This is a genomic window from Salmonella sp. 32020114201800008SM (genome assembly GCF_017572025.1).
Lineage (GTDB): Bacteria > Pseudomonadota > Gammaproteobacteria > Enterobacterales > Enterobacteriaceae > Salmonella > Salmonella enterica.
In genome coordinates, this window is the sequence record NZ_JAGEQM010000003.1 from 403,541 (window position 1) to 518,883 (window position 115,343).

The following is a 115,343-nucleotide window of genomic DNA, read 5'->3' on the forward strand; positions in this document are numbered from 1 at the left end:
GGACTGATGCCCACCCGCTTCTACGACTTATTTAGCCGCTGCTGGCCGCTTGAGCGCCTTCCCTACGCGCCGGTGAATAGTGAACAGGTCGAGTTCTCGCTGCATTACAATAAACTGAGTCTGCGCGATCCGGTGCTGGAGAACGTCATTGATATCATCCGTGAGGCGTTCTGACAAAAATGTTGCATTCAGGTCACGGAAGATATGGGCAAACAGCACAAAACAACAACTATTTTACATTTTGCCGGGCTGTCAGGCTGCTTTATGGCCCTTATCAATGATATACTGCGTGTCACAAATTCAAAAATAGTTGATAAATACAACTTTCCCTTGAATTGAAACGCTTTCCTTCGTTATTCGCAACTGGAACACGCACGCTATGAGTAAACCCATTGTGATGGAACGCGGTGTAAAATACCGCGATGCCGATAAGATGGCTCTTATCCCGGTTAAAAATGTGGTCACAGAGCGCGACGCTCTACTACGTAAACCGGAATGGATGAAAATAAAACTTCCGGCGGATTCTACCCGTATCCAGGGCATCAAAGCCGCAATGCGCAAAAATGGCCTGCATTCTGTCTGCGAGGAAGCGTCTTGCCCAAACCTGGCTGAATGTTTCAACCACGGTACCGCTACGTTTATGATCCTTGGCGCCATTTGCACTCGCCGCTGTCCGTTCTGTGATGTCGCCCATGGCCGCCCCGTTGCGCCGGATGCGGAAGAGCCGCAGAAACTGGCGCAAACGATCGCCGACATGGCGCTACGCTATGTGGTCATCACCTCTGTCGACCGTGACGATCTGCGTGACGGCGGTGCCCAGCATTTTGCTGACTGCATCACTGCCATCCGTGCCAAAAGCCCGGAGATAAAAATAGAGACGCTGGTGCCAGACTTCCGTGGACGTATGGATCGCGCGCTGGATATCCTTAACGCGACGCCGCCGGATGTGTTTAACCACAACCTGGAAAACGTGCCGCGTATTTACCGCCAGGTTCGTCCGGGCGCCGATTACAACTGGTCGCTGAAATTACTGGAACGCTTCAAAGAAGCGCACCCGGAAATTCCGACAAAATCGGGTCTGATGGTGGGCTTAGGCGAAACCAATGCGGAAATCATTGAGGTTATGCGCGACTTACGCCGTCACGGCGTTACCATGCTGACGCTTGGTCAGTATCTACAGCCAAGCCGCCATCACCTGCCGGTACAGCGTTATGTCAGCCCGGAAGAGTTTGACGAGATGAAAGCGGAAGCCCTGGCGATGGGCTTTACCCATGCCGCCTGTGGCCCCTTTGTACGTTCTTCGTACCATGCTGATCTCCAGGCCAAAGGCATGGAAGTGAAATGATCGTGTAATAGACGCTTACATTTCAGGCAAAAAAAACCGGCAACTCGCCGGTTTTTTTACTCTGCGGAGCAAGCGCATCGCGCTATTACTCTTTGTGCGAGAGTTTTTCAGCCTGAACGCTACCGTCGACGTCTTTCTTAACGCCCGCGTCTTCATCGTTCATTGCTTTCTTGAATCCTTTAATCGCCGTGCCCAGGTCTCCGCCCAGCGTACGTAACTTCTTGGTACCAAACAGCAGAACAACCAGTGCGGCAACCACCAGCAGTTTGGTAATACTAATCTCACCCATAGATACCTTCTTCACTAAAAACAGGCTGCGTAACGCGCCGGATTAACCTGAGAATATTAACGGTCTTTCGACGCGCGCACACAATAGCAATCTGTAACAAGGTGAATCAAGCTTTGCGTAAAAAAACATCATAATAATTGCGGTGGCGCAAATCGTCGTTGCTGCAAAAGAGGAAGTTGCTCCCGCACTTGGTCTATTCGTTCTCTGAATATTTCCGCGACGATCAGCGCCGGACGATCGGCTGCCGCGGCTATCGTTACCCCCAACGGATCGATAATACGACTTTGACCAATATTACGATTACCACACTCCCCGGCCGCAATCATATAGCAGGTGGAATCCAGCGCTCTCGCCGCCAGCAGCGTCGACCACTGCTGCTCTTTCAACGGGCCGCGAACCCAGCCCGTCGGCAGCGCCAATACGTCAGCCCCCTGTAAAGCCAGCGCTAACGCCATGTCCGGAAAGCGCAGGTCATAACAGGTCATAAGCCCCACCTTAACCCCCTCCACGTCCAGCACAGGCGCGATAACGGTTCCGGCATCAATACTTTGGGATTCTTGCATCGAAAACGCATCATAGAGATGCAGCTTCGCGTAACGTGCGACAATGTGACCCGCCCGTAGCGCCACCAGCATATTAACCGCCCGTCCGGGCGTTGACGGGACAAGGATAGTGAATATCGTCGTCATATTATTATGAGCGCTTTCTTCCTGAAGCCGCGTCATAAACGCGCCATCCAGCGGCTGCGCGGCGCGAATCGGCAGGTCAAGGTCGATGTCATCTCGCGCTAATATCCCCTCAGGCAACACCAGAAGCGATACGCCGCGGCCCGCCGCCTGAGCCATTAACGAAACGCAAACTTGCGCATTCTCTTCCCATACAGAACTCACCACAAACTGCCCGGCTGCAACGAACATATCCCCTCCCACACCTCTGTCAGGACTCGCCAATTATGCGTGTTCGGCGTTACACTCCTCTTGTATAGCAATTAAATAAAGGATTCGGCAGTGTTACAGCTTCTTTTAGCAGTTTTTATCGGCGGTGGAACGGGGAGCGTAGCCCGGTGGATGCTAAGTATGCGTTTTAATCCGCTTCATCAGGCGATTCCCATCGGTACGCTAACAGCAAATTTGCTTGGCGCGTTTATTATCGGCATGGGGTTCGCCTGGTTTAACCGCATGACACATATCGATCCGATGTGGAAAGTGCTCATCACAACCGGCTTTTGCGGCGGCCTGACGACCTTTTCTACTTTTTCTGCTGAAGTGGTATTCTTGCTGCAAGAGGGGCGCTTTGGCTGGGCGCTGCTGAATGTGCTGATTAACCTGTTGGGTTCGTTTGCCATGACGGCGCTGGCATTCTGGCTATTTTCCGCCGCAGCGGCGCGTTAAGCGCAAAAAAAACCCGCCGAAAGGGCGGGTTTTGAAATCTTGCTGTCGGACGTATGCTTACAGAGCAGTTACGTTTGCAGCGGAAGGGCCTTTGGCACCGTTAGTGATTTCGAACTCTACGCGCTGACCTTCAGCCAGAGTTTTAAAACCATTGGTCTGGATTGCAGAGAAGTGTACGAACACGTCTTTGCTGCCATCTTCCGGAGTAATGAAACCGAATCCTTTGGATTCATTAAACCACTTAACGTTACCTTTAATCTTAGACATCAAAATTACCTTTACATGAAAAATAGACACAAATGCTGTGTCGGATACCAGTACAACAATTGTGATGCATTTTGTCCAGTCGAACTTTGCGAAAAAGTGATAAATATCGCGTTAATTTTTAGCTAACTCTAGCTACTTATTGTTTTTTAAGACTTTTTAATTCACAACTGAAGCATGCCCTTCCCCATCAAAACTGGAAACGCATCCAGGCGAAATAGACGTTTCCGTTGTTATACGAACCCGGAATGTAGGTCATCTGAAAGGTAGCGGGACCATAGCCTATCGACGCTAAAGGCAACAGCACAGGGATGGGAATATAATTCCAGTTGTCGCGCGCGGTAACGCCTGCGGTAAAGCCCAGTCCCAGACGAAAATTATCGTCTTCCAGCGGTCGCCAGGTTTTTTCCCAGCCATAACCGCCTATGGGTTCCCATTTGTTAAATGAATCTTTAAAGGCCATCATATAGAGGCCATGCCAGTTGCCTTTGTCGTCCCAGCGCGACTGACCAAAACCAACGCCCCACGGCCGCTCGTTATAGCGATCCGTTTTCTCTTTATCGTAGGCAAAGCGCGCATGCCAGGTAATGGCGGGGACATACAAATCATAATGCTCAGGCTGTCGCCACGTTTCTGCGACGTTATCGGTAAACGTGTTAAACCACCCTTTATCCGCCGCAGAGACTGAAGGAATAGCCAGCCATGGCATAACAAGGAGAGCAATAATAAGAAAATACTTTCTGATGATCATCGCAACATACATACCGTTCAAAAATTCGACTGTGATAATAACAACATTAACCTGAATAAAATCTTAACAAACTATAAACAGAGAATAATCTGAGAGAGTATCGGGTTAACGGCGTTTGATTTAGCACTCAGAACCGTCACGCGCTCCTTAATAAGCTTTCACAAAAAACACAAAACAAAGCACAACAAATAAAACAATAAAATAACAATAAATTAATACTTATAGCGCTACAGAAAATTCGTATAAGCATATTTCATCTTTAGCGATGACATGAAAAAATAACCGCGCCGTGATTTTAATCAGTAAGGCGCCATCCTTTATTCGGTACATTTTTATACCACTTTTGTGGCTCTTATTTTTACTCTGGGTGTCGATAAGACAGGGGAAACAATGCTAACAGTTATAGAACTCCTTATCGGAGTCGTCGTTATTGTGGGTGTAGCGCGCTACATCATTAAGGGATATTCCGCCACTGGCGTTTTATTTGTCGGCGGTCTGGTTCTGCTTATTATCAGCGCGCTGATGGGGCATAAGGTATTACCTGCCAGCGAAACCAGTACCGGCTATACCGCAACAGATATTGTTGAATACATCAAAATTTTGCTTATGAGTCGCGGCGGCGATCTTGGCATGATGATCATGATGCTGTGCGGCTTTGCCGCCTATATGACGCATATCGGCGCGAATGATATGGTCGTGAAGCTGGCGTCGAAACCTTTACAGTACATAAACTCGCCCTACCTGTTGATGATTGCTGCCTATTTTGTCGCCTGCCTGATGTCGCTGGCCGTCTCTTCCGCGACGGGGCTTGGCGTACTGCTCATGGCTACTCTCTTCCCGGTGATGGTCAACGTCGGCATTAGCCGCGGCGCGGCGGCGGCTATTTGCGCCTCTCCGGCCGCCATTATCCTCTCGCCAACGTCTGGCGATGTGGTTTTAGCCGCAAAAGCGGCGGAGATGCCGTTAATCGATTTTGCGTTCAAAACCACGCTGCCGATTTCCATCGCCGCCATTATCGGTATGGCGATTGCGCATTTTTTCTGGCAACGCTATCTGGATAAAAAAGAGAACATTTCACATGAGATGCTGGACGTGGCGGAGATTACCACCACGGCCCCGGCGTTTTATGCCCTTTTGCCGTTCACGCCCATTATCGGCGTACTGATTTTTGACGGTAAATGGGGGCCGCAGTTGCACATTATTACCATTCTGGTGATCTGTATGCTGCTGGCCGCCGTGCTGGAATTCGTGCGCGGCTTCAACACGCAAAATGTGTTTTCCGGCCTGGAAGTGGCTTATCGCGGCATGGCGGATGCGTTTGCCGGCGTTGTGATGCTGCTGGTCGCGGCGGGCGTTTTCGCCCAGGGGCTGAGCACCATTGGCTTTATCCAAAGTCTGATCTCGATTGCCACTTCTTTTGGTTCCGCCAGCATTATTCTGATGCTGGTATTAGTGATTTTAACCATGCTGGCCGCGATGACCACCGGTTCAGGCAATGCGCCTTTTTACGCCTTTGTTGAGATGATCCCTAAACTGGCGCACTCCTCCGGTATCAACCCAGCCTATTTATCCATCCCAATGCTGCAAGCCTCAAACCTGGGGCGCACGATTTCGCCGGTCTCCGGCGTCGTGGTCGCTGTCGCCGGAATGGCTAAAATATCACCGTTTGAAGTGGTGAAGCGCACGTCCGTTCCGGTCATCGTCGGTCTGTTGATCGTCATTATCGCCACGGAAATTATGGTGCCAGGCGCCTCTTCCGCCGTTACTGGCGGCTGATAGCCGGTAAGCCGGGGCGAGGGAAAACATCGCCCCGGCATCTTAAACCAGGCTTAGCCGCCGTGGTAAATACGCTGCGGCCTGCCCACTTTGCCATGAATAATCTCTGCGACAATCAGGTGCCGACTCGCGCAATATTCCAGGTAGCGTCGGGATGTGGTGCGGCTTATCGTTAAGGCCTGCGCGACCGTTTCAGCCGTATGGCGTACGGTTGGATCGGCAAACAGCTTCATCACCGCATTAAGGGTTAAGGCATCAATACCTGTCGGCAAATCCCCTTTCGGTTCGCCGCGCGCATAGGCGTTGAACATTTCATCTATCTGCTTCTGGCTTGCGCTATCCGCGCTCGCCAGCATACGTCTGCGCTGTTGATAGCGGGTCAGCGTCTGCCCCAAACGCTCATAAGCAATAGGTTTGACCAGATAATCAAACGCGCCGCTGCGTACCGCTTCCGCTACCGTCTCCATGTCACTGGCGGCGGTCGTAAACACAACGCCGCCGGGATAGCGCGACTGCATTAATTCATGCAGCAGCGTAATCCCCTTCCCATCCGGCAGATAATTATCCAACAGAATTAATCCAGGTTTGAACCGGTCAATCATCATTCTCGCCTGCGCCAGATTGCCCGCCAGCCATATCTGCTTAAAGCCAGGAATATGGCGGATATATTCTGCGTGCATCTCCGCCAGCAGCGTTTCATCCTCAACGATCAATAGGGTTAATGGTTCTGTCATCGTTTTTTTTCACTTTCGGAAGGAATAAAGAAAATAAGGTGCCACAAGGATCATTGTCTTCCAGCGTAATGACCCCGCCACAGCGCCCCACATAACTTGCAATCAGATATAACCCGATACCATGCTCACCGGGTTCGTCGGTGCGGGTACTTACGCCCTGTTCAAAAATCTTTTCCCGCAGCGCTTCAGGAACGCCGCAGCCCTGGTCGGCGACCTCTATCACCACCTCGTCGCCCTCGTCGCTCAGGAAAAGTTCGATGGTATTGTCGCCTTCCTGTGTACGCAAACTCGCCTCAAACGCGTTATCCAGCAGATTCCCGACGATGGCGGCGAACTCCGTGCTATCCAGCCCCTCCGGCAGTTGATGTAGCTGGCTGCCGGGAACAATCACCATCTTGAGCCCCAGTTCACGCGCGCGCTGAACTTTGCCAAACAGCAAACCGGCCACCTGGCGATCGGCGAAGGCGCCGCGTAAACTATCAATAAGTTGCTGCTGCGCCTGCGACTCACCCTGCACCATCTCTCTGACCCGATCATACTCTTTCATTTGCAGCAGGCCGTTCAGAGTCGACATCCAGTTCAGGTGCTCATGGCGTAGCGTGCGCAGGCTCTCAACATACTGTTTAATCTGGGTTAGCTGCGCGTTCAACGTCGCGATTTCATCCTTGCTGCGAAAACTAATAATAGCGCCCAGCAGCTCCTCGCCGGAACGGATAGCCTCACGATTGGCGATGACGCTCAGGCCATTGAAGTTGGCCATCACGTCCTGGCGTCTTTCTGCGATCTGGCAGGTAAAAAAGTCTGCCGGATTGACGACTTCCGCTATCAGCTTGCCCAGCCACTGACGCCCCGGCGACGGCAGCCCCAACATTTTTCTCGCACTGCGGTTAATCGCGGTGATATGTCCCTCCGGATCAACGGCGATCAGCCCTTCATAAACCGAGCTAAACAACGCCTCCTGCTGGCGTACCACGCGCGCAATCTGTTTCGGCTCCATGCCCAGCATTTGTCGGCAGATATGCGCGGCGAAAAACCAGGAAAGCAGCATTAATACCACCAGCAACAGGACAAAAACCCCCGCCATCGGTAATAAGAAGTCCAGCCGCCAGGAGTCGATTTTACTGACCAGATAGCCAATTGAAACAACGCCGATCACGTTGCCTTTGTTGTCAAAGATAGGCGTTTTGGCGCGCATCGCCATCCCTATTGAGCCCTTACCGGTAATGAAATAACTTTCTCCTCTTTCCAGCGCGCCGGGTTTCGTAAACTGCATGGGATAGCCGATTTTTTCCGGATTCGGATGGTAAAGCCGGATCGAGTGGCGATCGCCTATCACCACATAGTCAAAATCCGTCCCGCGCTGCAGTTTATTCGCAATTATCGCCAGGCGTTTATAGTCCCGGCTTTTTACGGCAGCGATAATGCTGTCGTTAGAAGCAATAATTTTTGCCTGATTCATCGCCATATCACGAACATGGGACGCCAGATAATCTTCGAAACTGGCAGACAAATATTGTGCTAACGCTGCCACGATGAAAACAGAAACCACCAGAATGAGCAGAAAAATACGTAACGGAAACGCGAGTTGCCGAAAAAAAGGAAACAGCTTTTTATTTTTCTGACAGGACATTAAGGTTCCTTATGGGCATTTCTCTTCAGATTTATCGCAAATGTAATAAAAATGTTTTGAGTATCTTGAAGCATATAAAAACCAATCGTTACAGATTCCCCACATTAAATCAATTAAACAACTAAAACCCACCGCCGGAATGGCGATTAAATTAATTAAAAAACTTAAAACCATAAAACACTTAAAAACCATCTAACGCTTTGTGAAATAAATCAAAATTTACCACCAAAATACTCCTTACGATGTATACGTCAGAGAGAAAAATAAATAACTCGTCATAAAAATACTCCCACTCTGACTGAAAAGAAAAAGTTATCAAGTTGCAACACAGCGCAACATATACAGAAAAGTGGCAACAAGCATATCACCAGGATATTTCTTACTATGTTTGGCAATAATGTATTCACTCGGGTAAAACGCTCTGAAAATAAAAAAATGGCGGAGATCGCTCACTTTCTCAAAGAGAATGATTTAAGCGTCGATACCACTGTAGAAGTGTTTATTACCGTCAGCCGTGATGACCGTCTTATTGCCTGCGGCGGTATTGCCGGAAATATCATTAAATGCGTGGCCATTAGCGAATCAGTACGCGGCGAAGGCTTAGCGTTAACGCTGGCGACGGAATTGATTAATCTCGCCTGGGAACGGCACTGCACCCATCTTTTTATTTATACCAAAACGGAATACGAAGCGCTGTTTAAACAGTGCAGCTTTTCGACGATAGCCAGCGTCCCTGGCGTGATGGTCTTAATGGAAAATAGCGCGACCCGGTTGAAACGGTATGCGGAATCGCTGGCGACATTGCGTCATGAGGGAAAGAAAATTGGCTGTATTGTGATGAACGCCAATCCTTTCACGAACGGCCATCGCTATCTGATCCAACAGGCGGCGGCACAGTGCGACTGGCTGCATCTGTTCCTGGTCAAAGAAGATACGTCACGCTTTCCCTATGAAGACCGACTCGATCTGGTCCTTAAAGGGACTACCGATATCCCGCGCTTAACCGTTCACCGCGGCTCCGAATACATTATTTCTCGTGCGACGTTCCCCTGCTATTTCATTAAAGAGCAGAGCGTCATTAATCACTGTTATACCGAAATCGACCTGAAGATTTTCCGCCAGTATCTGGCGCCCGCGCTTGGCATCACACACCGCTTTGTCGGTACGGAGCCGTTTTGCACCGTTACCGCCCAGTACAACCTTGATATGCGTTTCTGGCTGGAGACGCCAACGCTTCCCGCCCCACCCATTACGCTGGTGGAAATAGAGCGGCTTTGCTTCCAGGAGACGCCGATATCCGCCTCCTGGGTACGCAAGCTGCTGGTTAAACACGATCTCACGGCTATCGCGCCGCTGGTTCCCGACGCCACCCTGCGCTATTTGCAGGGCATGGTCGAACGCCATCCGGGCAGCGCGGCAGCCCGTCAAAAGTCCCCCGTATTAGCAACAGGTGAAAAATGAAAATAAACCAGCTAGCCGTCGCAGGCACGCTTGAGTCCGGCGATGTGATGATACGCATTGCGCCGCTCGATACGCAGGATATTGACCTGCAAATCAACAGTAGCGTTGAAAAACAGTTTGGCGAGGCCATTCGCGCCACCATCCTGGAGGTGCTTTCTCGCTACGACGTGCGCGGCGTACAACTGAACGTCGATGATAAAGGCGCTCTGGACTGCATTTTGCGCGCCCGACTGGAAACGCTACTGGCGCGCGCCAGCGGTATTGCCGCTCTGCCCTGGGAGGATCGCCAATGATTTCCGCCTCTCTGCAACAACGTAAAACCCGCACCCGCCGCAGTATGTTATTCGTACCGGGCGCCAACGCGGCGATGGTGAGCAATTCGTTTATCTACCCGGCCGACGCGCTGATGTTCGACCTGGAAGACTCCGTTGCATTACGCGAAAAAGATGCGGCGCGCCGTCTGGTATATCACGCGCTGCAACACCCGCTTTACCGTGACGTCGAAACCATTGTCCGCGTGAATGCGCTGGATTCCGAATGGGGCGTCAACGATCTGGAAGCGGTCGTGCGCGGCGGCGCGGACGTGGTGCGTTTACCGAAAACCGACACCGCGCAGGACGTCATTGATATCGAAAACGAAATTCTGCGCATTGAAAACGCCTGCGGTCGCGAACCGGGCAGTACCGGCCTATTAGCTGCCGTGGAATCGCCGCTGGGTATTACCCGCGCGGTAGAAATCGCCCACGCCTCTGAACGGTTGATCGGGATTGCGCTGGGCGCGGAAGACTATGTTCGCAACCTGCGCACCGAACGCTCTCCGGAAGGCACCGAACTGCTGTTCGCCCGCTGCGCCATTTTGCAGGCCGCGCGTTCCGCCGGCATTCAGGCCTTCGATACCGTCTATTCCGACGCCAACAACGAAGCCGGTTTCCTGCAAGAAGCCGCCCACATTAAACAGTTGGGCTTTGACGGTAAGTCACTGATCAACCCCCGCCAGATAGAACTGCTGCACAACCTTTATGCGCCGACGCGTAAAGAGGTCGCCCATGCGCGTCTGGTCGTTGAGGCCGCAGAAGCCGCCGCCCGCGAAGGTCTCGGCGTCGTTTCCCTTAACGGCAAGATGGTCGACAGCCCGGTGATTGAACGCGCCCGTCTGGTGCTCTCCCGTGCAGAACTTTCCGGTATTCGCGAAGAATAAGGCAAAAAAATGACGCAGAAAAATGAATCTCAACGCCAGGATCGCGTAGCCGCCTGGAGCCGTCACGCTGAAAGCGAACTGAGCGCTTACCAAAGTGCGGCAAAATTGGATCTACAAGCGCAAAAACCGCGCGACCACAAACTGTGCGCCAGCCTGGAAGAGGCCATCCGCCGTTCCGGTTTACGCGACGGCATGACGGTCTCCTTTCACCACGCGTTTCGCGGCGGCGATCTGACGATTAACCTGGTGATGGAAACCATCGCGAAGATGGGCTTCAAAAATCTGACCCTGGCCTCCAGCTCGCTGAGCGACTGCCACGCGCCGCTGGTTGAACACATTCGTAACGGGGTGGTCAGCCGCATCTACACGTCAGGCCTGCGCGGCCCGCTGGCGGAAGAAATTTCTCGCGGCCTGCTGGCTGAGCCGGTTCAGATTCACTCCCACGGCGGTCGTGTGCATCTGGTACAAAGCGGCGAACTCAATATTGATGTTGCGTTTCTTGGCGTGCCCTCCTGCGATGAATTCGGTAATGCTAACGGTTATACCGGCAAAGCCTGTTGCGGTTCACTGGGCTACGCGATGGTGGATGCCGACAGCGCGAAGCAGGTCGTGATGCTGACGGAGCAACTGCTGCCGTATCCGCATAACCCGGCAAGCATCGCTCAGGATCAGGTTGATCTGATCGTGCAAATCGAAGAAGTCGGTGATGCAAACAAAATCGGCGCTGGCGCGACCCGCATGACCACTAATCCGCGTGAACTGCTGATCGCCCGCAGCGCGGCGGAAGTCATTGCTCACTCCGGCTACTTCAACGAAGGTTTCTCCCTACAAACCGGCACCGGCGGCGCATCGCTGGCGGTCACCCGCTTCCTGGAAGACAAAATGCGTAGCCGCAACATTGTGGCTAATTTCGCGCTGGGCGGTATCACCGCCACCATGGTCGACCTGCATGAAAAGGGCTTAATCCGCAAACTGCTTGACGTTCAGAGCTTCGATCGTAACGCTGCGCAATCTTTGGCCCGCAACCCGAACCATATCGAAATCAGCGCTAACCAGTACGCCAACTGGGGCTCTAAAGGCGCTTCCGTCGACCGTCTGGACGTGGTGGTACTGAGCGCGCTGGAAGTAGACACTCACTTCAATGTTAACGTGCTGACCGGCTCCGACGGCGTTCTACGCGGCGCGTCCGGCGGTCACTGCGATACCGCCGTCGCGGCGGCGCTGTCCATCATCGTCGCGCCGCTGGTACGCGGTCGCATCCCAACGCTGGTTGATAACGTCACCACCTGCGTCACACCGGGCTCCAGCGTCGACATTCTGGTCACCGATCACGGTATCGCCGTCAATCCGGCGCGTCCGGAGCTGGCTGAACGCCTGAAAGCAGCGGGAATGAAAGTGGTATCGATTGAGTGGCTGCGCGAACGCGCGCAACTGCTTACCGGTCAGCCCCGCCCTATCGAATTCACCGACCGCGTGATTGCTGTCGTGCGTTATCGCGACGGTTCAGTGATCGATGTGGTGCATCAGGTGAAGGAATAAGCCATGCGCCTGTTTCCTGAACTCGCCACCTGTCACGACATTTCTATTCCTGAGCTGCTCGCCAGCCGGGATGAGAGACAAGCAAGACAGCGCGCCTGGCTAACGCGTCACGCTACTCCGCTGGTCTCCTTTACCGTGGTGGCGCCAGGCCCGATGAAAGACAGCGCGTTAACCCGCCGGATCTTTAATCACGGCGTGGCTGCCCTGCACACGCTGGCAGAAGAGTATGGCTGGACTATCCGGGAGCAGGCTGCACTGGTTTCCGCCAGCGGGCCGGAAGGGCTGCTGGCGATTGACGCGCCCGCTCAGGCGCTCAAACAGGCGACCATCGCGCTTGAACAGCGTTATCCACTGGGGCGCCTGTGGGATATCGATGTCCTGACGGCGGAAGGCGAAATACTCTCCCGCCGCCATTTCGCGCTTCCCGCTCGCCGCTGTCTGCTGTGCGGGCAAAGCGCGGCTGAATGCGCGCGGGGTAAAACCCACGCGCTGACTGATTTACTGATTCATATGGAGGCGCTGCTGCATGATGCCGATTCCCGCCAACCCGACTAACGCCTCCATTCAGCCTCAGTCGCTGTATGACGCCTGGGCCGATTTGGCCTGGCGCGCCATGCTGACCGAGGTAAATTTATCGCCAAAACCCGGTCTGGTAGACCGACTAAACTGCGGCGCGCACAAAGATATGGCGCTGGCGGATTTTCACCGCAGCGCGGAGGCGATTCGACACTGGCTGCCGCGCTTTATGGAATATGGCGCCAGCTGCACGCGCCTGCCGCCAGAGTCAGTTCTGGCGGGCCTGCGTCCATTGGGGATGGCCTGTGAAGCAGCGATGTTTCGCGCAACGGCGGGCGTCAATACCCATAAAGGCAGCATTTTCTCGCTGGGGTTACTGTGCGCCGCCATTGGCCGCCTGTATCAGCTACGCCAGCCGATCGCTGCAGAAACACTCTGCGCTACCGCCGCCGATTTTTGCCGCGGCCTGACCACGCGCGAACTGCGCCAGAACAACCTACAGCTCACCGCAGGTCAGCGGCTGTATCAGCAACTGGGATTAACCGGCGCGCGCGGCGAAGCGGAAGCGGGCTATCCGCTGGTCATCCGCCACGCGTTACCGCACTACCGCGCATTGCTGGCGCAGGGGCGCGATCCGGAACTGGCGCTGCTTGATACCTTACTGCTGCTGATGTCGCTTAACGGCGATACCAACGTCGCGTCGCGCGGCGGGGCGGACGGTCTGCGCTGGTTACAGCAGCAGGCGGCGGTCTTATTACATCAGGGCGGCATACGGACGCCTGACGATCTCGTTTATCTCCACCGGTTCGATCAGCAATGCATTGAACGCAATCTCAGCCCAGGCGGTAGCGCCGATCTGCTGATCGTGACCTGGTTTTTAGCGCAAATTTCGCAAGTTAATCATTAACACAATTATAGAAAATATCCTTTCCGGAGAGTCATTTATGTCTTTATCCAAAGATAATATATGGAAGTTGTTGGCCCCATTAGTGGTGATGGGCGTCATGTTGCTAATTCCTGTTCCAGATGGTATGCCGCCGCAGGCCTGGCACTATTTTGCGGTTTTCGTCGCGATGATTGTCGGTATGATCCTGGAGCCGATCCCGGCGACAGCGATCAGTTTTATCGCCGTAACCATTTGCGTTATCGGCAGCAATTACCTGCTATTTGACGCTTCAGAACTGGCCGATCCGGCGTTTAAAGCCAGTAAACAGGCGCTGAAATGGGGGCTTGCCGGTTTCTCCAGCACCACGGTCTGGCTGGTTTTCGGCGCGTTTATTTTCGCGCTGGGCTACGAAGTGACCGGGCTGGGGCGCCGCATTGCGCTGTTTTTGGTAAAATTCATGGGTAAACGCACGCTGACGCTCGGCTATGCGATTGTCATTATCGATATTTTGCTGGCGCCGTTTACTCCCTCCAATACGGCTCGTACCGGCGGGACTGTCTTCCCGGTCATCAAGAACCTGCCGCCGCTGTTTAAATCGTTTCCAAACGATCCTTCCGCACGCCGCATCGGCGGTTATTTGATGTGGATGATGGTGATCAGTACCAGCCTGAGCTCTTCGATGTTTGTCACTGGCGCGGCCCCGAACGTATTAGGTCTGGAGTTCGTCAGCAAGATCGCTGGCGTCCAGATTAGCTGGCTGCAGTGGTTTCTCAGCTTTCTGCCGGTAGGGATTATTTTACTGATCGTTGCGCCGTGGCTCTCCTATGTACTTTATAAACCTGAAGTGACCCACAGTGCGGAAGTCGCGGCCTGGGCTGGCGGCGAGTTAAAAAACATGGGGCGTCTGTCCCGCAAAGAGTGGACGCTGATTGGCCTGGTGCTGCTTAGCTTAGGATTGTGGGTTTTTGGTGGAAAAATCATCAACGCCACTGCCGTGGGTCTGCTGGCCGTCTCGCTGATGCTGGCGTTGCATGTTGTGCCGTGGAAAGATATTACGCGCTACAACAGCGCCTGGAACACCCTGGTGAACCTCGCTACGCTGGTGGTCATGGCCAATGGCTTAACCCGCTCCGGCTTTATTGACTGGTTCGCCAATACCATGAGTACGCATCTGGAAGGTTTCTCTCCGGATGCAACCGTGATTGTACTGGTACTGGTGTTCTATTTCGCGCACTATCTGTTCGCCAGTCTTTCCGCTCACACCGCGACCATGCTGCCGGTCATTCTGGCGGTGGGTAAAGGCATTCCGGGCGTTCCGATGGAACAACTGTGTATTCTGCTGGTGCTGTCTATCGGTATCATGGGCTGTCTGACGCCGTATGCCACCGGCCCTGGTGTGATTATCTACGGCTGCGGTTACGTGAAATCCAGAGACTACTGGCGGCTTGGCGCAATCTTTGGCGTTATCTATATCGCGATGCTGTTGCTGGTGGGCTGGCCGATTTTGGCAATGTGGAATTAAACATTACGCCAACGCAGGTTAAAAATGATGCCGTTCAGGTTCACCTGAGCGGCATTTTTTATGATTAAATGGGTAACATTCATAATGTGTATAAATTATCGAATTCATCATGAACACAATATGGCATTACAGTCCGCTGCTGGCTGCCCTCTTAACCCCGATTTTTGCCGCCAACGCCGACGAACTTCAGGCGCAACAGTACGGTGATTTCACTGACTATGTGCTGGCGCTTTCCTGGCAAACCGGTTTTTGTCAAAGCCAGCATGAACGCCGCCATCGGGAGCCCGATGAGTGCCGTCTGCAAAAAGAGCCAGCCAACAAAGCAGACTTTCTGACCGTCCACGGCCTGTGGCCAGGATTACCCAAATCTATCGCCGCACGCGGTGTTGACCAGAGACGCTGGCAGCGCTTTGGTTGTGCGACGCGGCCAATCCCGAATCTGCCTGAAGTCAAGGCCAGCCGGAAATGCTCAGCCCCCACCCCCGGACTTTCGCCTGACATCGCGACAGCGCTTAAGGAAGTGATGCCCGGCGCGGGGGGGAATTCCTGTCTGGAGCGCTACGAATATGCCAAACATGGCGCCTGTTTCGGGTTTGATCCCAATGCCTATTTCGGCACCATGATACGGCTGGATAAGGCGATAAAAGACAGCGCACTGGGGCAGTTTCTGACGGATAATTACGGCAAAACCGTTAGCCGCGCTGAGTTTGATAGCGTCGTCGCACAAATGTGGGGCCAGGATAATGTCAAAGCCGTTAAAGTAAACTGCCATGGCAATCCCGCCTATTTAACAGAGATTCAGTTTTCATTAAAGGCGTCGATGATTAACGCCCCGCTCTCCTCTGCCTCATTCCTGCCGCAGCCGCATCCCGGCAACTGCGGGAAACAGTTTATTATCGATAAAGCCGGTTATTGACGAAGCAGAGGTTTAAAACCGTAGCCACATTTGAGAACACGCCCGAATGTAGACTAAAATTCACTCAGGGCTATGACGTTTGAGGATTTACCCGAATGTGAACTAAATCACTTCAAAGACGGGGTAAGTCTCAGTATCATCATGAGAGTTAAACCCTCGCCGCCAGACGGTGAGGGTTTTCTTTTGGGACCATTTACCTGCACTACTCGCAGTATCGATGACATGGAGTAAGAAATGTCCAGACCCACTATTATCATTAACGACCTTGACGCCGAACGTATTGATCGTCTTCTGGAACAGCCTGCGTATGCGGATCTGCCGATTGCCGACGCGCTCAACGCCGAACTGGATCGCGCGCAAATGTGTTCGCCACAAGAGATGCCGAACGATGTCGTCACCATGAACAGCCGCGTTAAATTCCGCAATTTGAGCGATGGTGAAACACGCGTGCGGACGCTGGTGTACCCCGCCAATATGACGGACAGCAGTACCCAGCTTTCGGTAATGGCGCCCGTCGGCGCGGCGTTGCTGGGACTGCGCGTCGGCGACACCATTCACTGGGAACTGCCGGGCGGCGCCTCCACCCATCTCGAAGTGCTGGAACTCGAATATCAGCCTGAAGCCGCGGGCGACTTCCTGCGTTAAACCATCTGCATAAGCGTTAATGCGTTTACACAGAGGATGCCTGCGCATCCTCTTTCCGTTAGCCCTTTCATTTCTGCCTGCTTCAGACAACGCCGCCTGGCATCGGGTTGACTACTCCCGTCGCCTGTTTCTGCGCCGCTTGTGCCGACGTCGCTCCCGGCACCAGGATAACCTTCCGGCACTCTTCTTCGCGTTTTTCGAAAATTTCGTAGCCGCGCGCCGCCTCTTCAAACGGCATATAGTGCGTGACAATCTCCTCCGGCTTCAGCAACCCTTTTTCAATAAGCGGTAATAATTCCCCCAGCCACGCGTGAACATGGGTTTGACCCATTTTAAAAGTTAGCCCCTTATCAAAGGCGTCGCCGAATAAAAAGCCGTGAATAAAACCGGCATACACGCCGGGCACGCTGACCACGCCGCCGCGTCTGACCGCCGCGATACATTGTCGCAGCGCTTTGCCGCTGCTGCCTTCCAGTTTAAGGTTCGTCAGCACCGTCTCCGTCAAGCTGCCTTTCGCTTCAAAGCCTACGGCATCAATTACCGCGTCCACGCCGCGGTGTCCTGCCGTCTGCTCGATGATTTTTTCCGCCGGATCGTTCTCATCATCGAAGTTGATCGGTATCGCGCCGTAACGTTCTTCGGCGAAACGCAGGCGCCAGGCGTGGTGATCAACGACGAAGATCTGCTCCGCGCCCAGCAGTCGCGCACAGGCGATAGTCAGTAATCCTACCGGCCCTGCGCCAAAAACCGCCACGCTGGAACCTTGCTGAATCTGGGCATTTTTTGCCGCCTGCCAGGCGGTAGGCAAAATATCAGAAAGAAACAGCGCCTTATCGTCAGATAACAGCGGCGGCACCTTAAATGGACCGACATTACCTTTTGGCACGCGAACATATTCGGCCTGTCCACCGGGAACGCCGCCATACAGATGGCTATAACCAAACAGCGCCGCCGGCGGTGGGATCTGTTTTTTATTCATCGCCGCACCGTGTCCGTCGTTAGTGTTTTCACACGCTGAATATTGCTGTAGCCGACAGAAAAAGCAGTCACCACAGGCAATGACAAACGGGATAACGACCCGGTCCCCTTTCTGAATATTCTTTACATCATGTCCGGTTTCCACCACTTCGCCCATAAATTCATGGCCGAAAATATCGCCATGTTTTACCTGTGGGATCTTGCCGCGATAAAGATGCAAATCAGATCCGCAAATCGCGGTGGCGGTAACACGCAAAATGATATCGTCAGGCTGCTCAATGCCGGGATCGGGTACGTTTTCAACCTTTACGTGATGTGGACCGTGATACGTCAATGCTTTCATGCAGCCTCCGGGGTAACGGTGAATGTCACGTTCGACTATAAAAGGGTAGCTATCCCGGAGAGACTGCCGGCAAAACAGGCGGCTTTAGGATTTTTCCTGGAAAATACACGACTTTTTTAACATCAGGTTGCCGTAATATTTAAAATTGCCAGACAAATAGCAGAAAGAAACATTATTATATGCTTGAATAAATTCAGTATTGATTAACAGGGAGTAACGGGTATGTATAAGACAATCATTATGCCGGTTGATGTTTTTGAAATGGAACTTAGCGATAAAGCCATTCGCCACGCTGAGTTTCTGGCGCAACAGGATGGCGTCATTCATCTGTTGCATGTACTGCCTGGGTCCGCGAGCATGAGTCTGCACCGCTTTGCCGCCGACGTGCGTCGCTTTGAAGAACATTTACAGCATGAGGCGGAAACGCGTCTGCAAACGATGGTGGGACACTTCAGTATCGATCCTTCACGAATTAAAACGCATGTTCGCTTTGGTAGCGTGCGCGATGTCGTCAATGAGATGGGCGAAGAACTGGATGCGGATGTCGTGGTAATCGGTTCGCGTAATCCGTCTATCACGACACACCTGTTGGGGTCTAACGCCTCAAGCGTGGTGCGCCATGCAACGCTGCCGGTATTGGTTGTGCGTTAACTCTGGCGGCTAAAAACTGACACGCCCTGCCAGGTCACGCCTGGCAGGGCTTTTTACTGCATCATCGTTAGTACAAATGCCCGATATTCACAATAGTACTCACCGTGTCGCCAAAAAAGACCAGCCGACTCAGAAATACGCCGACGAATAACAAGACGAACAGGAGTTTCGGGCGCGAATCACCGTGACGGCTGGCGACAAAAGCGAGCGCAAGGCAGACCAGGCTTGCCAGATAAAACGGTGAAGCCAGCCATGAACGCGCCGTCATCTGCATGACCGTTCCCCCGCTTAACCACACCAGCGGCGCCGCGATAAGTACCGCGATACACACCACAATCCCCTGGCGTAACGCAGGAACGGCAGGCCTGAGTTTTAACAGCGGAATCGCCGCGCAACCCATGACCCATACCGTAATAAAAAATAACAGCATGGTAAACCCATTAGCGATAGCCACCATCGCTGGCGCGGCGTAGGTCATCCCCTGCACCGCCACCAGTAACACGCCGAACACGGAGGCGATAAGAGCCATCGCTTTATGTCCCTTTGCCAGGAACGTTACGCCGACCGCTGCGCCAAACAACGTGGCGCCAAGGATTTCCCGACTTAACCAGGCATGTCGCAGGTTAATTAGCGCATCATAAGCGCGATCGGGATGCGCCAGATGCAGAATCGCGGCAATAGACGCCAGTGCCAGCACCAGCCCGGTGGCCAACCAATAGAAACGCTGGCCTTCCACTTCACCACGCAGCGTACGCCATGTCAGTACCAAAGCCATCCCGACAGACATCTGGCTTAATACCGTAAAAAACACCAGCGGCAGTTCATATTTTTCCATTACTTGTCCTCCGGCTGCTTAGGCTGGCGCGCCAGAATAAAGCGCGTTCCTGGATTAAGCTGTGGCATATGCGGGAACCCTGGCGGATACTGCACCGCATTATCGGGCACAGGATCGGCATCCAAATCGATAATCGACAAGGCACCCACCGGACAGGCGTTTACGCACGCCGGATTCATACCGATATCAAGACGCTCGTAGCACATACTGCATTTTTCCGCTTTACGTGTCTCTTCATTAAAACGCGGCGCGCCATAAGGACAGTTACGAATACAGTTTTTGCAGCCAATGCAGCGCTCAGGGTTATGCACCACCACGCCATCTTCACGTTTGGTATAGGCTTCGACCGGACAGGCAGCGACGCAGGCCGGATGTTCGCAGTGGTTACAGGCCAGCGAGTAAAACGCCCGCTCTTCATGTGGATAGATGTCTTTATCCAACGGATAAACGTAGCGCCAGAAGCGATCCGGCTCCAGTTGGTTAAAGCTTTTACACGCCATAGCACAGCCGCGGCAGCCGATGCACTTATCGCTATTCACTAAAAACGCACGTCTCATGCTACGGATTCCCCTTTACCGATCAATACAACGTCAGCAAACTGACTGTGGATAGCGGCGCCCGGCGCGCCAGTTTTCATCAGCCCCATATCAGCAGGCGTATCGGCCACGACGTTTTGCACGTTGTACTGCCGTTTCGGGAACCACGCTTCATACATCACCAGAAAATCTTCCGGCACGTTGGTGGTGACTTTTGCCCGCAGCTCAACTTCACCGGTGCCATTGAAAACTTTGACCAGATCGTTCTCGCTGATGCCTTTTTTCTTCGCGGAAGAAGGATGGATATAAACGAACGGTTCCGGGTAGAACACCTGCATCCAGTCCAGGTTGATAAACTGCGAGTGCAGGCCAAACTGCACGTGCGGCGTAAACAGATGGAAAGGCAGTTTGCTCTCGGCTTCCGGTTTGTATTCCGGCAGCGCGGTATGGCCGTTTTTCTCCGCCAGTTCAGATTTAAATTCATACTTGCCTGACGGCGTTTTGAACTTGCGGTCGTACCAGGCGGCAGAACTTGGCAGGATCGCTTTTTTTGGCCCGTCCAGCAGATCGTCCCAGGAAGAGATGCCGAACATTTTCGCCATACCGTCGTTGAACTCCTGATCCAGCCAGCGCTTGTGATCGAACTCTTGCGGGAAGGTACAGGAACCCGGCGCCATCTTATTAATGGTGCGCGACAGCATGGTAGCGATTTCGAGATCGCATTTTGCTTCATACATCGGCTTAATCGCCGGCTGATTAATGGAAAGCCAGTAGTGCCAGTAAGAAGCATCCACGTTCCACTCTTCAAACGCGGTGGTAACGGGCAGCACGATATCAGCGTGTTGCACCGTTTCGTTGAAGAACTGATCGGCGCAGACCACCATTTCCAGTTTTTCAAACGCTTTTTTCATCTTGCTGCGATCGAAATCCTGGGCAAACGGGTTTTTACAGGCGACCCACAGCATACGAACCGGCGGATCGTTGGCCTCCAGAATCCCCTGCGCCGTCTGGTTGATATTCAGAGAGCGATCGGAGTACTGCACGGCGTCGCTGCCAGCGGCAGCCCCGAATTCACTGGTGGTGCCCGCCGCTCCCGGTATGCCAATAGCGCCCACCGGCGGCTTCTGCAGCATGGCGTTATAGTTAAAGCCCCAGGTATGCAGATGGCCATAACGCGCGCCGCCGCCTTCGACACCGATGTTGCCGGACATAGCGACAAAGGCATCGATAGCGCGAACGTTGGCGCCGCCGTTGACATGACGCTGCATCCCGTAACCAATCCAGACCGTGGCCGGCTTAACCGCCGTAAACTCTTCCGCCAGCTGGCGAATGACATCCGCAGACAGGCCGCAGATTTCTGCCGCCCACTCCACGGTTACATGGTTACGCAGATAGGCTTCAAATTCCGGATAGCCGTGAGCATCGTTGTTAACAAAATCCTGATCCACCAAGCCTTTATCCACCAGATGACGCGCCATTCCCAGCGCCAGCGCACCGTCTGAGCCAGGCCGTACGCGCAGGTAGAGATCGGCTTTGGCAGCAGTCTGCGACAGCAGCGGGTCGATAACCACGATCTTCGCCCCTTTCTCGCGCGCCTGATAGATGTACTTCATGCTGTGCATTGAGCACCAGGCCGGGTTGGCGCCCCAGATAATGATGTATTTCGCTTTCACCATATCTTCCGGGTCGTTACACCACATGTCGCCCATGTCGTAGTTTTGCGCGTCGATGCCGGCAGGCCAGCACGGCGTACCGGCAAAACGGGTGGTGTAGCCAAGCGAGGACATCATCCCTTCAACGGCATAGTTCAGCACGCCAAACTTACCGGAATATTTGGTCAGCGCCAGACCGAGCATAGAACCGTCTTTTTTCTTAATCTCCAGCATTTTGGCGGCAATGCGCTGCATCGCCTCTTCCCATGAGATGCGACGCCAGTTGCCGCTACCGCGAACGTCCTGCGCCATGGGATATTTAATACGATCGGGGCTATAAACCCGGCGCGGATAGCTTAACCCTTTGACGCAAGGGGTACCGTGAGTAAATGTTGATTCCGGCGCACCTTCCACGAAAGTAATGACCCCGTCCTTTACCCACGTCTTGAGGCTACAGGTGTCATAGCAGTTACGCGGACACGCGTTACGATAAATTTTGTACGTTTTAGGGTTAAAGGGAACAGGCGGCTGCGCAAGCGCGCATCGGGAGGTTAGTAATCCTCCGGGTAAAGCCGCAACGGCGCCCAGTGCCACTATCCCCTTTAAAAAAGAACGTCTGTTCAGATGTCCTGTCTCATTACTCATATTGATACTCTCGTTTTAATTCATCAAGCCAATAAAATAAGATGTCCGCCACCGTATATAACGTGGTCGTTTGTGCATGAGTTTTTATTTTTTCGATATATAATGGCACCCACTTTGTTAAATAATTATTGATATATTGAGTGAGAGTAGATCGGTATTGTGACGTTTGCCGAGTATTAGCCAGTAATAGTGTGGTCAATTCCAGCACGCAGGAAATATGATCGTCAGGAATATTGCTCTCCTGATTAACCGATAATCCCAACGCTGCCATAAACTCCCGTATCTCCAGCGTCGCCTTTCCCATCACCAGCGCATCCTCTTCCAGATACACTGAAGCGAAAGGCGCAGCCAGCAGCTTGCCAGGACCGACGAATAGCGCATTAAAGTCATACTCCGCCTCCAGCCACGCCCGGTCGGTAAGGTTTACCGCAGCAGTGGGATTTAATCTCACGTAGGCAGATTTCAGTGAACGACTATCATGAGAATTAAAAAAATCACGCAATGTAAGCCCTGTTTTTTCTAATTCCGTCAGTGATTCATAGATTGAATCCATGAATAAATAACCTCACATACAAATGCAATATAAATCAAGAAAAAAGAATTGGCATGTTAACGGAAGCGCTTAATCTTTCTTTGATAAAAAAACAGAAAAATTCCAGTTAAATCCGTAGAAGGCTTTTTTATTGTTTCAAAGTTTAAAAACAGAAGACCGTTGAAATAAAAAACCGTCTGTTATTAACAGACGGTTTCAGAGTATTGATAATGAAGAAGGTGTTTTACCCGGTGGCGTTCCCCAGGCATAAACACCGCAGGCCCGAATAGCTTACACTATCGGGCCATTTACGATGGCCAGTTAACTGGCCTTGCAGGTGTGCTTACTTCTTTTTATGCGATTTTGGTGCGAATCAGATAATCAAAGGCGCTCAACGAGGCTTTCGCCCCTTCGCCTGTGGCGATGATAATCTGTTTGTAAGGAACGGTGGTGCAATCGCCTGCGGCGAAGATGCCCTTAACGCTGGTTTCACATTTGGCGTCAATAATGATCTCGCCCATGCGGTTACGCTCAAGCGCGCCTTCCAGCCAGTGGGTATTCGGCAACAGACCAATCTGCACAAAAATCCCTGCCAGCGCGACGCTATGAATATCGCCGCTGACACGGTCACGATACTCCAGCCCCACCACTTTCGAACCGTCGCCCTTCACTTCTGTCGTTTGCGCATTCAAAATGATATCGACATTTTTCAGGCTACGCACTTTGTCCTGTAGCACCTGATCCGCCTTCATCTCCGGCGCGAACTCCAGCAACGTAACATGTTCTACAATACCTGCCAGATCGATAGCCGCTTCAACGCCGGAGTTGCCGCCGCCGATGACCGCCACACGCTTCCCTTTAAATAACGGACCGTCGCAGTGCGGACAATAGGTGACGCCTTTGGTGCGATACTGATCCTCGCCCGGCACATTCATATTGCGCCATTTCGCGCCGGTGGCGATGATGATACTACGCGCTTTCAATACTGCGCCGGACGCCGTTTCAATCTGATGCAAGCCGCCTTCTGTTGCGGCCGGAACCAGTTTACTTGCGCTCTGGCTGTCGATAACGTCAACGTCGTAATCGCTGACATGCGCTTTCAGCGCGCCCGCCAGTTTCTGGCCTTCGGTTTTCGGCACCGAGATATAGTTTTCGATATCCACGGTATCCAGCACCTGACCGCCGAAGCGCTCGCCCATCAGACCGGTACGGATGCCTTTGCGCGCCGAGTAGACCGCTGCCGCCGCGCCCGCCGGGCCGGAGCCGACAATCAGTACGTCATACGCATCGCGTTTGTTCAGCGCTTCCGCCGCGCGTTTTTCTGCGCCAGTATCCACTTTAGCGACAATCTCGGTCAGAGTCATACGTCCCTGGCCGAACTCTTTACCGTTAACAAATACCGCCGGAACGCCCATCACGTTACGTTCGGTGATTTCGTTCTGGAAGGTGCCGCCATCAATTGCCGTATGTTTAATACGCGGGTTCAGCACCGCCATCAGGTTCAGCGCCTGCACTACGTCCGGGCAGTTATGACAGGAGAGTGAATAATAAGTTTCGAATTCAAAATCGCCGTCAATATCGCGAATCTGCTCCAGCAGCGACTGCGCTTCTTTTGACGGATGACCGCCGGTCCACAGCAGCGCCAAAACCAGCGAGGTAAATTCGTGGCCCAGCGGAGAACCGGCAAAGCGCGGCCCTTGCTGAGAACCTGGATTCGTAATCAGGAAAGACGGCTTGCGCACCGGCAGAGTATTGTCTTCTTTAAATGTGACTTTGTCGGACAGCTCGGCGATTTCAGCCAGCAGTTCCTTGATTTCCGCCGATTTAGCGCTGTCATCCAGCGTGGCAATCAGCTCAACAGGTTTGGTCAGTTTCTCAAGGTAAGCCCTGAGCTGGGTTTTCATATTTGTGTCGAGCATTCTTCTTCCCTCTCTGAAAACATCATCATGCAAGCCGACTTCGCGGGACTGCATTAATGCAACTTGCGTCATGGTGCTGAAATGAAATGGGCGCGGGTGCGCCCATGACTGAAACAATTTCCAAGGTATTTCACGTCAGAGTAAGGCGGCTAGCCTGAGAATCCCCGGGAGCTTACTGAAGTAAGTGACCGGGGTGAGCAGGCGACGCCAACACAGCTATGGCGTGAAAGACGACGGAAATTTAAATTTTACCGACCAGGTCTAAAGATGGAGCCAGAGTCGCTTCACCTTCTTTCCATTTCGCCGGGCATACTTCGCCTGGGTGAGCGGCAACGTACTGTGCTGCTTTAATTTTACGCAGCAGGTCAGACGCGTCACGGCCGATACCTTCAGCGGTAACTTCGATCGCCTGGATGATACCCTGCGGGTCAACAACAAAGGTTGCACGGTCTGCCAAACCTTCGTCTTCACGCATGTTGTCGAAGTTACGGGTCAGGGCGCCAGTCGGGTCGCCGATCATCGCATATTTGATTTTTGCGATAGTTTCAGAGCTGCTGTGCCATGCTTTGTGCGTGAAGTGAGTATCGGTTGAGACGGAATAAACGTCTACGCCCAGCTTCTGCAGTTCTTCGTAATGGTCGGCAACGTCACCCAGTTCAGTCGGGCAAACAAAGGTAAAATCGGCCGGGTAGAAGAAGAAGACGCTCCAGCGGCCTTCGGTATCTTTCTCGGTGACTTCAATGAATTCACCGTTTTTGAACGCCTGGTTTTTGAAAGGTTTGATTTTGGTGTTAATTAAGGACATCTATACTTCCTCCGTGTTTTCGTTGAGGAGTAAGTTAACGAAATTTTGCTGATTCGGCTAATGCGTTTCCATTATCAAATCAATAAGCGTTAACTAACAACCCGATTCGGGCGACATTGTGAACACTGCGCCCTGTCAGCCATCTAAAGTAAAAAGGCCGCCTGACAGGCGGCCCCATTACCTGAACTACCCGTAGGTAACTTCAGAGCCAGTACGACTCGTCTTGCAAATTACAGACGTATTGTCTGCAACTCGAAATCCATAGCGTATATGCTGGCTAAGTGTTGCGCTCTACATTACCTTAACAAAGGCTGTAACAGCGAAAAGGATTACATCACCCCAGCACAGAAAGGGCAATCCTGGCACGCCAGCTCTTACCTATGTCTGTGATAGGCATCATCATTAATACTCTTTTCGCTTTGATATTAAAAGGAAAAAATATGATTAAACGTACATTGCTGCTTGCTATGCTGCCCATTCTCGCCCACGCGGAAGAACTGCCTGCGCCGGTTAAAGCCATTGAAAAACAGGGTATAACTATCCTGAAATCCTTCGAGGCGCCGGGGGGCATGAAGGGCTATCTCGGAAAGTATCAGGATATGGGCGTCACGATTTACCTGACGCCGGACGGTAAACACGCGATTTCCGGCTATATGTATAATGAAAAAGGCGAAAATCTTAGCAACGCCCTGATAGAAAAAGAGATCTATGCACCGGCCGGACGTGAAATGTGGCAGAAAATGGAAAAAGCGTCATGGATACTCGACGGTAAAAAAGACGCGCCGGTGGTGCTGTATGTCTTCGCCGACCCTTTCTGCCCCTATTGTAAGCAGTTTTGGCAACAAGCTCGTCCGTGGGTCGAATCCGGCAAGGTACAATTACGCACATTACTGGTCGGCGTGATTAAACCGGAAAGCCCGGCCACAGCCGCAGCGATTTTAGCCGCGAAAGACCCGGCGAAAACCTGGCATGACTATGAAGCCTCCGCAGGAAAGATGAAGCTGGAGGTTCCGGCGTCCATCCCCCCGGCGCAGATGAAAGTCATTAATCAGAATCAGCAGCTAATGGACGATCTTGGCGCTAACGCGACGCCAGCAATTTATTACATGAATAAAGATAAGATTTTGCAACAGGTTGTGGGTTTACCGGAAAAAGCGCAACTGGACGCCATGATGGGGCAGCCTTAACGCAGAAATTAGCAAAGCTGGAGCTTAACCGTACCACGCCCGATAGCGCTACGTTTGTCGGGCCAACCTCTGACTGGCATTAACGCGACGCCAGACCAGCATGTCATCCGACACAGCCTTTTTAGACTAACGGCGTGGTTATAAAAGTGTACGTTATGTCCGCCTTTACTGTAATTATTTACTCGCTAAAATATTCATAACTGTGGTATTTTAGTTTAAATAAACTCTACATTAAGTTTAATAAACATAACTCTGGTAAATTATTGAGATTAAGTCATAATCATGGAAGATACCATGATAATGCCGGGAACATACTATGGCTAACCTTTACGACCTTAAAAAATTTGATCTTAACCTGTTGGTTATATTTGAATGTATCTATCAACATTTAAGCATTAGCAAAGCAGCAGAAACACTCTATATTACACCTTCTGCCGTAAGCCAGTCATTGCAACGCCTGCGCACGCAATTCAACGACCCTCTATTTATTCGTTCAGGCAAAGGAATTACGCCTACCGTAACAGGCATTAATTTACATTATCATTTAGAAAATAATCTTAACAGCCTGGAACAAACTATTAATATAATGAATCAGTCCAGCCTGAAGAAAAAATTTATTATCTACAGCCCACAGCTGTTGATCACCCAATATGTGATGAAATTAGTTAAATATATCCGCAAAGATCCACAGGTTGAAATTGAACATCACGACATTTTGACCACTGACGAACTGCCTGAAGATCTGCTTGCCTACCGCAAAGCAGATATTGTGGTTTCAATGGCCCCACTGAATAATCGTTCTATTGTTTGTACTCACTTTAATAGGCTAGAATGCATCCTGGTTTGCAGTGAAAACCATCCCCGACTAGGCGACACCGCCACTATCGACGAAATTCTACAAGAGTCATTTACGCAACTCGTCTCCCGGGCAACCGGTATGAAAGAATATCATTCACTTATGGATGATGTGCTGGGGGAAAGAATAATTGGTTTCAGAAGCAAATCGCTGATGACCATCGCCAACTCTATCAGCTCCACGGAGCTTATTGGTTTTTTACCACAAACATTTTTTGACTATTACTCTTCCTCTATCAAACTTAAAAAAGTCACCATACCTTTTACCATTGCTCCCATACAATTCTATCTTATGTATAATAGGGCTTCGCTGAATAATAGCGGATTTGCTGAGCTCATTGAGCACATCACAAAAAAACATTAATAAGAAGGTCAGATAACGGATATTAATATAAATTTAATGTATATGTTTATGGGATATATTTATTTTACAAATATAATAAAGCATTGCAAGTTCATCTAATCTGCTTATCCTTTATGTTAATTATTTCGAATATACTGTAGTTAACACATCGGAGACTATCCAGAGATGTCGGTTTATAAAGTTCCGCTCGAGCAAAATGTTCTGGAAGCGGCTCAAGAGCGTATAATGTGGACCCTGGAAACCTTACCCCGGGTCTGCGTCTCATTTTCTGGTGGTAAAGATTCAGGACTTATGTTGCACCTGACGGCAACGTTGGCGCGCAAAATGAATAAAAAGATCCATGTTCTCTTCATTGACTGGGAAGCGCAATTCTCCTGTACCATCGCCTATATTGAATCGTTACGTGAATACTACGCGGACGTTATTGAGCGTTTTTATTGGGTCGCATTACCCTTAACCACACAAAATTCCCTTTCACAATACCAGCCGGAGTGGCAGTGTTGGCAGCCGGGTACCGACTGGGTACGACAACCGCCAGAAGATGCGATTACCGATCCGGCCTTTTTTTCCTTTTATCAACACGGCATGACCTTTGAACAGTTCGTTCGCGATTTTGCCGACTGGTTTTCAGAAAAACGTCCTGCCGCTATGCTGGTCGGTATTCGTTCCGACGAATCCTATAACCGATTTGCCGCTATCGCTAACTCGCATAAGCTGCGCTTTGCCGACGATAAGCCCTGGACCACGTTAGCCCCTAAGGGGCACACCTGGTATATCTATCCCATCTATGACTGGAAAACCGCAGATATCTGGACCTGGTTCGCCAAAACAGGTAAACCATGTAACCCTTTGTATAATTTGATGTATCAGGCTGGAGTACCGCCCCGTTACATGCGTATTTGCGAACCGTTCGGCCCGGAACAACGACAGGGGTTATGGCTGTATCATGTTATCGAACCTGAGCGCTGGGCGGCCATGTGCGCCAGAGTCAGCGGCGCACTCAGCGGAGGAATATACGCCGGACAAGACAGCCATTTTTACGGCCACCGGAAAATTTTAAAACCCGATCACCTTAACTGGGAAGAGTACGCGCTGCTCCTGCTACACAGTATGCCTGAAGTCACTGCCGAACATTACCGTAATAAAATCGCCGTTTATTTGCAGTGGTATAAGAAAAAAGGCATGCACACCATTCCACAAACGCAGCATGGCGATATCGGATCGCGCGATATTCCGTCGTGGCGACGGATCTGCAAAGTATTACTGAACAATGATTACTGGTGCCGGGCGCTGTCATTCAGTCCGACAAAACCTAAGAATTACCAGCGTTATAACGAACGTATGAAAGCTAAACGCCAGGAATGGGGGATCTTATGCAACACCGACTCACAACCGAAATAACTCACTTTCTCTCTGAACTGCCTGAAGAGGAGAGGATCGCCGCCATTAATGAATTTAGAATGGCGATACATAGCGTTAGTCCTTTTCGCGATGAGCCTGTCGATTGTGTCCTGTGGGTGAAAAACGATCATATTTCACCTAATGACTACAACCCGAATAACGTTGCGCCGCCGGAGAAAAAACTGCTGCTTAAATCGATTGAACAAGATGGGTTTACTCAGCCGATCGTGGTGGTAAAGGCCAATACGGAGGAGTACGAGATTGTAGACGGTTTTCACCGTCATGAGCTGGGCAAAGGAAAAGCGGCCCTGAAAAGGCGTCTGAAAGGCTACCTGCCGATAACGTGTCTGGACAGAGAACGTCACGAACGCATGGCGGCAACCATTCGGCATAACCGCGCGCGCGGGCGCCACCAGATCCACGCCATGTCAGAAATCGTGCGCGAACTTTCTCTGCTAGGCTGGGACGAGAGCAAAATCGGCCAGGAGTTAGGTATGGACGCCGATGAAGTCCTGCGCCTGAAACAGATCAACGGCCTGCAGGAGCTTTTTGCAGACCGTCGATTCTCCAGAGCGTGGACGGTTAAATAACTACAGTTTACACAGGCGCTCTGCGGCGGCCAGCAGCGTTGATTCCTGTTTAGCGAAACATAAACGTATAAGCTGATGCGGGAAAGGGGCGGCGCAAAAGACAGAGAGCGGAATAGCGGCGACACCGACTTCTTCGGTTAGCCACTGACAAAACTCAACGTCATTTAGCGTCGACACTGCGCTGTAATCGATTAACAGAAAATAGGTACCTTCACAGGGCAGCACTTTTAATCGGCTTTGCGCCAGCGCGTTAACCAACACATCGCGTTTTTTCCGGTAAAAATCGGGTAACGCGCGATAGTGTTCCGGCGCGGCGCGCAGCATATCCGCCAGCGCCAGTTGCGCCGGCGTATTGACGCAAAACGTCAGGTACTGATGAACTTTGCGTATTTCGGCGCTAATGGCCGCAGGCGCAACGCAGTAACCAATCTTCCATCCTGTCATATGAAAGGTTTTACCAAACGATGAAACGGCAACCGCCCGCTCTCGTAACTGAGGGTGCGCAAGTACGCTGGCATGACCTTCGGCGGCAAAACAAATATGTTCGTACACTTCATCGCTTAATACATAAATTTCCCGCTCGCCGATAGCCTGCCACAGCGCCTCGATATCCGCCTGGCGCCAGACGGTAGCGGTGGGATTATGCGGCGTATTGAGGATCACCAGTCGCGTGCGCTCGCTAAGCAACGCCGAAAACGCCTGCCAGTCGACGCGAAAATGCGGCGGCGTAAGCGCTATGCGTTTTAACACTCCGCCGGAGAGCGCCACGGCCGGGGCATAGCTGTCGTAACTGGGATCGAAACAGATAACCTCATCCCCTGCCCGCACCAGCGCGGTAATCGCCGCATACAGCGCTTCTGTCGCGCCCGCTGTGACGGTGATATCACTGACGTCATCGGGTCGATAACCATATATTTCCGCCGTTTTATCGGCAATGGCCTCCCGCAGCGCCTGCGCCCCCGTCATCGGCGCATATTGATTCGCGCCCTGCGCGACATGATAAGCCAACCGCTCGTGCAAATAACGAGGACCATCAAAATCAGGGAAGCCTTGCGATAAATTTATTGCCTGATGTTTCTGCGCCAGCGCGCTCATTTGCGTAAAAATCGTGGTACCAAGATTGGGCAATTTGCTTTTTGGAATCAGTGGGTTATTTCTCATTATCTTCATACCCGCCAGTGATGTGGTTGTTGACACACTATCACAGGGTGTTAGTATTTGGCAATCAAGACGTTTAGATGTCTAAATATAATAACAACGGTGAGAAGACCCTAAGGACAACACAACATGAACCACACTGAGATCCGCGTCGTTACCGGCCCGGCGAATTATTTTTCCCATGCAGGAAGCCTCGAAAGACTGACCGACTTTTTCACGCCGGAACAGCTTTCCCACGCCGTTTGGGTGTACGGCGAACGCGCGATTGCCGCCGCCCGGCCTTACCTGCCGGAAGCGTTTGAACGTGCTGGCGCAAAGCATCTGCCGTTTACCGGCCATTGTAGCGAACGCCATGTTGCCCAACTGGCGCACGCCTGCAACGACGATCGTCAGGTGGTGATAGGCGTCGGCGGCGGCGCGCTGCTCGATACCGCCAAAGCGCTCGCCCGCCGTCTGGCGCTGCCGTTTGTCGCTATCCCGACCATCGCGGCGACCTGCGCCGCCTGGACACCGCTTTCCGTCTGGTATAGCGACGCGGGACAGGCGTTACAGTTCGAAATTTTTGATGATGCCAATTTTCTGGTGCTGGTCGAACCGCGCATTATTCTGCAGGCGCCCGATGACTATCTGTTAGCTGGCATTGGCGATACGCTGGCGAAATGGTATGAAGCCGTTGTGCTTGCGCCGCAGCCTGAAACATTGCCATTGACCGTAAGGCTGGGCATTAACAGCGCGTGCGCTATTCGCGATCTCCTGCTGACCAGCAGCGAACAAGCATTAGCGGATAAACAGCAGCGTCGGCTGACACAGGCATTTTGCGACGTGGTGGATGCGATTATTGCTGGCGGCGGTATGGTCGGCGGCCTCGGGGAACGCTATACCCGTGTCGCCGCCGCCCATGCGGTACACAACGGTCTGACCGTCCTGCCGCAAACGGAAAAATTCCTGCACGGAACGAAAGTGGCTTATGGCATTCTGGTGCAAAGCGCGCTACTGGGACAAGATGACGTGCTGGCGCAATTGATTACAGCGTACCGGCGATTTCATCTGCCGGCCCGGCTTAGCGAACTGGACGTGGATATTCATAACACCGCCGAGATCGATAGGGTAATCGCGCATACCCTGCGCCCGGTCGAATCCATCCACTATTTACCGGTGACGTTAACGCCAGACACCCTGCGTGCGGCGTTTGAAAAAGTTGAATTTTTCAGAATATAGCCTGGTGACGTTGCGTTTATCAGGCCTGGCAACCCTCAGCAGCAACGCGCGCCGCCTTTTCCACCATAGCGCGCATCCTGCCGCTCGCGGAAAAATTCTTCATAGGTCATCGGCGTCTGATCCGGATGCGTTATGCGCATATGCTCAACATAGTTGTCGTAGTCTGGCACGCCAATCATCATTTTTGCGGCCTGTCCCAGATATTTTCCGGCTTTCGAAAGCGTATCGAACATCGTTGTCACCTGTCATCCAAATGCCCTCTCCTTATTCTGGAGAGGGCTATTGATGTAAAAAGATTAGTGCGCGCCTTTCGCCTGCGTCACGATCTCATCCACATTTTCCGGCATCGGCTCATACGGCGTTTCATTCGCCGTCGGTTTATCAATCTTCAGAGCGGCCAGCGCCGTCTTAATAGAGAAGACCGCCAGCACCACGACCACCACCATAAAGAAGATGGTTAGCCCGGCATCCAGACGGTTATTGAATACCAACTGCGCGAGCTGCGATTCGGTGTACTGCGGCGGAATATTGCCGCTGTCGATCATCGCCTGGAACTTATTGGCAATGGCCAGGAAGCCGATTTTCGCATCCGGACTAAACGCTTTCTGCCAGCCCGCCGTCAGCGTACAAATCAGCAGCCAGGCCGTTGGCACCAGCGCGACCCACGCATAACGCTGACGCTTCATTTTGAACAGTACCACGGCGCAAAGCATCAGCGCCATGCCCGCCAGCATCTGGTTAGCGATGCCAAACAGCGGCCACAGGGTGTTAATACCGCCCAACGGATCGACCACGCCCTGATGGAGGAAATACCCCCACGCCAGCACGCACAATGCCGTAGCAAGCAGGTTCGCTGGCAGCGAATCGGTACGTTTCAGCCCTGGCGACACTACGCCCAACAGATCCTGCAACATAAAGCGCGCCGCACGGGTACCCGCATCCACCGCCGTCAGAATAAACAGCGCTTCAAACAGAATGGCAAAGTGATACCAGAACGCCACATCCATCATGCCGCCCAACGCGCCATGTAAAATGTAGGCCATCCCTACCGCCAGCGTTGGCGCACCACCTGCGCGGGAGATAATGGATTGTTCGCCGACTTCATTGGCAATCTGGTGTAACGTATCCGGCGTGATAGCGAACCCCCAACTACTGACCACCTGCGCGGCAGAAGCCACGACATCCGCTGTCCCCGCTGGCGCCAGTACCGCCATCGGGCTATTCATCGCAAAGTAAACGCCCGGATCGATAATACAGGCGGAGACCAGCGCCATAATGGCGACGAAAGATTCCATTAACATCCCGCCGTAGCCGATAAAGCAGGACTGGCCTTCGTTGGCCAACATCTTCGGCGTCGTGCCGGAGGAGATGAGCGCATGGAAACCGGAGACCGCGCCGCAGGCGATGGTAATAAACAGGAACGGGAACAGGTCGCCCGTCCAGACCGGTCCGGTACCATCAACAAATTTGGTCAGCGCCGGCATAGTCAGCGTCGGACGCATGATCAGAATCCCGACCGCCAGACCGACAATCGTACCAATTTTCAGGAAGGTAGAGAGGTAATCACGCGGCGCGAGCAGCAGCCAGACCGGCAGTACCGCCGCGACAAAACCATAACCCACCAGCATCCAGGTAAGCTGCACGCCAGTAAAATCAAAGTACGGCGCCCAGGTTGGGCTTGCCGCCACCCATCCGCCGGAAATAATAGCGAAAATAAGGAATACCAGCCCAATGACCGACACCTCGCCGATGCGCCCCGGACGCAGATAACGCAGGTAGATGCCCATAAAAATCGCCAGTGGAATAGTGAACGCGACAGTGTACGTTCCCCACGGGCTATGGGTCAGCGCTTTCACCACGATCATCGCCAGGACGGCCAGAATGATCACCATGATCATAAAGCAGGCTACCAGCGCGATCACCCCTGCCGTCGCGCCCATCTCCTCTTTAACCAACTCGCCAAGCGAACGCCCATCGCGCCGGGTCGAGACGAACAGCACCATAAAGTCCTGCACCGCTCCCGCCAGCACGACGCCCGCCAGCAGCCAGATCATCCCCGGCAGATAGCCCATCTGCGCCGCCAGTACCGGCCCGACCAGCGGACCTGCGCCAGCAATGGCCGCAAAATGGTGACCAAAAAGCACTTTCTTATCGGTCGGGACATAATCCAGACCATCATTATGACGTACCGCGGGCGTCATACGCGTTGGGTCAACCGCCAGCACTTTTTTGGCGATATAGAGCCCATAAAAACGATACGCAATAAGATAGACACAGACCGACGCCACCACGATCCATAGCGCGTTGATCTGTTCCCCACGATTTAACGCAATATAGCCCAGGGCAAACGCACCCAATACTGAGAGCGCTGTCCAGACGAGGTATTTCCCTGATTTATTCATAGTTGTTGTCCGTTTGGGTGTTCCAGAGAGATGTTACATTTTGTTTCTATAACACCTTTACCGTAATTAACAACACAACAACATGATAAAACCGTATCGTTACCCATTTTTTACATTACAGTGTTAACCAGATCACTTCCTTTCTTCGTTGACGCTGCAATTGCATTTTACTTTGCCAGAACTATCCCATTACCGCCGTTCCCAGGCGACAGGTGCAGCAGCGCCTCCCCTGCTCGTCAAAGAGCGTAATTTCCCAGCTTTGATTCTGCCGCCCCAGATGCAGCGGCAGGCAAACGCCGCGTACTTTCCCCTGCGAGACGGCGCGGTGGTGGGTGGCGTTTAACTCGGTCCCGACCACGCACTGCCCGTCGCGGGTCATCAGATAACCCGCCATTGATCCTAACGTCTCCGCCAGCGCTGCCGATGCGCCGCCGTGTAGCAGACCAAACGGTTGATGAGTGCGGGCATCGACAGGCATTTCCGCCTCCAGCACGTCATCGCCCAGACGGGTGTAAACAATGCCCAGATGCGCCACCAGCGTGTTCTGACTGGTAGCGTTCAATTCATCCAGCGTTAAATGCCGTTTCCAGATCATCGTCAGGCTCCCAATGTTGAACCGCCGTCCACCACGATATCCTGCAAGGTAATGTGGCTGGCCAGATCGGAGGCAAGAAACAAAATGGTATTGGCTATCTCCTGCGGACGGGCGATTTTACCGAGCGGTATGCCGAGCTTAAACTGTTCGCCGAAACCGCGAATGCGCTGCTGTTCGGCATCTTCACTCACCCATAAAGTGCGCTGCATATCGGTGTCGGTCGAGCCCGGCGACACCACATTACAGCGCACCCCACAGCCCGCCAGCTCCAGCCCTACGGTTAGCGCCAGGCTTTTCAGCGCCGCTTTAGAGGCGCCGTAAGCGCTCATACCGATACGCGGCGTATGCGCCGCATCTGAGGCTACGGTGACAATCGCCCCTCCCTGCTGACGGCGAAACTGCGCCATCGTCTGGGAAAACAGGTTAAATGCCCCGCCCACATTGACCGCAAATGTCTGCTGCCAGTCGTCGACGCTAAGCGCATCGGTCGCTCCCATACGCAAAATACCGGCAGCGTTGACCAGCACATCCAGCCGCGGCGTTTTTTGCAACACACGCTGGCACACCTGCGCAACCTGCCCGGCATCCGCCACATCCATAACTTCGGTAGCAAAGGGATAACTCTCTTGCGTAAATTCGCGATCGAAGCCGATCACCCGCGCCCCGGCGTCAACAAACGCCAGTGCCGTCGCGTAACCGATCCCTTTCCCCGCCCCGGTCACCCATACCGTTTTGTCTGAAAAATCAATACAGGGCATTACTCTACCCCGCGAGAAAGCAGCGCCCACCAGGCGTCAATGGTCGGGTTTTTCGCCAGCATCACGAAGTCGATATCGCCGTGTACTTTACGCCAGCGCGCTGCCAGCCCCATCATGCGTACTGAATCTAGGCCATAATCAATCAGGTTTTCATCATCCAGCGGCTCGTCGGTCTCATCCAGCAACGGCAGAATCAACGCCCGCAGCGCCGCTTTACTGGCAGGAACCGGCGTCGGCAGCAGCGACTCGGTCATGACGACGCGACCGGAACGCCCCGCCACATAGTTCAGCGCCATCAGATGCTCTTCCCGGCTGAAATCCGCCAGCGCATCCGCCACCATAAACGGCTTAATGTCGCGCATAAACGCATCGGTAGCGGTGGTCATACAGCCAATATGCGCATACACGCCGGTAATGATGAGCTGATTACGTCCGGTATCTTTTAACATCTGTTCCAGCGGCGAGCGGTGAAACGCGCTATAGCGCCACTTCACCAGCACCGTATCCGCCTCATCCGGCGTTAAGGCTTCTACCACCTTCTGCTGTTCCGGAGAGCGCGTCAGTCCCGGCCCCCACATATCATTGAGTAACGCGCGATCTTCATCGCTTTGCTCTTTCGGCTGAGCGGTGTAATAGACCGGGATATGATGCTCCTTACAGTACTGGCGCAGAGCGGCGATATTGGCAATTACCTGGTCCATCATTGGGCAGTTGCGGCCCCAAAAGCTGACAAAGTAATCCTGCATATCGTGGATGAGCAGCGCCGCGCGCTCCGGCTCAAATGCCCAGTTCACTTTGTTGGTCGGGATATCCAGTGCGGTGGGCAGCGCGTAAGACTGTAGTTTTGGAATGGCCATCTCTCTTTCTCCTTCAGAGCGGTGAACGTGACGCCAACCGCTGGCGTAATTGTTTTTTATCGACTTTACCAACCGGCGTCAGCGGCAGTGACGCAACGCACTCCACGCGATCCGGTAATTTAAATTCCGCCACGCCCTGCTCTCGCAGGAAACGGCGTACCTGTACCGCTCGCAGCGGCTCTTTTACCACCAGATATGCGCAACTTTTTTCCCCCAGTAGTTCATCTTCCATGCTGACCAGCGCCGCATGGATCACCGCCGGGTGGCGCAGTAACAGGTTTTCTATCTCTTCGGCGGCTATCTTCTCGCCGCCCCGATTGATCTGATCTTTTTCACGCCCGTGAACGGTGATGTAGCCGTCTTGATCAATGGAGATCAGATCGCCGGAACAGTAAAAACCGTTGGCGTCAAAGGCGCTGGCATTGTGTTGCGGACTGTTGAAATAGCCGCGAAAAGTATAGGGGCCGCGCGTCATCAGACGACCAATCTCGCCCGGCGGCAGTGGATTCCCGTCAGCATCCGCCACCCACACTTCGTCGTCCGGACACATGGGTCTTCCCTGGGTATTGATAATCCGTTCCGGATTATCGTCCAGCCGGGTATAATTCACTAACCCTTCCGCCATGCCGAAGACCTGCTGCAACTGACAGCCAATTTCAGCCGGAATACGGGCGGCCAGCGTCGCAGAAAGCCGCGCGCCGCCGACCTGCAATAACCTTAATGACGCCAGCGGCGCATTGCCGCCCCACTCCTGGATAGCCTGTAGCCATAGACTGACCGCGGGCGGCACCAGCGCCGTGGCATTAATCTGGTGTTTTTCGATCAGCGGGAAACAGAGCGTGGCGCTGGGATCGGTCGCCAGCACTACCGTTCCTTTGGCGAGAAAAACGCCCAGCGCGCCTGGCGAACTCATGGCGTAGTTATGCGCGGCGGGAATCGCGCACAGAAAACGCGTCTCCTCGTTGAAACCGCAAATCTCATTGCTGCGGCGCACGCTGTAGTAATAGTCGTTATGGGTACGGGGAATAAGCTTTGGCGTGCCGGTAGTACCGCCGGAAAGCTGAAAGTAGGCCACTTCGTCAGCAGGTGATGGCGTGGCGGTGAAATCTTCCGCCGCCTGCCGCATCGCCGCGTCCAGGCTGTGATCGCCGTCGTCGTTGCGCAATAACACCACCCGCACAGAGCGGTGTTCAGCCACAAACGTGTTGAGAAAGTCCTCCCCGGCGAACAGCGTATGTTGGCGATCGGCAATCACCAGCGTCGGCGTGATCTGCATTGCATAGGCGTTAAGTTCGGTACGTTGATGGCTAAACAGCGCCAGAACGGGCGCTACGCCAAGCTTCAACAGGGCGAAAAAGGTGATATACAGTTCCGGTACATTCCCCAGTTGTACCAGAGCGGTTTCGCCAGGTTTGATGCCCTGACGGCGTAAACTGCAGGCCAGATTATCTGCGGCCTGGTTGAGCTGGCGATAGCTGAATGCGCGCTCGCCTTCAATGACCGCCGTCTTGTCGCTGTCAGCGTGGCGGGTCAGAATATCGGTCAACGGCACGTCTTGCCAGTAGCCTTTTTCACGATAACGGCGGGCAAATTCATCCGGCCAACGGGTGAAAGGTATACGCATCATCGTTCCTTAATGCAGTCCAAAAACGTTCAACATCGTAGAGAGCTTGACGCCGGTTTCCCGCCACTCGCCGACTGGCGAAGAGGCAGGGACAATCCCGGCGCCAGCGAACAGGCGCACCTGATTACCGTGCAATTTCGCACAACGAATCGTCACTACCCACTCGCCGTTTCCTTCGGCGTCGCACCAGCCGACAATGCCGCCAAACAGTTCACGATCGAACGGTTCCAGTTCAGCAATCAGCTTTTTCGCGACCTGATGAGGGAAACCGCTTAACGCAGGCGTTGGATGCAGCAGACAGGCCAGCGTCAGCGCGTTTTCTCCGGCGTTGGCCTTGCCCTCAAACGGCGTACCGAGATGCCATAGCGTCGGCGTGGTGATCAACTGCGGAGAGGAAGGTAATTGCAGTTCCGTGCTGCGATCGCGCAGGATCTGCTTCATCGCCTGCGTCACCAGCTCATGTTCATGGCGATCTTTTTGTGAAGCCAGCAGTCGGTTTCCCGCCTCGCGATCCAGAACGTCATCCGGCTGTCGGCGTGCCGAGCCTGCTAACGGCAGCGAACTAAACCGCTCGCCCTCCTTGCGTAGCAGCAATTCGGGGCTGGCGCCCAGCAGAACGCCGCCATCCGCCAGTGGCACATGGAAGTTGTAACTAACTGGATTCTGCGCAACCAGCCGCTCCAGCAATGCTCCGCTATCCACCGCCACATCAGTGGTGATATCTATCAGCCGGGAAAGCACCACTTTATCGACGTCTGGCGTGGCGGTCAGCATAGCCGCGCGTGCGACCATCGCTTCAAAAGCATCCTGCTCCGGAATCGCCTTTCGCGCCGTCACCGTCAGCGGCTGATGGTCAGTAAAATAACGCGCCGTGCGCTGCTTTTGCTGGCGAGAAAAGGACTGCCACGCCATCGGGATAAATAGCGACGACGGCTGACGGGTATCAAAGGGGATCGCCCCCACCAGGATAGGGTTGGCGATGCCCTGCGATTTGGCCTCGGCAAACTGCTGGCGCAATTTCTGCTGGAAAGGGCTATCCGGCGAATCGCCGGCAACCGCAGGCTCGGTATAACGGGCGAAGCACCCGGAAGTGGTAAAACTGCGATACGGCGACATGAAGAAAAAGCGATCGGGAGCAAGCGTTGCCATTGTCTCCTGAGCGTCCTCGGCCAGTGACATATCCATATCATCCTCCAATGATAAAGGCTTATATACACTTCATCTTTCAAGCTGCCTCTTTGTTGGCTGCGCTCAGAAACCCCGGTCACACAGTTATCTATGCTCGCGGGGATTTCTTCCCTTGCCGTCGCGATGCTTCTTGAATGATTTTGTGTATAATAATGATTATTATTTCTATTTTTAGTGCGCTAACCTAAGAGTAAAACGTCGCTCTGTCAACTCTGGTCATGAGTTAAATGGCACTAAGGCTTGCATCTCGCTGCTGCTGACATGAAAATGAGAAGCATTAACTTTATTAATAACAGGACGCTATTGTGAGACTCCCCGCCTTTTATCGTTGGCTGCTTTTAGTGGTTGGTATATCAATTTCAGGAATATCCTTAGCCCAGGACGCCGGTTGGCCCCGGCAAATCCAGGACAGCCGCGGCGTTCATACTCTGGACCACAAACCCGCGCGTATCGTCTCTACCAGCGTGACGTTGACAGGCTCGCTGCTGGCGATTGATGCGCCCGTCGTCGCCAGCGGAGCCACTACGCCGAATAACCGCTTTGCCGACGATCAAGGGTTTATGCGCCAGTGGAGCGACGTAGCAAAGGCTCGCCATGTCGCCCGGCTGTACATCGGCGAACCGAATGCCGAAACGGTCGCCGCGCAAATGCCGGATCTCATTTTGATTAGCGCCACCGGCGGCGACTCCGCGCTGGCGCTTTACGATCAGCTCTCCGCTATCGCGCCGACACTCGTCATCAATTATGACGATAAAAGCTGGCAGAGTTTGCTCACGCAACTTGGCGAGATCACCGGTCAGGAGAAACAGGCCGCCGCGCGAATAGCGGAGTTTGAGGCGCAACTGACGACGGTTAAACAGCGAATCGCCCTGCCGCCGCAGCCGGTTAGCGCGCTGGTGTATACCCCTGCCGCGCATAGCGCCAATCTGTGGACGCCAGAATCAGCACAAGGCAAGCTATTGACGCAGTTAGGCTTTACGCTGGCGACATTGCCCCGAGGGCTGCAAACCAGCAAAAGCCAGGGTAAGCGCCACGATATCATTCAGCTTGGCGGTGAAAATCTGGCCGCCGGGTTAAACGGCGAATCTCTTTTCCTGTTTGCCGGCGACAACAAAGATGTCGCGGCCCTTTACGCCAATCCGCTGCTGGCGCACCTGCCAGCGGTGCAAAATAAGCGCGTCTATGCCCTGGGTACGGAGACGTTCCGTCTGGATTATTACAGCGCAACATTGTTGCTTAACCGGCTTGCCGCCCTGTTTTAGCCTTATCGGAGTCTTATCCGACTGACCAGACCGATTTGGTCAGTCGGATAAACGCCCCTTCATCAGCCAGCATCGCTAACCGGCGGCGTCTGGCGAAAACGGCGTAGCTCGCCCAGCACTAACAGCAGCAGCAAACCGATAATCACCAGCCCGAATCCACTCACGCTCGCGGAAGCGACCGGCGTCATCATTGCGCCAAGACCGCCTAACAGCGCCGCGCCGATAGCGTCTCCCGTGACGTTTTGCGCGGTCCACAGGCCGTTCATTCGCCCCAGCATATTTTCCGGCGTCTGGGTTTGCAGCAGAGTGTATTGTAATAACGAACTGATGGCGCTAAGCCAGCCAAATAGCGCCAGACAGATAACACCTGCGATCCAGACCGGCATGATGGCGAACACCCCCACCGCCAGAAAAGAACCGACTGTCGAAACCAGCATAATGAGCCCCGGACGAACGCTATGCGCCAGTTGTCCGCTGGTCAGCGCGCCAATGGCCGCCCCCAGCGGAATTGCCGCATACAGCAAACCAATTTGCGCCGCCGACATTTGCCAGCTCATCGCCAGCGCCGGATAGAGGACGCGTACCGCGCTTGCCATCGTCACCAGGCCGCCAAGCAGCGCAATACCGCCGATAAGCGGACTGGCGAGCAAAAAACGAAATGCCGCCAGTAACGCGATAAATGGATTTTCCCGCGGCTGCGGAGGAACAGGCAGTCGCGGCAGCGTCAGTAACGGCAATAGCGTAATAAACGTCCCGGCGGCCGCCAGCCCATAGTTCCAGGCTACGCCGCCGCTGGCAAGCAATATGCCCCCCAACATCGGGGAAATAACCGATCCCAGACGTACCGTCAGCATGGTAATCGCGCCAGCCTGCATCAGATTTTCTCTTCCGACCAGCGCTGGCGTCGCCGCCAGTAACGCGGTCACGCCCAGAGACGCGAAAAAGCCGTCCCACAGGCCAAGGAGATATATCGCCAGCAATGAGGGTTCCGGCAACAGCGCGTTCACGCACAGGCCAATAAAGCCAATACCGCAAGTACCGCGCGCCAGCAGAATCACCTTTTTACGTTCGTAGCGATCGGCCAGCACACCGCCCACCATTAAGCCAATAAACATGGCGCCGCCGGTTAACGTTACCGACAGCCCTACCTGCCAGGTGGAGTGCGTCATCATTTGGATCTGTACCGGAACCGCCACGCCAAGCAGCCCCAGCGAGACAATAGAGATAAAACGGGCCAGAAATACTGCGCGAAATGCAGGGTGCGTCTTCAACAGGCTGAGATTGAGCAGCCAGGATTGTCGATTCATTACAACGCCTTAATGCGAGTTTTTTTAAATATCCATTCAATGGCTGCACATGCTAACATAACCAAACAAGATAGATAACGATAATTACTATCATTATCAGGGAAGTTACTATGTCATGCTCGTTTTCCGTGACGCGCGCGTTTGCCGTGCCCGGATTGTTGTTATTACTGAGTCTCGCCGCGGTTTTAAGCCTGGTCATTGGCGCGAAACCGCTGCCCGCCGCCGTCGTGCTGGAGGCGTTCACCGGCGTGTGCCAAAGCGCCGATTGCACCATCGTCCTGGATGCGCGTTTGCCGCGTACGCTGGCCGGATTACTGGCAGGCGGCGCGTTGGGCCTCGCCGGGGCGCTCATGCAAACACTCACTCGTAACCCGCTCGCCGACCCGGGGATTCTGGGCGTTAACAACGGCGCCAGCTTCGCCATTGTACTGGGCGCGGCGCTGTTTGGTTTCTCCACGCCGCTGGAGCAGCTTTTCATGGCATTTAGCGGCGCGCTTATCGCATCGCTGATTGTCGCCTTCACCGGTAGTCAGGGCGGCGGCCAGTTAAGCCCGGTCCGCCTGACACTGGCGGGCGTGGCGCTTGGCGCGGTACTGGAAGGACTGACCAGTGGCATCGCGCTGTTAAATCCAGAGGTCTATGACCAGCTTCGCTTCTGGCAGGCGGGATCGCTGGACATTCGTAGCCTGCAAACGTTGAAAGTCGCGCTCGCGCCCGTGGTTATCGCTGGGATCGTGGCGCTATTTCTGAGCCGTGCGCTGAACAGCCTGAGCCTCGGCAGCGATACCGCGACGGCGCTGGGGAGTAAAGTGGCGCGCACCCAACTTATCGGTTTACTGGCGATTACCGTCTTGTGCGGCAGCGCAACGGCGCTGGTCGGCCCTATCGCCTTTATTGGTCTGATGATGCCGCATATGGCGCGTTGGCTGGTGGGCGCAGACCACCGCTGGTCGCTGCCAGTGACGCTACTGGCAACCCCTGCTCTGCTGCTTTTTGCCGATATTATTGGTCGTCTGTTGGTGCCGGGCGAACTCCGGGTATCGGTCGTCAGTGCGTTTATCGGCGCGCCGGTACTTATCTTTCTGGTACGCCGTAAATCGAACGGAGGCGGCCTGTGATGTTTCTTTCTCGTCGGCTTATCGTAAGTTGCCTGCTTCTGGCGGCTGGCTGCTTCGCCATTGGCTTATGGAGCCTGCAAAGCGGTGCCGTGCCCCTTGAGACCGGGCAGATTATTGCCGCGCTGCTGGGCGACGCGCCGCGTAACATCACCCTTGTCGTAACCGAATGGCGACTACCGCGCGTATTAATGGCGCTACTGATTGGCGCTGCGCTTGGCGTCAGTGGCGCGATTTTTCAGTCGTTGATGCGTAACCCGCTAGGCAGCCCTGATGTGATGGGCTTTAATACTGGCGCCTGGAGCGGCGTACTGGTCGCAATGGTCCTGTTTGGCCAGCATCTTACCGCGATCGCGCTGGCGGCAATGGCGGGCGGTATCGTCACGTCATTGATTGTCTGGCTGCTCGCCTGGCGTAACGGGATTGAAACTTTCCGGCTGATTATCATCGGTATCGGCATCCGCGCGATGTTAGTCGCCTTTAATACCTGGCTTCTGTTGCAGGCGTCGCTGGAAACGGCGCTCACCGCCGGCTTATGGAACGCCGGGTCGCTCAACGGTCTGACATGGGCAAAAACCTGGCCTTCAGCGCCGCTGATTATTGTAATGCTGACAGGCGCCGCGCTACTGGTGCGTCGTATGCGGCTGCTGGAGATGGGCGATGACAGCGCCTGCGCGCTGGGTGTTAGCGTGGAGCGGTCACGCCTGATGCTGATGCTGGTGGCGGTGTCGCTCACCGCTGCGGCAACGGCACTGGCTGGCCCCATCTCGTTTATTGCCCTTGTCGCGCCGCACATCGCCCGCCGTCTTAGCGGCACAGCGCGCTGGGGATTAACCCAGTCGGCGCTGTGCGGCGCATTATTACTACTGGCCGCCGATGCGTGCGCGCAGCAACTGTTTATGCCTTATCAGCTTCCAGTGGGCGTGGTCACCGTCAGCCTCGGCGGTATTTACCTTATCGTCTTGTTAATTCAGGAGTCCCGCAAAAAATGACCGAATCCGTAGCCCGTTTGCGCGGCGACCAGTTAACGCTGGGTTATGGCAGCTATACCGTCGCAAAAAACCTTAATGTTTCGATTCCGGACGGCCATTTTACCGCTATCATCGGCCCTAACGGCTGCGGCAAGTCGACGTTGCTACGCACGCTAAGCCGTCTGATGACGCCTGTTGACGGCCATGTCTGGCTGGATGGCGAACAGATACAGCGTTACGCCAGTAAAGAGGTGGCGCGGCGCATCGGATTGCTGGCGCAAAACGCTACCACGCCGGGCGATATCACCGTACAAGAGCTGGTCGCCAGAGGGCGGTATCCGCATCAGCCGTTATTTACCCGCTGGCGTAAGGAAGATGCCGATGCCGTCGCCAGTGCCATGCGTGCAACAGGTATCACCTCACTGGCGGCGCAAAGTGTAGACACTCTGTCCGGCGGCCAACGTCAGCGGGCGTGGATAGCCATGGTGCTGGCGCAGGAAACGTCCATCATGCTGCTGGATGAGCCGACAACGTGGCTGGATATTAGCCATCAAATTGATTTGCTGGAGTTGTTAAGCGATCTCAACCGCGAAAAAGGCTATACGCTCGCCGCCGTCCTGCATGACCTGAATCAGGCCTGCCGATACGCCACGCATTTGATTGCATTACGCGAAGGTAATATTGTCGCACAGGGCGCGCCGAAAGAGATTGTTACCGCTGAGCTTATCGAAAAAATCTATGGACTGCGCTGTATGATTATCGACGATCCGGTTGCCGGGACGCCGCTGGTGGTACCGCTGGGGCGGCGATAGTCGCCCACACAGATGACAAAGCCGGATATCGCTATCCGGCTTTTGGGTAAATCAGACTAACCGTTCATCTATCGCCAGCGCGTTTTCCATTTTACGCGAGACCATCGCGTGACGCAGTAATACGCCGCCGCAGGCCATCATACCGCCAATCAACGCCGCCAGGATAATAATGATGGCTTTACCCGGGCCATCTTTTTTCACTGGCAGAGACGGCGACAGTTGATATTTAAACGGGGTAAACTTCACGTCACTCACATTCATTGCCGCCAGTTGTTCAACATGGTATTGACGGTTACGCAAATCACCGTCGATCTCGGCCACGTCCGTTACCCCTTTTTCAATTTCCAGTTTGCGGGAAATACCATCCGCGCCGAGAGAAATAGAAAAATCCGGATCATCTTTTACCGCCTGACCATTGCTGTAAACCGGTCTCTTAATACCGGCGGCGTTGGCGATTTCCAGCGAATAATGAAGACGTTGAATATTGGCATCAAGCTGATTTTTGAGACGCACCCGATCCATCGCCAGCTTTTCCTGCTCATAGCGGGTTTTGATTTCCAGCTGGTTACGAATATTTTCCAGCGTCTCTTTCACGACGATATCGGAGATGTACTGAATATAGCCAGCCAGCACTTTTTGCGCTTCTTCCCGCGTCGGCGCGGTAAAACTCAGCGTCCACGACGTGAATAACGACGTTTCATTTTTCTTGCCGACATTACTGTCCACCGCTTTCATTTTTTCGCTCAGCAGGACAATCGCCCGGTGAAGATCCTGCTCGTCTATTTGCGCGCCTTTTAATTGATCCATGACATACGGAGAAGAACGAAGATATTCTTCCAGCAGCGAGGGCGAGCTAAACTTTTTAATAAACAGATTAAATACGCTGCCCCGATCAACGCTTACCTCCATATCCAACACGCGCAGCGCGGTCAACGTTCTCTCCAGCCCCTGCCACTGTACCGACTCCGCCGGTGTGACAATCGCCTGGCTGGTCCATTTTTGCGGCAGCAGAAAGGACAGAAGCAACCCCACGCACGCAAAGGCGAAAACGGTAGCAAGAATACGACGTTTCGCCTGCCATAACACCTCTATAAGGCTAAACAAATCGATTTCATGACTGTTGGCGGGCGGCAGTGAATAACCTGCAAATGACTGATTTTTTTCTTGTTTTACATTAAGAGATGGCATGCCGTATGACCTGAAAACTTTATCCAATGAAAGAACACATTCCTGTCAGAGATTCTAACAGCAAGTCAGAATTATCCGAAACACTCTTTGCGCGCCAGTGCCCGAAAAGCTAAATATTCGGAATTAAACTTGCCTGTAGCATGTATCACTTATGTTAAAAGAATTAATAGTTGCAATAAAAAACCCATAATAATTAGTAATTATTATGGGTTTCAGGATTTAATTTGTTAAAGGCAGAAACAACGCCCGTTATTTATTAATAAGTTCGCTGATGATGGGCCCGATAGTTTCAAAAGCGGAGGGAGAAATAATATCTACATGCGCGCACGGCTGGCGATAAATAGCCAAAGACGCTATCCACGGCGACCAGCTCTGTTCAGGCGATACGCCTTCCGGCACCGTTTTATCCGCCACAAAGAGCGTAGCATGTCCATCAAACGGTACGCTATGCGCCGTCGTCAGCAAACGGACGGCATCCGCATAATTGCCTTCAATGGCGGTAAATAAGGCTTCGGAGGCATTTCCCTCCTGCGCGGCGACAAACGCAGCGCGTTCACGTTCAATTTCCGCCAATACGTCCGGATTGAGGCCATTCGCCTCTTTTTCCCGCCAGTTTTGCGTTTCCGGCGGCCAGGTGTCCAGTAACCCCAAAAACGCCACCGTTTCGCCGCGTGCGCGCAACCGGGCGGCGATCCCTTGCGCCAGCGTCCCGCCCAGCGAATAGCCTAATAAATAATAAGGGCCATGCGGCTGCCGGGCGAGCAATGTCGCCAGATGATGTTCACATACCTCATCAAGGGTGGTTGCGGTTTGCATAGGGCCAGCGGGGCGCGGCGACTGAATCCCCATAATCGACCACGACGGGCTGAGATAGCGTGATAATACGCTAAATTGCCAGGCGAACCCCGACGCCGGATGGAAACAAAATAACGTTGGACCATCGCTTTCACGCAGCGGCAACAGCGGCCCGAACCCCAGATTGCGCGAGCGTTCGTCATCGTCAGTATCGAGCAGCTTACTTAACTGCGCCACGTCAGACGCCACCATCACCTGCCCCGGCGTCACCTGACGGTTAAACGTCTGACTTAGCTGCGCGGCCAGTTTCATCGCCAGCAGCGAATGTCCGCCCAGCGCAAAGAAATCACTTTCAACGTCGTTAATCTCACAGCCCAGCAGGCGGGAAAACGCCGCGGCGACAGCAATCTCCGTTGCGGACTGCGGCGCACGCCCTTTCACGCGCGGCGTCAGGTCCGGCAGCGGCAGGGCTTTGCGATCCAGCTTGCCATTAGCGCTAAGCGGCAAGCTGGCAAGTTGCAACAGCACAACCGGCACCATATGCGCGGGAAGTTTTTGGCGTAATTTTTCCTGCAGCGCCGGTAAATCCAGCGGCAAACCGGAGTGCGACACCAGATAGCCGACCAGTTGCCGGGCATCCCCGCCCGTCGCCGCCGCCTGATTAAAGACGCAGGCATGTGCTACCGCCTGTTCAACATCCGGCAGCGTTTGCATGACGCGGTCAATCTCGCCCAGTTCAATACGTTGCCCCCGAATTTTGAGCTGATCGTCGCTGCGCCCCAGGTATTCTACCGCGCCGGAATCCAGCCAGCGCGCCACATCTCCGGTACGGTACATCCGTTCGCCTGGCGCAAAAGGATCGGCGATAAAACGGCTGGCGGTAAGATCCGGACGCCCCAGATAGCCCTGCGCCAGTTGGATACCGGTAAGATAGAGATCGCCAGCCACGCCCGGCGGCACCGGCTGCATATGCGCATCGAGAATACGTAAACCGGTATTCCAGACGGGATAACCAATCGGGATGCTGTTGCCGTCAACAGCCGCCAGCTCATCGCCACAGGCCGGATACCAGCTCACATCCACCGCGGCCTCCGTTGGCCCGTACAGATTGTGTAGCGGCGCGTTGGTTAACGTCTCCCATTCGCGGCACAGCGCCGTCGGCAGGGCCTCGCCGCTACAGAAAACGCGCTTTAAGGAAGCGCAGCTTTTCCCAGCCGACGCTGGCGTGAGCGAGGCAATAAAGGCCGCCAGCATCGACGGCACAAAATGAGTGGTCGTGACGCCGTATTGCGCAAAGAACCGCTGCATCGCGAGCGGGTCGCGGTGCGCTTCCGGCTCGGCCATCACCAGTTTCGCCCCGGCGATAAACGGCCAGAAAAACTCCCATACTGAGACGTCAAAACTGCACGGCGTTTTTTGCGCTACTACATCATCCGCCGTCAACGGATAGTGATCCTGCATCCACAGCAGCCGGTTGACTATCGCCGTTTGTCCCACCATCACCCCTTTCGGCCTGCCCGTCGAGCCAGAGGTGAAAATGATGTAAGCGGTATGATGCGGTAACGACAGCCCCAGCGGAGTGGCGTCACTGACCGGTAGCGGTTGGCTATAACACAAATATTCCATCCCCGGAATATCGTGAAAGCGCGCCAGCTGCGCCTGAGTCGTAATTAACAGTTTCGGCTGCGCATCTTCCAGCATCATTCGCAGCCGATCGTCAGGATAACCGGTATCCAGCGGCAGCCAGGCGGCGCCCGCTTCGACAATGCCGTGCAGCGCTAAGGTCAGAAAAACCGACCGCGGCAACGCCACCGCCACGCTATCGCCAGGCTGAACGCCGCGTTCCCGCAGCGCGTATGCCAGCGCCACAACCTGTTCGCGCATTTCACGGTAGGTAAAGTGATAATGCGCATCTGCCAACGCGGAAGCCTCTGGCGTTTTTTGCGCCTGCTGCGCCACCAAATCGCTAAGCGTGGCGGCGGGAATCGTTACCGCCGTATTATTAAGGTGTGCTAATTGCGTTTGTTCTTCCGCCAGCAGCATTTGCGCATCGCCGCAGCGCAGCGCCGGGTTATCCGCAAACTGCGTGATAAGCGCCATCAATCGTAAGGCATGGCGGGAGAGCGTGGCATCATCGTAACGCTGTGCATTCGCCAGCAATTCAATATCCAGACCGCCGTTTTCATCCGGAAAAAGCGCCAGTTCAAGATCGTTAACCGGCCCCGTCGCCAGGGTATGGGTTTGCGCCTGTATGCCAGGAAGATCCAGATGATAATCAAACACTTTTATATTGAGCACCGGGCCAAATAGCGGCGTTTCCCCTGCGGCTCGCCCGCTATCGCGTACAATCTGTTCGGCGTCGTAACGCTGGTGGCGGCGCATCTTCTTTAACTGCGCCGCAAGACGCTTCGCCAGCGTTGGCAGATCTTCCGTCGCATGAAGGTTAACCGCCAGCGGCAACACGTTAAGGACAGGCCCGGTCGCCGTTAACGCCGCCGAGCCCATCCGCCGCATAAAGATAAATCCGGCGGCATAATCCATACGCCCGCATAATCGTCCCAGCCACAACGTCACCAGCGCCAGGGCAAGATCCGCTCGCGGTATCTCAGGCATGTGCGCCGCCAGTTGGCGAAACGCCCCCGCCGGCGCGCTCAATTTCATACGCAGAATATCCGCGCTCGCCGACCGCCCCGGCAGCGGCGCGGCAGAAATTGACGCCGGCGGCGGCAGCTCGCGGCGCTGCTGCGCCCAGAAGGCGCCGTCACGCTGCCAGGCCTCGCTCTGGTGATAGCGCTGATATTCCTCGACCACATCCGCAAAGGGGGTAAAAGGCGACTCCGGCGTAGGGGCGTCGCTCTGCCAGGCGCGATAAATCGCCGCAATCTGGCGGGTTATCGCCGGGAAGCTAAAGCCATCCACCAGCAAATGGTGATAGCGCTGATACCAATACCAGCGGGTATCATCAATGCGGATTAACTGGTGAAACGCCAGCGGCTTACCGCTATCTGCGCGCAGGTTTTGCCGTAAATCCGCCTGCATTAACGCCAGCGCCGCGTGATGCGGATCGGGCTGGTCGCGTAAATCGGCAATCGGGGGCTCGCCGAAGGTGTGCTCAGGATCTATCCATTGCCAGACCTCGCCGTTCTCTTCGGTAAAACGCATCCGTAGCGTATCCGCCTGTTGCATCCCTACCGCTACCGCTTTTGCCAGCAAGGGGGCATCCAGCTCGCCATTCAGTTCCACGTAGTGCGCCACGCTCCAGGCGGAGGGTAAATCAGAGAGTTTTTCCGCCATCCAGATCCCCGGCTGGGCGGCGACTAACGGTAAACGCTGCGTCATTTCGCCTCCTGCTTATCGGCATAATGCGCCGGGTTCAGGGTTGTCCAGCACGTATTAAGCCACTGCTGGCACGCGTCCTGCGATTGCGGTTCGCATACCACGTCCCATCCTGCGGGAAGCGCGCACGCCGCTGGCCAAAGGCTGAATTGACGCTGCGCATTTTGCAGGATGTAAAACTGTCCCTGCGGATTATCGAAGGGATTACTGAATTCCATACTCAACTCCTGTCATGGACATGTGCCCGGTTAAAGCGTGTCGATAAGCGGCTGCCAAAGCAGCATCAGCCCTTGCGTTAGCCCGCCGCGCCAGCAAAGCGCATCGTGTCCGCCGTCAACCTGACGCCAGAAAATGGACTGCTGCGAGGTATTCAGTTGGGCATAAAGCGCCTGATTCGCCTGAAACACGATCGGCTCACGCACGCCGGCTTCCAGTACGATACGCAGTCCGCGCGCGCATAATGCGCCGGTTTTCAGCCGGGTAATGACTTCCCCCTCCGGCGGGGTGATGCGATGAGGCCACCAGAACGATCCTGACTGGCTTAGTACACAGCCAAAACGCGTCGGCCAGTTCAGGCCGGCATACAGCGCCGACAGGCCACCAAAGCTCTGTCCGGCGACCACCGTTCGTCCGGCATCATCGCTAAAAGGCGTCACGGCTCTGACTTGCGGCAACAGTTCCTGCTGCACCGCCAGCCAGAAGTCGGCATTGCAGGGCAACTCCTGGCTGCGGTGTTGAGTATCAATCGCGTCAATCAGCAGATAGATGGCACCGGGAAGCAGGCGTTGATAAGTCAGCGAGGCGAGTGCGGGCCAGACGGGCATATTTTCCGCCCAGAATTGACCGTCCAGCAGAATAGCCAACGGTCTTTCCTCCGGCGCCTCGTCTCCGGTCGTCAATATCCATACGCGGCGGGAGTTACCCAGACGTTCGCTATGCCACTGCATCATCAAAGGCGGCGAGTACGGCGTTTCAGGACGATCCCATCCCGGCTGAAGGGGCGCATCCGGCATTTCCAGCGCTGAAACCGCATGACCACGTCCTCCCCGCCAGCTTCGCGAATTAAGCGGGTCGGCTATCGCCTGTGGTAATAACTGTCGCCAGCCTTCACGCAGTGCGTTCCGATCAGGCGTTTCGCCCGGCGCAAAAGCGGCAAAAACGTCATCGCGTTCGGTAGGAATAAAACAGTAGCTGCCGCGCCAGTTAGCGCTAAGCGCCGTACTCCAGCGCCAGACATCCGTTCCGGCAATACGCGCCATCGTCTGAGGCTGCGCGTTTTGATGATGATCGGTTACGCCAGTGATGTAGACCCAGACACGCCGTATCGGGGAGTGTGTTTCGTTTCCCTGCGGGTCGCGCCACCAAAAAGTGACCCGATAATTTCCGTCTTTTTCCCGTATCCATTCCGGCCCGGTTTTCGTCCTCCACCAGGCCTCACTTCCCGTTGCCAGCGCCTCTTTCATTATAACCCTGTGTTTATTATGAATTTTGTATATAAAAGGTGAAATATATTGATAATATTATTGATAACTATTTGCATTTGCAATAGCGTATTGTCGCACTATGGGACGCGCGAACACAATTTCACCACCCGGCCAATGCCTTTGACGGGCGCTTTGGCTTATGTGGCTAAAGAAAAGCAGGATATACAATGAACAAGAAGATTCATTCCCTGACCTTACTGGTCAATTTAGGGATTTACGGGGCCGCTCTGCCCGTGATGGCGGAAGACAAAACCGATAGCGCTGCGCTCACCAATGAAGACACCATCGTGGTGACCGCTGCCCAGCAAAACCTACAGGCGCCTGGCGTATCCACTATCACCGCCGATGAGATCCGCAAAAATCCGCCCGCGCGCGACGTGTCAGAAATCATCCGCACCATGCCGGGCGTGAACCTGACCGGCAACTCCACCAGCGGTCAGCGCGGGAATAACCGCCAAATCGATATTCGCGGCATGGGGCCGGAAAACACCCTTATCCTGATAGACGGTAAACCCGTCACCAGCCGTAACTCGGTGCGCCTGGGCTGGCGCGGCGAACGCGATACCCGTGGCGATACCGCGTGGGTGCCGCCGGAGATGATCGAACGCATTGAAGTGCTGCGTGGCCCTGCCGCCGCACGCTACGGTAACGGCGCGGCGGGTGGCGTGGTCAATATCATTACCAAAAAAGGCGGTAGCGAGTGGCACGGCTCCTGGAATACCTATTTCAACGCGCCGGAACATAAAGACGAAGGCGCAACCAAACGCACTAACTTTAGCCTGAACGGCCCGCTGGGCGGGGATTTCAGCTTCCGTCTGTATGGCAACCTCGACAAAACGCAGGCGGATGCGCGTAATATTAATCAGGGGCATCAGTCTGAACGTACCGGGAGTTACGCCGACACGCTACCGGCAGGACGCGAGGGGGTCATTAACAAAGATATCAACGGTGTGGTTCGTTGGGATTTTGCTCCGCTTCAGTCTCTGGAGCTGGAGGCCGGATACAGTCGCCAGGGCAATCTCTATGCCGGCGATACTCAGAACACCAATACGAACCAACTGGTGAAAGATAATTACGGAAAAGAGACGAACCGCCTCTATCGGCAGAACTACTCTCTGACCTGGAACGGCGGCTGGAATAATGGCGTAACCACCAGTAACTGGGTGCAATACGAACATACCCGTAACTCCCGGATGCCGGAAGGCTTGGCAGGCGGCACCGAAGGAATTTTCGATCCCAAAGCATCGCAAAAATATGCCGATGCCGATTTGAATGACGTCACCCTACACAGCGAAGTGAGCCTTCCTTTCGATCTGCTGGTCAATCAAAACCTGACGCTGGGTACTGAATGGGCCCAACAGCGTATGAAAGACGAGCTCTCCAACTCGCAAACCTTTATGGGGGGAAATATCCCGGGTTACAGCAGTACCAATCGTAGCCCCTATTCAAAAGCGGAAATTTTCTCTCTGTTTGCTGAAAACAACATGGAACTGACCGACAGCACCATGCTGACGCCGGGGCTACGTTTCGATCATCACAGTATTGTGGGGGATAACTGGAGCCCGTCGCTGAACCTGTCGCAAGGTCTGGGGGATGACTTTACCCTGAAAATGGGGATCGCCCGCGCTTATAAAGCCCCGAGTCTGTACCAGACTAACCCAAACTATATTTTGTACAGTAAAGGTCAGGGTTGCTACGCGACTGGCGCGGGTACCGGCATCGGCTGCTATATGATGGGTAACGATGATCTGAAAGCCGAAACCAGCATCAATAAAGAGATCGGTCTGGAATTTAAACGCGATGGCTGGCTGGCCGGCGTCACCTGGTTCCGCAATGATTACCGCAATAAGATTGAAGCGGGTACAGTGCCGTTGCAGCGTATCAATAACGGCAAAACGGATGTCTATCAGTGGGAGAACGTGCCGAAAGCGGTCGTTGAAGGTCTGGAAGGCACGTTAAACGTACCGGTTAGCGACACCGTCAACTGGACGAATAACGTTACGTATATGCTGCAGAGCAAAAACAAAGAGACCGGCGAACGCCTGTCGATTATTCCACAGTACACGCTTAACTCAACCCTGAGTTGGCAGGTACGTCAGGACGTTTCTCTGCAATCGACCTTCACCTGGTACGGCAAACAAGAGCCAAAGAAATATGATTATCAGGGTAACCCCGTTACCGGAACAGATAAGCAAGCGGTCAGCCCATACAGTATTGTTGGCCTGAGCGCGACCTGGGACGTGACCAAAAATGTCAGCCTGACCGGTGGCGTGGATAACCTCTTTGACAAACGTCTGTGGCGTGAAGGTAACGCGCAAACCGTCAGGGATACTCAAACTGGCGCTTATATGGCGGGCGCTGGCGCGTACACCTATAACGAACCGGGACGTACGTGGTATATGAGCATTAATACCCATTTCTGATGGCAACCTTCCCTCCCTCATTCGGGGAGGGAATTAGCAAAAAACGATGCGGACATCTCATTTTCCCCTTCCCTTTGCCGGACACAGGCTGCATATCGTCGACTTTGATGCGAGCAGCTTTCACGAACACGACCTGCTATGGCTGCCTCATCACGATCGGCTCCGGTCTGCCGGACGCAAGCGTAAAGCTGAACATCTGGCAGGCCGCATCGCCGCCGTTCATGCGCTACGCGAGGTGGGCGTCAGGACAGTGCCCGGTATTGGCGACAAGCGACAGCCGCTATGGCCGGACGGCCTATTTGGCAGCATCAGCCACTGTGCGACAACGGCGCTGGCCGTCATATCCCGACAGCGTATTGGCATTGATATAGAAAAAATCATGAGTCAACACACGGCGACAGAGCTGGCGCCGTCCATTATTGATAGCGATGAGCGCCAAATTCTCCAGGCGAGCTCGCTCCCTTTTCCGATTGCCCTGACGCTGGCTTTCTCCGCCAAAGAGAGCGTTTATAAAGCCTTTTCAGACCGCGTCACGCTCCCGGGATTCAATAGCGCAAAAGTTACCTCGCTTACCGCCACGCACATCTCGTTACATCTGCTGCCAGCCTTTGCCGCCACGATGGCTGAACGTACCGTCCGTACAGAATGGTTTCAACGTGGCAATAGAGTTATTACTCTTGTTTCTGCAATAACGCGCTTTCCCCACGACAGGAGCGCTCCCGCTTCTATACTTAGCGCAATCCCCCGATAAATGAGATCGCTATGGCGCTGAATGATTTTCACGTTTCTGAACCTTATACGCTTGGTATTGAGCTGGAGATGCAGGTGATCAATCCACCTGGCTACGATTTAAGCCAGGACTCTTCTACGCTGATCGACGCCGTTAAGCCCCAACTTACTGCGGGAGAAATTAAGCACGATATCACCGAAAGTATGCTGGAGATGGCCACGGGCGTCTGCCGCGATATTGACCAGGCGGCGGCCCAACTTTCTGCCATGCAGCACGTTATTTTACAGGCGGCGTCGGAACACCATCTCGGCATTTGCGGCGGCGGTACGCACCCTTTTCAAAAATGGCAGCGTCAGGAGGTCTGTGATAATGAGCGCTATCAACGCACGCTGGAAAATTTCGGCTACTTAATTCAACAGGCGACGGTTTTCGGCCAGCATGTCCACGTCGGCTGCGCGAACGGCGACGATGCGATTTATCTTTTACACGGGCTGTCGCATTTTGTGCCGCACTTTATTGCGCTCTCCGCCGCGTCCCCCTATATGCAAGGATCTGACACCCGTTTTGCCTGCGCGCGCCTGAATATTTTTTCCGCTTTTCCCGATAACGGTCCCATGCCGTGGGTCAGTAACTGGCAAGAGTTTGCCGGACTATTTCGCCGTCTGTCTTACACCACGATGATCGACAGCATCAAAGATTTGCACTGGGATATCCGCCCCAGCCCGGCCTTTGGCACGGTAGAAGTTCGGGTGATGGATACGCCGCTCACCCTTGATCATGCCATCAATATGGCAGGGTTGATTCAGGCGACCGCGCACTGGCTGCTGACCGAGCGTCCCTTTAAACCGCAGGAACAAGACTATCTGTTATATAAATTCAACCGTTTTCAGGCTTGCCGCTATGGTCTGGAGGGCGTGCTAACCGATGCCTATACCGGCGACCGCCGTCGCCTGGCAGATGATACGCTGCGTCTGCTGGACAACGTTACCCCCTCTGCGCGCAAGCTGGGCGCCGACAGCGCCATTGACGCGCTACGTCTGCAGGTGAAAAAAGGCGGTAACGAAGCGCAATATATGCGGGAGTTTATTGCCGACGGCGGATCGCTGATAGGTCTGGTACAAAAACATTGTGAAATCTGGGCGGGACAATAGACAGCATATTTGCCTTACCAGGCGATATCCCGGACAATGGCGTTTTAACTTACGTTTAACAAAGCCATGAAACACCCGCTTGAATCATTGATGACCGCTGCCGGTATTTTGCTGATGGCGTTGCTCTCCAGCCTGCTGCTGCCCGCCCCTTCGCTCGGCCTTGCGCTGGCGCAAAAACTGGTCGGGATCTTTCATCTTATGGATCTCAACCAGCTTTATACTTTGTTGTTTTGTTTATGGTTTCTGTTGCTCGGCGCGCTGGAATATTATGTTATTCGCTTTATCTGGCGGCGCTGGTTTTCGCTGGCCGATTAAACATTTCAATGCGTACGGCCATGCTTTTCTTTACGATAAGCGCCTGGCGGCAGGTTGAACGTGCGGGTAAAAATGCGCGTAAAGGTTTGCTGCGAATCAAAACCATACTTGAGACAAATATCATACACCTTCTGGTCGGTGTCGCGCAGGTCGCGCGCCGCCAGTTTTAGCTTCCGTTCACGCACGTAGCGCCCCAGACTCTCCCCTTTGTACTGCATAAAAAGGCGCTGCAGGTGCCACTTGGAATACCCCGCATGACGGGCAATATCATCAATACGTAACGGCTGATTCAAATTATCATCAATCCACTCGACAATCGTGTCGATAACCTGAGCGGAAATGGTCATCGTGCTCTCCCCTCTATCAAACTCGTCAGCGGCTCCCGCACCGCACATTTACGGCAACAGCAATAAGCATAGTAATAACCACACAAATTGTGAGACAGCTTATCGCATGGCCTGCAATAGGCTTTTCTACCACTTCATGCGGCAGCCCTTGATTATGAGTGAGTAAGCACTCATTATAGAAAGCAAAGATACGCCGTCAAGGTACTTTTCAAAGGTTGACATTCACCGTTGCGACGCGACAACGGGCATGATTCAATCATGTTTTTCCAGACATAAGGGTAACGTGTAGTGGCTCGTCCGAAGAGTGAAGACAAAAAACAAGCATTACTGGAGGCGGCAACCCAGGCGATAGCGCAATCCGGTATCGCCGCCTCAACGGCGGTGATTGCGCGTAACGCAGGTGTTGCAGAAGGAACATTGTTTCGCTATTTCGCGACCAAAGATGAGCTGATTAACACGTTGTATTTGCATTTAAAGCAGGATCTCTGCCAGTCAATGATAATGGAGCTGGATCGATCCATTACCGATGCCAAAACGATGACCCGCTTTATCTGGAACAGTTACATCAGTTGGGGTCTGAACCATCCCGCGCGCCACCGGGCGATCCGTCAACTGGCTGTCAGCGAAAAGCTCACCAAAGAGACGGAACAACGGGCCGACGATATGTTCCCCGAATTGCGCGATTTATGTCATCGTTCCGTTTTGATGGTGTTTATGTCGGATGAGTACCGCGCCTTCGGCGACGGCCTTTTTCTGGCGCTGGCTGAAACAACAATGGATTTCGCCGCGCGCGATCCCGCTCGCGCTGGCGAATATATTGCGCTGGGATTCGAAGCGATGTGGCGCGCGCTGACTCGCGAGGAGCAATAATGGACGGTCAAACACTGCACGCCTGGGCAAAACGCTGTGCGCTGGAACTGCCTTTTACCGAACACTGCTGGCCTTTCGGCCCACAGTACGATGTGTTTAAAGTCGGCGGCAAAATATTCATGCTGTTCACTGAACATCACTGTCGCCCAGTGGTGAACCTGAAGTCGGATCCCCAAAAATCCCTGGTAAATCAACAAATTTACCCCAGCATTGCGCCTGGCTATCACATGAATAAGAAACACTGGATTTCAGTCTATGCGGGCGAGGATATCACCGTCTCGCTACTCAACGATTTGATAAATGACTCATGGAATCTGGTCGTAGACGGGCTGCCTAAAAGAGAGCAACTGCGCCTGCGACCGCGCTGATGCAATAACCGTTTCCGCATTTTCCTCCCTTATCTTTTTACCGATAACCCGGTACCCTGCTGATACAAAAGGGTACTAAACCAACCAGGAGCATTTATGGATATCGTTTCTGTCGCCTTAAAGCGCTACTCCACTAAGGCGTTCGATCCCAGCAAAAAACTGACCGCCGAAGAAGCGGATAAAGTAAAAACACTACTACAGTACAGCCCCTCCAGCACCAATTCCCAGCCGTGGCACTTTATTGTCGCCAGTACGGAAGAAGGCAAAGCGCGTGTCGCAAAATCCGCTGCCGGAAACTACACGTTCAACGAACGCAAAATGCTGGACGCCTCCCATGTGGTGGTCTTCTGCGCCAAAACCGCAATGGATGACGCATGGCTTGAGCGCGTCGTCGATCAGGAAGATGCTGATGGCCGTTTCGCTACGCCGGAAGCTAAAGCGGCAAATGATAAAGGTCGCCGCTTTTTCGCCGATATGCACCGCGTCTCGCTGAAAGATGACCACCAGTGGATGGCGAAGCAGGTTTATCTGAACGTCGGCAACTTTCTGCTGGGCGTCGCCGCGATGGGTCTCGATGCCGTCCCCATTGAAGGTTTCGACGCCGAGGTGCTCGACGCTGAATTTGGTCTGAAAGAAAAAGGCTATACCAGTCTGGTCGTGGTGCCGGTCGGCCATCATAGCGTCGAGGATTTCAACGCCGGGCTGCCGAAATCACGTCTGCCGCTTGAAACCACACTGACGGAAGTCTAATCCCCTGCCTAAGCCGGACGCCCGTCCGGCTTTTTTCACCTTTCTGCCAGGTTCCTCAATGATCAATGGCGCGAAGTGCCAGGTTTTACATCGCTAGTGTTAACTTCCTCTTTCAACCTATTGAAAATAAATAATATTTAAAACTGGCACGCCGTTTGCCATATCTGGATACCCCCTATCTGGATGAAGGAGAAAACGGCGTGACACCGGTTTGCGCCTACGATGGCGATATTGTCACCACGGGGTTGGCCCTCCCTGGCGTGTCATCAAAATCGGGCGCTAAACCCAACGTTATAACGGGTTTGATTGCCATCGCTTAACCCTGCCGTTTGCGCCATCCCGGCGAAAGCGGACACTGTTGCCGACAGCGGAAAATCTGCGCCAATCGCGATATCAACCCAGTTTTTATCCTGCGTTTTTCCGTCGCGGCTAAACGTCAGCGCGGTCGATTTAAGGCCGCCGTTCGCCACATACGTATCATCGCCAAACTGACGGCGATAATTAATCTGCGCCCAGGAGTGAATGATGCTGTGGCGAAGATCCAGACGCCAGCCAGCGCCACCCACCTGCGAATGGGCGTTTTGGTCGCCAAAACGCATTGATGTACTGGTATTGAGCTTCTCGCTATAGCCATTAACGTGGCTGTAATCCCATGCATATTGCAGCATCGGTCCGGTCGTTAACCACGGCATCATGACAAAATCATAACCACTGGTTAACCTCGCGCCCCACAGCTGCCCGTTGGTTTCGCCCTCTTCCAACCGTCTTAGCGCACCGAGCGTGATACTGCGCTGAATGTTACTGAATTTAGCGGACAGGTAGTGTAAATCGCTATCCAGCCACGCCTGACCGGCGCGTAAATGGCTGAATACGGCGGCCTGAAAACCGCGGGCGTCATAACGATAATTATCGTCAGGATGTTGCTTATCCAGAGAACCGGCTATCAGCCCTCCCAGCAGTACCTGCTCGTTAAGCTGATAATCGACGCCAACCGTCAGATTATTATGATTACCGTTCCCGTCGGCCTCATTATTATCATAACGTTGATATCCCCCGCTGTATCCACCGAACATGCCCAGTGAACCAACAGGATTTTCCCCCTGGCGAAGCTGCTGATAACGGCTGTCAAGCGTGGTACGACTACCTTGCGCCATCGACTGAACGCTTTGGTTTAGATATGTCGCCTGTACCGGCGCGGCAATGATCGACTGGATATATTGCGCAATAATGGTATGGACCTGCGGACCGGGATGTAAATGATCGGCAAACAGATAGTCCTGCGATGCATTAAATCCAGGCATTGCCGAGGAGCACGCCGAAGCGGATACGCCCGGCGGGCAGGCCATACCTACGGTATTTGTCAGACCAAACGCCTGCGGGTTGGCAAGAATTTCCTTAAAGAGGCCGTTGATATCGGCACGGGCTATATTGCCGCCGTGTTGCTCCAGCCCCTTCTCTTCCATCTGATTATAATAATCGGTCAGAGCTGACGCCTGCCCTGCCGCCTTTTCATAGCCCGCCAGCAGTTGTTCAACGAGCAGTTGCTGAATAAATGGATTGCTGCTTACCGTTGCAGCCGCCGCCAGCAGCGCCTTGCGGATCGCCTGTTGCCGACTGGCGAAATCAGGCGTAGCTCCCTCCGCCAGCGCATCTAACGCCGCTTTTAGCGCCGGGGGCGCCGCTGCGCCCAGCCCGGCGGTGATTACCGCCTCCAGAAGCATTGGCGTCGCACTAATATCCGGTACGTTTGGCACCACGACCAGCCCGGCGCCGGCATCCAGTAACAGCCCTACCTGCGCCGCCGCGCTAGTGGCGCTATTACCAGCTATTTGCTGTGCCATGGCAGGTCGCGCGATGGCCGCCGCCAGATCGTTTCCGCCGACCCAGTGAATATACAAACCGTTGTGGTCGGCTTTTCCCCCCGTTTTGGCAAGCCACTGCCGTACCTGATCGGCGGTATTATCCTGCGGGTTTAATTCCGGGGTCGCCGTCGCGCCGCCGGCGGCATAATTAGAGCCGCCATTGCTGGAAGGGCTTAATGCCAGCCCATATAGTTCGGCCAACTGTTCGTCGTAGAGCTTATTTTGACCACTATCCCAGGTCCAGCGACCGTTATTTCCGGTATCGCTAAGGCTATCGCCAATTACCGTAAGAGAGTCAAACGCACAGGCAGATAATGGCGCGGCCAGCGCCAGCGAGAGTATGCCGTATTTTAGCAGGGTACGCTTTTGGGTCATCCGATGTTCCTTAATGTTATTGTTGATAGGTACGACGGTGCTAATCATTATCCGACAGAGATATTACAATCGTTTTAAACATTCTGGTTAAAAAGTTTTCATTCATTGTTGACGGACTGGCGCCTGTTCAAAAAGAGGGAACCGCGTAAAATAACGACGTTTATAGGGCGCTGGATAAAATATAGCGTATGGATAACCCCAGAGGCGCTTTTACCCGTCTGTTGCTGATTATGCCTGAAGCGCAGGCGTCCTGATTTGCATAAATGCCATTCAGCAGTCATCATAGGCTGCTGTTTATAAAGGAGAGATTATGCAGGAATTGATATCCCAGGTAGAAGATTTAGCGGGAATTGAAATGAATCACACCACGTCGCTGGTGGTGATATTTGGTATTATTTTTCTGACAGCAGTTGTCGTGCATATTATTTTGCACTGGATAGTACTGCGCGCTTTCGAAAAACGTGCCAGCGCCAGTTCCCGCCTGTGGCTGCAAATTATTACCCAGAATAAATTATTCCATCGTCTGGCTTTTACGCTGCAAGGCATCATTGTCAATATTCAGGCCGCGCTCTGGCTACAAAAAGGCAGTGAGGCTGCGGATATCCTGACGACCTGCGCGCAGTTATGGATTATGACCTACGCCCTGCTGTCGTTATTTTCCTTGCTGGACGTGATTTTCAATCTATCGCAAAAATGGCCCGCCGCCTCTCAGCTACCGCTAAAAGGAATATTTCAGGGTATTAAGCTCATCGGCGCAATTATCGTCGGCATTCTGATGATCTCACTGCTGATTGGCCAGTCACCAGCAATTTTAATCAGCGGGCTGGGCGCGATGGCCGCGGTATTAATGCTGGTCTTTAAAGACCCGATTCTTGGCCTGGTTGCCGGTATCCAGCTTTCCGCCAACGATATGCTCAAACTAGGCGACTGGCTGGAGATGCCAAAATATGGCGCAGATGGCGCGGTCATTGATATTGGCTTAACCACGGTAAAAGTACGCAACTGGGATAATACCATCACCACCATTCCCACCTGGTCGCTGGTTTCCGATTCGTTCAAAAACTGGAGCGGCATGTCTGCGTCCGGCGGACGCCGGATTAAACGCAGCATTAATATTGACGCGACCAGTATCCATTTTCTGGATGATGATGAAAAACAGCGGCTGTTAACCGCGCAACTGTTAAAGCCGTACCTTACCAGCCGTCATCAGGAAATCGATGAATGGAATAAACAACTGGATGCGCCGGAATCAGCCTTAAATCACCGCCGAATGACCAATATCGGGACATTTCGCGCCTATCTGAACGAATATTTACGCCACCATCCGCGCATCCGTAAAGATATGACGCTGATGGTACGCCAACTGGCGCCTGACGATCATGGTTTGCCGATAGAGATCTACGCCTTTACCAATACCGTCATATGGCTGGAATATGAGAGCATTCAGGCCGATATTTTCGACCATATTTTTGCCGTGGTGGAAGAGTTCGGCTTGCGTATTCATCAGACGCCGACCGGCAGCGATATTCGCGCGCTGTCAGGGACATTGCGCCATTAATGGATTGCCCGATCGCATGAGCATGGGATCGGGCAAAAAAGTTAATGAGCCTTACGGCGCAAAACTGTAAACGCGATAAACAGGAATACAATCCATACCGGCAGCAAAATCGCCGACAATCGCATATCGTCCATCGTACACATTAACACCAGGATCAGCGCCAGAAACGCAATGCACAAATAGTTTCCGGCGGGATAGAACAGCGCCTTAAATTGCGTCTCGCGCCCTTTACGACGCATCGCCGCGCGAAAACGTAAATGCGCGAGACAGATCATTATCCAGTTTAGCAATAGCGTCGCGACAACCAGCGCCATCAACAGGCTAAACGCTTTTTGCGGCAACAGATAGTTGATCAGCACCACCAGCGAGGTAATCGCTCCGGAAAGTATCAGCGAGTTCACCGGTACGCCGCGATGGCTGACGCGGGTTAAAAATTTCGGCGCATTGCCTTGTACGGACAGGCCGAACAGCATTCGGCTATTCGAATAAACGCCGCTGTTATACACCGAAAGCGACGCGACCAGAATAACGAAATTCAGCGCCGAAGCCACCACATTACTGTCCAGGTTATGGAAGATCATCACAAAAGGGCTGCTATTGGATTTCACCTCTACCCACGGATAGAGCGCCAGCAACACCACCAGCGAACCGATGTAGAACAGCAAAATACGGTATACCACCTGATTCACCGCTTTCGGAATGCTTTTTTGTGGATCGCGCGCTTCCGCCGCAGTAATGCCGATCAGCTCCAGTCCGCCAAAAGAAAACATAATCACCGCCAGCGACAGAAGCAAACCATGCCAACCGGTAGCGAAGAAACCGTTATAACGCCAGAGGTTATCAATGCTGGCATGTTCGCCGCCGTGGCCGGAGAACAGCAGCCACAGACCAAAACCTATCATGCCGATAATCGCCAGCACTTTAATCAGCGCGAACCAGAATTCCGTTTCGCCATACAGACGAACGTTCACCAGATTCACGGCATTAATGATAATAAAAAACGCCGCCGCCCATACCCATGTTGGTACGTCAGGCAGCCAGTACTGCATATAGATGCCCGCCGCGGTCAGCTCCGCCATCCCGACCAGCACAAACATGACCCAATAGTTCCAGCCCGACAAAAAGCCCGCAAACGGCCCCCAATATTTCCAGGCGAAGTGGGCAAACGATCCGGAAACCGGCTCTTCCACGACCATTTCACCCAACTGGCGCATAATGAGAAAAGCGATAATCCCGGCAACGCCATAGCCCAACAAAACAGCCGGCCCCGCCATTTGAATCGCCGGGCCGATGCCCAGAAACAGTCCGGTGCCAATGGCGCCGCCCAGCGCAATTAGCTGAATATGGCGGTTTTGCAACCCCCGCTGAAGCGTCGGTTCATTCTTCGACGCGGCATCCGACACGCTGGCGCCGGATGCAGTTGACGCGTTTTTCACGTCCTACCCCTGTATCGTTTTTATTGAGGGGCACCTTTTAACATTTCGCTCTCGCTGCCGCAAGGCGCAATCGTTTGTCAAGGCTCAACTCCGGACGTTAACGTTATCGTGTAAAAAAAGATGTCGCGGGGAGTAAAAAGAAAAGAGTGCGCGCCGATATAGAACGTTACGGGTGACAGACGCCGAGTATAAAATATGTGAATAACTCTGGACGAAAAGTACGACACCCTACAGAATACATTTAGTATTTTTTCAGTATTTTCAAAAAGGTGAATCAGACCTGGTATCTGTTATCCGTTTTTGAGCCACGCCAGGCATCAACGTCATGAATAAGATCATCAAACGTTTAGAGATCATCAAAAGCGCCATCGAACTTGAGGACGAAGAGATTATCCGTCAGCAGCTCATCTACCTGAAAAATGAGCCGCAGGATGCCGTAATCAGCGCGATTGCCCAGGCGATTGAAGCTCGTCGATTCAGTGACGCCATGCAAGAGATCGCCGCCTGGCTACAGGCTCAACGGGCGCTCTCGACGTGGCAAGATCCCTCTATTGCCGCCAGTAAACTGGAGCTGAAAGCGCTTGAAGCCCAACTTCGCGATCTGATTGACAAACGAAATGCGCGGGTACAAATCCTCGACGATTTCAACGACCTCTATCATCTGCGTCTCGGGCCGTTGATGAGCCGTATTCTGGAGTTGCGTAAACAGCTCGCGGTGAGTATGCAGCGTAAGCAAGAGGCCGAAATAAAACGCCGGGAAAAGGATTATCAATCCTGCCTGCAATTTATTTCCCAGGCCGTGGATCAACTGGCAACGCTAAAACAGCAGTGGACAGGATTGAATGCCGCCTCGCGCGAAGCGGTGGGCATCCGTCAGCGAATCCAGCAGCAGACGGAATTAATTACCGCGTTGCTGGCGGAAATTCGCGAGCTGGAAGCGGATTTTTCCCATCAGGACGACAGCGCATTCCGCCAGGCGCAGGAAAATGCGGAACAGGACTATCACCAGTACCGGGAGCAGCAGCAGGAAGCGCAATTCCGCTACGCTCGCGATCAACGTTTGTCGGCAGACGAACGCAGTGAATTAAAACGTTTGTGGCGTCAGGCCAGCCGCCTGTGTCACCCGGATGTGGTCGCCGATGAATTAAAAGAAAAAGCGCACCAGATGATGGTACAACTTAATCAGGCGCGGCAGAATGCCGATCTGGCGGCAATTCGCGCGTTATTGACGCAGCTGCAAAGCGGTCTGGAACCGATGATGGCAAGCGACAGGCTAAATAATCTGGAACATCTGCGCCATAAAATACGCCAGCTCCGCACGCAAATCGACGCGCTGTTGAAAGAGATAACGCAACTGGAAACGGAAAACGCCTGGCGGCTCGCCTCTTCCGTTGCGGATAAGGAAGCCTATTTCTCCGAGCAGGAACGGGCGCTAACCGAAATTCGCAATACGCTGGAGGCGCAGGTTCAACAGGTGGAACAGGAACTTCTGTCAGGGTAGTCCATCATTCATCAACACATTGTCGGATGGCGCAAGCGCCACCCGACGAATCGCGGCATAAAGAGGGTAAGAGGGGCGCTACTGTCGCTGTAAAAGTAACGAACGGGCGGAGTCCGCCATGATCATCACCGCACCTGCCAGCATTAACGTATCTTTTAATACCAGCCGCCCGGCGCCCGATAAATACGGAAAACCATAATGCGCATCGCCCAGCGGCATAACCCAGGCCTCCGGCGTGGTGATCAAAAACGACAGCGTGACAAATGGCGTCAGGAATGCCAGCACGCCGCCCGCCAGCCCTAACCAGCGGCTGACAGGGTTAGCCAGTACCAGCGCCGCGATAATCAATTCCACCACGCCCAGACCATCCGAAAACGCATACGTATTATTGGCCGTTTGCCAGGCGCGTTCCTCCGGTTTTAGTTCGCCCTCATGAGTCAGATGCTGACGATATTCTTCAGGATGTTCATAGAAAAAAGACATAAACGGGCTGTTCGCCACAAACGGGGTAATACTGTCTGCCTCATAGGGCACAAATTTTAGTAGTCCAATCCAGATAAAAACGATGGCGATACTCAGGCGAATTAATGTTAATCCAAGCCGATCCCCCTGACTTAACAGACGAAGATATTTATCCATCTCAGGCTCTCCTTATTTATATAATATCGCAGTGGCGTAACCCGTATTATCAATACGCATGGACGTAATTTTCCATGACGACGCCTGTTTACTTTGCGCCAGTCTGGCAATAGCGTCTTCAAGCATTGACGGCGTTGCTGACACCGCAGAAACGCTGATATATTCAACGCCGGTTAGCGGCTGGGCGGAGGCGGAAAACGCCAGCGGCGCAGCCAATAATGAAGCAATAAGTGTGGTAACTTTTAACATCGAGATTTCCAGTCGTGGGTTATTTCAATGGTGTTATAATACGTTACGCCTGACTAAAGCCTTTTCTTTCAGACGCCAGCATATTTGTCCTGGCGTATTTTTATAGCCTGACAGGCCAAAAAAAGCCCTGATTAACAGGGCTACGTTATTTATGTTTTACTTAATGAGAGAGAAGAGATCGTTTAAAGACTCACTCATTGTAGGATGGGTAAATATCTGGTCGCGTAACACCGTATAAGGTAAATCTGCATCCATAACGGTTTTAACGATATTAATCATTTCATGAGAATCGACGCATAACAATGACACCCCTACAATACGCTGCGTATTCACGTCCACTACCGCTTTTAGTACGCCACGAGTATCGTTCATAACACGGGCGCGAGGGATCGCCGCCACCGGTAATGTCACCACCTGCACCGTTGCGCCGCTTGCCCGCGCTTGTTCTTCCGTCAGCCCGACACGAGAGAGCGGCGGCGTCATAAAGACGGAATACGGAACATTCTGGCGATCGCGGGTACTGCGTTTGCCATCTCCCAATAACCCGTCGCGTACAATACGAAAATCATCCAGTGAAATATAGGTAAACTGCAACCCACCGGTAACATCGCCCATCGCCCAGATATTGTCCGCCGTGGTACGCAGGTAATCATCCACGATGATCCCGCCGCGTTCGTTCACCACCACGCCGGCGTTCTGCAACTGTAAACCAGCCGTCGCCGGTTTTCGCCCCGACGCCACCAGCAGGGCATCCATAAGATGCGCGCCTTCCGGTGTTTCTACTTGTACCGCGCCCTCCTTTGAGGATACGGCCTGTACGTTGGCGTTTAAAATCAGCTCGACGCCCTTTTCCTGTAAAATGCGGGTAATTGCCTGCGCGATATCCCGATCTTCACGAGGCAGGAATTGCGGCGCTGCTTCAAAGATAGTAACCTTCGTACCGAAGTTGGCGAACATTGAGGCAAATTCAAGGCCAATATAACCGCCGCCTAAAATCCCCAGCCGCGCCGGACGCTGGCTCAGGCTGAGTAGCCCGGTGCTATCGAACACCCCTGCCGTCGTTGTTAAGCCCGTAATAGCCGGGATCACCGACTCTGCGCCAGTATTAATGAAGATCTTTTCTCCCCGTAACACCCGCTCGCCGTCCGCCTGAAATACCCGTAAGGTATGGTTATCAATAAACTCCGCCCTTCCCTCAATCACATCGACATTGTCCAGGTCGGCAAGATTATGAAAATTTTTGTCGCGTAAAAAATTTACGACCGCCGCTTTGCGTTGCATGGCGACTGAAAAATCGCCCTCACGTTCCGCATCATGCACCAGCGTTTTCGTTGGAATACAGCCAATGTTGATGCAGGTTCCGCCGAACATACTGGCGGACTGTTCGATAATCGCCACGCGCCATCCCGTCTTCGCCAGAGTTGTCGCCAACGTTTTTCCTGCCTTGCCAAAACCAATAATGAGCGCCTGATACTGTGTCATCTTCTTTCTCCGCCAAATCACCATCTGTTTGTCAGGACAAGTATAAATAACGTCAAAAAAGACAGGGTTATCCGCAACGCGCCATTTTTTGTCTTATCGTCTAAATTGGCGGTTAGCAAAAACAAGGGTAGAAATGACATTGAGTCCGAAATATAGTGATCAGAGACAGAAATGGTTATCTCTAGTTTTGAAAATAAATCTGTTCTGGAGTCTATATGGATGCGCTTAGTCGGCTATTGACGCTTAACGCCCCTCAGGGCTCAATCGACAAGAATTGCCCGTTAGGCGGCGACTGGCAGTTACCGCACGCCGCTGGCGAGCTATCGGTGATTCGCTGGCATACCGTTACACAGGGCGAAGCGCAACTGGAAATACCTACCGGCGACGCCATGATACTTACGCCGGGAAAGGTGGTGATTCTGCCGCAAAACTCCGCCCACCGTTTGCGCCAGTCTGGCGAAGCACCGACACATATCGTGTGCGGTAGTCTACGTCTGCACACGACGTCACGTTATTTCCTTACCGCGTTGCCGGAAGTGTTATGTCTTGCCCCGCCGCCGCATAGCCCCGCCAGTATCTGGCTTAACGCCGCCATTTTGCTGTTACAGCAGGAGTCAGAACGCCATTTACCTGGCGCTGATGTCTTATACAGTCAGCAGTGCGCCACGCTGTTTACCCTCGCCGTTCGCGACTGGCTATCGCAGGCTGGCACAGCGAAAAGCGTGCTCAATTTATTGCTGCATCCCCGGCTGGGCCGCGTGATCCTTCACATGCTGGAAACACCGGCGCATCCCTGGACGGTCGAAACGCTGGCGCAACGGGTACACATGTCGCGGGCGAGCTTCGCCCAGCTATTTCGCGACGTGTCCGCTACAACGCCCTTAGCCGTGTTAACAACGCTGCGCCTGCAAATCGCCGCCCAGACCCTGTCGCGTGAAGCGCTGCCGGTGATGGTGATTGCCGAGTCGGTAGGTTATGCGAGCGAATCTTCTTTTCACAAAGCTTTTGTCCGTGAATTCGGTTGTACACCAGGCGAGTACCGCAAACGGGTCAGCGCGCTCGGACGATAAACGTATACTGAACCCGCCTACAGTTTGACGCCGCAGGCGGGCGACACACGTTATGCCGCAAGGCGACGATGCCTGCGCAGCCACATCAGCTTGTAGGCTGCCGGAATGATGAACAGCGACAGCAACGGCGCGGTAATACGGCTCATCACCTCAGAACCCGCGCCGGTCCCCCATAAAACAGGTAGCAGACCGGCGATAATCACCGCTACCGTCATGGCTTTTGGCCGCACCCGGAGCACCGCCCCGTGGTAAAGCGCCTCATCGAGTTTTTCTGCCGAAAAGGTGTTGGGAGCTTGCGCTTTGAAGGCCGCGCCTGCTGAATCACCGGCGATCCCATCATGCTACGCAGAGCGATCAGTAATTTACTCTCTAATACGATGCGCTATACGCCGCCGGGTAAAACCATTACTCTTCGGATAAAAGAAGCGGACGACCAGATACATATTATTGTTGAAAACCCCGGTACGCCAATCGCGCCGGAACATTTGCCGCGCCTTTTCGATCGTTTTTATCACGTTACTCCCTCCCGCCAGCGTAAAGGGGAAGGCCGCGGTATAGGCCTGGCAATTGTAAAATCCATCGTCATTGCGCATCAGGGAAAAGTTTCTGTCACCTCCGATACGCGCGCTACTCGTTTTATTTTGACATTACCCAAACACCTCCGTTGAACTGTAGCGATAGTGAAAGGCGCTATCACTAGCCAGCAAAATAATCTGATATAATCGTCATTATCCTGTCACGCGCCAGCCCCAACGACTGTTTTATTATTTCTCTTATTAACCCACACCGGAGAAATAAGATGAATAAGTTTACATCCCTTTTAGCTGTCGTTTTTTTATTTCAGCTGGCGTAAAAGCCGCAGAGAAAATGGAATCTCGCCAATTATCCGCCACGGCGCATGAGATGATGAATAACGGTGACGCCTTCGCGCATCAGCAAATGGCTCAGACACAGAAAACCAGCGCCCCGGCTACTGTGGAAAATGCGACATCCTTTTCTGAAATGGACGACTATGAAAAAGCAATGGTCATCCATCAATCGATGAATAATGCCCATTCTTTCTCCCACGAGATCCAGGCTGAGGAGCACCATAAACAGATTAAACGCAATTAGTTATTTGCATATTAGCGTCACGTACTGCGGATGGCGCAACGTCGCCGCCGCAGAAGCTTACGGATTAACATAATTTTGAGAGGTTAAATGGCGCGCCCTGCAGGATTCGAACCTGCGACCCACGGCTTAGATGTTCCTGGAACTACCTGAGCTAACAACAAGTTATTCCATTACTACGGCGCTCACTCGCCCCATCCTCGAAAAACATGCAAAGACTTGCAAGCCGATGCAAAGCTTTGTGTGTCCCGTTTTTGTCCCAAACTACTTAGCAATCAGTAGCCCCAATTGATCGGTAACAACGATCAATTAATAAGATAACAATAACTTTAAACTATTGAATACCACATTATTGATCGTTTATATCGATCAAAGCAATTTGTAGTGCTACACTCCAGACCTTTCCGAATCCGCTGATTTTCATAATGTTGAAGTTATTCGCTAAGTACACATCGATCGGTGTTCTTAACACGCTTATTCATTGGGGCGTATTTGCTTTTTGTGTGTATGGGATGCATACGCATCAGGCGTTGGCGAACTTTTCCGGTTTTGTTATCGCCGTATCGTTCAGCTTCTATGCCAATGCGCGCTTCACCTTTAACGCCAGCACCACCACGCTTCGCTACATGATGTACGTGGGATTTATGGGAACACTGAGCGCCGTTGTTGGCTGGATGGCTGACAAATGTTCCCTGCCGCCACTCCTTACTCTTGTCACCTTTTCAGCTATCAGCCTGATATGCGGATTCATTTATTCAAAGTTCATTGTCTTTAGGGATGCGAAATGAAAATCTCGTTAGTCGTTCCGGTCTTCAATGAAGAAGCCACGATACCTATTTTCTATAAAACGGTTCGCGAGTTTGAAGAGCTAAAACCGTATGAAGTTGAGATTGTTTTCATCAACGATGGAAGCAAAGATGCGACTGAATCAATAATTAACAAAATAGCTGCATCTGATCCGCTCGTTATTCCGCTTTCGTTTACGCGAAACTTCGGTAAAGAACCTGCTCTTTTCGCGGGTCTCGACCATGCAACCGGGGATGCGGTCATTCCTATTGATGTCGATTTACAGGATCCGATAGAAGTAATCCCCCATCTCATTGAGAAGTGGCAGGCTGGCGCGGATATGGTGCTGGCTAAGCGCTCAGACCGCTCAACTGACGGGCGCATGAAGCGTAAGACAGCTGAGTGGTTTTATAAGCTGCACAACAAAATCAGCAATCCGAAAATCGAAGAGAACGTTGGCGATTTTCGGTTAATGAGTCGTGAAGTTGTCGAAAATATTAAATTAATGCCCGAACGTAATCTGTTTATGAAAGGCGTTCTGTCATGGGTGGGCGGCAAGACTGATGTAGTTGAATACGCCCGCGCTGAGCGAATAGCTGGTGATTCTAAATTTAACGGATGGAAACTTTGGAATTTAGCACTTGAGGGTATTACCAGTTTTTCTACCTTCCCTCTTCGCATCTGGACATACATAGGATTAGCCGTCGCTAGTGTAGCATTTATTTATGGGACATGGATGATTTTCGATACTATCATATTTGGAAATACTGTTAGGGGATACCCTTCACTACTTGTCTCAATACTGTTTTTAGGCGGGATTCAGATGATTGGCATAGGAGTATTAGGTGAATATATTGGCCGTATATACGTTGAAACTAAAAAACGCCCGAAATACATCATTAAGAGAAGCAAAAAATGAATAAAGTCATAAAAATATCATTATATATCTCTTTTGTGTTAATTATTTGCGCTCTATCTAAAAACATAATGATGTTAAATACATCTGATTTTGGAAGAGCCATTAAGCCATTAATTGAAGATATACCCGCATTTACATATGATTTACCTTTATTGTATAAATTGAAAAGTCCCATTGGTTCAATTAATAGCTATGACTATATAAGTTCATATAGTTATATTCTGTATGCGTATGTCTTGTTGATTAGCCTTTTTACTGAATACCTTGATGCCAAGTTGTTATCATTACTTTTAAAGGTAATATATATTTATTCCTTGTATGCAATATTTGCCTCATATATAAAAACAGAAAGATATGTATCTTTATTTGCTTTCTTTATTTTGGCTTTTCTTATGTGTTCATCATCAACACTGTCAATGTTTACCTCATTCTATCAAGAGCAAATAATTATAATTTGCCTTCCATTTTTGGTGTATTCTTTAACATGCAAAAATAATAAATCTATACTATTGCTATTTGCTTCGTTGTTAATAATATCCACTGCAAAAAGCCAATTTATATTAAGTCCGCTCATAGTGTATTCATATTATATATTTTTTGATAGACGTAAACTAATTATTAAGTCTGTAATATGCGGGGGGTGCTTGCTGGCGTCAATATTTGCAATATCTTATTCAAAAGGTGCTGTTGAATTAAATAAGTACCATGCAACATACTTCGGAACTTATCTTTATATGAAAAACAATGGGCATAAAGTCCCCTCTTATGTTGATGATAAATGTATTGGATTAGATGCCTGGGGTAATAAATTCGACATATCCTTTGGCGCAGTCCCAACAGAAGTCGGGACAAAATGTTTCGAATCTCATAATAATGAAAAATTTTCAAATGCACTCTATTTATTGGTTAGCAAGCCAAGCACCATCTTCAAGCTTCCATTTGATGATGGTGTGATGGCTCAATATAAAGAAAATTATTTCCATGTATATAAAAAACTACACATCATTTATGGTGCATCAAATATACTAACAATGATTACCAACATAAAAGATCATATATTTAAAAACATTAGATTTACGGCGTTGTTATTGTTTTTTGTCACTTCGGTTTTTATTAAAAATAATAAAGTGAAGGCATCTTTATTTGTAGCATCTCTTTTTGGAATGTCTCAATTTTATGTATCTTTTTTCGGGGAAGGGTATAGAGATTTAAGCAAACATTTGTTTGGAATGTATTTCTCTTTCGACCTTTGCTTATACATAACACTTGTTTTTTTGATGTATAAAATAACGCAAAGAAATCAAGAAAATAGCAATGTGAAACACTAAAGCAAAATTGCGCGCCTCTCATGGCGCGCACAACCTATAATACCAACCTAATTTCTCCGCCTCTTGGAGTGACTATTGCCCCTGATAGAATGGCAGTATAGACTATCAAATACCCTGATTCATTGTTTATTGTAATATCACCTCTATTTACAGACGATAACTAAAGGTATCATTACCCCCTCCCTCCAGAACCAAGTGCCGATATTATCATCAACAGTGATAGATACATATACTACTGGTTATCACTATAAGTGATGCCAGTCTTATACTTAACATAAGGACTTCCACTTTGATCACTTTGATTCTCGATGGACACATGACATCCAGGGGTTATGTTTATATGCGTCCCAGGACCAGTCGCACCATTAACGGCAACTGGATGTAAAAGTGATGTTTGTCTGAACTTAGCTAAAACGTTTGAGTTTGTAATCCCAATTGATGCACCATATGCACATATAGTCTGCTCTACAGTAGCAGAAACTTTTGCGTTGGCAAGGGGGAGTTCAGCATCAGCACGTGTTGATGCTGTCTGTAAAAGTATGTCTGAAAGATTGTATTCAGATCCTTCTATATAATCCCACCATACAGCACCACCTGAGCCTGTCAGTAATTCTGTGTAACTGCCAGCATCACCGCAGCAATAACAATCCTCGCACTCGCGGGGATTTCTTTTATCGGAGTAACCATGGAATAACACAGCCTCACACTCGATGGGGCCTGTGCATTTCTTCAGATATCCAGACCCACCGCCACAAACTGGATTCGCATAGGCCGACATCAGGCAACACTTAAAAACCCTTCAAAACCTAAATTCCCTTACCTAACAACACGACAGGCCTGCATTGCGGCGCTTAACTCCCCGCTGCATACTGTCGCCGTGAGCGCGGGTGATGGCATAACAGCGGAAAAACAATGTCACTCTTCCACAGAGGTGAAATATGGTACGCGTCCTACTCGACACCGGGCGGGAAGCGAATTAAGGAAAGCCTTGGGACTTCCGACAAGCGGCTCGCTACTGAGCTACATGACAAGCGCAAAGCTGAATTGTGGCGAGAAGACCGGCTTGGCGATTTCCCTGATGTAACGTTTGACGATGCCTGAATGAGGTGGCCTGAGGAAAAGGCAGAGAAGAAATCACTGAAGGATGACCGCAGCCGTATGGCTTTCTGGCTGGAGCATTTTGAGGGGATCCGATTAAAGGATATTACCGAGCAAAAGATTTACTCAGCAGTGAACAGGATGAGCAACCGCAAGCAGCTTAAGATATGGAAAATCAAAGCTGCCGCGGCGCAAAAGAATGGAGAGCTAGCACCAGTCTATTCAGCTAAACTGGTCACCACCGCCACCAAAGCCAAGCATCTGGCATTGATGAAGGCAATTCTGCGGGCGGCAGAACGTGACTAGAAATGGCTGGAGAAAGCTCCTGTAATCAAGGTTCCTGCTGTCAGAAACAAGCGTGTCAGATGGCTTGAGCGTGATAAGTCAAAAAGACTTATTGAAGAATATCCGGAACCGTTGAAATCTGTTGTTAAATTTGCGCTAGCAACAGGACTTCGGCGGCCTAACATCATTAATATGGAATGGCAGCAAATCGACATGCAGCGTCGTGTTGCTTGGGTGAACCCTGAAGACAGCAAGTCAAACCGCGCTATTGGCGTAGCGCTGAATGGCACTGCCTGTAAGGTTCTGCGTGACCAGATTGGTAAGCATCATAAATGGGTGTTTGTGTATACTAAGCCCGGAGTTCGTCCTGATGGCTCTAAAACTTCAGCTGTCAGAAAAATGAGGTTGGATGATCAAACAGCATGGAACGCAGCATGCCGTAGAGCGGGGATTGATAATTTTCGCTTTCATGACCTTAGGCACACATGGGCAAGCTGGTTAATTCAATCAGGAGTTCCACTGTCAGTGCTTTAGGAAATGGGAGGATGGGAGAGCATCGAGATGGTGCGCCGATATGCTCACCTTGCGCCGAACCATTTAACAGAACACGCGAAGCAAATTGACTCGATTTTCAGTGATGATGTCCCAAATATGTCCCATATGGAAAATAAGGAGGGAATAAAGAAGCGTAACGCGTTGATTTTTAGATGGCGCGCCCTGCAGGATTCGAACCTGCGACCCACGGCTTAGAAGGCCGTTGCTCTATCCAACTGAGCTAAGGGCGCCTTGTGAAGTGAAGACTTCGTGTAGACGAAACGCGAGAATTATACGGTCAGGTACTCCTGAGTCAATGGCTTTTGTTCTGGTTGCTGACTAAGTGTACGAATATCGTCTTTTCTGGCGCAATGCCAGGTTCCAGGAAATCGCCTGGACACATCTCAGCACGCATAAAGTGGGAATTAAGGCCGCCAGTATTTAGAAAATCAATCAGTTTCTTTAATATTTCACCATGATTCACCTGCCGTGTAGGATATTTTTTATGCTGAGTATCGCTATTAAGGAACAAAACAGTCACTTTGAGCATGGTTTGAAAATCATCATGACGCGTCTGGCGAATCAATGGCAGCAGAAAATTGACTTTCTGCCGCCAGAAGAGATAGATAATGCCGATATCGCTTTCCTGGCCCTGGATGATGATTGGTTCAGCGCAGGCTGTTACCAGATACCTATGCATACCCAACATCAGCTACGGGTGATTATTTGTAATAAATGCGATAAAGAAAAGCTCATGTTCAGACCATGTCTGTATATGCTGCCGCATATTTATCGGGAAGATGATGTTGAAGAAATTACCCGGAAAATGATATTGATCTTACATAAACGAGCGCTTCGACATAGCGTCCCTTCTGGCATTTGTCACTACTGCACGACTCGTCATTTTTCAGTAACAGAACGTCACCTGTTAAAACTGATCGCCAGCGGTTATCATTTAAGCGAAACGGCCGCTTTACTTTCACTTTCTGAAGAGCAGACAAAGTCACTCCGCCGGAGCATTATGCGAAAATTACATGTTAAAACGGAGCAGCAGTTTTTAAAGTATATTAGAGTTAACCTTCATTTCTTACTCAGTAAGTAAACCCACTTAACTTTTTACAAGGCTTACGAAATATCTCACCAATAATTAAGTAACGATACCTACAGGCATTTTTTTAACGCTGCCACAATGATGCCCATAATATCCTGATAGATTCAGGGGTCGAAAATATATGGCTGCATCATAAATGCCTGGAGGAGTGTTTGGTGGCACAGGGTACTTTATTAAAGGAAAGGATAAATCCCCCACACCTGGCGTCTTCGCCAACACGTCATTCATATCTCAACAGCAGATTGTTAAAATCTGAGCCAATCGTTAATCTCTCAACTGCGCAATTAATCGGCTATGAGGTCCTGACGCAACTTCCGTCAAAACATGATAGCGAAGTTTTTTTTCAGCAGTTAATGCTGATGGAAGGCATTGAAACATCAGAGCAACGAAGCATTGCTTTTTACGCTGCTGCAACGATGGGACAAGGTTATTTATGGCCAGCCATATTACCAGATATATATTAGAGCAATGGAAAAAGCAGGATGCGCAGCGTACCACGCAGGGAAAGACACCGCCGTTTAAGAAATGCCAAAGACTGCGCCTGCCGTTATCACTCTCCAACGCCGCAGATATTTGATCGCCTTGAGTTACTGGACCAACAGCTTAATTATGCCTTGCCGGTTGGTATCATTTCCCAGGCAATAATTACAACTGATAACTACCTCGGCTATTCATTGAGTCACTACTTATTTTCCGGAAAACGTACCGCTGCATTCCGCTCATTAGATGACATTTCTTTGTGGATTGAAAAGGGGTCGCTCAGACAACTGATTGTAGATATGGAGACGCTACCTGTCTCCTGTATTGAGGCGCTTAACCAGCTACGCGCGCTCAGTTGGCAACAAAGCGATATCCAGATTTACCTGCTGGTATCAGATAAAACCCCCGCTATAACACAGTTTATCCGTATGGCTGGGCGTTTTTTTGTCCTGTCGCGACGACAAAATCTGGCCTCAGTACGCGAAGCCTTGTTATCAGCCTCCAAACCTCGCTTATCGGAAAGCTTTAGCCGTACTGACTGGTTGATGATTGAAACTTTAGCGCAAGGCGCCTCTTTAAAAGAAATAGCACGTCAGCAAAGCGTACCTTATCATCGTGCAGTTTACCGGCTTAAACAACTTATCACCCTCCTTAACCTTCCCCACAGGCAAAGCTTTCTTCGGCTGGTCCAGCAGCTAAACGTTACTTTCCACGACATTTTTTAACGAAGTAACGTTTTGGTGAATAAGATTTTTTAAGAAATTACTTATTTTCACTTCCATTAAATGTAAATATTTCACATAAAATTAATATTTACAACTCGTCCTGGTAAGCGATAAAAATTTTTTTCTTACATCGTCCCCTGTTCCTCCTCGTTTTTCGAGGTCTCCAGCGTCAACATCTTTCTGTTATTACATAACAAATACTAAACAATTAGTCTTTCATATTATTTTTATACTTAAAAACAACAGTTTAAACTACTCAATGTCAACTCTAAAGAAAATAGCTCCACCACGAACAAATTTTCTATAACGTCACAGAATATCCTACCCGCTATCCATAATTCGCATTTCGCAAGACTTTTCCGAGAAATCAGACCAGGTATAATCCATATTGTTTTTACTTAATCAGAAATTTCTTTTTTGTTGGTGCGAAATGGATATTCCACATATTTATTACTCTTACGCAAAATAGCCAGTCAACAGGGAGGTCTCATTCTTTATTATTGCTCCACTGTGTGGTGTGTAGATCTGGCTATTTCACAATCTTTAAGGTGTCTGACGCTTATTATAAAACGAAGGACGCATAACAGTCTGAGGCATACAACAATGAAACCTGCATCTGTTATCATTATGGACGAACACCCTATTGTAAGAATGTCGATCGAAGTTTTACTCGGTAAAAATAGCAATATTCAGGTTGTCCTGAAAACGGATGATAGCCGAACGGCGATAGAGTATCTGCGCACTTATCCTGTTGACCTTGTCATTCTGGATATTGAATTACCGGGCACCGACGGCTTTACCTTACTTAAACGAATCAAATCTATCCAGGAACATACCCGGATACTTTTTTTATCGTCGAAATCAGAGGCTTTTTATGCCGGAAGAGCAATAAGAGCGGGCGCAAACGGATTTGTAAGTAAACGCAAAGACCTCAATGATATTTATAATGCGGTAAAAATGATTTTATCCGGCTATTCTTTTTTCCCATCTGAGACGCTTAACTTTATCAGTAATACCCGTACCCCCAAAGGCGGGCACCATGATATGCCACTTTCTAACCGCGAAGTTACCGTGCTGCGCTATCTGGCCAATGGAATGTCTAACAAAGAAATTGCCGAGCAACTTTTATTGAGTAACAAGACTATCAGCGCGCATAAGGCCAATATATTTTCTAAACTTGGCCTTCACTCTATCGTTGAGCTTATCGATTACGCCAAATCACACGAATTATTGTAAATGTACTCCCGGCGAATTATCGTTCGGGAGCCACAATAACGGACACTAATTGTAATTGATCAGGAAGGTCGCATCCGCGTTAGCAAGTCCGGGCTGCACGCCATCGGCTAAGGCGATATAGTTCGCATAGAATTTCAGGGTAGCATTGCCGTTGTTGTCAATATCGACGGCCTTGCTGGCCTGTTCAAGTGGCAATCGACGTTGATCGCCATCGCGAATTTCAATCGCCAGTTTTTGCGCCATTGCCGTATCAGCAAGCGCCAGTAATGCCGTGCCGGGCGCTGGCGTCCCGGAAAACGTTATAGACGCCGACCCCGGCGGGCAACCTTCAAGTTTTAGGCTAAAGGCTACCGGTTGCGTAGCGTCACCGGCGGCGTGAAGCTGTTTTGTCGGCCAGGTGCCGAGGTTAACCGACTTGTTACTGTCGCCCGCAACCACGGCACAGGTAAAATCCACCACGTTACCGCGCAGTTCAATATTCACTTCGCCCAGAGATGAGTTGGCCTGACTCAGTGGGCTGAACAAAACACAACCGATAGCGATGAAAACGCGCCGAAGGATCATTATGCCTCCTTAATCATAATCGACTCGTAGATAGCCGCGCGCAGTAAACGGCCCTTCCGCCGGTTTAATCCCCGTCACGCTGATTGGCCAGGCGCGAATACCTACGCGAGCGGCGGCGTTATCATCAAGATGAAACGGAATTTTGCTCGACAAATTATTGGGTGTGAGCGGCGTACCGTTGCTATTAGCAACCACAAAGCCTAAATCCGGATTATCGGACACCATCGCCTGTCCTGAGGTCTTTTCGGCTTCAAGCCGCATCGATAAATAGGCCTGCGCCGCGACGTTGGTACATTTGATAGCAATGGTTTTCGTTTGCGGCGTGACGCCTTGCGGACGATTACCCGCCCCCGCCTGACTAAATAACGACGCGCCGATATCGCCGAAATCAAACTCCACGACCTGTCCGGCATTCACTTCACAGTTTTGCGGTACTTCCACTTTGCCGCTGTAGCTAATGGTATACACCGGCGTGCTCAACGCGTCGCCGGTAGAGGTCGTCACATAGACGGTAAACATTGTCTGGCGAGGGATCGTCACCATATTAATAAAAGGCCGTATCACTTTTAATTTAAAAACCAGCTTTGAGTCCTGCACGCCAAACGGCATTTGCTGCGACACGTTAGAATCGACGCCCATGCGAATATAGTTACGGGGCGGATAAAATACGCCAGCGACACTATCGGTGATGCTCATCGCGCCCAGAAGGTAGTCATTCAGTTTGAGGTATTTAAAATTTCCTTCGGTGCTTCGTACCGGTAATTCTGATACATAGCTTCGGTAGGTATAATTTACCATTGTCCCCTCCGGGCACGTCGCGTTTACGCCGACCCAACCTGATTTTTCCGGCAACGTCACCACCTGTCCCGGCTGATTATTGCCGCTGGTGAAAACATCTGACAGGTCGTAAAAGATATCGGTCGCCGTCCCGTTTGAATTGCGGCAAACCGTCGCCAGCGCGGGATGGGTGAAAAAGAGCGCGGTCCCCGCCAGCAATAGCGCTGAGTATATTTTCATCTCTATTTTTCCTTTTATGACGACGGACGGATACAGGTCGCGCTGGCTATCGTAATCGCCTGCTTCAGGCTATCCTCCGCCAGAGCGTAAGGGGCGATACAACGCGCGTTTTTCCCCTCTCCCCACTGGATGAACAGTTCACCTTTTAGCGGCAAGCCGCTCAGATAAATTTGCCCGTCATCGCCGACCATACTGGTAATGCCGCTGGCGGTTTCTCGTACTATCGCGCCAAACGGTAACGGACGTCCGCCAAGCCTCGCGGTAATGATTGCCCTTACGCCTATCCGCGTATCAAAAGCGGCCCTCACCAGCGCGCCCTCTGTCGGCACCACGCTGCTGACGTTATTTTCGACATCGGTATGGTTGTCCATCGTGTTGGTATCTAACGCGACGCGGTTATAGCGATATACCGTGGCGTAGGGCATTACCGCATAGCCCCGCCAGTCCGTTTTCACGCCGGTCTGGTTTTCGATGCGCACGCCTTTCGCTCCCGGCGCTTTAATCAAGACATTGGTATCGCCCAACGGTTGGCTAAACGTAATACCATCCGCATGACCGACCACGCCGCCGGAAAGTTGCCAGTTATAGTCATGCTGATCGCGATCGTAGTTATATCCCACGCCCAGCGTGCCATACGTCGCCTGCCAGCTAGCGCTGGCGCTGCCGCTATAACCATTGCTACTGCTACGCCCTTGCGTCACGCTGTAGCTCAGATTACGTCCTTCCAGAAGCGTGCCGCCCACGCCGGTCTGCCAGCTATTGTCGCCGTCGCGGTTGCGGTTGGCGTTAAACGTGGCATAAGTACGATCAAGAATAGTGTCGCGCGCATAACGCCGTCCGGTCAGAACGCTAAACGGAACGGACATATTGAATGCCAGAATGCGGTCGGCGCCTGAGATCCCCACCTACTCGCTCCACGACCATGACAGCGAATAACTTATGCCTTGCCATCCACTGGCGTATCCCAGTTGATACCAGGTATTGGTATCCGCCGTATTCCAGTAATTTTGTTGACTACCGGAAAGATACAGTGACCCGTAATCCCCCAGATTTTGCGAAATATTGACCTGAAAGCGGCCTTTTTTGCTGTAGCGGAGATTGTGGTAGCTCTGCGCCACCGGCACTTTATGGCGGCGTCCGTCGCTATCGTATTCGTAGTCGTACCCTTCCATACTGCGGTATGCCACATCATCCAGGGTGTAAAATCCGCGCGTGGAATAGCGGTAACCCAGCAATTGAAAATTAGTCCCGTAATTATTCAGCGATTTGGCGTACAGAAAACGCAACGATTGCCCCTGATGGGTGCTGTCATCTGCCAGTTGGCTACGCGCATGTGTGACATCGACCGACACGGCACCCCAGTCGCCCAAATTTCGCCCCGCCCCGACCACCACGGCACGGTAACGATCGGCAAGTTGCGTACCGCCGTAAGCCGTCAGCCCCGCAGGCAGGCCGGCAATCACCGTTCCCTGGAAAAAGAATGGCGAAGACTGCTGACTATTGCCGCTGCGAAAATCCCCGGCCACCAGGTCATACTTCACCCTGCCCTCACGCTGCAATAGCGGAACGGTAGAGTAAGGCACCGTGTAACGTTGTTGGCTACCGTCTTTTTCATCTACCGTCACCTCAAGGTCGCCGCTGGAAGAGGTAGGATTAAGATCGGTAATCGCAAACGCACCCGGCGACACATAGCTTTGGTAGATAACATACCCGTTCTGTCGTATCGTCAGCTTTGCCGCCGTCCGGGCGATTCCTCTAACCGTGGGGGCGTAGCCCTGCAGGCTATCGGGATACATATTGTCAGAAGAGTACAGCCGCGCTCCGCGAAAGCCGACGCTGTCGAAAACATCGTTCCCGGTATTGCTGTCCCCCATGAGCAGTTCGCTTTTTAGCGGAATGATGGCGCGCTGTACCCAGGTGCCAATGTTGTTCCAGCGTTGCGAATGATAGCCGTCCCCTTTCGAATAGCTCCAGGCTCCGTTATTACGCAGCCGCCAGGGGCCATAGTTCAACCCGCTCAGCAGACTCAAAAAATAGCTATCGCTGTCTGTTCCGCGGCTACCGGTAAAACTGTAATTAATGAGTGCGGCGGGTATCCCTTCATCCCACTCTTCCGGCGGGATATAGCCACGCGCGCTGTTGAGCAATGACGCCTGCGGCAAGCTAATATTTAAGCGCATCGACGCGAAATCAAACGCGACCTCCGCGCCCGGGATTTTCTCAGGAAGGTGAATACACGTGGTATCGACGCCTTTATCTGAGACAGGGAACGCCGCGGTATTCACGCCCAGCCGTTTAATCCACTCCGGTGTAAAACAAGGCATCAGGCCGCCGGATTTATCGCCGGCACCCACGGCGCCCGCCTCAAAACGAATATCCTGCGTCGCTACGAATTCGTCGTTACGCCAGATATCCACCCGGTAAATACCGGGAGGCTGATGATTACCTTTTTCAAAGCGAGATAAATCCGCCACGGACGCGGTATCCGCCGACAAAAACGCAGGGTTGAAATAACTTTCGCCGCGGCTCGTCAGCGGACACAGCGCCGCCAGCACCGACAGCGCCACGCCGCTTAACGGTGATACATAACCGGGAAATCGCCCTGCAAACCAGGTTGTCTTCTTCATCGTGTTCTCGTGTGGCTTCACGCTCTCTGCTTAACCGAGACTGGCCGTTGTCGCCGACGTCAATGCGCCGTAATCATTGACTGTCTGAAATGTCACGCTGCCCTGCGCGCCAGTCGGTAAGGGAATTTGCATGTCGCTTTTTGGCGCGATCATCACGTTATCAATCTTTTTCGCGCCCACGCTGATATTGACCAGCGTGAGGTAATAAGCAGATGGGTTGATTATCTTGAGATGGTTGCCGACACGGGAAAAATTCAGCAAGGTCGGCGCGTCTTCCGGCGTCTGCGGCAAATTCGCCGGACGCACGAACAGTTTGATGCGCGACAGAATCGCCAGTTGCAGAACGTTTTTTCCTTCAATATGACTTTTATCGACCGACGGAATGGCTTTCACGTTCATCCAGAATAACGACTCCCGATCCCCGGGTAGCGGTTGCCCGGCGTAGATAATACGCAGCGTGTTTTCGCTTTTGGGTTCGCTGACGAATAAAGGCGGCGTAACGATAAACGTTTTTTCTTTCTGCCCGGCGCTATTTTCGATCCATGAATTGACGAGGTAACGTTCTTGAGTATCGCTATTACTGATTGCCAGAGAAGTCTGTTTCGCCGCCGAGGGATAAATAACGCGCGTGGCGCCTAATGCAATCCCCCCCGCCGCCTGTACGTTCAGCGAAGTAAATAACGTGAGAAGAACAATAAAGCCTACTTTTATACTATTCAGCATGGTAAAAAATACCTTTTGCATTGAGTCACGTCGGCAAGAAAATTCATGGGTAAACCAGCGTAAACCACACTTCTGAATGAATTCGTCCCGGCGTCATATTTTCTGAAATTGCCCGATAGCGGGCAGTAAAATGCAAAGTCATTTCTGACGTTAAAATGGGCGTGTAATGAAGCGGTAACGTGTTAGGTATGATTTGCCGCTGCTGGTCATCAAATAATGCCAGGCCGATTCCGGCATTACCGATACCCTCGCCGCTGGCCAGAAAAACATGGGGATCTTCCGCAGGCGTAACGCCGGCAAACGCAATGCCGACATGACGCCAGACCTCCGCGCTACAGGAGATTAACCGTAACGAAAATGGAACGCTGACGGGAGCGAAGCTGCCAGGACCGGTAAACGCATTCGTGCGGTACTGTCCCATCAATACGCGCAAATTCTGGCTTTCTGTGGCGACAGCGCAGCCGCCATTGACCAGTTGTCCGCGCAGGTGAACACGCCCGCTCTCTACCATTACCGGCTGCGCAATAACGGGCGACATCAAAACAAGCCCCACTAGCGCCGCGCCTTTCCTTATCATCTGCTATGTTCTCTTTTATCCCCGATAGCCTCTTCCGTTGAGGCGCCTCCCTTCCCTGGCGTTCCCAGACGGGATTATTCGTATTTCATGATAAAGGTGGCGTCGGCATTAGCCTGGCCTGGCGTCGTGGCGGTGGCGGTTGCCTTATAGCGTGCGGTAAAACGCAGCGTATTGGTGCCTTCAACCAGCGCCTGCTTCGCCGAGAAGGTCGCGCCGTCCGGCTTCAACGGTGAGGAGGTGTTATCAAGAATCTCAATCCCGACGCCGGTTGCGGTAGTGCTATTGTCCGCAGAGGAGACAGCCAGCAAATTAGGGTTGGTGTTATCTGCCTGACCAGAGAAAGCCACGGCAGCGGTGGCCGCCACTTTCGGATCGCAGTCATTCAGGACGATGGAGAAAGGCACCTGCGCAGTCGTATTACCAATCGCCGTAAAGCTGGCGGTACGGTATTGACCCAGCGTCACCGTTTGATCGGCGGATTTAGTGCTGACGGCACAGGCTGCATTAACCAGTTTACCTTCGAAATGAATAGTACCGCCACTCACGCTCACCGGAGTAGGATCAGCCGCAACCGCTGCGCCAGCGACAAACATCAGACTCGCAATAGTAGAGGTCATTAATTTATATTTCATGGATTTCCCTTGAATTACACACACCCGGTTTCGGCATCCTGTCGGCTCCGTTTGAATTATTATCGACATAGCATGTCAGAAAAGTTATCTCTGCATCCTGTAAAGATAGATATCGCAGATTAATTAGTTTTCTGTTTCTCCCCTGAGTATCAGACGCAGTAATTAATCTTTGCGAATATGACATTTCGTCACGGTAATAAATTAAACATTTCGCTAAATAAAAAATAGCCGCAAACTCTTTTAATGACCTAAGCTAATTCTTATTGGGATATAAGAAGGGTCTAATCTTATTTTGTATAAAATGTCGCATTATGCCGCCCGACGCTATTAACGACGAGGGATTACGGTAACCATAGCCAGGGTGATGAATTGTTTCTTTTTGGTTAATCATGGCGCGCTTACGGGCCACGTCTCAGTATCGTCAACAGACGGGGGAGACGTCGCGTTTGCATCGGAAACACAAACGTTAACTGACAGCGAGGCCCGCTTCTGACAAAATAGCGTTATCCCCTTTGACTTGAAGTAACAGATGGAATCTTCTCTCTGATGGCAGCAAAGATTATTGACGGTAAAACGATTGCGCAGCAGGTGCGATCTGAGGTTGCTCAAAAAGTTCAGGCACGCGTCGCAGCAGGTCTTCGCGCTCCCGGCCTGGCTGTGGTGTTGGTCGGCAGCAATCCGGCCTCACAGATTTATGTCGCAAGCAAACGTAAAGCGTGCGACGAAGTGGGATTCGTCTCCCGCTCCTATGACCTGCCAGAAACCACCAGCGAAGCCGAACTGCTGGCGCTTATCGATACTCTGAATGCAGATAACACGATCGACGGTATTCTGGTGCAGTTGCCTTTACCGGCAGGCATCGACAACGTTAAAGTGCTGGAGCGTATCGCGCCAGATAAAGACGTAGACGGTTTTCATCCTTATAATGTCGGTCGTCTGTGCCAGCGTGCGCCGCGCCTGCGTCCCTGTACGCCCCGCGGTATAGTGACCCTGCTTGAGCGTTACAATATTGATACCTACGGCTTGAATGCGGTGGTCATTGGCGCGTCCAATATCGTTGGACGCCCAATGAGCATGGAGCTGCTGCTGGCTGGCTGTACGACTACCGTTACGCACCGCTTTACCAAAGATCTGCGTCACCATGTCGAGCATGCTGATTTGCTCATTGTCGCCGTAGGTAAACCGGGCTTTATTCCCGGCGAATGGATTAAAGAAGGCGCAATTGTGATTGATGTCGGTATTAACCGTCTGGAAAATGGCAAGGTCGTTGGCGACGTCGTGTTTGACGAAGCCGCGGCGCGCGCGTCATACATCACGCCAGTACCGGGCGGCGTCGGCCCGATGACGGTCGCCACGCTTATCGAAAACACGCTGCAGGCGTGCATTGAATATCACGATCCACAAGGAAAATAACATGGCGACATTCTCTTTAGGCAAGCACCCGCACGTCGAGCTGTGCGATCTGCTCAAGCTGGAAGGCTGGAGCGAAAGCGGCGCGCAGGCGAAAATCGCCATTGCCGACGGGTTGGTGAAGGTTGATGGCGTGGTTGAAACGCGTAAACGCTGCAAAATTGTCGCCGGGCAAACCGTTAGCTTTGAAGGCCAAAGTGTGAACGTCGTGGCCTGATACAAGTGCCGGATAGCGACGCAAAGCGTCTTATCCGGCCTGATTACGCTGTCTTTTCAGATAATCATCCACTTAATCCTCTGCGTTCCAACTGCTAGCATGGCTATTTCCCTGTGAACCATCGCTATGCCTACCGTTATCACCCACGCCGCCGTTCCCCTGTGTCTTGGCGCAGGCTTAGGCCTGAAAGTTATCCCTCCTCGCCTGCTGTTTGCCGGTGTCGTGCTGGCGATGCTCCCCGATGCCGACGTGCTGGCCTTTAAATTTGGCGTCGCCTACGGCAACGTATTTGGACATCGCGGATTTACCCACTCTTTACTTTTCGCATTCGTCCTCCCCCTGTTGTGCGTACTCGCGGGACGACGATGGTTTCGAGCTGGGCAGGTGCGCTGCTGGCTATTTTTAACCGTTTCATTGTTGTCGCACAGCCTGCTGGATTCGATAACCACGGGTGGGAAAGGCGTAGGCTGGCTGTGGCCGTGGTCAGATGAACGTTTTTTTGCGCCCTGGCAGGTGATTAAAGTCGCGCCGTTTGCGCTTTCAAGCTACATCACGCCGTATGGACACCAGGTCATTCTCTCAGAATTGCTGTGGGTGTGGTTGCCGGGAAGTATTTTAGTGTTATTTCTATGGGTACTTAAAACGCATATTAAAAGGAATCAATATGAATAAAATGACATTCGCCGCCGCGGTCATCTGTTTCTCATTTTCCCACGCCAGCTATAGCGAAGAAATGTCTGCCACTGGCTGGTATGCGGCATCGTCTGCGGTTGTCAGCGTGGGCAGTTCCGCACTGGTTAGCGGAATTATACTCTCCCCCGTACTGCTGCCGCTCAACCTGAGCATTGGATCTGTTGTCGAAAATAAAAAGCAAAAAACCGCGCTGTTAACCACTAAGTCCCCCGATAACAAAGACATTAAAATGCAAGTTCCGCTAAATGTCGTCAAAGAAGGCAACCTCAAAGCAGGTGATAAAGTCACTCTGGAAAAAACGCAGGAAGGCACCGGCGCTTATTTGAAAAAAGAGGGCAAGGTCCTCGCCCATATGGTAAATCAGGACGACGCAGGACTTTCCAGCAACCAGACGGTACCGGCCAAATGAAGCGGTTCGCGTTTGCCCTGTGGCTCAGCGCAATCTCGCTCAACGCTTATGCAGACAGTGCTAACTGTCACCAAAAAGCAAACACGCCGGAGAGCATCGCAGCGACAATGGATCAGGCGTTACAACTCAAACAGCAGCTTAACAGTCAACCCGATCCGGTCGTCATTCTGGTTCGCCAGGGGCAAGATATGTCGAGCCGACATTTAACCTGGTCACATGCTGGCTATGCCATGCGCCAGCCAAACGGAGACTGGCGGGTTTACCATAATCTGAATACTTGCGGAACCGCTGAATCAGCGCTCTATATACAAGGTCTGTATGAGTTTCTGGCTGATGACCTGGTGAATCAGAGCATTGCCGTTTTGCGCCCGCGTTCAGATATCGCGACGGCATTACAAACGCTCTTACATAGCGCTACCAAACTCAATCTCTTCCACAGTCCCCGCTATAACCTGATTGCGTGGCCTTTCTCCGGCCCTTATCAGAATTCGAATGGCTGGCTTCTCGAAGTGTTTGCGCGAGCAAACGATGCGCAGGTTTGGTCACGTAATGATGCCCGCCGCTGGTTGCAGCTTCAGGGTTATCAACCCTCTATCGTTAGTGCTGGCACTTTTGAACGATTAGGCGCAAAACTGTTCACCCCTAACGTTTTCACCGACGATCAGCCAGCAGAATTGCTGCGAAAAGGAAATGTGGGGCTAAACAGCGGCGACAGCGTCATCCGCTTTATTGCCCATTACAGCCGGGCAATACCCGGGTGTGAACATCAGAATCTGGGGGAGTCGGTGTGTGTTTATCTTTCGCCCGGTGCGAAAAAATAAAAAACAGGCCGTTCTATGCAAATAGAGCGGCCTGTAAAAGCGCTTACTTACGCCGCCAGGTGGTGCCCTGCGGGCCATCTTCCAGAATAATACCCATTTCAGTGAGACGATCGCGCGCCGCGTCCGCCGCCGCCCAGTCTTTCGCTTTACGGGCATCCAGACGCTGTTGAATCAAGGCTTCAATTTCCGCAACTTCACCGTCATCCGCCTGCGCGCCGCTTTGCAGGAAAACATCCGGCTCCTGCTCCAGCAGTCCCAGCACGCCGGAAATCTTCCGCAGATGAGACGCCATCGCATTCGCGGCGGTCATATCTTCGCCCTTCAGACGGTTGACTTCACGCGCCATATCAAACAGGACGGAGTAGGCTTCCGGCGTGTTGAAATCGTCATTCATCGCCTCCACGAAACGCGCTTCAAACGCCTCGCCGCCCGCCGGGGCCGCTGATTTATCCGTTCCACGCAATGCAGTGTATAGCCGCTCCAGCGAGGCGCGCGCCTGCTTGAGGTTCTCTTCACTGTAGTTCAGTTGGCTACGGTAATGCCCGGACATCAGGAAGTAGCGCACAGTTTCCGCATCGTAGTATTTCAGCACGTCGCGCACGGTAAAGAAGTTGCCCAGCGATTTGGACATCTTCTCGCGATCCACCATCACCATACCGGAGTGCATCCAGTAGTTGACGTATTCGCCATCATGCGCGCAGGTAGACTGGGCAATCTCGTTTTCATGGTGCGGGAACATCAGATCGGAACCGCCGCCGTGAATATCAAAATGGTTGCCCAACTGCTTGCAGTTCATCGCCGAACATTCAATGTGCCAGCCCGGACGCCCTTCGCCCCACGGCGACGGCCAGCTCGGCTCGCCCTCTTTCGACATTTTCCACAGCACGAAGTCCATCGGGTTACGCTTCACGTCAACGACATCTACGCGCGCGCCCGCCTGAAGCTGCTCAAGATCCTGACGGGAAAGCTGCCCATAAGTCGGATCGGTCGGTACATCGAACATCACATCGCCGTTATCCGCCACATAGGCGTGCCCTTTCTCGATTAAGGTGCGGGTGAGCTCGATAATTTCCTGAATATGGTGCGTCGCACGCGGCTCGCTGTCCGGACGCAGAATATTCAGCGCGTCGAAGTCCTGATGCATTTCCGCAATCATTCTGTCGACCAGCGCGACAAAACTTTCGCCGTTTTCATTGGCGCGTTTAATAATTTTATCGTCGATATCGGTAATGTTACGCACATACTTCAGCTTATAACCGAGAAAACGCAAATAGCGCGCGACAACGTCAAAAGCGACAAACGTGCGTCCGTGACCAATGTGGCAGAGATCGTAAACGGTGATACCACACACGTACATGCCGACTTCCCCGGCATGAATGGGTTTGAATTCCTCTTTTTGGCGCGTCAGTGTATTAAAAATTTTTAACATCGAAGATTCCGTATAGACGTGTGTGGGTAATAATCTCCGTATGATACATATTATTCGTAATCGAAGCAGCACACTTTGCAAGGTGATCGCAGCTTACGGTTATGCTATAACAAGCCCCTATATGTGCCCCATTGCGGGCTAAAGCACCACTCTCTTGGAACAGGATGCAAAAATGGTTACTTTCCACACTAATCACGGCGATATCGTAATCAAAACCTTTGATGATAAAGCGCCTGAAACAGTTAAAAACTTCCTGGACTACTGCCGCGAAGGTTTTTACAACAACACCATTTTCCACCGTGTGATTAACGGTTTTATGATTCAGGGCGGCGGCTTTGAGCCGGGCATGAAACAGAAAGCCACCAAAGAGGCGATCAAAAACGAAGCCAACAATGGTCTGAAAAATACCCGTGGTACGCTGGCAATGGCGCGTACTCAGGCGCCACACTCGGCTACCGCGCAATTCTTCATCAACGTGGCAGACAACGACTTCCTGAACTTCTCCGGCGAAAGTCTGCAGGGCTGGGGCTACTGCGTCTTTGCGGAAGTTGTAGAAGGTATGGACGTGGTAGATAAAATCAAAGGCGTCGCCACTGGCCGTAGCGGTATGCACCAGGACGTACCAAAAGAAGACGTCATCATTGAAAACGTGACCGTCAGCGAGTAATCGTGGCGACACTGTTTATTGCAGACTTGCATCTGCAAACGGAAGAACCGGCGATCGTCGCCGGTTTTCTGCGTTTTTTAGCCGTAGAAGCCCGCCAGGCCGACGCGCTGTATATTCTTGGCGATCTCTTCGAGGCCTGGATTGGCGACGACGACCCCAACCCGCTACATCGTGAAATGGCCGTTGCCATTAAATCGCTGGTTGATTCCGGCGTCCCCTGCTTCTTTATTCATGGTAATCGCGACTTCCTGATTGGCAAACGCTTTGCCCGCGAAAGCGGCATGATTCTACTGCCGCAGGAAAAAGTGCTCGACCTGTATGGCCGCAATGTGTTGATTATGCACGGCGATACGCTCTGTACCGATGATGCCGGATATCAGGCGTTTCGCGCCAAAGTCCATAATCCGTGGGTGCAACGACTGTTCCTTACCCTGCCGCTGTTTATCCGCCGCCGTATCGCCGCCAGAATGCGCGCCGGCAGTAAAGCCGCCAACAGCAGCAAATCGCTGGATATTATGGACGTCAATGCGCAGACCGTCGTCGCCGAAATGGAAAAACACCGCGTACAGTGGCTGATTCACGGTCACACCCACCGCCCGGCGGTGCATGAACTTTCCGCCAACGACCAGCCCGCGTTCCGCGTGGTGTTAGGCGCATGGCATCATGAAGGTTCAATGGTAAAAGTCACGCCGGATAACGTGGAGTTAATCGCCTTCCCCCTGTAAATGTTCGTCGAATCGTCCGTTACGGCGCACACGCAACCGTTTTCCTTGCCTGATTATCATGCTATTCTCTGACACCTCAAAAGCAGCGTGTCCCGCACCACAGGAGTTTTAAGACGCATGTCTTCCCGCAATAATCCGGCGCGTGTCGCCATCGTGATGGGGTCCAAAAGCGACTGGGCTACCATGCAATTCGCCGCCGAAATTTTTGAAATTCTGGATGTCCCGCACCATGTAGAAGTGGTTTCCGCCCATCGCACCCCCGATAAACTGTTCAGCTTCGCCGAAACGGCGGAAGAGAACGGATATCAAGTGATTATTGCCGGCGCGGGCGGCGCGGCGCACCTGCCGGGAATGATTGCGGCAAAAACGCTGGTCCCGGTACTCGGCGTGCCGGTACAAAGCGCTGCGCTAAGCGGCGTGGATAGCCTCTACTCCATCGTGCAGATGCCGCGCGGCATTCCGGTGGGTACGCTGGCGATCGGTAAAGCCGGTGCCGCTAACGCCGCCCTGCTCGCCGCGCAGATTCTGGCGCAACACGACGCGGAACTGCATCAGCGCATCGCCGACTGGCGCAAAGCGCAAACCGATGAAGTTCTGGAAAATCCCGATCCGCGGGGGACGCTATGAAGCAAGTTTGCGTTCTCGGCAACGGACAACTGGGCCGAATGCTGCGCCAGGCGGGCGAACCGCTGGGTATCGCCGTCTGGCCGGTTGGTCTGGATGCAGAGCCTACCGCCGTGCCGGTACAGCAGAGCGTCATTACCGCAGAGATTGAGCGCTGGCCGGAAACCGCGCTTACCCGCGAGCTGGCGCGCCACCCGGCATTCGTCAATCGTGATGTATTTCCGATCATCGCCGACCGTCTGACACAAAAACAGCTTTTCGATAAACTGGGACTCGCGACCGCGCCGTGGCAACTGCTGACCAGCGCCGACGAGTGGTCCGGCATCTTTGACCGCCTGGGCGAACTGGCGATTATTAAGCGTCGCGTTGGCGGCTACGACGGTCGCGGGCAGTGGCGTCTACGCGCGGACGAAACCGGGCAACTGCCGGATGACTGCTATGGCGAATGTATTGTTGAGCGCGGTATCCATTTTTCCGGCGAAGTGTCGTTAGTCGGCGCGCGCGCTCATGACGGCAGTACCGTGTTTTACCCGCTAACGCACAATTTGCATCAGGACGGCATCTTGCGGACCAGCGTCGCGTTCCCACAGGCGAACGCCGAACAGCAGGAGCAGGCGGAATCGATGCTGTCAGCAATTATGCAGGCGCTGAACTACGTCGGCGTAATGGCGATGGAATGTTTTATCACGCCGGAAGGCCTGTTAATCAATGAACTGGCGCCGCGCGTGCATAACAGCGGACACTGGACGCAAAATGGCGCCAGCATCAGTCAGTTTGAATTGCATTTGCGCGCGATTACCGGCCTGCCGTTGCCCGCGCCGGTGATTAACGCCCCGTCGGTGATGATCAATCTGATCGGCAGCGAGCTGAATTACGACTGGCTGAAGCTGCCGCTGGTACATCTGCACTGGTATGATAAAGCGGTACGTCCGGGGCGAAAAGTCGGCCATCTGAATCTGACCGACAGCGATACCTCACGTCTTAGCGCCACCCTGGAAGCGCTCTCTCCGCTCCTGCCGGGCGAATACGCCAGCGGCATTATCTGGGCGCAAAGTAAGCTTAAATAAACAGCGTGGGCGGCGCATTCTCTGTCGCCGCCCGTCGCGATCACAGACAGATGCAGGTTCCCGCCCTGCCCGCCAGGGTATCGTCAATACGCGATAATGCGCCAATCCATGCCGGCTTTCCGCACCGCTTCACATACCCGCTTACCGCGGTCACCTTCGGTCCCATCGCGCCATCGGCTTTGGCAAACGGCGCCAGCTCATCGGGCGAAGCCTGACGAATAGAGCGCTGCTGCGGCGTCCCCCAATGTTCATACACCGCATCCGCATCCGTCAAAATGATCAGACCATCGGCCGCTATCTGCTCTGCCAGCAATGCCGCCGCCAGGTCTTTATCTATCACCGCCTCGACCCCTTCGCCTTCGCCGGCAACAGGTACCCCGCCACCGCCGCTGCAAATCACCACATGGCCCTCTTTTAGCAATAACTCAATAGCGGCGCTTTCGATAATCTGACGCGGCGCCGGGGAAGCGACGACACGGCGCAGATATTTTCCATCACGTTTCATATGCCAGCCATAAGTCGCTTCCAGCGCCATTTGCTCTTCTGGCGAATAAACGGGACCAATAAACTTTTCCGGTTCAAGAAAAGCAGGATCGTCCGCCGATACCTTTATTCGCGTTAATACTGTAGTCACCGGCGGCATATCGGGTTCAAGCGCCAGACGCTGCGCCAGCATATAGCCGATCATGCCCTGACTCTCCGCCACCAGCACATCCAGCGGATAAGGCTCAACGGCTTTCCAGGCAAGGTTCTGTAAAGCCAACAGGCCGACCTGGGGGCCATTGCCATGTACTATCGCCAGCCGATACGAACGGGCAAGTCGCGCCAGCGCAGGCACCGCGTCGGCAATATTGCGATATTGATTCTCTGCCGTTAGCGCTTCTCCGCGCTGCAATAATGCGTTGCCGCCAAGAGCAACTACCAACGTTTTCATTCCCTATCCTTTTACTATTTGTTGTCCAAGCCAGAACCCCAGCAGCGTATCCGCGCCCGAGGTGTGCCCCAGCGCCAGCAGTCCGTCAATCGCCGTTTCTGTGCGAGCATCTCGTCGCAGCGCATGAATAAAGTGGAGTAAAGGCGACGCGAAATAACCCATAGCCGCATAGCGTAAATAACTGACGCTCACGAGCGTCGTCGCCCGATCAAGGCTGCCGGATTGGGCAAAAAAATTACGCCCGGCGCGTTCATCTATGGCGCCAAAATACCAGGCCGCCAGCAACATTCCCGTCAGCGTGTCGTCATGACTGGGCGTTAAGCCCGGCCCTTTACCCAGCCATAGCCGCCAGTCAGTCGCAGCACCTGCAAGCGCCGACTGAAAGCAGTGACAAAACTGGCGAAGTTCCGGACATAGAGGCTGAGCTGCGGCGACGGTTAACGGCCCAAACAGTCCCGTCTCCTCACTACGCTGCATGTACGTCGCGTTAAGACGCGGCGACGCAAGATAGCGTGGAACCCGCAGCGAACAGCGCCTCTCCGGCTCGCATAAAAGAAACTCGCCAATCTGAATACCGGCAGCGGTTGACTGCGGTTTTTCGCCATCGGTGAGCACATCGCGCAAGGCGTCAAAATCGCCGCCGCGCAGTATCCACCCTCCCGGACTGAAGCCGCTCCCCCGACGGTGAAGCGTTAATAACTCACCGCTTTTCGCCACAAAATTAATAGAGCGACGCCATACCCCTGACATCTGCCAGGGTTGCCGATAATCCGCCGATTGTCGGCTTGCCATAAGAGGATGGATACGTTTCATGAGACGCTCTCTTAACTTACGCCCATGCTTTCCGCCAGCGCTTCCAGCGCCTGCTCGAAACAGGCCAGCGGCGCACGGACGGTTCCCGCGCCAATCTGTCCAATCCCCGCCTCTTTATGCGCGATACCCGTGTTAATCAGCGGCGTAATTCCGGTCTCGACCACGCGGCGGATATCCAGTCCCAGACAGGCCCCCTGAAAATCCCAGCCGGGGATTTGTAGCTGCATGTTGCGTTCGAGATAAATTTCAGCCATCTCTTCAGAAACAGATTTCGCCGCTTCCATTCCCCCGGCACCGACAAAACGCGTTACGCCAGGCGCGGCAATCATCGCAGCGCCGCCAATACCAAACGTTTCAGTAATGGCGCTGTCGCCCATGTCCGGGTTGGCCTGATCCTGCGAAAAACCGGTAAAAAATAGCCCCTGCGGCGTATTAACAGGCGCGGTGAACCAACGGTCGCCCAGACCGCTAACCCGAATGCCAAACATATCGCCATTACGGGTCATCGCCGTCACAATACTGCCGGCGCGAATCTGCGCGCCCGCGTCCATGGCGGCTTTACAGTAGGCCATCGCCAGATTAAGGAAGAATTGATCGGTGACGCTCAGAAAATCCATCACTTCCGCTATCTGCTGCTTATCATGTTCCAGACGGGCGATATGCGGCGCCAACGTGCGCATCAGCAATGCGGAAGAAGCGATATTGCGCTGGTGGAATTCATCTCCCATCGTAATGCCCTGCGCCATCATTGCGGTCAGGTCGAGCCCCCGCTCCAGACGTCCCAGCGCCGCGCTTAATACCGGCATCAGCACATCGCGCATCCAGCGCAAACGTTGCTGAACATCCTCGCCATAGGCGCCGAAACGCATCACTTTGCCGATCCCTTCGTTGAGATTGCAGTACGCGCGATTGCCGTCGGTGATATTTTCCACGACCAGCATCGGCATACTGGCTGACGTAATACCGCCCATCGGCCCCACGGCGTTAACGTGATGGCAGGGAATAAAGTTGACCTTTCCCTGCTCTAACAGCGCGAGCGCGCTCATTTCATCTTTGGCCCATCCTTCAAACAGGCATGCGCCGATACAGGCGCCTTTCATCGGGCCGGTCATCTCTTGCCAGCGCATCGGCGGGCCGGCATGAAGAAGCGTTTTCCCCTGATTGAGCACGCTAATTAATGAAGAAGCTGGCTTCACATCCAGCCAGTGCGGACGTGCGCGACGAATTTGTTCGATGACTGCAGCGTTGGCTTGCGCCACTGATGTAAACATGGGAACCCCTTATTGCAAACGTTCTAACAGACGAGCCAGTTTTTTATTACCGCCAGCGACAGGCGCCCACTGGTAGTGCACCACGGGCATACCGGCAGCCTGTAAATCCAGCGCGAAGCTACGTAACCCGGCATTAATCACCGCTACCGCTTCCAGTAACCGGGGAGCTGATGGATGAGTGGAAGAGAGAGTGGGTCGAATCAGTTCCGCGGCCAACAGAGTGGCTTCGGGAAGAGAATCCACTACCGTGATGCCGGCATCTTCGAGCGCGGCGATTTGTTGCGAGCGGCACTGAGGATCGCGTTCCGTTCCGGTGACGGTTGCGATGGCGAACAGCGGCTGATCGCTGGCGCGTGCGGCGCATGCCTTCTGCCAGGCCTGAATCAGCGATGCGGCGGGATCGGCGGTCGCGCCAAAACCAATAACGACGTCCACTAATAACACGCGTACCTGCGGCTGCGCGCCAAGCCCGGCGATAAGCTGATTACGTAACGCCGGGTCGATCATCGGATGTGGTCGCCCAACGGTATAAAAGTCATCGCCCAGATCGATAATCTGGTGGCCGTCAGCGTCAAGCATCATGCCATGGTGATGTTCCGTATCCGCCGCGACGCCCAGATAGCCGGCCAGCAGCCCCGCCGCTTCCGCCGCCAGCGTTCCGCCGGTATAGAGGCCACGAATCACGCCGCCTGTTGAAACCATTTCTTTACGCTGCGACGTCACGCGAGACAATAAACATGCCAGGCGGGCGGCTTCATCCAGCGTCGAGGCAAACCAGACGTTTTCCTCACGCGCAACGGGGGAGGAAAACCCTAAGAACAGCGCTACAACGGGTTTCCCGGTGGCTTTCATCGCCGCGATAATATGCTGACGAACCGCATCGGCAGGCGGTTTGGAGACAAAGGCCAGCACCTGGCTCTTTTCATCCGCGCTGAGTATGTCCAGTGCCGTTAGCGCGCTGATCCCGCCGACCTCGGCGCTCAAATCGCGTCCGCCAAGCCCGATGGCATGGGTAATCCCTTCCCCCGCCAGCGCAATCTGTGAACAGAGCTCCTGAATACCGGTGCCGGAAGCGCCAATCACCCCGATGTTGCCCTCTGGCATGACGTTAGCGAAAGCCAGCGGCGTATTGGCGATCATAGCGGTGCCGCAATCCGGCCCCATGACCAGCAGTCCTTTATCACGCGCCCGGCGTTTTAGTCTGATTTCATCGTCCAGCGTGACATTATCGGAGAAGATCATCACGTTCAACGAACGATCCAGCGCCTGCTCTGCCAGTTCCGCCGCATATTCGCCGGCCACCGATACCAGCGCCAGATTCGCCTCTGGCAGTTTCTGACAGGCGCTTTCCCAGCGTCTGACCTGGATTAACGACTGGCTGCCGCTGCTTCCCTGCGCCAACTGCTGCAATGCTTCTTCGAGCTGTGGCACAATCACCTGCGTAATGCCGTCATCTACCGCTTCGGTACGAATCGCCACGCAAATGTCATTGGGCGTAGCGCCATGAAAATCGTCATGCCAGAAACCGGTAGTTTCCAGCAGCGACTTATTCGCAGGCGTTCCCATCATTACCGATACATCATCAACATTTTCGGACTCACTCAGCTTTCGAGAAATAATCATTAAGCTGACAGAGTCCTGAAAACACCCTTTTTTAATAAAGGCGTGGATCATAACAACTCCTTAATAATTGCACCCATTGCAATTGCACGAGCAGTGTTAATGTGCGCTTCACGGTATATATCCGGGAGGGTAAATAGAGTGATTAACGTCACATCAAATTTATTAACAAAAGAATTCAAACAACGGCTAAAGGATTAGTTATGATTTTCTAAAAAAGCTTTTTATTTAAGCAAAAAGATAAAACCCGCCTGATTATCAAATAAATTCTAATTATATTTTTTTGCCTGTCTGGATCACATAATCATTTTATTTTCCCGGTATGTTAATCGCAGTCATGCTTCACACCGTCGTTAAAAAGGAAGACAGATGAAAATCAGTCGGGAAACACTCCATCAGCTTATCGAAAATAAGCTTTATAAAGCCGGACTAAAACGTGAGCACGCCGCCATCGTCGCCGACGTACTGGTTTATGCAGATGCCAGAGGTATTCACTCACATGGCGCCGTACGCGTTGAATATTATGCCGAACGAATTTCAAAAGGCGGCACCAACCGGGAGCCGACGTTCCGCATTGAGAATACCGGTCCCTGTACGGCGATACTGCATGCCGATAATGCTGCCGGACAGGTCGCAGCCAAAATGGGAATGGAGCATGCTATTGAAATAGCCAAAAAAAATGGCGTCGCGGTTGTCGGCATTAGCAGAATGGGCCATAGCGGCGCCATCTCTTATTTCGTCCGCCAGGCTGCTCGCGAAGGCCTGATTGGTCTGTCTATCTGTCAGTCCGATCCTATGGTCGTGCCGTTTGGCGGGGCGGATATTTACTATGGCACTAATCCGCTGGCCTTTGCCGCGCCGGGCGAAGGCGATGACATCATTACCTTTGATATGGCCACCACCGTGCAGGCCTGGGGAAAAGTCCTCGATGCACGGTCCCGCAATGAGTCCATTCCGGAGAATTGGGCCGTTGATAAAAACGGCGCGCCGACACAGGATCCTTTTGCCGTCAATGCGTTATTACCCGCCGCAGGCCCGAAAGGTTACGGCCTGATGATGATGATCGATATTTTGTCCGGCATTCTGCTGGGGCTGCCGTTTGGCCGCCAGGTCAGTTCGATGTATGAAGATTTACACGCCGGACGCAATTTAGGACAACTTCATCTGGTCATTAATCCGGCGTTCTTTTCTTCCTGTGAATTATTCCGCAAACATATTAGTCAGACTATGCAGGAACTCAATTCCGTGAAGCCCGCTCCCGGTTTTAAACAGGTTTATTATCCTGGACAGGATCAGGATATTAAACAGAAAAATGCCGATATGAATGGTATCGATATTGTTGATGATATTTATCAATATCTGATTTCCGATGCCCTCTATCTCAAGTCATACGAAACAAAAAATCCCTTTGCCCAATAATTATTGAAACAGGAATTTTCTATGATAAAGCATTTTCGCCACGCGATAGAAGAAACATTGCCCTGGCTCTCTTCCATTGGAGCCGATCCTACGGGTGGAATGACGCGTTTACTTTATTCGCCTGAGTGGCTGGAAACACAGCAGCAGTTTAAAAAGCGAATGGCAGAAAGCGGTCTGGAAACACGCTTTGATGACGTCGGAAATTTATATGGCCGCCTTTGCGGCACACAATTTCCGGAGCAGGTGATTTTAAGCGGTTCGCATATTGATACGGTCGTCAACGGCGGCAATCTGGACGGGCAATTCGGCGCGCTTGCCGCCTGGCTGGCGATCGACTGGCTAAAAGCGACCTACGGCGCGCCGCTGCGCACCGTCGAGGTAGTATCAATGGCTGAGGAAGAAGGCAGCCGTTTCCCTTACGTTTTTTGGGGCAGCAAGAACATTTTTGGCCTGGCGAATCCTGAAGAGGTACGCCATATCCAGGACGCCAAAGGCACAGGCTTTGTCGACGCTATGCAGGCGTGCGGATTTACCCTTCCCGCCGCGCCGCTCGCTGCGCGAACCGATATCCGCGCCTTTGTTGAATTGCATATTGAGCAAGGCTGTGTTCTGGAGAGCAACGGACAGTCGATTGGCGTCGTCAATGCCATCGTCGGGCAACGTCGCTACACGGTGACGCTCAACGGCGAGTCCAACCATGCAGGCACAACGCCAATGGGCTATCGTCGCGATACGGTGCATGCCTTCAGTCGTATTTGCAGTCAGTCCATTGAAAAAGCCAAACAGCATGGCGATCCCCTGGTATTAACGTTCGGCAAAGTTGAGCCGCAGCCGAATACGGTCAATGTTGTCCCTGGAAAAACCACATTTACAATCGATTGCCGGCATACGGACGCCGCGGTACTTCGCGAATTTACCGAACAGTTGGAAAACGATATGCGCGCCATCTGCGATGAAATGGATATCAGCATCGATATCGATTTGTGGATGGACGAAGCGCCGGTGCCGATGAACGCCGAACTGGTCGCGGCCCTCACCAGGCTGTGTGAAACCGAACAACTGAACTATCGCATAATGCATAGCGGCGCAGGTCATGACGCGCAAATTTTCGCGCCGCGCGTCCCTACCTGTATGATTTTCGTCCCCAGCATTAATGGTATCAGCCATAACCCGGCGGAACGTACCAACATTAATGACCTTGCTGAAGGGGTCAAAACTCTGGCATTAATGCTGCATCAACTTGCCTGGCAAAAATAAGGAGCCATCAATGGGATATCTGAATAACGTCACGGGTTACCGCGATGATTTACTGGCGAACCGCGCCATTGTGAAACACGGTAACTATGCGCTCTTAACGCCGGACGGTCTGGTGAAAAATATTATTCCCGGCTTTGAAAATTGTGACGTCACCATCCTTTCGACGCCGAAGCTGGGTGCTTCTTTCGTCGATTATCTGGTCACCTTACATCAGAATGGCGGCAACCAGCAGGGCTTTGGCGGCGAGGGGATTGAAACTTTTCTCTATGTCATTACGGGAAATATTGAAGCTAAAGCAGAAGGAAAAACATTCTCTTTAACTCAGGGCGGATACCTCTATTGTCCACCGGGCGAGATGATGACCTTTAGCAACGCTCAAACGGAAGACAGCCAGCTATTTTTATATAAACGCCGCTATACTCCTGTCGAGGGGCATGCCCCGTGGTTGGTTTCCGGCAATGCCAGCCAGCTGGAGCGTATTCATTATGAAGGCATGGAAGATGTTATTCTGCTGGATTTCCTGCCTAAAGAGCTGGGCTTCGATATGAATATGCATATTCTGTCGTTCGAACCGGGCGCCAGCCACGGCTATATTGAAACCCACGTCCAGGAACATGGCGCTTATATCCTTTCCGGCCAGGGGGTTTATAACCTCGACAACAACTGGGTGCCGGTGAAAAAAGGCGACTACATCTTCATGGGCGCTTATTCCCTGCAGGCCGGATACGGTGTAGGTCGTGGCGAAGCATTCAGCTACATCTACTCCAAAGACTGTAACCGCGACGTTATGATTTAACGGCGGACAGCCCTCCTGATTATTTTTAATTTAGCTATGTTGGATTTTGCCACGGTGAGAACCGTGGCTTTTTTTATGCTTAACGAGTCCCGATATCCTGGCCAAGTTTGATGACGCGGGCAATATTACAGGCGCTGTGGTAGAGATTTTGTTCACCGTTCGCCAGAACTTCCGGCAAAGGCGCCAGCCGCGGCAAAATACTGAATACGGCATCAATACCGTGGCGATGGACCACTTCCACGCCGTCGCCCAGTACGCCGGCAATGCCGATAACCGGGACGTGATGCCGTTTCGCCACTGACGCAACGCCTATCGGCGCTTTTCCTCCCGCCGTTTGCGAGTCGATTCGCCCTTCTCCGGTAATCACCAGCGAAGCCTCTTTTACCGCCTCCTCCAGCTTCACCGCCTGCATAACAATCTCAATACCGGGCTTCATTTCCGCTTCCAGGAAGACGATAGCGGCAATCCCCATTCCTCCGGCCGCGCCACCGCCCGGTATTTGAGACATGTCGCGTCCGGTCAGAGCATGTAAGACACGGGCATAATTACGTAATCCATTTTCCAGCGTCTCGACCATTTCAGGCGTCGCCCCTTTCTGCGGACCGAATACCGCCGCCGCGCCGCGTGGCCCCACCAACGGGTTATCAACATCACAGGCGACCTCAATACGACACTCTGAAATACGCGGATCGCACCCCTGCAGGTCAATGCTCGCCAGGCGCGATAAATTGCCCCCTCCGGCGCCAAGCAGCATTCCTTGCGCGTCCAGAAAACGCACACCGAGCGCCTGCGCTACTCCCATTCCGCCATCCACCGTGGCGCTGCCGCCGATACCCAGAATAATATGGCGAATCCCCGCGTCCAGGGCGTGACGAATCAATTCGCCGGTGCCGAAACTGGATGCCAGCAGCGGATTACGCGCCTCTGGCGCCACCAGCATCAATCCGCTCGCCGCCGCCATTTCAATAATTGCCGTTTTGCCGTCGCCGGTCAGGCCATAAAATCCGTTTACTTTTTCCCCCATCGGCCCGCTAACGTCCACAGAAACCCGTTTCCCGCCGGTCGCAGCCACCATTGCGTCCACGGTTCCTTCTCCGCCATCGGCGATCGGTAAACAAACATAGCGCGCATCAGGAAATACGGTTGAAAATCCCGCTTTAATAGCCTGACAGCATTTATCAGCGCTTAAGCTCTCTTTAAATGAATCTGGCGCAATTACAATCTTCATCATGTCTCCTTGTTTTCTCACGTTATTTAATGCGTTCCCACGGAATAAGATTTTCCATAAGCACTGCCAGTAAGATTCCCACCAGTAATCCGTTGCTAAGCAGAGGACGAATCATCAGTGGAAGATCCTGTAAATAGACCGGAGGAAGCCCCATCAAAAAAATGCCGACAAAAAGCGGTAACGCCAGGCGATAAATATTCCGCGCGGTAAACGTAATTTGCTGGCTAAAAACCAAACCGGAATAAAGTAAAGGTAAATAAGAGACCAGCATAACGGCGCTGCTGATCGCCAGTGGAATAGCGCAAAATAAGCGGGTTAACGGCGTTATAATGGCAACCAGCAGACACAGTGCGCTACCGCAGATAAAGGATTTGCGAGAACTGTCGCCGGTTTGCGTTAATAAACCAATGGAAGATACAAAAGGCGAAAAAGGCACGACAGCGAAAGGCACCGTCACTAACGTCATCAGTCCGGAAATCATAAAGCTTCGGCGATAACGAGAACTGCCCGACCCTTGATGCGGATAAAAGATATCGGTACCGCGGATGGCGCCGTAAGTGTTGCTGATGTTGACTAACCCCGTCATCACCGCCGTCACAATAATACCCGGCATCAGCGTGCCGTGGCTGCCCAGAGGAAACCATCGCCAGCTTAATTCACCCGGCGGTAAGTGTGATGAAGGAAAGCATAACCGCCATAGCCCCCACCCGACCACGGTCCCTACCAGTAACGCGTAACGGGAGATACGCTGTTGCAGGAAAATAATCATCGCGAGGATAAAACACATCACCGCGACCGCCAGCCCAAAGGGGGCCAATTTGATTCTGGCGCTGGTATCGGCAATGCCAAAAGGCAGCCCCAGCATGCCTTTAAAAAATATTGAGGTCAGCTGCGCGCCCAAAAGCAGCATGAAAAAAACCATTACCGCCGGCGTAAACAGGCGAGCCAGACGGTGTCCTAAGCCGCTAATGCCGATAAATATCGTCACCATTGCGGAGATCGCGATCCCGACCGACAGGCTGGAGGCGATATCGTTCAGCGGCGTGCCGCGAGACGCCTCGCCAAGCGTAATCGTAAGAATAGCGCCCCACCACAGCCCTGTCGGCCCTTCCATAATGGCCCGGCGATGGCCGCAAAATGCCTGAACCAGGCAGGCCAACGCGGTGGTCAAAAAAGCGTATTGTGTGAGCATTAACAGGTTATCAGCGGGAAGATGAAAAGCGGACAGCAAGGTAGGGGGAACCACAACCGTGTTACAGAAAATAAAGAAAAACCACTGAAAGCCGGACAATACACTTTCGCGGTTAATAACAGGGAACATATCCACACCTTAAAATAGAGAATGCCCGTCGTGACGACGGGCATTAAATCACACCGGATTACTGCTGATGTTTAAGGATAAACTGACCTTTTGGCGGCACAGGGAAGCCATGCTCGATGTCATAAATAACATCGCCGCGCAAAATCGTTTTGGTAATACGCGCGCCAATAGTACGGCCAACATACGGACTGACTTTATGGCGATATTCCAGATCTTCATTTTTCAGAACATAGCTGCTGTCAGGCTGAATAAAGACCAGGTCAGCATCTTTGCCGGGGGCAATACGTCCTTTATGTTTCAGACCAAAAATATCGGCGGCGTTGGTCGCCATTAATTTGCCAAACATCGGCAACGACATACCGCGTTTTTGCACCGCTTCATCAAACATGACGTCCATGCAGTTTTGCAGTCCGGCAATTCCACCCCATGCTTGCATGATATTGCCTGCTTTCATTTCCGGAGGACATGGAGAGTGGTCGGATACCAGGCAGTCGATTTCGCCGTTAAACAGTTTTTCCCACATCCCTTTCTGGTTTTCCTGGTCGCGAATTGGCGGAGAACATTTTGCCAGGGTGCCAATCTCTTCGAACTGATCGGTATCGAGGACAAAATAGTGCGGGCACGATTCACAGGTGACATCCTGGCCTTCCTGACGCGCGCGCGTTACTTCCTCTACCCCCTCCGGGCTGCTGATATGGCAAACGTGCAGACGGCAACCTGCCGCTTTCGCCAGATACAGCACGCGACGAATGGCTTCCACTTCAGTAAATACCGGACGTGAGGCGACATAATCATGCGCCGTTACGCGACCTTCGCGTTTAGCTTCCTCGCCCAGCTCATCGCAAATCAGAGCATTTTCGCAATGTACCAGTACCGTCTGGTCCATCTCCCCCAGTTTCTGCGCGCCTTTGTAAAACTGCCAGTCATTAACGTCGCGAAAATCATTATCGATGCCACGATCGCCGCAGGTGGCGACAAAGCACTTGAAGCCGACAACGCCCACTTCGTCCAGCTCATGCAGCCGATCCAGGTTATAAGAGACCAAACCGCCCAACTGCGCGGCGTCGATGGTCAATTTACCTTTTGCCGCGTCAAACTTGAGTTCAATCGTCTCACGATCGACCGTCGCCGGCAGCTGATTGAGCGGCATCTCAATCATCGTGGTAATACCGCCTTTCGCCGCCGCGCGGGTACCGGTTTCATAGCCTTCCCAGTGGGTACGGCCCGGTTCAGAAATGTGGGTATGCGCGTCAACCATGCCCGGCGAAACGATCAATCCCGTCGCATCCAGCACATTTTTCGCTTCCCCCAGGTTTTCGCCAATCGCGGCGATTTTTCCGCCCTGGACGGCGATATCGATAACTCTCGCTTCGTTTTCTAAGATGACAGTACCGTTCTTAATAATTAAATCAAAAGACATAACAAACTCCTTGTATGGATACAGATAGTTTTTAAATAGCGCACACTTCATTAAATACGCTTAATGCTTTTTCAATATTTAACCTGCGAGTTTTTTCTCTCCTGTATTTTCAAAACCCGTGCGTTTCTTCAATAGCGCATAAGCAACGAACGCAACTATTACGCCTACAAACCAGGACACGCGGGATAAAGGCTCCATAAATGGTATAAACTTGCCGCCTAATGACAGAATGACTGCGACCAGGGTGACTGAAAATGCAGTCAGGTTAAATCCATTATCATAATATTTGTAATCACCGCTGGCGGTGTACAGCTCATCAAGATTAATTTTTCCACGCATTACCACAAAATAATGAGCTAACATTACGCCGATTACCGGGCCAAGCATACCGCCGATAATATCGAGGAACAGATAAATACTGTCCTGATTCTCCATTAATTTCCATGGGCAAATCAGTAGACTGATAATACTGGCAATCATTACGCCATTTTTATAGTTAAGCTTTGTCGGGGCAAGCGCCGCAATTTGATACCCCGCAGGTATAATATTACCGGTGGCGTTGGTTGAAATTGTCGTCATCAGAATCACCAGCACCGCAAAGAATGAAGCAAACAGGCTGTCCCAGCGCTGCACAATATCCAGCACGTTCCAGGTATCCATACCATAATGAATACTGGCTCCGGCAATAATGCACACGCTGGCTACGGCGAATAATATATACGCTACGATAAGCCCCAGTGTTTGTCCCAATGCCTGAGCGCGAAATGAATGCGCGTTTTGCGTGAAATCGGACGCACTCACTGCTGGCGCAGCCCAGACGGCGACTACGGCGTTAATCACCACCAGGAACAGAAAGCCGCTGTGCTCTGCTTTTTGCACGCCTGAAGGCAGATAGTCCAGAATCGGGCCAATGCCGACCAGCGATATTGCCCAAATAGCCATGCCGCCAAAGACAATGTAAATACATGGATTGAGAATAGCGGTAAATTTATTTAATACTTTACCACCGCCAAAACCGATGCCAACGTTAATAATCCAAAAAATTAGAAAAGTAATTAGTCCTGGCAGTGAAAGACCCAGCAGCTTGAAATCTCCGCCTAATGTCAGAAATCCTGGCCAGATCTTCCCAATCAAAATAAGAAATGCCAGCGATCCCGCGTAACACTGTAAGCCGAACCACATAATTGCCGCGATTCCCCCTCGCAATAATCCAGGGAATAGCGCGCCGCGGACGCCGTAAGAACCTCGCAATATCATAGCAAAAGGAACGCCATATTTGCTGCCTGCCGCGCCATTCATTACCATCGCCGCCGCAATAAATAATGCGCTGATAATAATGGCCAACATGATATTAAATGTTGATAGCCCCAGTATAAAAAAACCGCCGACCATAACGTAATTTGGCACGTTATGTACAGATCCCATCCATAAGGTGAAATAGTTAAATGCTTTCCAGTTTCGTTGGGTTTCTGTTTTAGGTAATAAGTCTTCGCTATAACCGCGCTGCTGGTATAGCTCTCTTTGATGTTCCATAAATCCCTCTTTTCACGCATCGGATAACGTTGTTATGGGTTTAGCTATGAGGAACAAATAAATATAAAATAAAGAATTAGTAGATATAATTATTTTTAAGCTGAAGCAATACGTTGCGTTGCTTTCTTTTTATATAAAGTGACGACAGCAAAGATCAGCGTTCCGGTGACCACTAAACATGCTGAAATCACAAAACTGATCTCTTTCGACCCCGTTACATCCGAAATAAATCCGGTCAACGTTGGGGCGACAACCGCTGAACTCATGCCAAAGAAGTTAAAAAGGCTGAAAGCTCTTCCCAGACTTTTTGCCGAAGCCTGTTCAGATACAAAGGAGATCAGGATCGGGTCTACCGCCATTTTCCCCAGCAAGCCGTATAGCGTCAGGCTGACCATCAGCATCGTGGTATTCGGGGACAAAACCGTAAACGCCAACATTGCTGCCGCCACAATTTCCAGACCGAGAATAACCTTAACTTTACTGTTACGGAATTTATCTGACAGATGGCTAAAAAATAACGCCCCCGGTACGCCAACCACCGCCACCAGCGCTGATGCCAGCCCGATAGCTCCGCCATCAAATCCTCTTTCAGTCTGTAGATAAGAGGGCAGCCAGGTCACTATCAAATAATAACCGTAGCAGGTACAGAAATAGAGGAAGTAAACGCTACACAATAAACCAGAGAATAAAGGCGCACGTTTCTCATCTTCCGTAACGGTTTGGGTTTGCTTTTCCGCTTGCGCAGAGTCGCTTTTGGCTTTACCGCGAATGATCAGCGTAAAGACGCACAGCATGATTACTAATATCGCGGCCACGATATACAGTACATTTTGCCAGGCCATGCTCATGTTTTTTACTAATACGCTGGAACCGATTAAGCCAATCCCCATCCCTATAGCCGACCCGCTGTTGATAATCGCATTGGCTAATGCCCGACGGGCCTGCGGCACGTTTGCCGAAGAGAGTGAATAAGCCGAGCTAAAGAAAGAAGCGCATCCTCCGCCTGCCATTAGCGACCCTGTATAGATCATGGCCAGGCCATTGGCTTTCGCGATACAAAGTGTACCAATAATAAAAAGCGTAAATCCGGCCATCAGCATGATTTTTTGACCGAATTTATCGACCAATATTCCGCAAGGGATTTGCATACTGCAGTAAGCAAAAAAGTAAAAACTTGCAATGGCGCCTATTTCTGCATTACTTACATTGTCTAAAGATGCCTGAATTTCTGGATAAATTGGCGTAAGCACGGTGCGATAGATCCAAATCGCTACCCAGCCCAGACTCATTACGACAACAATTTGTTTCCAGTAATCAATCCCGGATTTTTTAGTTTCACTCATGTTCTTCACCTTTACAGAGTGTTCCTTGTGAACAGGTATCGCTGCAGCCGCAGCGATACACATAATTAGGACAATTTATGATTGGCCATTAATTCCAGCGCCTGTACCATTGCCGAATGATCAAGCTGGCTCCCGCCATTTGCCGCACAGGTATTGAATAATTCCTGGCAGGTCGCCGTATTCGGTAAATTCAGCGCCAGCGCTTTTGCGCTTTGCAATGCAAGATTAAGGTCTTTCTGATGAAGCGCGATTTTGAAACCAGGCTCGAACGTCCGGTTGATCATCCGCTCGCCGTGAACTTCCAGAATGCGTGAAGAGGCGAACCCGCCCATTAACGCCTGGCGCACGCGTACCGGATCGGCACCTGCTTTTGAAGCAAACACTAAGGCTTCAGAAACCGCTTCAATATTCAGCGCAACAATAATTTGGTTAGCCACCTTACAGGTTTGCCCATCCCCATTGCCGCCCACCAGGGTGATATTTTTTCCCAGGATGTCAAAGAGCGGTTTAACGCGGTCAAAGACTTTCTGCTCGCCGCCGACCATAATCGACAGAGTGCCTTCACGCGCCCCGATTTCTCCCCCGGAAACCGGGGCATCCAGGTAATCAGCGCCCATTTCATTAACGCGCTGGGCAAAACGTTTGGTTTCGATAGGAGAAATAGAACTCATATCGACGATGGTTTTTCCCTGAAGCGATGTTTTAGCGCAACCGTGTTCGCCAAATAACACCTCTTCAACCTGCGGCGTATCCGGCACCATTATGAAGATGATGTCTGCAAATTCAGTTACCTGACGTGCAGTCTCAACATTTACCGCCCCCAGCGAGAGCAGTTCGTCCGCGACCGGACCAATAGTCGTAACGTGTAATTGATGACCGGCGCGTGCCAAATTGATAGCCATTGGCGAGCCCATAATTCCCAGGCCAATAAATCCCAGTTTCATATACAACCTCTTTTATTGCTTTCGGTGTTTCCAGATTCAGGCAACACAATCCCCTTCCAACACAGTGGAAAAAAAGCGCTGCCCGAATTATTCTGCGTTTTAACGGTACTGATTAATCCACGATAATCCCGCTTCCGTGGTAGTCAGTGGTTTATATTCACAGCCAACCCAGCCATCATAACCAGACTGTTTAATGACATTAAAAATAAAGTCATAATTGATTTCCCCAGTCCCCGGCTCGCCGCGACGCGGGTTATCAGCAATCTGTAAATGGCCTATTTTATCGGCCCATGCCGTCATGGTTTGCGTTAATTCCCCTTCCATGCGTTGCATGTGATAAATATCATACTGAATTTTGATATTATCGCTGCCGATATCTTTAATTAATGCTAACGCCTGTTGAGTGCCGGTGAGATGGAACCCCGGCATATCAAAGTGATTAATAGGTTCGATAAGTAATAAAATGTCTTCTTTCGCCAGCATATTTGCCGCATAGCGCAGGTTTTCGACCAACGTGTCGTGGATCTCCGTTGCGGAGAATCCTGACGGCGTTTTACCCACCAGACAATTTATTTTCTTATTGCCTAACGCACGTGCATAACGGATTGCGGCCGCTACGCCATCGCGAAACTCTTCTTCGCGCCCAGGAATACAGGCAATTCCACGTTCGCCAGCCGCCCAGTCGCCAGCCGGTAAATTATGTAACGTATGTTCAAGATTATTATCCCTGAGTTTACGTTTTAACACTTCGATGTCGTTATCGTAGGGAAACATGAATTCCACGCCGCGAAATCCCGACAACGCCGCTTTATCAAAGCGTTCCAGGAAATCATATTCCGTAAACAGCATAGAAAGATTGGCAGAGAAACGTAACATCGATTACCTCCCTTACTCATATTTCATAAAACAGGTTTCTGTTGGCGCATCTTTCGCACTATCCGCAACTTCTTCAAACTCGGTTACGTTATCCAGTTCGCTGCCCATGGAAATATTGGTTACGCGTTCCAGAATGACTTCCACCACCACCGGAACGCGATATTGCGCCATCAGCGCTTTAGCTTGTTCAAATGCAGGCGCAATATCTTCCGGTTTAAAGACACGAATTGCTTTACAGCCTAACCCTTCTGCCACTTTTACATGGTCAACGCCATAGCCATTCACTTCGCTGGAGTTGATATTTTCAAAGGCGAGCTGTACGCAGTAGTCCATGTCAAATGCGCGTTGCGACTGGCGAATCAGACCAAGATAAGCGTTGTTAACCAGCACATGGATATACGGAATGTTAAACTGCGCGCCGACGGCTAACTCTTCAATCAGGAACTGGAAGTCGAAATCGCCGGAAATCGCCACCACATTGCGTTGCGGATCGGCAGCACAAACCCCTAATGCCGCCGGGATTGTCCAGCCAAGAGGCCCCGCCTGGCCGCAGTTGATCCAGTGTCTGTCTTTAAACACATGCAGCATCTGCGCTGCCGCGATTTGCGACAATCCAATGGTGGTGACATAGCACACATCGCGACCAAAGGCTTTGTTCATCTCTTCATAGACGCGCTGCGGCTTCACTGGCACGTTGTCAAAGTGGGTTTTACGCAGCAAAGTCCGTTTACGCTGCTGGCATTCGTCCACCCAGGTCTTCCGGCATGGCAAACGCCCCGCCTTTTGCATCTCCTGCGCGACATCGATCAGCAACGTTAGCGCCGCTTTGGCGTCCGAAACGATGCCCAGATCCGGGCACAACACGCGGCCAATTTGCGTCGGTTCAATATCGATATGGATGATTTTTCGCCCCTGAGTATATTTCTCAACGGACCCCGTATGACGGTTGGCGAAACGGTTACCGATGCCAAAAACCATATCGGATGCCAGCAGAGTGGCGTTGCCGTAGCGGTGCGCCGTTTGCAGGCCGACCATCCCCGCCATTAAGGGGTGATCGTCCGGGATACAGCCCCAGCCCATCAGGGTAGGGATCACCGGTACGTTGGTCAGTTCGGCAAACTGCTGCAGCAGTGGCGCGGCGTCGGCGTTAATAACCCCGCCGCCCGCGACAATTACCGGACGCTCGGACTGAATCAGCATCTCCAGCGCCTTTTCAATCTGTACGCGGCTGGCGGCTGGCTTATATACCGGCAACGGCTCATACATATCCGGATCGAATTCGATCTCCGCAACCTGGACATCAAACGGTAAATCAACCAGCACAGGACCTGGGCGGCCTGAGCGCATCAGATGAAAAGCCTGTTGTAATACGCGCGGCACCAGCGCCGCCTCACGAACCGTCACTGCCATCTTGCTGACTGGTTTTGCAATCGCTTCAATATCGACTGCCTGGAAATCTTCCTTGTGCAGACGCGCTCGTGGCGCCTGGCCGGTAATGCATAAAATCGGGATGGAGTCGGCAGAAGCGGAATAGAGCGCGGTGATCATGTCGGTTCCCGCCGGGCCGGAAGTGCCCAGGCAGACCCCAATATTACCTGCCGCCGCACGTGTGTAGCCCTCAGCCATATGCGAAGCGCCTTCCACATGACGCGCCAGTATATGGCGAATGCCTCCATGCTTACGCATTGCAGAATAGAAGGGGTTGATTGCAGCCCCAGGAACGCCGAATGCTGTGGTGATACCTTCTTTTTCCAGCACATACATTGCCGCATCCACGGCTCTCATTTTTGCCATTTTATTGCTACCTCTTTTTATTGGAAAAAGTTTCCAACTTTTAAAAATTTTAAAAAAGTCCCGCTCCAGCGAGCGGGATGCGGCTCAGGCTACAGGGGGTTTTAGCCCAAGCGCCGTACTGATGTCTTTCGCGGTATCCCGTACCAGTTCCCCCTGGCTGATAAAGCGATCTTCCGTCAGCCGGGAAGCCGGTCCCGATATTGAGATAGCGGCGACCACGCTGCCCGCATCGTCATAGATAGCGGAGGCGATACAATTCAGCCCGACAACATGTTCTTCCTGGTCGACGGTGTAGCCCTGTTCACGCGCCTGCTCCAGATTTTTAAGCAGGATAGGTAAATCCACCAGAGTGGTCGGCGTAAACCGCCGCAAACCGGTATTGACGACGATCCCCACCAGCTCTTCTTCGGTGAGCGGGTAAAGCAGCGCTTTTCCGGCGCCGGAAGCATGTAACGGCAGACGACTCCCTAAGGGCGCGCACATTCTGACCATCGATTTGCACTCCTTTTGACCGATTAACACCGCTTCATTACCGTTGCGAATCGCTACGTTGACCGTCTCGCCAGAAAGCAGCATAAGTCGGTGCATAAAGGGCCCGGCCACCGAGAGGACATCGCGATTATGAATATACGCAGAGCCCACATTAAATACGCCTAAACCAATATGCCACCAGCCAAGCTGGCTATCCTGGTACACAAAATCAGCCGCTTGCAGTACCTTTAACAGGCGAAACGTCGTAGAAAGCGGTAAATCCAGGCTGCCGGAAATATCGCTAACTGATGAACTGCCGCCGCTTCTTTCGAGATATTGCAATATCGCTATGCCCCTCTCCAGCGCCTGAGCGCCTTTCTGCGCAGTCGGCTCTGCCTGTCCTGGCCTGCCGCGTCGTCTTACTTCCGTCATATTTACGTTAACTCCGGCCCAAAATATGAGCATAAACAATGAACAATATGTTCATCTTATGCAAGAAGGCCAATAGCGTCACGCAAAACAGAGTTCATGTGTCGGGATACTTTCAACATCACAGTTATCGCTGCCACCGCGATCCACCGTCAGAAAATCGGTAACCGTCTGCCATGCAAACAGCGGGTGATGCCATACATTACGGTGATAATTGACGCCCTGCCGTCCATTGCTAATAAACGCCCGCAGCGTGGAGAGATCGGGTTTATCATCGCCGAGCGCGACAATAACGACAAAAGCCTCGCCGTTCATCGGCACAAACGCCTGCGTACCTAAAGGATGACGTTCCAGTTCATGTACCACAATAGGCATCGCGGCCGGTTGCGCCCTGTTAATACTGATCAGCGTGCGATCCTGCTCCAGAACTTCAACCTTCGCCAGGTCGTGATATCGCTCAACTAACCCGTTGTTTATATGAAAAAAGTCACGTTCCTGCGTCTCAATAACATCGCCATAAGCGCTGAACGTCTTCTGATCTAACGGTAATACCTCAAGTTTCATTATTTTTCCCTTGTAGCTCGATTCCGTTTAACCGCGGTTTGGACTCTGTCCGGTTTCAATACCATGCAATCTAAAACCTTCGGGATTTAACATCAACATAAAAGTTGGAATATTTTTCCAAAAGTAGATTTAGACCACAAATCAAACATGGCTATTATGTAAAACTACTTAAAAATCATAGGAAAACAATTCTGGTTTTATCAGGATCGTAAGGAGGCGTCTGACGATGTTTGACCCGGAAACACTGCGTACCTTTATCAGCGTTGCCGAAACGGGGAGTTTCTCCAAAGCGGCGGAGCGCCTGTGTAAAACCACGGCAACCATTAGCTACCGCATCAAACTGTTGGAGGAAAATACCGGCGTAGGGCTGTTCTTTCGCACAACGCGAAGCGTCTCGTTGACGGCGGCGGGCTCTCACCTTCTCTCTCAGGCAAAAGACTGGCTTGCGTGGCTGGACAGCATGCCTGACGAGCTACGCCAGGTTAACGACGGCGTAGAGCGTCAGGTCAATATTGTGGTTAATAACCTGCTCTATAGCCCGCAAGCGGTCGCCAGTCTCTTATCGTGGCTTAATGCGCGTTACCCTTTCACTCAGTTTCACTTTTCCCGGCAAATTTATATGGGCGTCTGGGATTCGCTCCTGTATGAAGGTTTTTCGCTGGCGATTGGCGTAACTGGCACCGAGCCGTTGGCTAATACCTTTATGCTCGACCCTTTAGGTTCCGTACAATGGCGTTTTGTGATGTCTGCGGATCATCCTTTAGCTCACGTCAGCGGGCCTCTAACAGAAGCGCAGTTGCGCCGTTTCCCGGCAATTAATATCGAAGACAGCGCGCGTACGCTGACCAAACGGGTAGCCTGGCGCCTTCCGGGGCAGAAGGAAATTATCGTGCCTGATATGGAAACCAAAATCGCCGCTCATCTGGCAGGCGTCGGTATCGGTTTTGTCCCGCAGCCGCTCTGTCAAACGCTGATCGACAAAAACGAACTGGTGAGCTGTACCATCCCTACGATGCGTCCCCCCTCACCGTTAAGCCTCGCCTGGCATAAATTTGGCGGAGGCAAAGCGGTAGAAGACATTGTGAAATTATTTACCCAACGGCAACCCGAAATAGCCGGTTTTTTATCCATTTTCAACACGGTACGCTGTTAAAAATCAAGCCACTTTGCGAATTGGCGCGTAAAATAGCGCAAAGGATGATTTAAGGTTACGTTTTACGTTATGCAAGACAGACAAAAAGCACAGGACTATCGCGCGCTCCTCCTTGCCGATACGCCTTTAATTGATGTACGCGCGCCGATTGAGTTTGAACAGGGCGCCATGCCGGGCGCTATCAACCTGCCATTGATGATGGATGACGAGCGAGCCGCCGTCGGCACCTGCTACAAACGTCAGAGCGCGGATGCGGCGTTAGCGCTGGGGCATCGGCTGGTTTGCGGCGACATTCGCCAGCAGCGGCTTGAGGCCTGGAAAGCCGCGTATCAACGTTTCCCCAACGGGTATCTGTGCTGCGCGCGCGGCGGTCAGCGGTCACATATCGTACAACGTTGGCTGCAAGAAACAGGGATTGACTGCCCGCTTATTGAAGGCGGCTATAAAGCGCTGCGCCAGACAGCAATTCAGGCGACCTGGCAACTGGCGCAAAAACCGATACTTTTAATTGGCGGCTGTACGGGCAGCGGCAAAACGCAACTGGTGCGACAACAGCCCAACGGCGTGGATCTGGAAGGTCTCGCGCGTCATCGCGGCTCCTCTTTTGGCCGCACGCTGAACCCCCAGCTCAGCCAGGCCAGTTTTGAAAACAAACTTGCCGTTGAATTGCTGAAAATTAACGCGCGTCAGACGCTAAAAAGGTGGGTACTGGAAGATGAAGGGCGAACGATCGGCGCCAACCATCTGCCTGAGTGTTTACGCGAAAGAATGGCGCAGGCCCCCATTGCGGTAGTGGAAGATCCGTTTGCGCTTCGTCTGGAACGACTGCGTGAAGAGTATTTCATCCGTATGCATCACGACTTCACCCACGCCTACGGCGATGAAGCCGGTTGGCAGGCGTATAGTGAATATCTTCATCATGGACTGTTCGCTATTCGCCGCCGTCTGGGGTTGCAACGCTTTGCCGAACTGACGGACACGCTGGATAGGG

General features: G+C 52.3%; 107 protein-coding genes, 1 tRNA gene and 6 pseudogenes (2 of these 114 running past the window's edge). 58 read left to right on the plus strand and 56 right to left on the minus strand.

Features of this window, described 5'->3' with window-relative positions:
- Both J4613_RS11280 and lipA read left to right on the plus strand, forming a co-directional pair.
- On the plus strand, positions 1-174 hold the 3' end of the coding sequence (locus J4613_RS11280; RefSeq protein ID WP_001282817.1) for a YbeF family transcriptional regulator. The gene continues 780 nt to the left of window position 1, outside the view; the window shows 174 of its 954 coding nt (coding positions 781-954); its start codon lies off the left edge, out of view; the stop codon is at positions 172-174.
- A gap of 205 nt (positions 175-379) precedes the next feature.
- Positions 380-1,345 carry a lipoyl synthase gene (gene lipA / locus J4613_RS11285; RefSeq protein ID WP_000042640.1) on the plus strand — a complete coding sequence of 322 codons (966 nt, stop codon included), beginning with the start codon at positions 380-382 and terminating at the stop codon, positions 1,343-1,345.
- Between the two features lie 85 nt (positions 1,346-1,430).
- Here lipA and tatE read toward each other — a convergent pair whose 3' ends face one another.
- Together tatE and J4613_RS11295 are read right to left on the minus strand one after the other, a co-directional pair.
- Complete coding sequence (gene tatE / locus J4613_RS11290; RefSeq protein ID WP_000503938.1) at positions 1,431-1,634, minus strand: twin-arginine translocase subunit TatE; 204 nt, start codon at positions 1,632-1,634, stop codon at positions 1,431-1,433.
- A 128-nt stretch (positions 1,635-1,762) separates the two neighbouring features.
- On the minus strand, positions 1,763-2,551 hold the full coding sequence (locus J4613_RS11295) for a deaminated glutathione amidase (protein WP_000495781.1): 789 nt from the start codon (positions 2,549-2,551) through the stop codon (positions 1,763-1,765).
- Positions 2,552-2,641: 90 nt separating this feature from the next.
- On the opposite strand from J4613_RS11295, the gene crcB reads away from it, so the two are divergent.
- On the plus strand, positions 2,642-3,025 hold the full coding sequence (crcB, locus tag J4613_RS11300) for a fluoride efflux transporter CrcB (RefSeq protein WP_000939753.1): 384 nt from the start codon (positions 2,642-2,644) through the stop codon (positions 3,023-3,025).
- Positions 3,026-3,082: 57 nt separating this feature from the next.
- Here the strand turns inward: crcB and cspE are convergent, their stop codons facing one another.
- Positions 3,083-3,292, minus strand: a complete 210-nt coding sequence (cspE, locus tag J4613_RS11305) for a transcription antiterminator/RNA stability regulator CspE (protein WP_000034826.1) — start codon at positions 3,290-3,292, stop codon at positions 3,083-3,085.
- 187 nt (positions 3,293-3,479) lie between these two features.
- Positions 3,480-4,052, minus strand: a complete 573-nt coding sequence (gene pagP, locus J4613_RS11310) for a lipid IV(A) palmitoyltransferase PagP (RefSeq protein ID WP_000289055.1) — start codon at positions 4,050-4,052, stop codon at positions 3,480-3,482.
- Between the two features lie 378 nt (positions 4,053-4,430).
- Here pagP and dcuC point away from each other — a divergent pair, with 378 nt between their 5' ends.
- The gene (gene dcuC / locus J4613_RS11315; protein WP_000958619.1) at positions 4,431-5,816 is read left to right on the plus strand and encodes an anaerobic C4-dicarboxylate transporter DcuC; all 1,386 of its coding nucleotides are present in this window, start codon (positions 4,431-4,433) and stop codon (positions 5,814-5,816) included.
- A 53-nt stretch (positions 5,817-5,869) separates the two neighbouring features.
- Here the strand turns inward: dcuC and dpiA are convergent, their stop codons facing one another.
- Both dpiA and dpiB read right to left on the minus strand, forming a co-directional pair.
- Complete coding sequence (gene dpiA / locus J4613_RS11320; RefSeq protein WP_000138779.1) at positions 5,870-6,550, minus strand: two-component response regulator DpiA; 681 nt, start codon at positions 6,548-6,550, stop codon at positions 5,870-5,872.
- Positions 6,519-8,180, minus strand: coding sequence for a sensor histidine kinase DpiB (dpiB, locus tag J4613_RS11325; RefSeq protein WP_111742408.1), 1,662 nt, complete (start codon positions 8,178-8,180; stop codon positions 6,519-6,521). The genes dpiA and dpiB overlap by 32 nt, the downstream gene beginning before the upstream one ends.
- Positions 8,181-8,564: 384 nt before the next feature.
- On the opposite strand from dpiB, the gene citC reads away from it, so the two are divergent.
- The 9 genes from citC to rnk all read left to right on the plus strand — a co-directional run bounded on the left by citC (position 8,565) and on the right by rnk (position 16,863).
- Complete coding sequence (gene citC / locus J4613_RS11330) at positions 8,565-9,641, plus strand: [citrate (pro-3S)-lyase] ligase (protein ID WP_000467874.1); 1,077 nt, start codon at positions 8,565-8,567, stop codon at positions 9,639-9,641.
- Complete coding sequence (gene citD / locus J4613_RS11335) at positions 9,638-9,934, plus strand: citrate lyase acyl carrier protein (protein WP_000700679.1); 297 nt, start codon at positions 9,638-9,640, stop codon at positions 9,932-9,934. The genes citC and citD overlap by 4 nt, the downstream gene beginning before the upstream one ends.
- On the plus strand, positions 9,931-10,839 hold the full coding sequence (gene citE, locus J4613_RS11340; protein WP_000622342.1) for a citrate (pro-3S)-lyase subunit beta: 909 nt from the start codon (positions 9,931-9,933) through the stop codon (positions 10,837-10,839). Before citD ends, citE begins: the two co-directional genes overlap by 4 nt.
- A 9-nt stretch (positions 10,840-10,848) precedes the next feature.
- On the plus strand, positions 10,849-12,378 hold the full coding sequence (gene citF, locus J4613_RS11345; RefSeq protein WP_000192334.1) for a citrate lyase subunit alpha: 1,530 nt from the start codon (positions 10,849-10,851) through the stop codon (positions 12,376-12,378).
- Positions 12,379-12,381: 3 nt separating this feature from the next.
- A complete protein-coding gene (gene citX, locus J4613_RS11350; protein ID WP_111742409.1) occupies positions 12,382-12,933 on the plus strand; it encodes a citrate lyase holo-[acyl-carrier protein] synthase in 552 nt (183 codons plus the stop codon).
- On the plus strand, positions 12,905-13,801 hold the full coding sequence (citG, locus tag J4613_RS11355) for a triphosphoribosyl-dephospho-CoA synthase CitG (RefSeq protein ID WP_000982655.1): 897 nt from the start codon (positions 12,905-12,907) through the stop codon (positions 13,799-13,801). The genes citX and citG overlap by 29 nt, the downstream gene beginning before the upstream one ends.
- Positions 13,802-13,838: 37 nt before the next feature.
- Positions 13,839-15,302: a citrate/succinate antiporter CitT gene (gene citT / locus J4613_RS11360; RefSeq protein ID WP_000059029.1), complete on the plus strand. Its 1,464-nt coding sequence runs from the start codon at positions 13,839-13,841 to the stop codon at positions 15,300-15,302.
- Between the two features lie 109 nt (positions 15,303-15,411).
- On the plus strand, positions 15,412-16,218 hold the full coding sequence (gene rna / locus J4613_RS11365) for a ribonuclease I (protein WP_001749276.1): 807 nt from the start codon (positions 15,412-15,414) through the stop codon (positions 16,216-16,218).
- A 234-nt stretch (positions 16,219-16,452) separates the two neighbouring features.
- A complete protein-coding gene (gene rnk, locus J4613_RS11370; RefSeq protein ID WP_000089748.1) occupies positions 16,453-16,863 on the plus strand; it encodes a nucleoside diphosphate kinase regulator in 411 nt (136 codons plus the stop codon).
- Between the two features lie 82 nt (positions 16,864-16,945).
- Here the strand turns inward: rnk and J4613_RS11375 are convergent, their stop codons facing one another.
- Positions 16,946-18,184, minus strand: a complete 1,239-nt coding sequence (locus tag J4613_RS11375) for a zinc-dependent alcohol dehydrogenase (protein WP_001749275.1) — start codon at positions 18,182-18,184, stop codon at positions 16,946-16,948.
- 222 nt (positions 18,185-18,406) lie between these two features.
- Here J4613_RS11375 and uspG point away from each other — a divergent pair, with 222 nt between their 5' ends.
- Complete coding sequence (gene uspG, locus J4613_RS11380; protein WP_000278499.1) at positions 18,407-18,835, plus strand: universal stress protein UspG; 429 nt, start codon at positions 18,407-18,409, stop codon at positions 18,833-18,835.
- Between the two features lie 67 nt (positions 18,836-18,902).
- On the opposite strand, the gene J4613_RS11385 is transcribed toward uspG, so the two are convergent.
- The 6 genes from J4613_RS11385 to ahpC all read right to left on the minus strand — a co-directional run bounded on the left by J4613_RS11385 (position 18,903) and on the right by ahpC (position 25,759).
- A complete protein-coding gene (locus tag J4613_RS11385) occupies positions 18,903-19,670 on the minus strand; it encodes a dimethyl sulfoxide reductase anchor subunit family protein (RefSeq protein ID WP_000417096.1) in 768 nt (255 codons plus the stop codon).
- Positions 19,670-20,227, minus strand: coding sequence for a 4Fe-4S dicluster domain-containing protein (locus J4613_RS11390; RefSeq protein WP_001250381.1), 558 nt, complete (start codon positions 20,225-20,227; stop codon positions 19,670-19,672). Before J4613_RS11390 ends, J4613_RS11385 begins: the two co-directional genes overlap by 1 nt.
- Positions 20,224-22,503, minus strand: a complete 2,280-nt coding sequence (locus J4613_RS11395) for a molybdopterin-dependent oxidoreductase (RefSeq protein ID WP_111742410.1) — start codon at positions 22,501-22,503, stop codon at positions 20,224-20,226. Before J4613_RS11395 ends, J4613_RS11390 begins: the two co-directional genes overlap by 4 nt.
- Positions 22,496-23,056, minus strand: a complete 561-nt coding sequence (locus J4613_RS11400; protein ID WP_000377444.1) for a molecular chaperone — start codon at positions 23,054-23,056, stop codon at positions 22,496-22,498. Before J4613_RS11400 ends, J4613_RS11395 begins: the two co-directional genes overlap by 8 nt.
- Positions 23,057-23,388: 332 nt before the next feature.
- Complete coding sequence (gene ahpF / locus J4613_RS11405; protein WP_000887643.1) at positions 23,389-24,954, minus strand: alkyl hydroperoxide reductase subunit F; 1,566 nt, start codon at positions 24,952-24,954, stop codon at positions 23,389-23,391.
- A gap of 241 nt (positions 24,955-25,195) precedes the next feature.
- On the minus strand, positions 25,196-25,759 hold the full coding sequence (gene ahpC / locus J4613_RS11410; RefSeq protein ID WP_000052802.1) for an alkyl hydroperoxide reductase subunit C: 564 nt from the start codon (positions 25,757-25,759) through the stop codon (positions 25,196-25,198).
- Positions 25,760-26,199: 440 nt separating this feature from the next.
- On the opposite strand from ahpC, the gene dsbG reads away from it, so the two are divergent.
- From dsbG to J4613_RS11430, 4 genes are all read left to right on the plus strand, one after another.
- Positions 26,200-26,946 (plus strand): thiol:disulfide interchange protein DsbG, encoded by a 747-nt coding sequence (gene dsbG, locus J4613_RS11415; RefSeq protein ID WP_000597122.1) that lies wholly within the window; start codon positions 26,200-26,202, stop codon positions 26,944-26,946.
- A gap of 316 nt (positions 26,947-27,262) precedes the next feature.
- Complete coding sequence (locus J4613_RS11420; RefSeq protein WP_000002497.1) at positions 27,263-28,165, plus strand: LysR family transcriptional regulator; 903 nt, start codon at positions 27,263-27,265, stop codon at positions 28,163-28,165.
- Positions 28,166-28,330: 165 nt separating this feature from the next.
- A complete protein-coding gene (locus J4613_RS11425) occupies positions 28,331-29,566 on the plus strand; it encodes a phosphoadenosine phosphosulfate reductase (RefSeq protein WP_000118137.1) in 1,236 nt (411 codons plus the stop codon).
- On the plus strand, positions 29,539-30,156 hold the full coding sequence (locus J4613_RS11430; RefSeq protein ID WP_001164756.1) for a ParB/RepB/Spo0J family partition protein: 618 nt from the start codon (positions 29,539-29,541) through the stop codon (positions 30,154-30,156). Before J4613_RS11425 ends, J4613_RS11430 begins: the two co-directional genes overlap by 28 nt.
- On the opposite strand, the gene J4613_RS11435 is transcribed toward J4613_RS11430, so the two are convergent.
- Positions 30,157-31,317, minus strand: coding sequence for a pyridoxal phosphate-dependent aminotransferase (locus tag J4613_RS11435; RefSeq protein ID WP_001245592.1), 1,161 nt, complete (start codon positions 31,315-31,317; stop codon positions 30,157-30,159).
- Between the two features lie 126 nt (positions 31,318-31,443).
- Here J4613_RS11435 and J4613_RS11440 point away from each other — a divergent pair, with 126 nt between their 5' ends.
- Positions 31,444-32,532, plus strand: coding sequence for an oxidoreductase (locus J4613_RS11440; RefSeq protein WP_079958616.1), 1,089 nt, complete (start codon positions 31,444-31,446; stop codon positions 32,530-32,532).
- A 35-nt stretch (positions 32,533-32,567) separates the two neighbouring features.
- Here J4613_RS11440 and J4613_RS11445 read toward each other — a convergent pair whose 3' ends face one another.
- The 7 genes from J4613_RS11445 to entC all read right to left on the minus strand — a co-directional run bounded on the left by J4613_RS11445 (position 32,568) and on the right by entC (position 39,953).
- Entirely contained in the window at positions 32,568-32,765 is a 198-nt protein-coding gene (locus J4613_RS11445; RefSeq protein ID WP_000460619.1) for a YbdD/YjiX family protein, read from the minus strand.
- A 63-nt stretch (positions 32,766-32,828) separates the two neighbouring features.
- The gene (cstA, locus tag J4613_RS11450) at positions 32,829-34,934 is read right to left on the minus strand and encodes a pyruvate/proton symporter CstA (RefSeq protein WP_079958617.1); all 2,106 of its coding nucleotides are present in this window, start codon (positions 34,932-34,934) and stop codon (positions 32,829-32,831) included.
- 181 nt (positions 34,935-35,115) lie between these two features.
- Positions 35,116-35,529, minus strand: coding sequence for a proofreading thioesterase EntH (gene entH / locus J4613_RS11455; RefSeq protein ID WP_000637966.1), 414 nt, complete (start codon positions 35,527-35,529; stop codon positions 35,116-35,118).
- A gap of 2 nt (positions 35,530-35,531) precedes the next feature.
- A complete protein-coding gene (gene entA, locus J4613_RS11460; RefSeq protein WP_001112176.1) occupies positions 35,532-36,287 on the minus strand; it encodes a 2,3-dihydro-2,3-dihydroxybenzoate dehydrogenase EntA in 756 nt (251 codons plus the stop codon).
- Positions 36,287-37,144, minus strand: a complete 858-nt coding sequence (locus tag J4613_RS11465; RefSeq protein ID WP_001007166.1) for an isochorismatase — start codon at positions 37,142-37,144, stop codon at positions 36,287-36,289. The genes entA and J4613_RS11465 overlap by 1 nt, the downstream gene beginning before the upstream one ends.
- Positions 37,145-37,157: 13 nt before the next feature.
- Positions 37,158-38,768, minus strand: coding sequence for a (2,3-dihydroxybenzoyl)adenylate synthase EntE (gene entE / locus J4613_RS11470; protein WP_111742411.1), 1,611 nt, complete (start codon positions 38,766-38,768; stop codon positions 37,158-37,160).
- Positions 38,769-38,777: 9 nt separating this feature from the next.
- On the minus strand, positions 38,778-39,953 hold the full coding sequence (entC, locus tag J4613_RS11475) for an isochorismate synthase EntC (RefSeq protein WP_000367596.1): 1,176 nt from the start codon (positions 39,951-39,953) through the stop codon (positions 38,778-38,780).
- A gap of 308 nt (positions 39,954-40,261) precedes the next feature.
- Here entC and fepB point away from each other — a divergent pair, with 308 nt between their 5' ends.
- Positions 40,262-41,218, plus strand: a complete 957-nt coding sequence (gene fepB / locus J4613_RS11480) for a Fe2+-enterobactin ABC transporter substrate-binding protein (RefSeq protein WP_001238985.1) — start codon at positions 40,262-40,264, stop codon at positions 41,216-41,218.
- 62 nt (positions 41,219-41,280) lie between these two features.
- Here fepB and entS read toward each other — a convergent pair whose 3' ends face one another.
- The gene (entS, locus tag J4613_RS11485; protein ID WP_001081663.1) at positions 41,281-42,525 is read right to left on the minus strand and encodes an enterobactin transporter EntS; all 1,245 of its coding nucleotides are present in this window, start codon (positions 42,523-42,525) and stop codon (positions 41,281-41,283) included.
- 110 nt (positions 42,526-42,635) lie between these two features.
- On the opposite strand from entS, the gene fepD reads away from it, so the two are divergent.
- Genes fepD through fepC form a run of 3 tightly spaced genes read left to right on the plus strand, consistent with a single transcriptional unit; the run spans position 42,636 to position 45,423 of the window.
- Entirely contained in the window at positions 42,636-43,643 is a 1,008-nt protein-coding gene (gene fepD / locus J4613_RS11490) for a Fe(3+)-siderophore ABC transporter permease (protein ID WP_001277879.1), read from the plus strand.
- On the plus strand, positions 43,643-44,632 hold the full coding sequence (gene fepG / locus J4613_RS11495) for an iron-enterobactin ABC transporter permease (protein ID WP_000480064.1): 990 nt from the start codon (positions 43,643-43,645) through the stop codon (positions 44,630-44,632). The genes fepD and fepG overlap by 1 nt, the downstream gene beginning before the upstream one ends.
- Positions 44,629-45,423 (plus strand): iron-enterobactin ABC transporter ATP-binding protein, encoded by a 795-nt coding sequence (fepC, locus tag J4613_RS11500; protein WP_000140620.1) that lies wholly within the window; start codon positions 44,629-44,631, stop codon positions 45,421-45,423. The genes fepG and fepC overlap by 4 nt, the downstream gene beginning before the upstream one ends.
- Before the next feature lie 51 nt (positions 45,424-45,474).
- Here fepC and wzz(fepE) read toward each other — a convergent pair whose 3' ends face one another.
- The 4 genes from wzz(fepE) to fes all read right to left on the minus strand — a co-directional run bounded on the left by wzz(fepE) (position 45,475) and on the right by fes (position 52,205).
- Positions 45,475-46,611 (minus strand): LPS O-antigen length regulator Wzz(fepE), encoded by a 1,137-nt coding sequence (gene wzz(fepE) / locus J4613_RS11505; protein WP_001139584.1) that lies wholly within the window; start codon positions 46,609-46,611, stop codon positions 45,475-45,477.
- A 249-nt stretch (positions 46,612-46,860) separates the two neighbouring features.
- A complete protein-coding gene (gene entF, locus J4613_RS11510; protein ID WP_111742412.1) occupies positions 46,861-50,745 on the minus strand; it encodes an enterobactin non-ribosomal peptide synthetase EntF in 3,885 nt (1,294 codons plus the stop codon).
- On the minus strand, positions 50,742-50,960 hold the full coding sequence (locus J4613_RS11515; RefSeq protein WP_080205980.1) for an MbtH family protein: 219 nt from the start codon (positions 50,958-50,960) through the stop codon (positions 50,742-50,744). Before J4613_RS11515 ends, entF begins: the two co-directional genes overlap by 4 nt.
- 30 nt (positions 50,961-50,990) lie before the next feature.
- A complete protein-coding gene (fes, locus tag J4613_RS11520; RefSeq protein WP_111742413.1) occupies positions 50,991-52,205 on the minus strand; it encodes an enterochelin esterase in 1,215 nt (404 codons plus the stop codon).
- A gap of 188 nt (positions 52,206-52,393) precedes the next feature.
- Here fes and J4613_RS11525 point away from each other — a divergent pair, with 188 nt between their 5' ends.
- The 4 genes from J4613_RS11525 to J4613_RS11540 all read left to right on the plus strand — a co-directional run bounded on the left by J4613_RS11525 (position 52,394) and on the right by J4613_RS11540 (position 56,845).
- Positions 52,394-54,649 (plus strand): TonB-dependent siderophore receptor, encoded by a 2,256-nt coding sequence (locus J4613_RS11525; protein WP_079834980.1) that lies wholly within the window; start codon positions 52,394-52,396, stop codon positions 54,647-54,649.
- 46 nt (positions 54,650-54,695) lie between these two features.
- Positions 54,696-55,400, plus strand: a complete 705-nt coding sequence (gene entD, locus J4613_RS11530) for an enterobactin synthase subunit EntD (RefSeq protein ID WP_111742414.1) — start codon at positions 54,696-54,698, stop codon at positions 55,398-55,400.
- Positions 55,401-55,411: 11 nt separating this feature from the next.
- Positions 55,412-56,530 carry a YbdK family carboxylate-amine ligase gene (locus J4613_RS11535; protein ID WP_001196908.1) on the plus strand — a complete coding sequence of 373 codons (1,119 nt, stop codon included), beginning with the start codon at positions 55,412-55,414 and terminating at the stop codon, positions 56,528-56,530.
- Positions 56,531-56,596: 66 nt separating this feature from the next.
- The gene (locus tag J4613_RS11540; RefSeq protein WP_000682497.1) at positions 56,597-56,845 is read left to right on the plus strand and encodes a DUF1158 family protein; all 249 of its coding nucleotides are present in this window, start codon (positions 56,597-56,599) and stop codon (positions 56,843-56,845) included.
- Positions 56,846-56,850: 5 nt separating this feature from the next.
- Here the strand turns inward: J4613_RS11540 and J4613_RS11545 are convergent, their stop codons facing one another.
- Positions 56,851-57,192, minus strand: coding sequence for a RamA family antibiotic efflux transcriptional regulator (locus J4613_RS11545; RefSeq protein WP_000155633.1), 342 nt, complete (start codon positions 57,190-57,192; stop codon positions 56,851-56,853).
- A 288-nt stretch (positions 57,193-57,480) separates the two neighbouring features.
- Here J4613_RS11545 and J4613_RS11550 point away from each other — a divergent pair, with 288 nt between their 5' ends.
- From J4613_RS11550 to nfsB, 3 genes are all read left to right on the plus strand, one after another.
- Complete coding sequence (locus J4613_RS11550; protein ID WP_000113613.1) at positions 57,481-58,062, plus strand: TetR/AcrR family transcriptional regulator; 582 nt, start codon at positions 57,481-57,483, stop codon at positions 58,060-58,062.
- Positions 58,062-58,430: an MmcQ/YjbR family DNA-binding protein gene (locus tag J4613_RS11555; RefSeq protein ID WP_023231625.1), complete on the plus strand. Its 369-nt coding sequence runs from the start codon at positions 58,062-58,064 to the stop codon at positions 58,428-58,430. Before J4613_RS11550 ends, J4613_RS11555 begins: the two co-directional genes overlap by 1 nt.
- A gap of 96 nt (positions 58,431-58,526) precedes the next feature.
- Complete coding sequence (gene nfsB, locus J4613_RS11560) at positions 58,527-59,180, plus strand: oxygen-insensitive NAD(P)H nitroreductase (RefSeq protein ID WP_058112874.1); 654 nt, start codon at positions 58,527-58,529, stop codon at positions 59,178-59,180.
- Positions 59,181-59,446: 266 nt separating this feature from the next.
- Here nfsB and J4613_RS11565 read toward each other — a convergent pair whose 3' ends face one another.
- A complete protein-coding gene (locus J4613_RS11565; RefSeq protein WP_111742415.1) occupies positions 59,447-61,417 on the minus strand; it encodes an autotransporter domain-containing protein in 1,971 nt (656 codons plus the stop codon).
- A gap of 310 nt (positions 61,418-61,727) precedes the next feature.
- On the opposite strand from J4613_RS11565, the gene J4613_RS11570 reads away from it, so the two are divergent.
- Positions 61,728-62,975, plus strand: a complete 1,248-nt coding sequence (locus J4613_RS11570; RefSeq protein WP_001156969.1) for a mechanosensitive ion channel family protein — start codon at positions 61,728-61,730, stop codon at positions 62,973-62,975.
- A gap of 41 nt (positions 62,976-63,016) precedes the next feature.
- Here J4613_RS11570 and pheP read toward each other — a convergent pair whose 3' ends face one another.
- Complete coding sequence (gene pheP / locus J4613_RS11575; protein ID WP_000786288.1) at positions 63,017-64,411, minus strand: phenylalanine transporter; 1,395 nt, start codon at positions 64,409-64,411, stop codon at positions 63,017-63,019.
- 325 nt (positions 64,412-64,736) lie between these two features.
- Between pheP and J4613_RS11580 the strand changes: the two genes are divergently transcribed.
- Entirely contained in the window at positions 64,737-65,912 is a 1,176-nt protein-coding gene (locus tag J4613_RS11580) for a DnaJ family molecular chaperone (protein ID WP_001033457.1), read from the plus strand.
- Positions 65,913-65,990: 78 nt separating this feature from the next.
- Here the strand turns inward: J4613_RS11580 and rclC are convergent, their stop codons facing one another.
- The 3 genes from rclC to rclA form a co-directional block, all read right to left on the minus strand.
- Positions 65,991-66,551: a reactive chlorine resistance membrane protein RclC gene (gene rclC / locus J4613_RS11585; RefSeq protein WP_000362177.1), complete on the minus strand. Its 561-nt coding sequence runs from the start codon at positions 66,549-66,551 to the stop codon at positions 65,991-65,993.
- 12 nt (positions 66,552-66,563) lie between these two features.
- A complete protein-coding gene (gene rclB / locus J4613_RS11590; protein ID WP_000922172.1) occupies positions 66,564-66,800 on the minus strand; it encodes a reactive chlorine resistance periplasmic protein RclB in 237 nt (78 codons plus the stop codon).
- A 156-nt stretch (positions 66,801-66,956) separates the two neighbouring features.
- Positions 66,957-68,282, minus strand: coding sequence for a reactive chlorine resistance oxidoreductase RclA (gene rclA, locus J4613_RS11595; protein WP_023193456.1), 1,326 nt, complete (start codon positions 68,280-68,282; stop codon positions 66,957-66,959).
- A 215-nt stretch (positions 68,283-68,497) separates the two neighbouring features.
- On the opposite strand from rclA, the gene rclR reads away from it, so the two are divergent.
- Positions 68,498-69,352, plus strand: a complete 855-nt coding sequence (gene rclR / locus J4613_RS11600; protein WP_001727158.1) for a reactive chlorine-specific transcriptional regulator RclR — start codon at positions 68,498-68,500, stop codon at positions 69,350-69,352.
- 50 nt (positions 69,353-69,402) lie between these two features.
- On the opposite strand, the pseudogene J4613_RS11605 reads toward rclR, so the two are convergent.
- Positions 69,403-69,636 (minus strand): annotated as a pseudogene (locus tag J4613_RS11605) (efflux RND transporter permease subunit); the annotation flags it as partial.
- A 9-nt stretch (positions 69,637-69,645) separates the two neighbouring features.
- Here J4613_RS11605 and J4613_RS11610 point away from each other — a divergent pair.
- From J4613_RS11610 to J4613_RS11630, 5 genes and pseudogenes are all read left to right on the plus strand, one after another.
- Positions 69,646-70,020 (plus strand): annotated as a pseudogene (locus tag J4613_RS11610) (ATP-binding protein); the annotation flags it as partial.
- A gap of 235 nt (positions 70,021-70,255) precedes the next feature.
- Complete coding sequence (locus tag J4613_RS11615) at positions 70,256-70,465, plus strand: hypothetical protein (protein ID WP_000981672.1); 210 nt, start codon at positions 70,256-70,258, stop codon at positions 70,463-70,465.
- Positions 70,466-70,887: 422 nt separating this feature from the next.
- A complete protein-coding gene (locus J4613_RS11620; protein WP_000915523.1) occupies positions 70,888-71,250 on the plus strand; it encodes a GtrA family protein in 363 nt (120 codons plus the stop codon).
- Positions 71,247-72,167 (plus strand): glycosyltransferase family 2 protein, encoded by a 921-nt coding sequence (locus J4613_RS11625; protein WP_111742416.1) that lies wholly within the window; start codon positions 71,247-71,249, stop codon positions 72,165-72,167. The genes J4613_RS11620 and J4613_RS11625 overlap by 4 nt, the downstream gene beginning before the upstream one ends.
- Complete coding sequence (locus J4613_RS11630) at positions 72,164-73,495, plus strand: hypothetical protein (RefSeq protein ID WP_111742417.1); 1,332 nt, start codon at positions 72,164-72,166, stop codon at positions 73,493-73,495. Before J4613_RS11625 ends, J4613_RS11630 begins: the two co-directional genes overlap by 4 nt.
- 34 nt (positions 73,496-73,529) lie before the next feature.
- Here J4613_RS11630 and J4613_RS22700 read toward each other — a convergent pair.
- Positions 73,530-73,655 (minus strand): annotated as a pseudogene (locus tag J4613_RS22700) (hypothetical protein); the annotation flags it as partial.
- A gap of 573 nt (positions 73,656-74,228) precedes the next feature.
- Between J4613_RS22700 and J4613_RS22870 the strand changes: the two are divergent.
- Both J4613_RS22870 and J4613_RS11635 read left to right on the plus strand, forming a co-directional pair.
- A pseudogene (locus tag J4613_RS22870) lies at positions 74,229-74,549 on the plus strand (DNA-binding protein); the annotation flags it as partial.
- Positions 74,432-75,628 (plus strand): annotated as a pseudogene (locus J4613_RS11635) (site-specific integrase). The pseudogenes J4613_RS22870 and J4613_RS11635, both read left to right, overlap by 118 nt.
- Here J4613_RS11635 and J4613_RS11640 read toward each other — a convergent pair.
- A tRNA-Arg gene (locus J4613_RS11640) sits at positions 75,587-75,663 on the minus strand. The pseudogene J4613_RS11635 and the gene J4613_RS11640 overlap by 42 nt on opposite strands.
- A 254-nt stretch (positions 75,664-75,917) precedes the next feature.
- On the opposite strand from J4613_RS11640, the gene fimW reads away from it, so the two are divergent.
- The 4 genes from fimW (at position 75,918) to fimZ (ending at position 78,964) form a co-directional block, all read left to right on the plus strand.
- A complete protein-coding gene (gene fimW / locus J4613_RS11645) occupies positions 75,918-76,514 on the plus strand; it encodes a fimbria biosynthesis transcriptional regulator FimW (RefSeq protein ID WP_000948629.1) in 597 nt (198 codons plus the stop codon).
- 161 nt (positions 76,515-76,675) lie between these two features.
- Entirely contained in the window at positions 76,676-76,987 is a 312-nt protein-coding gene (locus J4613_RS11650; RefSeq protein WP_023237846.1) for a hypothetical protein, read from the plus strand.
- A gap of 18 nt (positions 76,988-77,005) precedes the next feature.
- Complete coding sequence (gene fimY, locus J4613_RS11655; RefSeq protein WP_020839508.1) at positions 77,006-77,728, plus strand: fimbria biosynthesis regulator FimY; 723 nt, start codon at positions 77,006-77,008, stop codon at positions 77,726-77,728.
- Positions 77,729-78,331: 603 nt separating this feature from the next.
- The gene (gene fimZ / locus J4613_RS11660) at positions 78,332-78,964 is read left to right on the plus strand and encodes a fimbria biosynthesis transcriptional regulator FimZ (RefSeq protein WP_000801273.1); all 633 of its coding nucleotides are present in this window, start codon (positions 78,332-78,334) and stop codon (positions 78,962-78,964) included.
- 45 nt (positions 78,965-79,009) lie between these two features.
- Here fimZ and sfmF read toward each other — a convergent pair whose 3' ends face one another.
- The 6 genes and pseudogenes from sfmF to fimA form a co-directional block, all read right to left on the minus strand.
- Complete coding sequence (gene sfmF, locus J4613_RS11665) at positions 79,010-79,528, minus strand: fimbria assembly protein (protein ID WP_000603405.1); 519 nt, start codon at positions 79,526-79,528, stop codon at positions 79,010-79,012.
- A 9-nt stretch (positions 79,529-79,537) separates the two neighbouring features.
- Positions 79,538-80,545 (minus strand): type 1 fimbria D-mannose specific adhesin FimH, encoded by a 1,008-nt coding sequence (gene fimH / locus J4613_RS11670; RefSeq protein ID WP_111742418.1) that lies wholly within the window; start codon positions 80,543-80,545, stop codon positions 79,538-79,540.
- A gap of 14 nt (positions 80,546-80,559) precedes the next feature.
- Positions 80,560-83,172 (minus strand): annotated as a pseudogene (locus J4613_RS11675) (fimbrial biogenesis usher protein).
- Between the two features lie 30 nt (positions 83,173-83,202).
- The gene (gene fimC / locus J4613_RS11680) at positions 83,203-83,895 is read right to left on the minus strand and encodes a type 1 fimbria chaperone FimC (RefSeq protein WP_052934509.1); all 693 of its coding nucleotides are present in this window, start codon (positions 83,893-83,895) and stop codon (positions 83,203-83,205) included.
- 43 nt (positions 83,896-83,938) lie between these two features.
- Positions 83,939-84,472 (minus strand): type 1 fimbrial protein subunit FimI, encoded by a 534-nt coding sequence (gene fimI, locus J4613_RS11685; protein WP_000619623.1) that lies wholly within the window; start codon positions 84,470-84,472, stop codon positions 83,939-83,941.
- A 74-nt stretch (positions 84,473-84,546) separates the two neighbouring features.
- Positions 84,547-85,104, minus strand: a complete 558-nt coding sequence (fimA, locus tag J4613_RS11690; RefSeq protein ID WP_023221487.1) for a type 1 fimbrial protein subunit FimA — start codon at positions 85,102-85,104, stop codon at positions 84,547-84,549.
- 546 nt (positions 85,105-85,650) lie between these two features.
- Here fimA and folD point away from each other — a divergent pair.
- The 5 genes from folD (at position 85,651) to J4613_RS11715 (ending at position 88,654) form a co-directional block, all read left to right on the plus strand.
- Positions 85,651-86,517 carry a bifunctional methylenetetrahydrofolate dehydrogenase/methenyltetrahydrofolate cyclohydrolase FolD gene (gene folD / locus J4613_RS11695; protein ID WP_000729165.1) on the plus strand — a complete coding sequence of 289 codons (867 nt, stop codon included), beginning with the start codon at positions 85,651-85,653 and terminating at the stop codon, positions 86,515-86,517.
- A 1-nt stretch (position 86,518) separates the two neighbouring features.
- Entirely contained in the window at positions 86,519-86,731 is a 213-nt protein-coding gene (gene ybcJ, locus J4613_RS11700; protein WP_000190281.1) for a ribosome-associated protein YbcJ, read from the plus strand.
- A gap of 126 nt (positions 86,732-86,857) precedes the next feature.
- Positions 86,858-87,403: a metal-dependent hydrolase gene (locus tag J4613_RS11705; protein WP_001143571.1), complete on the plus strand. Its 546-nt coding sequence runs from the start codon at positions 86,858-86,860 to the stop codon at positions 87,401-87,403.
- On the plus strand, positions 87,396-87,833 hold the full coding sequence (locus tag J4613_RS11710) for an STM0539 family protein (protein ID WP_001038574.1): 438 nt from the start codon (positions 87,396-87,398) through the stop codon (positions 87,831-87,833). The genes J4613_RS11705 and J4613_RS11710 overlap by 8 nt, the downstream gene beginning before the upstream one ends.
- On the plus strand, positions 87,830-88,654 hold the full coding sequence (locus J4613_RS11715; protein WP_000819117.1) for a DUF2145 domain-containing protein: 825 nt from the start codon (positions 87,830-87,832) through the stop codon (positions 88,652-88,654). Before J4613_RS11710 ends, J4613_RS11715 begins: the two co-directional genes overlap by 4 nt.
- Positions 88,655-88,697: 43 nt before the next feature.
- Here J4613_RS11715 and cysS read toward each other — a convergent pair whose 3' ends face one another.
- The gene (gene cysS, locus J4613_RS11720; protein WP_000912377.1) at positions 88,698-90,083 is read right to left on the minus strand and encodes a cysteine--tRNA ligase; all 1,386 of its coding nucleotides are present in this window, start codon (positions 90,081-90,083) and stop codon (positions 88,698-88,700) included.
- Between the two features lie 172 nt (positions 90,084-90,255).
- On the opposite strand from cysS, the gene ppiB reads away from it, so the two are divergent.
- The 4 genes from ppiB (at position 90,256) to purK (ending at position 93,166) form a co-directional block, all read left to right on the plus strand.
- The gene (gene ppiB, locus J4613_RS11725; protein WP_000255991.1) at positions 90,256-90,750 is read left to right on the plus strand and encodes a peptidylprolyl isomerase B; all 495 of its coding nucleotides are present in this window, start codon (positions 90,256-90,258) and stop codon (positions 90,748-90,750) included.
- 2 nt (positions 90,751-90,752) lie between these two features.
- Positions 90,753-91,475, plus strand: coding sequence for a UDP-2,3-diacylglucosamine diphosphatase (gene lpxH, locus J4613_RS11730; protein WP_000212284.1), 723 nt, complete (start codon positions 90,753-90,755; stop codon positions 91,473-91,475).
- A 117-nt stretch (positions 91,476-91,592) separates the two neighbouring features.
- Positions 91,593-92,102 carry a 5-(carboxyamino)imidazole ribonucleotide mutase gene (gene purE / locus J4613_RS11735; RefSeq protein ID WP_000098736.1) on the plus strand — a complete coding sequence of 170 codons (510 nt, stop codon included), beginning with the start codon at positions 91,593-91,595 and terminating at the stop codon, positions 92,100-92,102.
- Positions 92,099-93,166, plus strand: coding sequence for a 5-(carboxyamino)imidazole ribonucleotide synthase (gene purK / locus J4613_RS11740; protein ID WP_000815601.1), 1,068 nt, complete (start codon positions 92,099-92,101; stop codon positions 93,164-93,166). Before purE ends, purK begins: the two co-directional genes overlap by 4 nt.
- A 40-nt stretch (positions 93,167-93,206) precedes the next feature.
- Here the strand turns inward: purK and J4613_RS11745 are convergent, their stop codons facing one another.
- The 4 genes from J4613_RS11745 to J4613_RS11760 are packed head-to-tail and all read right to left on the minus strand — an operon-like array spanning position 93,207 to position 97,858.
- Positions 93,207-94,100, minus strand: a complete 894-nt coding sequence (locus J4613_RS11745) for a carbamate kinase (RefSeq protein ID WP_080193754.1) — start codon at positions 94,098-94,100, stop codon at positions 93,207-93,209.
- A gap of 3 nt (positions 94,101-94,103) precedes the next feature.
- On the minus strand, positions 94,104-94,913 hold the full coding sequence (locus J4613_RS11750; protein WP_000821191.1) for a DUF2877 domain-containing protein: 810 nt from the start codon (positions 94,911-94,913) through the stop codon (positions 94,104-94,106).
- An 11-nt stretch (positions 94,914-94,924) separates the two neighbouring features.
- Complete coding sequence (locus J4613_RS11755) at positions 94,925-96,184, minus strand: DUF1116 domain-containing protein (protein WP_000495330.1); 1,260 nt, start codon at positions 96,182-96,184, stop codon at positions 94,925-94,927.
- 9 nt (positions 96,185-96,193) lie between these two features.
- Positions 96,194-97,858 (minus strand): acyl-CoA synthetase FdrA, encoded by a 1,665-nt coding sequence (locus tag J4613_RS11760; RefSeq protein ID WP_111742420.1) that lies wholly within the window; start codon positions 97,856-97,858, stop codon positions 96,194-96,196.
- A 315-nt stretch (positions 97,859-98,173) separates the two neighbouring features.
- Here J4613_RS11760 and allD point away from each other — a divergent pair, with 315 nt between their 5' ends.
- Genes allD through allE form a run of 3 tightly spaced genes read left to right on the plus strand, consistent with a single transcriptional unit; the run spans position 98,174 to position 101,276 of the window.
- On the plus strand, positions 98,174-99,223 hold the full coding sequence (allD, locus tag J4613_RS11765) for an ureidoglycolate dehydrogenase (protein ID WP_000703931.1): 1,050 nt from the start codon (positions 98,174-98,176) through the stop codon (positions 99,221-99,223).
- 21 nt (positions 99,224-99,244) lie between these two features.
- Positions 99,245-100,480 carry an allantoate deiminase gene (allC, locus tag J4613_RS11770; RefSeq protein ID WP_000589759.1) on the plus strand — a complete coding sequence of 412 codons (1,236 nt, stop codon included), beginning with the start codon at positions 99,245-99,247 and terminating at the stop codon, positions 100,478-100,480.
- A 10-nt stretch (positions 100,481-100,490) separates the two neighbouring features.
- On the plus strand, positions 100,491-101,276 hold the full coding sequence (gene allE / locus J4613_RS11775) for a (S)-ureidoglycine aminohydrolase (protein ID WP_000540985.1): 786 nt from the start codon (positions 100,491-100,493) through the stop codon (positions 101,274-101,276).
- Between the two features lie 79 nt (positions 101,277-101,355).
- On the opposite strand, the gene glxK is transcribed toward allE, so the two are convergent.
- The 10 genes from glxK to allA form a co-directional block, all read right to left on the minus strand.
- Positions 101,356-102,504 carry a glycerate 3-kinase gene (gene glxK / locus J4613_RS11780; RefSeq protein ID WP_000706327.1) on the minus strand — a complete coding sequence of 383 codons (1,149 nt, stop codon included), beginning with the start codon at positions 102,502-102,504 and terminating at the stop codon, positions 101,356-101,358.
- 22 nt (positions 102,505-102,526) lie between these two features.
- Positions 102,527-103,825, minus strand: coding sequence for a uracil/xanthine transporter (locus J4613_RS11785; protein ID WP_000484506.1), 1,299 nt, complete (start codon positions 103,823-103,825; stop codon positions 102,527-102,529).
- A 58-nt stretch (positions 103,826-103,883) separates the two neighbouring features.
- The gene (gene allB / locus J4613_RS11790; RefSeq protein ID WP_000006865.1) at positions 103,884-105,245 is read right to left on the minus strand and encodes an allantoinase AllB; all 1,362 of its coding nucleotides are present in this window, start codon (positions 105,243-105,245) and stop codon (positions 103,884-103,886) included.
- A gap of 78 nt (positions 105,246-105,323) precedes the next feature.
- A complete protein-coding gene (locus tag J4613_RS11795) occupies positions 105,324-106,778 on the minus strand; it encodes a putative allantoin permease (protein WP_000401063.1) in 1,455 nt (484 codons plus the stop codon).
- A 95-nt stretch (positions 106,779-106,873) separates the two neighbouring features.
- The gene (locus tag J4613_RS11800) at positions 106,874-108,121 is read right to left on the minus strand and encodes an MFS transporter (RefSeq protein WP_023240091.1); all 1,248 of its coding nucleotides are present in this window, start codon (positions 108,119-108,121) and stop codon (positions 106,874-106,876) included.
- Positions 108,122-108,186: 65 nt separating this feature from the next.
- Entirely contained in the window at positions 108,187-109,065 is an 879-nt protein-coding gene (glxR, locus tag J4613_RS11805) for a 2-hydroxy-3-oxopropionate reductase (RefSeq protein WP_000765815.1), read from the minus strand.
- A gap of 99 nt (positions 109,066-109,164) precedes the next feature.
- A complete protein-coding gene (gene hyi, locus J4613_RS11810) occupies positions 109,165-109,941 on the minus strand; it encodes a hydroxypyruvate isomerase (protein ID WP_000943591.1) in 777 nt (258 codons plus the stop codon).
- A 12-nt stretch (positions 109,942-109,953) separates the two neighbouring features.
- A complete protein-coding gene (gene gcl, locus J4613_RS11815) occupies positions 109,954-111,735 on the minus strand; it encodes a glyoxylate carboligase (RefSeq protein WP_001096865.1) in 1,782 nt (593 codons plus the stop codon).
- Positions 111,736-111,819: 84 nt separating this feature from the next.
- A complete protein-coding gene (gene allR / locus J4613_RS11820; RefSeq protein WP_000141265.1) occupies positions 111,820-112,638 on the minus strand; it encodes an HTH-type transcriptional repressor AllR in 819 nt (272 codons plus the stop codon).
- Positions 112,639-112,716: 78 nt separating this feature from the next.
- Entirely contained in the window at positions 112,717-113,199 is a 483-nt protein-coding gene (allA, locus tag J4613_RS11825) for an ureidoglycolate lyase (RefSeq protein ID WP_000764659.1), read from the minus strand.
- Between the two features lie 226 nt (positions 113,200-113,425).
- On the opposite strand from allA, the gene allS reads away from it, so the two are divergent.
- The gene (gene allS, locus J4613_RS11830; protein ID WP_000460169.1) at positions 113,426-114,352 is read left to right on the plus strand and encodes an HTH-type transcriptional activator AllS; all 927 of its coding nucleotides are present in this window, start codon (positions 113,426-113,428) and stop codon (positions 114,350-114,352) included.
- Between the two features lie 69 nt (positions 114,353-114,421).
- Positions 114,422-115,343, plus strand: the 5' portion of a protein-coding gene (gene mnmH, locus J4613_RS11835) for a tRNA 2-selenouridine(34) synthase MnmH (RefSeq protein WP_080170026.1). It continues 173 nt past the right edge of the window; only the first 922 of its 1,095 coding nucleotides appear in the window; it begins with the start codon at positions 114,422-114,424; its stop codon lies beyond the right edge, outside the window.

Excerpts from the sequence above, each read along its gene's own strand:
- lipA (WP_000042640.1), top strand. The coding sequence starts at position 380 with ATGAGTAAACCCATTGTGATGGAACGCGGTGTAAAATACCGCGATGCC.
- tatE (WP_000503938.1), bottom strand. The coding sequence starts at position 1,634 with ATGGGTGAGATTAGTATTACCAAACTGCTGGTGGTTGCCGCACTGGTT.
- J4613_RS11295 (WP_000495781.1), bottom strand. The coding sequence starts at position 2,551 with ATGTTCGTTGCAGCCGGGCAGTTTGTGGTGAGTTCTGTATGGGAAGAG.
- cspE (WP_000034826.1), bottom strand. The coding sequence starts at position 3,292 with ATGTCTAAGATTAAAGGTAACGTTAAGTGGTTTAATGAATCCAAAGGA.
- pagP (WP_000289055.1), bottom strand. The coding sequence starts at position 4,052 with ATGTATGTTGCGATGATCATCAGAAAGTATTTTCTTATTATTGCTCTC.
- dcuC (WP_000958619.1), top strand. The coding sequence starts at position 4,431 with ATGCTAACAGTTATAGAACTCCTTATCGGAGTCGTCGTTATTGTGGGT.
- dpiA (WP_000138779.1), bottom strand. The coding sequence starts at position 6,550 with ATGACAGAACCATTAACCCTATTGATCGTTGAGGATGAAACGCTGCTG.
- dpiB (WP_111742408.1), bottom strand. The coding sequence starts at position 8,180 with ATGTCCTGTCAGAAAAATAAAAAGCTGTTTCCTTTTTTTCGGCAACTC.
- citC (WP_000467874.1), top strand. The coding sequence starts at position 8,565 with ATGTTTGGCAATAATGTATTCACTCGGGTAAAACGCTCTGAAAATAAA.
- citD (WP_000700679.1), top strand. The coding sequence starts at position 9,638 with ATGAAAATAAACCAGCTAGCCGTCGCAGGCACGCTTGAGTCCGGCGAT.
- citE (WP_000622342.1), top strand. The coding sequence starts at position 9,931 with ATGATTTCCGCCTCTCTGCAACAACGTAAAACCCGCACCCGCCGCAGT.
- citF (WP_000192334.1), top strand. The coding sequence starts at position 10,849 with ATGACGCAGAAAAATGAATCTCAACGCCAGGATCGCGTAGCCGCCTGG.
- citX (WP_111742409.1), top strand. The coding sequence starts at position 12,382 with ATGCGCCTGTTTCCTGAACTCGCCACCTGTCACGACATTTCTATTCCT.
- citG (WP_000982655.1), top strand. The coding sequence starts at position 12,905 with ATGATGCCGATTCCCGCCAACCCGACTAACGCCTCCATTCAGCCTCAG.
- citT (WP_000059029.1), top strand. The coding sequence starts at position 13,839 with ATGTCTTTATCCAAAGATAATATATGGAAGTTGTTGGCCCCATTAGTG.
- rna (WP_001749276.1), top strand. The coding sequence starts at position 15,412 with ATGAACACAATATGGCATTACAGTCCGCTGCTGGCTGCCCTCTTAACC.
- rnk (WP_000089748.1), top strand. The coding sequence starts at position 16,453 with ATGTCCAGACCCACTATTATCATTAACGACCTTGACGCCGAACGTATT.
- J4613_RS11375 (WP_001749275.1), bottom strand. The coding sequence starts at position 18,184 with ATGAAAGCATTGACGTATCACGGTCCACATCACGTAAAGGTTGAAAAC.
- uspG (WP_000278499.1), top strand. The coding sequence starts at position 18,407 with ATGTATAAGACAATCATTATGCCGGTTGATGTTTTTGAAATGGAACTT.
- J4613_RS11385 (WP_000417096.1), bottom strand. The coding sequence starts at position 19,670 with ATGGAAAAATATGAACTGCCGCTGGTGTTTTTTACGGTATTAAGCCAG.
- J4613_RS11390 (WP_001250381.1), bottom strand. The coding sequence starts at position 20,227 with ATGAGACGTGCGTTTTTAGTGAATAGCGATAAGTGCATCGGCTGCCGC.
- J4613_RS11395 (WP_111742410.1), bottom strand. The coding sequence starts at position 22,503 with ATGAGTAATGAGACAGGACATCTGAACAGACGTTCTTTTTTAAAGGGG.
- J4613_RS11400 (WP_000377444.1), bottom strand. The coding sequence starts at position 23,056 with ATGGATTCAATCTATGAATCACTGACGGAATTAGAAAAAACAGGGCTT.
- ahpF (WP_000887643.1), bottom strand. The coding sequence starts at position 24,954 with ATGCTCGACACAAATATGAAAACCCAGCTCAGGGCTTACCTTGAGAAA.
- ahpC (WP_000052802.1), bottom strand. The coding sequence starts at position 25,759 with ATGTCCTTAATTAACACCAAAATCAAACCTTTCAAAAACCAGGCGTTC.
- dsbG (WP_000597122.1), top strand. The coding sequence starts at position 26,200 with ATGATTAAACGTACATTGCTGCTTGCTATGCTGCCCATTCTCGCCCAC.
- J4613_RS11420 (WP_000002497.1), top strand. The coding sequence starts at position 27,263 with ATGGCTAACCTTTACGACCTTAAAAAATTTGATCTTAACCTGTTGGTT.
- J4613_RS11425 (WP_000118137.1), top strand. The coding sequence starts at position 28,331 with ATGTCGGTTTATAAAGTTCCGCTCGAGCAAAATGTTCTGGAAGCGGCT.
- J4613_RS11430 (WP_001164756.1), top strand. The coding sequence starts at position 29,539 with ATGCAACACCGACTCACAACCGAAATAACTCACTTTCTCTCTGAACTG.
- J4613_RS11435 (WP_001245592.1), bottom strand. The coding sequence starts at position 31,317 with ATGAGAAATAACCCACTGATTCCAAAAAGCAAATTGCCCAATCTTGGT.
- J4613_RS11440 (WP_079958616.1), top strand. The coding sequence starts at position 31,444 with ATGAACCACACTGAGATCCGCGTCGTTACCGGCCCGGCGAATTATTTT.
- J4613_RS11445 (WP_000460619.1), bottom strand. The coding sequence starts at position 32,765 with ATGTTCGATACGCTTTCGAAAGCCGGAAAATATCTGGGACAGGCCGCA.
- cstA (WP_079958617.1), bottom strand. The coding sequence starts at position 34,934 with ATGAATAAATCAGGGAAATACCTCGTCTGGACAGCGCTCTCAGTATTG.
- entH (WP_000637966.1), bottom strand. The coding sequence starts at position 35,529 with ATGATCTGGAAACGGCATTTAACGCTGGATGAATTGAACGCTACCAGT.
- entA (WP_001112176.1), bottom strand. The coding sequence starts at position 36,287 with ATGCCCTGTATTGATTTTTCAGACAAAACGGTATGGGTGACCGGGGCG.
- J4613_RS11465 (WP_001007166.1), bottom strand. The coding sequence starts at position 37,144 with ATGGCCATTCCAAAACTACAGTCTTACGCGCTGCCCACCGCACTGGAT.
- entE (WP_111742411.1), bottom strand. The coding sequence starts at position 38,768 with ATGCGTATACCTTTCACCCGTTGGCCGGATGAATTTGCCCGCCGTTAT.
- entC (WP_000367596.1), bottom strand. The coding sequence starts at position 39,953 with ATGGATATGTCACTGGCCGAGGACGCTCAGGAGACAATGGCAACGCTT.
- entS (WP_001081663.1), bottom strand. The coding sequence starts at position 42,525 with ATGAATCGACAATCCTGGCTGCTCAATCTCAGCCTGTTGAAGACGCAC.
- fepD (WP_001277879.1), top strand. The coding sequence starts at position 42,636 with ATGTCATGCTCGTTTTCCGTGACGCGCGCGTTTGCCGTGCCCGGATTG.
- fepG (WP_000480064.1), top strand. The coding sequence starts at position 43,643 with ATGTTTCTTTCTCGTCGGCTTATCGTAAGTTGCCTGCTTCTGGCGGCT.
- fepC (WP_000140620.1), top strand. The coding sequence starts at position 44,629 with ATGACCGAATCCGTAGCCCGTTTGCGCGGCGACCAGTTAACGCTGGGT.
- entF (WP_111742412.1), bottom strand. The coding sequence starts at position 50,745 with ATGACGCAGCGTTTACCGTTAGTCGCCGCCCAGCCGGGGATCTGGATG.
- J4613_RS11515 (WP_080205980.1), bottom strand. The coding sequence starts at position 50,960 with ATGGAATTCAGTAATCCCTTCGATAATCCGCAGGGACAGTTTTACATC.
- fes (WP_111742413.1), bottom strand. The coding sequence starts at position 52,205 with ATGAAAGAGGCGCTGGCAACGGGAAGTGAGGCCTGGTGGAGGACGAAA.
- J4613_RS11525 (WP_079834980.1), top strand. The coding sequence starts at position 52,394 with ATGAACAAGAAGATTCATTCCCTGACCTTACTGGTCAATTTAGGGATT.
- entD (WP_111742414.1), top strand. The coding sequence starts at position 54,696 with ATGCGGACATCTCATTTTCCCCTTCCCTTTGCCGGACACAGGCTGCAT.
- J4613_RS11535 (WP_001196908.1), top strand. The coding sequence starts at position 55,412 with ATGGCGCTGAATGATTTTCACGTTTCTGAACCTTATACGCTTGGTATT.
- J4613_RS11540 (WP_000682497.1), top strand. The coding sequence starts at position 56,597 with ATGAAACACCCGCTTGAATCATTGATGACCGCTGCCGGTATTTTGCTG.
- J4613_RS11545 (WP_000155633.1), bottom strand. The coding sequence starts at position 57,192 with ATGACCATTTCCGCTCAGGTTATCGACACGATTGTCGAGTGGATTGAT.
- J4613_RS11555 (WP_023231625.1), top strand. The coding sequence starts at position 58,062 with ATGGACGGTCAAACACTGCACGCCTGGGCAAAACGCTGTGCGCTGGAA.
- nfsB (WP_058112874.1), top strand. The coding sequence starts at position 58,527 with ATGGATATCGTTTCTGTCGCCTTAAAGCGCTACTCCACTAAGGCGTTC.
- J4613_RS11565 (WP_111742415.1), bottom strand. The coding sequence starts at position 61,417 with ATGACCCAAAAGCGTACCCTGCTAAAATACGGCATACTCTCGCTGGCG.
- J4613_RS11570 (WP_001156969.1), top strand. The coding sequence starts at position 61,728 with ATGCAGGAATTGATATCCCAGGTAGAAGATTTAGCGGGAATTGAAATG.
- J4613_RS11580 (WP_001033457.1), top strand. The coding sequence starts at position 64,737 with ATGAATAAGATCATCAAACGTTTAGAGATCATCAAAAGCGCCATCGAA.
- rclC (WP_000362177.1), bottom strand. The coding sequence starts at position 66,551 with ATGGATAAATATCTTCGTCTGTTAAGTCAGGGGGATCGGCTTGGATTA.
- rclB (WP_000922172.1), bottom strand. The coding sequence starts at position 66,800 with ATGTTAAAAGTTACCACACTTATTGCTTCATTATTGGCTGCGCCGCTG.
- rclA (WP_023193456.1), bottom strand. The coding sequence starts at position 68,282 with ATGACACAGTATCAGGCGCTCATTATTGGTTTTGGCAAGGCAGGAAAA.
- rclR (WP_001727158.1), top strand. The coding sequence starts at position 68,498 with ATGGATGCGCTTAGTCGGCTATTGACGCTTAACGCCCCTCAGGGCTCA.
- J4613_RS11615 (WP_000981672.1), top strand. The coding sequence starts at position 70,256 with ATGATGAATAACGGTGACGCCTTCGCGCATCAGCAAATGGCTCAGACA.
- J4613_RS11620 (WP_000915523.1), top strand. The coding sequence starts at position 70,888 with ATGTTGAAGTTATTCGCTAAGTACACATCGATCGGTGTTCTTAACACG.
- J4613_RS11625 (WP_111742416.1), top strand. The coding sequence starts at position 71,247 with ATGAAAATCTCGTTAGTCGTTCCGGTCTTCAATGAAGAAGCCACGATA.
- J4613_RS11630 (WP_111742417.1), top strand. The coding sequence starts at position 72,164 with ATGAATAAAGTCATAAAAATATCATTATATATCTCTTTTGTGTTAATT.
- fimW (WP_000948629.1), top strand. The coding sequence starts at position 75,918 with ATGCTGAGTATCGCTATTAAGGAACAAAACAGTCACTTTGAGCATGGT.
- fimY (WP_020839508.1), top strand. The coding sequence starts at position 77,006 with ATGCGCAGCGTACCACGCAGGGAAAGACACCGCCGTTTAAGAAATGCC.
- fimZ (WP_000801273.1), top strand. The coding sequence starts at position 78,332 with ATGAAACCTGCATCTGTTATCATTATGGACGAACACCCTATTGTAAGA.
- sfmF (WP_000603405.1), bottom strand. The coding sequence starts at position 79,528 with ATGATCCTTCGGCGCGTTTTCATCGCTATCGGTTGTGTTTTGTTCAGC.
- fimH (WP_111742418.1), bottom strand. The coding sequence starts at position 80,545 with ATGAAAATATACTCAGCGCTATTGCTGGCGGGGACCGCGCTCTTTTTC.
- fimC (WP_052934509.1), bottom strand. The coding sequence starts at position 83,895 with ATGCTGAATAGTATAAAAGTAGGCTTTATTGTTCTTCTCACGTTATTT.
- fimI (WP_000619623.1), bottom strand. The coding sequence starts at position 84,472 with ATGATAAGGAAAGGCGCGGCGCTAGTGGGGCTTGTTTTGATGTCGCCC.
- fimA (WP_023221487.1), bottom strand. The coding sequence starts at position 85,104 with ATGAAATATAAATTAATGACCTCTACTATTGCGAGTCTGATGTTTGTC.
- folD (WP_000729165.1), top strand. The coding sequence starts at position 85,651 with ATGGCAGCAAAGATTATTGACGGTAAAACGATTGCGCAGCAGGTGCGA.
- ybcJ (WP_000190281.1), top strand. The coding sequence starts at position 86,519 with ATGGCGACATTCTCTTTAGGCAAGCACCCGCACGTCGAGCTGTGCGAT.
- J4613_RS11705 (WP_001143571.1), top strand. The coding sequence starts at position 86,858 with ATGCCTACCGTTATCACCCACGCCGCCGTTCCCCTGTGTCTTGGCGCA.
- J4613_RS11710 (WP_001038574.1), top strand. The coding sequence starts at position 87,396 with ATGAATAAAATGACATTCGCCGCCGCGGTCATCTGTTTCTCATTTTCC.
- J4613_RS11715 (WP_000819117.1), top strand. The coding sequence starts at position 87,830 with ATGAAGCGGTTCGCGTTTGCCCTGTGGCTCAGCGCAATCTCGCTCAAC.
- cysS (WP_000912377.1), bottom strand. The coding sequence starts at position 90,083 with ATGTTAAAAATTTTTAATACACTGACGCGCCAAAAAGAGGAATTCAAA.
- ppiB (WP_000255991.1), top strand. The coding sequence starts at position 90,256 with ATGGTTACTTTCCACACTAATCACGGCGATATCGTAATCAAAACCTTT.
- purE (WP_000098736.1), top strand. The coding sequence starts at position 91,593 with ATGTCTTCCCGCAATAATCCGGCGCGTGTCGCCATCGTGATGGGGTCC.
- purK (WP_000815601.1), top strand. The coding sequence starts at position 92,099 with ATGAAGCAAGTTTGCGTTCTCGGCAACGGACAACTGGGCCGAATGCTG.
- J4613_RS11745 (WP_080193754.1), bottom strand. The coding sequence starts at position 94,100 with ATGAAAACGTTGGTAGTTGCTCTTGGCGGCAACGCATTATTGCAGCGC.
- J4613_RS11750 (WP_000821191.1), bottom strand. The coding sequence starts at position 94,913 with ATGAAACGTATCCATCCTCTTATGGCAAGCCGACAATCGGCGGATTAT.
- J4613_RS11755 (WP_000495330.1), bottom strand. The coding sequence starts at position 96,184 with ATGTTTACATCAGTGGCGCAAGCCAACGCTGCAGTCATCGAACAAATT.
- J4613_RS11760 (WP_111742420.1), bottom strand. The coding sequence starts at position 97,858 with ATGATCCACGCCTTTATTAAAAAAGGGTGTTTTCAGGACTCTGTCAGC.
- allD (WP_000703931.1), top strand. The coding sequence starts at position 98,174 with ATGAAAATCAGTCGGGAAACACTCCATCAGCTTATCGAAAATAAGCTT.
- allC (WP_000589759.1), top strand. The coding sequence starts at position 99,245 with ATGATAAAGCATTTTCGCCACGCGATAGAAGAAACATTGCCCTGGCTC.
- allE (WP_000540985.1), top strand. The coding sequence starts at position 100,491 with ATGGGATATCTGAATAACGTCACGGGTTACCGCGATGATTTACTGGCG.
- glxK (WP_000706327.1), bottom strand. The coding sequence starts at position 102,504 with ATGAAGATTGTAATTGCGCCAGATTCATTTAAAGAGAGCTTAAGCGCT.
- J4613_RS11785 (WP_000484506.1), bottom strand. The coding sequence starts at position 103,825 with ATGTTCCCTGTTATTAACCGCGAAAGTGTATTGTCCGGCTTTCAGTGG.
- allB (WP_000006865.1), bottom strand. The coding sequence starts at position 105,245 with ATGTCTTTTGATTTAATTATTAAGAACGGTACTGTCATCTTAGAAAAC.
- J4613_RS11795 (WP_000401063.1), bottom strand. The coding sequence starts at position 106,778 with ATGGAACATCAAAGAGAGCTATACCAGCAGCGCGGTTATAGCGAAGAC.
- J4613_RS11800 (WP_023240091.1), bottom strand. The coding sequence starts at position 108,121 with ATGAGTGAAACTAAAAAATCCGGGATTGATTACTGGAAACAAATTGTT.
- glxR (WP_000765815.1), bottom strand. The coding sequence starts at position 109,065 with ATGAAACTGGGATTTATTGGCCTGGGAATTATGGGCTCGCCAATGGCT.
- hyi (WP_000943591.1), bottom strand. The coding sequence starts at position 109,941 with ATGTTACGTTTCTCTGCCAATCTTTCTATGCTGTTTACGGAATATGAT.
- gcl (WP_001096865.1), bottom strand. The coding sequence starts at position 111,735 with ATGGCAAAAATGAGAGCCGTGGATGCGGCAATGTATGTGCTGGAAAAA.
- allR (WP_000141265.1), bottom strand. The coding sequence starts at position 112,638 with ATGACGGAAGTAAGACGACGCGGCAGGCCAGGACAGGCAGAGCCGACT.
- allA (WP_000764659.1), bottom strand. The coding sequence starts at position 113,199 with ATGAAACTTGAGGTATTACCGTTAGATCAGAAGACGTTCAGCGCTTAT.
- allS (WP_000460169.1), top strand. The coding sequence starts at position 113,426 with ATGTTTGACCCGGAAACACTGCGTACCTTTATCAGCGTTGCCGAAACG.